Annotated in this window: 114 protein-coding genes (1 of these 114 running past the window's edge); 72 read left to right on the plus strand and 42 right to left on the minus strand. The window is 55.4% G+C overall.

What is annotated here, in order from left to right:
• Positions 1–179 precede the first annotated feature (179 nt).
• From WC598_RS08425 to WC598_RS08440, 4 genes are all read left to right on the plus strand, one after another.
• Positions 180–422 (plus strand): AbrB/MazE/SpoVT family DNA-binding domain-containing protein, encoded by a 243-nt coding sequence (locus tag WC598_RS08425; RefSeq protein WP_372961043.1) that lies wholly within the window; start codon positions 180–182, stop codon positions 420–422.
• Entirely contained in the window at positions 394–795 is a 402-nt protein-coding gene (locus WC598_RS08430) for a PIN domain-containing protein (RefSeq protein WP_372961044.1), read from the plus strand. The genes WC598_RS08425 and WC598_RS08430 overlap by 29 nt, the downstream gene beginning before the upstream one ends.
• Positions 796–1,628: 833 nt before the next feature.
• The gene (locus tag WC598_RS08435) at positions 1,629–1,823 is read left to right on the plus strand and encodes a hypothetical protein (RefSeq protein WP_372961045.1); all 195 of its coding nucleotides are present in this window, start codon (positions 1,629–1,631) and stop codon (positions 1,821–1,823) included.
• Positions 1,823–2,107 carry a hypothetical protein gene (locus WC598_RS08440; protein ID WP_372961046.1) on the plus strand — a complete coding sequence of 95 codons (285 nt, stop codon included), beginning with the start codon at positions 1,823–1,825 and terminating at the stop codon, positions 2,105–2,107. The genes WC598_RS08435 and WC598_RS08440 overlap by 1 nt, the downstream gene beginning before the upstream one ends.
• A 75-nt stretch (positions 2,108–2,182) precedes the next feature.
• Here the strand turns inward: WC598_RS08440 and WC598_RS08445 are convergent, their stop codons facing one another.
• The 4 genes from WC598_RS08445 to WC598_RS08460 form a co-directional block, all read right to left on the minus strand.
• Positions 2,183–2,395, minus strand: coding sequence for a hypothetical protein (locus WC598_RS08445; RefSeq protein WP_372961047.1), 213 nt, complete (start codon positions 2,393–2,395; stop codon positions 2,183–2,185).
• Positions 2,358–2,720 (minus strand): hypothetical protein, encoded by a 363-nt coding sequence (locus WC598_RS08450; RefSeq protein WP_372961048.1) that lies wholly within the window; start codon positions 2,718–2,720, stop codon positions 2,358–2,360. Before WC598_RS08450 ends, WC598_RS08445 begins: the two co-directional genes overlap by 38 nt.
• Positions 2,721–3,092: 372 nt before the next feature.
• A complete protein-coding gene (locus WC598_RS08455) occupies positions 3,093–3,716 on the minus strand; it encodes an RAD55 family ATPase (protein ID WP_372961049.1) in 624 nt (207 codons plus the stop codon).
• Positions 3,717–3,811: 95 nt separating this feature from the next.
• Positions 3,812–5,353 carry a class I adenylate-forming enzyme family protein gene (locus WC598_RS08460; protein ID WP_372961050.1) on the minus strand — a complete coding sequence of 514 codons (1,542 nt, stop codon included), beginning with the start codon at positions 5,351–5,353 and terminating at the stop codon, positions 3,812–3,814.
• Positions 5,354–5,512: 159 nt separating this feature from the next.
• Here WC598_RS08460 and WC598_RS08465 point away from each other — a divergent pair, with 159 nt between their 5' ends.
• Entirely contained in the window at positions 5,513–5,827 is a 315-nt protein-coding gene (locus tag WC598_RS08465) for a hypothetical protein (protein ID WP_372961051.1), read from the plus strand.
• 105 nt (positions 5,828–5,932) lie between these two features.
• Here WC598_RS08465 and WC598_RS08470 read toward each other — a convergent pair whose 3' ends face one another.
• A complete protein-coding gene (locus WC598_RS08470; RefSeq protein ID WP_372961052.1) occupies positions 5,933–6,511 on the minus strand; it encodes a cysteine hydrolase family protein in 579 nt (192 codons plus the stop codon).
• A gap of 67 nt (positions 6,512–6,578) precedes the next feature.
• On the opposite strand from WC598_RS08470, the gene WC598_RS08475 reads away from it, so the two are divergent.
• Together WC598_RS08475 and WC598_RS08480 are read left to right on the plus strand one after the other, a co-directional pair.
• Positions 6,579–7,385, plus strand: coding sequence for a sulfite exporter TauE/SafE family protein (locus WC598_RS08475; protein ID WP_372961053.1), 807 nt, complete (start codon positions 6,579–6,581; stop codon positions 7,383–7,385).
• A gap of 155 nt (positions 7,386–7,540) precedes the next feature.
• Positions 7,541–8,524, plus strand: coding sequence for a DsbA family protein (locus tag WC598_RS08480; RefSeq protein WP_372961054.1), 984 nt, complete (start codon positions 7,541–7,543; stop codon positions 8,522–8,524).
• Between the two features lie 587 nt (positions 8,525–9,111).
• Here the strand turns inward: WC598_RS08480 and WC598_RS08485 are convergent.
• Complete coding sequence (locus tag WC598_RS08485) at positions 9,112–12,000, minus strand: thaumatin family protein (protein ID WP_372961055.1); 2,889 nt, start codon at positions 11,998–12,000, stop codon at positions 9,112–9,114.
• A 909-nt stretch (positions 12,001–12,909) separates the two neighbouring features.
• Entirely contained in the window at positions 12,910–15,327 is a 2,418-nt protein-coding gene (locus WC598_RS08490; protein ID WP_372961160.1) for a CDC48 family AAA ATPase, read from the minus strand.
• 42 nt (positions 15,328–15,369) lie between these two features.
• On the opposite strand from WC598_RS08490, the gene larC reads away from it, so the two are divergent.
• From larC to WC598_RS08505, 3 genes are all read left to right on the plus strand, one after another.
• The gene (gene larC, locus WC598_RS08495) at positions 15,370–16,590 is read left to right on the plus strand and encodes a nickel pincer cofactor biosynthesis protein LarC (protein ID WP_372961056.1); all 1,221 of its coding nucleotides are present in this window, start codon (positions 15,370–15,372) and stop codon (positions 16,588–16,590) included.
• The gene (radB, locus tag WC598_RS08500; RefSeq protein ID WP_372961057.1) at positions 16,587–17,264 is read left to right on the plus strand and encodes a DNA repair and recombination protein RadB; all 678 of its coding nucleotides are present in this window, start codon (positions 16,587–16,589) and stop codon (positions 17,262–17,264) included. Before larC ends, radB begins: the two co-directional genes overlap by 4 nt.
• 76 nt (positions 17,265–17,340) lie before the next feature.
• Positions 17,341–19,569, plus strand: a complete 2,229-nt coding sequence (locus tag WC598_RS08505; RefSeq protein ID WP_372961058.1) for a PAS domain S-box protein — start codon at positions 17,341–17,343, stop codon at positions 19,567–19,569.
• A gap of 53 nt (positions 19,570–19,622) precedes the next feature.
• Here the strand turns inward: WC598_RS08505 and dapF are convergent, their stop codons facing one another.
• From dapF to WC598_RS08525, 4 genes are all read right to left on the minus strand, one after another.
• On the minus strand, positions 19,623–20,441 hold the full coding sequence (dapF, locus tag WC598_RS08510; RefSeq protein ID WP_372961059.1) for a diaminopimelate epimerase: 819 nt from the start codon (positions 20,439–20,441) through the stop codon (positions 19,623–19,625).
• Positions 20,442–20,596: 155 nt separating this feature from the next.
• Positions 20,597–21,949 (minus strand): diaminopimelate decarboxylase, encoded by a 1,353-nt coding sequence (lysA, locus tag WC598_RS08515; protein WP_372961060.1) that lies wholly within the window; start codon positions 21,947–21,949, stop codon positions 20,597–20,599.
• Positions 21,950–21,983: 34 nt separating this feature from the next.
• Positions 21,984–22,244, minus strand: a complete 261-nt coding sequence (locus tag WC598_RS08520; protein WP_372961061.1) for a hypothetical protein — start codon at positions 22,242–22,244, stop codon at positions 21,984–21,986.
• Between the two features lie 127 nt (positions 22,245–22,371).
• Positions 22,372–23,301 (minus strand): ribose 1,5-bisphosphate isomerase, encoded by a 930-nt coding sequence (locus WC598_RS08525; protein ID WP_372961062.1) that lies wholly within the window; start codon positions 23,299–23,301, stop codon positions 22,372–22,374.
• Positions 23,302–23,358: 57 nt separating this feature from the next.
• Between WC598_RS08525 and WC598_RS08530 the strand changes: the two genes are divergently transcribed.
• The 11 genes from WC598_RS08530 to WC598_RS08580 all read left to right on the plus strand — a co-directional run bounded on the left by WC598_RS08530 (position 23,359) and on the right by WC598_RS08580 (position 35,997).
• Complete coding sequence (locus WC598_RS08530; RefSeq protein ID WP_372961063.1) at positions 23,359–24,189, plus strand: HAD family hydrolase; 831 nt, start codon at positions 23,359–23,361, stop codon at positions 24,187–24,189.
• Positions 24,190–24,252: 63 nt separating this feature from the next.
• Complete coding sequence (gene atwA / locus WC598_RS08535; protein WP_372961064.1) at positions 24,253–25,869, plus strand: methyl coenzyme M reductase system, component A2; 1,617 nt, start codon at positions 24,253–24,255, stop codon at positions 25,867–25,869.
• A 7-nt stretch (positions 25,870–25,876) separates the two neighbouring features.
• Positions 25,877–27,406 carry a methanogenesis marker 3 protein gene (locus WC598_RS08540; protein ID WP_372961065.1) on the plus strand — a complete coding sequence of 510 codons (1,530 nt, stop codon included), beginning with the start codon at positions 25,877–25,879 and terminating at the stop codon, positions 27,404–27,406.
• Positions 27,403–27,861, plus strand: coding sequence for a methanogenesis marker 6 protein (locus WC598_RS08545; RefSeq protein WP_372961066.1), 459 nt, complete (start codon positions 27,403–27,405; stop codon positions 27,859–27,861). The genes WC598_RS08540 and WC598_RS08545 overlap by 4 nt, the downstream gene beginning before the upstream one ends.
• Before the next feature lies 1 nt (position 27,862).
• Positions 27,863–28,309: a methanogenesis marker 5 protein gene (locus WC598_RS08550; protein WP_372961067.1), complete on the plus strand. Its 447-nt coding sequence runs from the start codon at positions 27,863–27,865 to the stop codon at positions 28,307–28,309.
• Positions 28,306–29,544: a methanogenesis marker 15 protein gene (locus WC598_RS08555; RefSeq protein WP_372961068.1), complete on the plus strand. Its 1,239-nt coding sequence runs from the start codon at positions 28,306–28,308 to the stop codon at positions 29,542–29,544. Before WC598_RS08550 ends, WC598_RS08555 begins: the two co-directional genes overlap by 4 nt.
• The gene (locus WC598_RS08560) at positions 29,545–30,126 is read left to right on the plus strand and encodes a methanogenesis marker 17 protein (protein WP_372961069.1); all 582 of its coding nucleotides are present in this window, start codon (positions 29,545–29,547) and stop codon (positions 30,124–30,126) included. It begins immediately after the preceding gene.
• Entirely contained in the window at positions 30,123–31,061 is a 939-nt protein-coding gene (locus tag WC598_RS08565; protein WP_372961070.1) for a methanogenesis marker 7 protein, read from the plus strand. The genes WC598_RS08560 and WC598_RS08565 overlap by 4 nt, the downstream gene beginning before the upstream one ends.
• Entirely contained in the window at positions 31,058–31,603 is a 546-nt protein-coding gene (locus tag WC598_RS08570; RefSeq protein WP_372961071.1) for a carboxymuconolactone decarboxylase family protein, read from the plus strand. Before WC598_RS08565 ends, WC598_RS08570 begins: the two co-directional genes overlap by 4 nt.
• 1,114 nt (positions 31,604–32,717) lie before the next feature.
• Positions 32,718–34,538, plus strand: coding sequence for an asparagine synthase (glutamine-hydrolyzing) (gene asnB, locus WC598_RS08575; RefSeq protein WP_372961072.1), 1,821 nt, complete (start codon positions 32,718–32,720; stop codon positions 34,536–34,538).
• A 109-nt stretch (positions 34,539–34,647) separates the two neighbouring features.
• Positions 34,648–35,997 (plus strand): mannose-1-phosphate guanylyltransferase/mannose-6-phosphate isomerase, encoded by a 1,350-nt coding sequence (locus WC598_RS08580; RefSeq protein ID WP_372961073.1) that lies wholly within the window; start codon positions 34,648–34,650, stop codon positions 35,995–35,997.
• Between the two features lie 68 nt (positions 35,998–36,065).
• Here WC598_RS08580 and WC598_RS08585 read toward each other — a convergent pair whose 3' ends face one another.
• The 6 genes from WC598_RS08585 to WC598_RS08610 all read right to left on the minus strand — a co-directional run bounded on the left by WC598_RS08585 (position 36,066) and on the right by WC598_RS08610 (position 44,441).
• Positions 36,066–37,898 (minus strand): YgiQ family radical SAM protein, encoded by a 1,833-nt coding sequence (locus WC598_RS08585; RefSeq protein ID WP_372961074.1) that lies wholly within the window; start codon positions 37,896–37,898, stop codon positions 36,066–36,068.
• A 45-nt stretch (positions 37,899–37,943) separates the two neighbouring features.
• Positions 37,944–38,528, minus strand: coding sequence for a PPC domain-containing DNA-binding protein (locus WC598_RS08590; protein WP_372961075.1), 585 nt, complete (start codon positions 38,526–38,528; stop codon positions 37,944–37,946).
• Between the two features lie 81 nt (positions 38,529–38,609).
• Positions 38,610–40,433: a DUF2207 domain-containing protein gene (locus tag WC598_RS08595; protein WP_372961076.1), complete on the minus strand. Its 1,824-nt coding sequence runs from the start codon at positions 40,431–40,433 to the stop codon at positions 38,610–38,612.
• A 12-nt stretch (positions 40,434–40,445) separates the two neighbouring features.
• A complete protein-coding gene (locus WC598_RS08600) occupies positions 40,446–41,003 on the minus strand; it encodes a LemA family protein (protein WP_372961077.1) in 558 nt (185 codons plus the stop codon).
• A gap of 82 nt (positions 41,004–41,085) precedes the next feature.
• A complete protein-coding gene (locus WC598_RS08605; RefSeq protein ID WP_372961078.1) occupies positions 41,086–42,057 on the minus strand; it encodes an EF-Tu/IF-2/RF-3 family GTPase in 972 nt (323 codons plus the stop codon).
• An 80-nt stretch (positions 42,058–42,137) separates the two neighbouring features.
• Complete coding sequence (locus WC598_RS08610) at positions 42,138–44,441, minus strand: hypothetical protein (RefSeq protein ID WP_372961079.1); 2,304 nt, start codon at positions 44,439–44,441, stop codon at positions 42,138–42,140.
• A 147-nt stretch (positions 44,442–44,588) separates the two neighbouring features.
• On the opposite strand from WC598_RS08610, the gene WC598_RS08615 reads away from it, so the two are divergent.
• On the plus strand, positions 44,589–46,277 hold the full coding sequence (locus WC598_RS08615) for a flippase-like domain-containing protein (protein WP_372961080.1): 1,689 nt from the start codon (positions 44,589–44,591) through the stop codon (positions 46,275–46,277).
• Positions 46,278–46,288: 11 nt separating this feature from the next.
• Here WC598_RS08615 and WC598_RS08620 read toward each other — a convergent pair whose 3' ends face one another.
• From WC598_RS08620 to WC598_RS08630, 3 genes are all read right to left on the minus strand, one after another.
• The gene (locus tag WC598_RS08620) at positions 46,289–47,410 is read right to left on the minus strand and encodes a glycosyltransferase (RefSeq protein ID WP_372961081.1); all 1,122 of its coding nucleotides are present in this window, start codon (positions 47,408–47,410) and stop codon (positions 46,289–46,291) included.
• Positions 47,411–47,429: 19 nt separating this feature from the next.
• On the minus strand, positions 47,430–48,956 hold the full coding sequence (locus WC598_RS08625) for a glycosyltransferase family 39 protein (RefSeq protein WP_372961082.1): 1,527 nt from the start codon (positions 48,954–48,956) through the stop codon (positions 47,430–47,432).
• Positions 48,957–49,072: 116 nt separating this feature from the next.
• Positions 49,073–49,921, minus strand: a complete 849-nt coding sequence (locus WC598_RS08630; RefSeq protein WP_372961083.1) for a nucleoside 2-deoxyribosyltransferase — start codon at positions 49,919–49,921, stop codon at positions 49,073–49,075.
• 30 nt (positions 49,922–49,951) lie between these two features.
• Between WC598_RS08630 and WC598_RS08635 the strand changes: the two genes are divergently transcribed.
• The 7 genes from WC598_RS08635 (at position 49,952) to cgi121 (ending at position 56,896) form a co-directional block, all read left to right on the plus strand.
• Positions 49,952–50,443, plus strand: coding sequence for a DUF367 family protein (locus WC598_RS08635; protein WP_372961084.1), 492 nt, complete (start codon positions 49,952–49,954; stop codon positions 50,441–50,443).
• 154 nt (positions 50,444–50,597) lie between these two features.
• Complete coding sequence (locus WC598_RS08640) at positions 50,598–51,629, plus strand: type II glyceraldehyde-3-phosphate dehydrogenase (RefSeq protein ID WP_372961085.1); 1,032 nt, start codon at positions 50,598–50,600, stop codon at positions 51,627–51,629.
• Positions 51,630–51,654: 25 nt separating this feature from the next.
• Positions 51,655–52,596 (plus strand): tyrosine--tRNA ligase, encoded by a 942-nt coding sequence (locus WC598_RS08645; RefSeq protein ID WP_372961086.1) that lies wholly within the window; start codon positions 51,655–51,657, stop codon positions 52,594–52,596.
• Between the two features lie 102 nt (positions 52,597–52,698).
• The gene (locus WC598_RS08650) at positions 52,699–53,427 is read left to right on the plus strand and encodes a serine protein kinase RIO (protein ID WP_372961161.1); all 729 of its coding nucleotides are present in this window, start codon (positions 52,699–52,701) and stop codon (positions 53,425–53,427) included.
• 85 nt (positions 53,428–53,512) lie between these two features.
• The gene (locus WC598_RS08655) at positions 53,513–54,058 is read left to right on the plus strand and encodes a KH domain-containing protein (RefSeq protein WP_372961087.1); all 546 of its coding nucleotides are present in this window, start codon (positions 53,513–53,515) and stop codon (positions 54,056–54,058) included.
• A gap of 149 nt (positions 54,059–54,207) precedes the next feature.
• The gene (locus tag WC598_RS08660) at positions 54,208–56,367 is read left to right on the plus strand and encodes an ATP-dependent DNA helicase (RefSeq protein WP_372961088.1); all 2,160 of its coding nucleotides are present in this window, start codon (positions 54,208–54,210) and stop codon (positions 56,365–56,367) included.
• Between the two features lie 4 nt (positions 56,368–56,371).
• Entirely contained in the window at positions 56,372–56,896 is a 525-nt protein-coding gene (gene cgi121 / locus WC598_RS08665; RefSeq protein ID WP_372961089.1) for a KEOPS complex subunit Cgi121, read from the plus strand.
• Positions 56,897–57,013: 117 nt separating this feature from the next.
• On the opposite strand, the gene WC598_RS08670 is transcribed toward cgi121, so the two are convergent.
• Complete coding sequence (locus tag WC598_RS08670) at positions 57,014–57,502, minus strand: molybdenum cofactor biosynthesis protein B (RefSeq protein WP_372961090.1); 489 nt, start codon at positions 57,500–57,502, stop codon at positions 57,014–57,016.
• Between the two features lie 981 nt (positions 57,503–58,483).
• Between WC598_RS08670 and WC598_RS08675 the strand changes: the two genes are divergently transcribed.
• The 11 genes from WC598_RS08675 (at position 58,484) to WC598_RS08725 (ending at position 68,686) form a co-directional block, all read left to right on the plus strand.
• Complete coding sequence (locus WC598_RS08675) at positions 58,484–59,776, plus strand: ORC1-type DNA replication protein (RefSeq protein ID WP_372961091.1); 1,293 nt, start codon at positions 58,484–58,486, stop codon at positions 59,774–59,776.
• An 11-nt stretch (positions 59,777–59,787) separates the two neighbouring features.
• Positions 59,788–60,279, plus strand: coding sequence for an Lrp/AsnC family transcriptional regulator (locus WC598_RS08680; RefSeq protein ID WP_372961092.1), 492 nt, complete (start codon positions 59,788–59,790; stop codon positions 60,277–60,279).
• Between the two features lie 9 nt (positions 60,280–60,288).
• A complete protein-coding gene (locus WC598_RS08685) occupies positions 60,289–61,446 on the plus strand; it encodes an aminotransferase class I/II-fold pyridoxal phosphate-dependent enzyme (protein WP_372961093.1) in 1,158 nt (385 codons plus the stop codon).
• Positions 61,447–61,551: 105 nt separating this feature from the next.
• Entirely contained in the window at positions 61,552–62,565 is a 1,014-nt protein-coding gene (locus WC598_RS08690) for an adenylosuccinate synthetase (protein ID WP_372961094.1), read from the plus strand.
• Positions 62,562–62,741 carry a methytransferase partner Trm112 gene (locus WC598_RS08695; protein WP_372961095.1) on the plus strand — a complete coding sequence of 60 codons (180 nt, stop codon included), beginning with the start codon at positions 62,562–62,564 and terminating at the stop codon, positions 62,739–62,741. Before WC598_RS08690 ends, WC598_RS08695 begins: the two co-directional genes overlap by 4 nt.
• An 11-nt stretch (positions 62,742–62,752) precedes the next feature.
• Positions 62,753–63,325: a hypothetical protein gene (locus tag WC598_RS08700; protein WP_372961096.1), complete on the plus strand. Its 573-nt coding sequence runs from the start codon at positions 62,753–62,755 to the stop codon at positions 63,323–63,325.
• Entirely contained in the window at positions 63,307–64,248 is a 942-nt protein-coding gene (gene cbiB, locus WC598_RS08705) for an adenosylcobinamide-phosphate synthase CbiB (RefSeq protein ID WP_372961097.1), read from the plus strand. The genes WC598_RS08700 and cbiB overlap by 19 nt, the downstream gene beginning before the upstream one ends.
• Positions 64,245–65,141, plus strand: coding sequence for a pyridoxal 5'-phosphate synthase lyase subunit PdxS (gene pdxS / locus WC598_RS08710; protein ID WP_372961098.1), 897 nt, complete (start codon positions 64,245–64,247; stop codon positions 65,139–65,141). The genes cbiB and pdxS overlap by 4 nt, the downstream gene beginning before the upstream one ends.
• A complete protein-coding gene (pdxT, locus tag WC598_RS08715) occupies positions 65,131–65,724 on the plus strand; it encodes a pyridoxal 5'-phosphate synthase glutaminase subunit PdxT (RefSeq protein ID WP_372961099.1) in 594 nt (197 codons plus the stop codon). Before pdxS ends, pdxT begins: the two co-directional genes overlap by 11 nt.
• Before the next feature lie 263 nt (positions 65,725–65,987).
• On the plus strand, positions 65,988–68,195 hold the full coding sequence (locus tag WC598_RS08720) for an adenosylcobalamin-dependent ribonucleoside-diphosphate reductase (protein ID WP_372961100.1): 2,208 nt from the start codon (positions 65,988–65,990) through the stop codon (positions 68,193–68,195).
• Positions 68,196–68,314: 119 nt separating this feature from the next.
• Complete coding sequence (locus WC598_RS08725; RefSeq protein WP_372961101.1) at positions 68,315–68,686, plus strand: hypothetical protein; 372 nt, start codon at positions 68,315–68,317, stop codon at positions 68,684–68,686.
• Between the two features lie 76 nt (positions 68,687–68,762).
• On the opposite strand, the gene WC598_RS08730 is transcribed toward WC598_RS08725, so the two are convergent.
• The 4 genes from WC598_RS08730 to WC598_RS08745 are packed head-to-tail and all read right to left on the minus strand — an operon-like array spanning position 68,763 to position 71,070.
• Positions 68,763–69,347 carry a DUF1673 family protein gene (locus WC598_RS08730; protein WP_372961102.1) on the minus strand — a complete coding sequence of 195 codons (585 nt, stop codon included), beginning with the start codon at positions 69,345–69,347 and terminating at the stop codon, positions 68,763–68,765.
• Positions 69,347–69,667: a hypothetical protein gene (locus tag WC598_RS08735; RefSeq protein WP_372961103.1), complete on the minus strand. Its 321-nt coding sequence runs from the start codon at positions 69,665–69,667 to the stop codon at positions 69,347–69,349. The genes WC598_RS08730 and WC598_RS08735 overlap by 1 nt, the downstream gene beginning before the upstream one ends.
• On the minus strand, positions 69,664–70,110 hold the full coding sequence (locus WC598_RS08740) for a hypothetical protein (protein ID WP_372961104.1): 447 nt from the start codon (positions 70,108–70,110) through the stop codon (positions 69,664–69,666). Before WC598_RS08740 ends, WC598_RS08735 begins: the two co-directional genes overlap by 4 nt.
• Positions 70,111–70,164: 54 nt before the next feature.
• Positions 70,165–71,070 carry a nitroreductase family protein gene (locus WC598_RS08745; RefSeq protein WP_372961105.1) on the minus strand — a complete coding sequence of 302 codons (906 nt, stop codon included), beginning with the start codon at positions 71,068–71,070 and terminating at the stop codon, positions 70,165–70,167.
• Positions 71,071–71,147: 77 nt separating this feature from the next.
• Between WC598_RS08745 and WC598_RS08750 the strand changes: the two genes are divergently transcribed.
• The gene (locus WC598_RS08750; protein WP_372961106.1) at positions 71,148–71,567 is read left to right on the plus strand and encodes a winged helix-turn-helix transcriptional regulator; all 420 of its coding nucleotides are present in this window, start codon (positions 71,148–71,150) and stop codon (positions 71,565–71,567) included.
• A 132-nt stretch (positions 71,568–71,699) separates the two neighbouring features.
• Complete coding sequence (locus WC598_RS08755) at positions 71,700–71,954, plus strand: hypothetical protein (RefSeq protein ID WP_372961107.1); 255 nt, start codon at positions 71,700–71,702, stop codon at positions 71,952–71,954.
• Between the two features lie 172 nt (positions 71,955–72,126).
• Here WC598_RS08755 and WC598_RS08760 read toward each other — a convergent pair whose 3' ends face one another.
• Positions 72,127–73,494 (minus strand): serpin family protein, encoded by a 1,368-nt coding sequence (locus WC598_RS08760; RefSeq protein WP_372961108.1) that lies wholly within the window; start codon positions 73,492–73,494, stop codon positions 72,127–72,129.
• Positions 73,495–73,606: 112 nt separating this feature from the next.
• On the minus strand, positions 73,607–74,320 hold the full coding sequence (locus tag WC598_RS08765) for a DNA alkylation repair protein (RefSeq protein ID WP_372961109.1): 714 nt from the start codon (positions 74,318–74,320) through the stop codon (positions 73,607–73,609).
• A gap of 303 nt (positions 74,321–74,623) precedes the next feature.
• On the opposite strand from WC598_RS08765, the gene WC598_RS08770 reads away from it, so the two are divergent.
• Positions 74,624–75,502, plus strand: a complete 879-nt coding sequence (locus WC598_RS08770; RefSeq protein WP_372961110.1) for a hypothetical protein — start codon at positions 74,624–74,626, stop codon at positions 75,500–75,502.
• Between the two features lie 43 nt (positions 75,503–75,545).
• Here the strand turns inward: WC598_RS08770 and WC598_RS08775 are convergent, their stop codons facing one another.
• The gene (locus tag WC598_RS08775) at positions 75,546–76,376 is read right to left on the minus strand and encodes a pyrroline-5-carboxylate reductase family protein (RefSeq protein WP_372961111.1); all 831 of its coding nucleotides are present in this window, start codon (positions 76,374–76,376) and stop codon (positions 75,546–75,548) included.
• Between the two features lie 115 nt (positions 76,377–76,491).
• Here WC598_RS08775 and WC598_RS08780 point away from each other — a divergent pair, with 115 nt between their 5' ends.
• Positions 76,492–76,950: a CBS domain-containing protein gene (locus tag WC598_RS08780; RefSeq protein WP_372961112.1), complete on the plus strand. Its 459-nt coding sequence runs from the start codon at positions 76,492–76,494 to the stop codon at positions 76,948–76,950.
• Here the strand turns inward: WC598_RS08780 and WC598_RS08785 are convergent.
• Together WC598_RS08785 and WC598_RS08790 are read right to left on the minus strand one after the other, a co-directional pair.
• Positions 76,944–78,113, minus strand: coding sequence for a cation:proton antiporter (locus tag WC598_RS08785; RefSeq protein ID WP_372961113.1), 1,170 nt, complete (start codon positions 78,111–78,113; stop codon positions 76,944–76,946). The two genes, WC598_RS08780 and WC598_RS08785, sit on opposite strands and share 7 nt — an antisense overlap.
• Before the next feature lie 111 nt (positions 78,114–78,224).
• Positions 78,225–78,611 carry a winged helix-turn-helix transcriptional regulator gene (locus tag WC598_RS08790; RefSeq protein WP_372961114.1) on the minus strand — a complete coding sequence of 129 codons (387 nt, stop codon included), beginning with the start codon at positions 78,609–78,611 and terminating at the stop codon, positions 78,225–78,227.
• Positions 78,612–78,784: 173 nt separating this feature from the next.
• Between WC598_RS08790 and WC598_RS08795 the strand changes: the two genes are divergently transcribed.
• The 8 genes from WC598_RS08795 to WC598_RS08830 all read left to right on the plus strand — a co-directional run bounded on the left by WC598_RS08795 (position 78,785) and on the right by WC598_RS08830 (position 85,439).
• Positions 78,785–79,348, plus strand: a complete 564-nt coding sequence (locus tag WC598_RS08795; RefSeq protein ID WP_372961115.1) for a flavin reductase family protein — start codon at positions 78,785–78,787, stop codon at positions 79,346–79,348.
• A gap of 4 nt (positions 79,349–79,352) precedes the next feature.
• Positions 79,353–79,985 (plus strand): flavodoxin family protein, encoded by a 633-nt coding sequence (locus WC598_RS08800; protein ID WP_372961116.1) that lies wholly within the window; start codon positions 79,353–79,355, stop codon positions 79,983–79,985.
• A 3-nt stretch (positions 79,986–79,988) separates the two neighbouring features.
• Positions 79,989–80,807: a nitroreductase family protein gene (locus tag WC598_RS08805; RefSeq protein WP_372961117.1), complete on the plus strand. Its 819-nt coding sequence runs from the start codon at positions 79,989–79,991 to the stop codon at positions 80,805–80,807.
• Between the two features lie 7 nt (positions 80,808–80,814).
• Positions 80,815–81,828: an NADH:flavin oxidoreductase gene (locus WC598_RS08810; RefSeq protein WP_372961118.1), complete on the plus strand. Its 1,014-nt coding sequence runs from the start codon at positions 80,815–80,817 to the stop codon at positions 81,826–81,828.
• A 45-nt stretch (positions 81,829–81,873) separates the two neighbouring features.
• Entirely contained in the window at positions 81,874–82,656 is a 783-nt protein-coding gene (locus tag WC598_RS08815) for a carboxymuconolactone decarboxylase family protein (protein WP_372961119.1), read from the plus strand.
• Between the two features lie 16 nt (positions 82,657–82,672).
• Entirely contained in the window at positions 82,673–83,341 is a 669-nt protein-coding gene (locus tag WC598_RS08820) for a flavodoxin family protein (RefSeq protein ID WP_372961120.1), read from the plus strand.
• Positions 83,342–83,395: 54 nt separating this feature from the next.
• Positions 83,396–83,962, plus strand: a complete 567-nt coding sequence (locus WC598_RS08825) for a nitroreductase family protein (protein WP_372961121.1) — start codon at positions 83,396–83,398, stop codon at positions 83,960–83,962.
• Between the two features lie 280 nt (positions 83,963–84,242).
• Positions 84,243–85,439: a hypothetical protein gene (locus WC598_RS08830; RefSeq protein ID WP_372961122.1), complete on the plus strand. Its 1,197-nt coding sequence runs from the start codon at positions 84,243–84,245 to the stop codon at positions 85,437–85,439.
• Between the two features lie 61 nt (positions 85,440–85,500).
• Here WC598_RS08830 and WC598_RS08835 read toward each other — a convergent pair whose 3' ends face one another.
• Together WC598_RS08835 and WC598_RS08840 are read right to left on the minus strand one after the other, a co-directional pair.
• Positions 85,501–86,787: a hypothetical protein gene (locus WC598_RS08835; RefSeq protein WP_372961123.1), complete on the minus strand. Its 1,287-nt coding sequence runs from the start codon at positions 86,785–86,787 to the stop codon at positions 85,501–85,503.
• Positions 86,788–86,802: 15 nt separating this feature from the next.
• Complete coding sequence (locus WC598_RS08840) at positions 86,803–87,435, minus strand: hypothetical protein (protein ID WP_372961124.1); 633 nt, start codon at positions 87,433–87,435, stop codon at positions 86,803–86,805.
• A 252-nt stretch (positions 87,436–87,687) separates the two neighbouring features.
• Here WC598_RS08840 and WC598_RS08845 point away from each other — a divergent pair, with 252 nt between their 5' ends.
• Together WC598_RS08845 and WC598_RS08850 are read left to right on the plus strand one after the other, a co-directional pair.
• Entirely contained in the window at positions 87,688–88,542 is an 855-nt protein-coding gene (locus WC598_RS08845) for a winged helix-turn-helix transcriptional regulator (protein ID WP_372961125.1), read from the plus strand.
• Positions 88,543–88,577: 35 nt separating this feature from the next.
• On the plus strand, positions 88,578–88,859 hold the full coding sequence (locus tag WC598_RS08850) for a M3 family metallopeptidase (RefSeq protein WP_372961126.1): 282 nt from the start codon (positions 88,578–88,580) through the stop codon (positions 88,857–88,859).
• Positions 88,860–89,034: 175 nt separating this feature from the next.
• On the opposite strand, the gene WC598_RS08855 is transcribed toward WC598_RS08850, so the two are convergent.
• On the minus strand, positions 89,035–89,883 hold the full coding sequence (locus WC598_RS08855) for a hypothetical protein (RefSeq protein ID WP_372961127.1): 849 nt from the start codon (positions 89,881–89,883) through the stop codon (positions 89,035–89,037).
• Positions 89,884–90,023: 140 nt separating this feature from the next.
• Here WC598_RS08855 and WC598_RS08860 point away from each other — a divergent pair, with 140 nt between their 5' ends.
• The 4 genes from WC598_RS08860 to WC598_RS08875 all read left to right on the plus strand — a co-directional run bounded on the left by WC598_RS08860 (position 90,024) and on the right by WC598_RS08875 (position 93,242).
• The gene (locus WC598_RS08860; protein WP_372961128.1) at positions 90,024–91,616 is read left to right on the plus strand and encodes a PKD domain-containing protein; all 1,593 of its coding nucleotides are present in this window, start codon (positions 90,024–90,026) and stop codon (positions 91,614–91,616) included.
• Positions 91,617–91,696: 80 nt separating this feature from the next.
• Positions 91,697–91,951 carry a hypothetical protein gene (locus WC598_RS08865; protein WP_372961129.1) on the plus strand — a complete coding sequence of 85 codons (255 nt, stop codon included), beginning with the start codon at positions 91,697–91,699 and terminating at the stop codon, positions 91,949–91,951.
• Between the two features lie 159 nt (positions 91,952–92,110).
• On the plus strand, positions 92,111–92,545 hold the full coding sequence (locus WC598_RS08870) for a carboxymuconolactone decarboxylase family protein (protein ID WP_372961130.1): 435 nt from the start codon (positions 92,111–92,113) through the stop codon (positions 92,543–92,545).
• Between the two features lie 364 nt (positions 92,546–92,909).
• The gene (locus WC598_RS08875) at positions 92,910–93,242 is read left to right on the plus strand and encodes a DUF1622 domain-containing protein (protein ID WP_372961131.1); all 333 of its coding nucleotides are present in this window, start codon (positions 92,910–92,912) and stop codon (positions 93,240–93,242) included.
• Between the two features lie 29 nt (positions 93,243–93,271).
• Here the strand turns inward: WC598_RS08875 and WC598_RS08880 are convergent, their stop codons facing one another.
• Positions 93,272–93,775, minus strand: a complete 504-nt coding sequence (locus WC598_RS08880; protein WP_372961132.1) for a flavodoxin domain-containing protein — start codon at positions 93,773–93,775, stop codon at positions 93,272–93,274.
• A 33-nt stretch (positions 93,776–93,808) separates the two neighbouring features.
• On the minus strand, positions 93,809–94,303 hold the full coding sequence (locus WC598_RS08885; protein ID WP_372961133.1) for a hypothetical protein: 495 nt from the start codon (positions 94,301–94,303) through the stop codon (positions 93,809–93,811).
• Here WC598_RS08885 and WC598_RS08890 point away from each other — a divergent pair.
• Together WC598_RS08890 and WC598_RS08895 are read left to right on the plus strand one after the other, a co-directional pair.
• Positions 94,302–94,484 carry a YHS domain-containing protein gene (locus WC598_RS08890; protein ID WP_372961134.1) on the plus strand — a complete coding sequence of 61 codons (183 nt, stop codon included), beginning with the start codon at positions 94,302–94,304 and terminating at the stop codon, positions 94,482–94,484. The genes WC598_RS08885 and WC598_RS08890 overlap by 2 nt on opposite strands.
• 152 nt (positions 94,485–94,636) lie before the next feature.
• The gene (locus WC598_RS08895) at positions 94,637–95,437 is read left to right on the plus strand and encodes a hypothetical protein (RefSeq protein ID WP_372961135.1); all 801 of its coding nucleotides are present in this window, start codon (positions 94,637–94,639) and stop codon (positions 95,435–95,437) included.
• Between the two features lie 56 nt (positions 95,438–95,493).
• Here the strand turns inward: WC598_RS08895 and WC598_RS08900 are convergent, their stop codons facing one another.
• Together WC598_RS08900 and WC598_RS08905 are read right to left on the minus strand one after the other, a co-directional pair.
• The gene (locus WC598_RS08900; protein WP_372961136.1) at positions 95,494–96,306 is read right to left on the minus strand and encodes a hypothetical protein; all 813 of its coding nucleotides are present in this window, start codon (positions 96,304–96,306) and stop codon (positions 95,494–95,496) included.
• A gap of 184 nt (positions 96,307–96,490) precedes the next feature.
• The gene (locus WC598_RS08905) at positions 96,491–98,551 is read right to left on the minus strand and encodes a sodium-translocating pyrophosphatase (protein ID WP_372961137.1); all 2,061 of its coding nucleotides are present in this window, start codon (positions 98,549–98,551) and stop codon (positions 96,491–96,493) included.
• A gap of 468 nt (positions 98,552–99,019) precedes the next feature.
• Here WC598_RS08905 and WC598_RS08910 point away from each other — a divergent pair, with 468 nt between their 5' ends.
• The 7 genes from WC598_RS08910 (at position 99,020) to WC598_RS08940 (ending at position 104,762) form a co-directional block, all read left to right on the plus strand.
• On the plus strand, positions 99,020–100,939 hold the full coding sequence (locus WC598_RS08910) for an NADH-quinone oxidoreductase subunit L (RefSeq protein ID WP_372961138.1): 1,920 nt from the start codon (positions 99,020–99,022) through the stop codon (positions 100,937–100,939).
• Complete coding sequence (locus WC598_RS08915) at positions 100,936–101,799, plus strand: respiratory chain complex I subunit 1 family protein (RefSeq protein WP_372961139.1); 864 nt, start codon at positions 100,936–100,938, stop codon at positions 101,797–101,799. The genes WC598_RS08910 and WC598_RS08915 overlap by 4 nt, the downstream gene beginning before the upstream one ends.
• Positions 101,796–102,287, plus strand: coding sequence for an NADH-quinone oxidoreductase subunit B family protein (locus tag WC598_RS08920; protein WP_372961140.1), 492 nt, complete (start codon positions 101,796–101,798; stop codon positions 102,285–102,287). The genes WC598_RS08915 and WC598_RS08920 overlap by 4 nt, the downstream gene beginning before the upstream one ends.
• Complete coding sequence (locus tag WC598_RS08925) at positions 102,284–102,649, plus strand: NADH-quinone oxidoreductase subunit C (RefSeq protein WP_372961141.1); 366 nt, start codon at positions 102,284–102,286, stop codon at positions 102,647–102,649. The genes WC598_RS08920 and WC598_RS08925 overlap by 4 nt, the downstream gene beginning before the upstream one ends.
• The gene (locus WC598_RS08930; protein ID WP_372961142.1) at positions 102,646–103,725 is read left to right on the plus strand and encodes a nickel-dependent hydrogenase large subunit; all 1,080 of its coding nucleotides are present in this window, start codon (positions 102,646–102,648) and stop codon (positions 103,723–103,725) included. Before WC598_RS08925 ends, WC598_RS08930 begins: the two co-directional genes overlap by 4 nt.
• A 6-nt stretch (positions 103,726–103,731) precedes the next feature.
• Positions 103,732–104,145: a 4Fe-4S dicluster domain-containing protein gene (locus WC598_RS08935; RefSeq protein ID WP_372961143.1), complete on the plus strand. Its 414-nt coding sequence runs from the start codon at positions 103,732–103,734 to the stop codon at positions 104,143–104,145.
• Positions 104,146–104,513: 368 nt separating this feature from the next.
• The gene (locus tag WC598_RS08940; RefSeq protein WP_372961144.1) at positions 104,514–104,762 is read left to right on the plus strand and encodes a type II toxin-antitoxin system HicB family antitoxin; all 249 of its coding nucleotides are present in this window, start codon (positions 104,514–104,516) and stop codon (positions 104,760–104,762) included.
• A 139-nt stretch (positions 104,763–104,901) separates the two neighbouring features.
• On the opposite strand, the gene WC598_RS08945 is transcribed toward WC598_RS08940, so the two are convergent.
• Positions 104,902–106,752 (minus strand): ATP-binding protein, encoded by a 1,851-nt coding sequence (locus WC598_RS08945; protein ID WP_372961145.1) that lies wholly within the window; start codon positions 106,750–106,752, stop codon positions 104,902–104,904.
• A gap of 154 nt (positions 106,753–106,906) precedes the next feature.
• Positions 106,907–108,304, minus strand: a complete 1,398-nt coding sequence (locus tag WC598_RS08950; protein WP_372961146.1) for a DNA-directed DNA polymerase II small subunit — start codon at positions 108,302–108,304, stop codon at positions 106,907–106,909.
• A gap of 128 nt (positions 108,305–108,432) precedes the next feature.
• Between WC598_RS08950 and WC598_RS08955 the strand changes: the two genes are divergently transcribed.
• The 3 genes from WC598_RS08955 (at position 108,433) to cofH (WC598_RS08965) (ending at position 110,948) form a co-directional block, all read left to right on the plus strand.
• Entirely contained in the window at positions 108,433–109,053 is a 621-nt protein-coding gene (locus WC598_RS08955; RefSeq protein WP_372961147.1) for a LysE family transporter, read from the plus strand.
• Positions 109,054–109,139: 86 nt separating this feature from the next.
• Positions 109,140–109,847: a signal peptidase I gene (locus WC598_RS08960; protein ID WP_372961148.1), complete on the plus strand. Its 708-nt coding sequence runs from the start codon at positions 109,140–109,142 to the stop codon at positions 109,845–109,847.
• Positions 109,848–109,862: 15 nt separating this feature from the next.
• On the plus strand, positions 109,863–110,948 hold the full coding sequence (cofH, locus tag WC598_RS08965; RefSeq protein WP_372961149.1) for a 5-amino-6-(D-ribitylamino)uracil--L-tyrosine 4-hydroxyphenyl transferase CofH: 1,086 nt from the start codon (positions 109,863–109,865) through the stop codon (positions 110,946–110,948).
• 44 nt (positions 110,949–110,992) lie between these two features.
• Here the strand turns inward: cofH (WC598_RS08965) and WC598_RS08970 are convergent, their stop codons facing one another.
• Positions 110,993–111,295 (minus strand): YunC family protein, encoded by a 303-nt coding sequence (locus WC598_RS08970; RefSeq protein ID WP_372961150.1) that lies wholly within the window; start codon positions 111,293–111,295, stop codon positions 110,993–110,995.
• A gap of 101 nt (positions 111,296–111,396) precedes the next feature.
• Here WC598_RS08970 and cofH (WC598_RS08975) point away from each other — a divergent pair, with 101 nt between their 5' ends.
• A complete protein-coding gene (gene cofH / locus WC598_RS08975) occupies positions 111,397–112,488 on the plus strand; it encodes a 5-amino-6-(D-ribitylamino)uracil--L-tyrosine 4-hydroxyphenyl transferase CofH (protein ID WP_372961151.1) in 1,092 nt (363 codons plus the stop codon).
• 22 nt (positions 112,489–112,510) lie between these two features.
• Positions 112,511–112,969 (plus strand): pyridoxamine 5'-phosphate oxidase family protein, encoded by a 459-nt coding sequence (locus tag WC598_RS08980; protein WP_372961152.1) that lies wholly within the window; start codon positions 112,511–112,513, stop codon positions 112,967–112,969.
• Positions 112,970–112,973: 4 nt separating this feature from the next.
• Here the strand turns inward: WC598_RS08980 and WC598_RS08985 are convergent, their stop codons facing one another.
• Both WC598_RS08985 and WC598_RS08990 read right to left on the minus strand, forming a co-directional pair.
• Positions 112,974–113,528, minus strand: a complete 555-nt coding sequence (locus tag WC598_RS08985) for a flavodoxin family protein (protein WP_372961153.1) — start codon at positions 113,526–113,528, stop codon at positions 112,974–112,976.
• 17 nt (positions 113,529–113,545) lie between these two features.
• Positions 113,546–113,606 carry the final stretch of a DUF123 domain-containing protein gene (locus tag WC598_RS08990; RefSeq protein ID WP_372961154.1) on the minus strand. The gene runs 377 nt beyond the window's last position, so only the last 61 of its 438 coding nucleotides appear in the window; the start codon falls outside the window, past its right edge — the gene reads right to left on this strand; it ends in the stop codon at positions 113,546–113,548.

The following is a 113,606-nucleotide window of genomic DNA, read 5'->3' on the forward strand; positions in this document are numbered from 1 at the left end:
CTATCCGTGAATTCTCAAAGCAAACGGTTTATCGTGAATCTGGAGGACGAAACTCTGGACATCCTCAACATCATGGGTCCCGCTTTTAGAAATTATTATTTCGTTAGGGAGTCCTGCGAAATGTAGGTTACAAGTAAGCCAAAAACTATATTCTCTTACAAGATAACAGAAATCTTACAATGGAAATAGTAACCCTCTCCTCAAAAGGCCAGATTGTCATTCCTTCCAAATTTCGGAAAAAGTTTTCCTTAAAAGAAGGCGACTCACTGGTAATTATCGAAGAGAAAGGATCTATCCGGCTCCAGCCGCTGGTCAATCTTTCAGAACTCTGGGGCGCTGACCAGCTGAAGAACACCGGCTCAATGCTCAAAGAGATGCGAAAGGAGTGGGATAATGAGCTCGAAGGAAAAACTGCTCTTTGACACGCACGCGTTCCTTGCATTTTTCAATCGCGAGCAGGGATCCGAGATCATCAAGGGCCACATGGATGCAATCCAGAACGGGGACGCGGAAGGATTTGTCGCAACGATCACGCTTACAGAACTTGCGTATCTCTATACCAGAAAATCCGATGCAGCGTCTGCCAGGCTCCGGCTCATGCAGATCCGGCATTCAAAACTGAACATCATATCGCTCACCGCAGAAATTGCTATGGACGCCGGCCTGACGAAACGGCCGGGAATTTCTGTTGCTGATGCCATCATCGCGGCATCGGCCCGGGCTGTTCGTGCAGCGGTTGTCACAAACGATCCGCATTTTCTGGAACTGGATGTCCCGGTAATCAGGTACCCGTGATAGTTCTGAACGGATTCGACAAAGGCGAGAGAATACTACCATGGATTCATCATCGGGAACTGGTTAAGACCCGGGAACCGGAACAAACACCCGGCCTTATTTTTAAAAACCGGTTGTCAGTCCGGGTCGTTCAACCGCTGTAAAATGCCCGTCCCGTGTGATATGCGGTTCATCATGATGGGGTACCATCAAACCTGTTGACAGATCTGCTGACACGTACCCCGGATTCCAAAAACAGGGGTTCCTTTCGTTTTGCCCTACTCCAGCCTGATCGCAAGGGAGATCGGCCAGCCAATTGAGCCTAATTGCGCACATTTGGCTCTCCGACGTTAATTTTTCGAATCCGGGCACTTTTTGAGGAGATTAAAATGAATTTACATCCATTTTCTGCGAATTCCGCACATTTCCTGGCCCCGGATACAACACCCTCCCGGGAGGAAAGTTCAAAATGACCTCCGTTTGCCAAAAGGAGCCTGATTTTAAAAACGGGATCTGACCCTTCTGCGATACTTCCGGGAGTATCTCCCCACCGACGAAGGACCCCAAGGCAGGACTGCATCAGGAAGAGGGGGCAGCGGAGTTACCTGGTTCTTGGGGACGTTGACTAGGCGGTTGATCGGTGCGGCGAACCGGAGGAAGGAAAAGATCGGAATAGTCTTATCACCATTTTTTTTAGGAAGTCATACGAGATGTTTTCGATGAAATCGTTCTATTAAGATGATTCAGCGTTTTTCCGTATTTTGGTAAATATTGCATTTGGAGATGTAAATTTCATTAAGGAATTAAGGAATAATTGCAAATAAGTAAATCATTACAGCACCCACAGGATACTTATGACCGGTTCTGAATGCTCAACAAAAAGAATACCGGTTCGCCCCAGCACGTGGGAGGAACTTTACGAACTCCGAGAGCCGGGACAGACCTTTGATCAGGTCCTTTCAGATATGGTAGCCAGGGAAAAACGCCGCCGGTTATTTGAAGATGCTGATCGTAAAATGCGGGACGGCCACTTTGTGGAGCTTGAGTAGTGTCATTCATCACCAGGATTGAGGATGAACCCCTGGCATTTCTTGAGAGTCTTCCGGAAAAGACTCAGCACATCGTAAGAACTAAACTATCTCTCCTTAAAACGGACCCCTGGCCCGGGAAAGGTGGAGATAAAGAAAAATTTTCCTGCCGTGGCAAAAAACCCGTTTATCGTTTACATATCAGCCGCAGTTACACCGCCCTGTATCGTATTGAACATGATATCGTTTTTATTTTTTATCTCGATACTATCGAACGCGCTCATAAAAAGTACGGTCGATTGTAAATCAGATGGTTTCAATCGTTGTATCGTGAGGTGTAACTCAACTATGAGGAATTTTACGGATAGTCCGGTTTAATTTCAATCAACACACTCATGATCGATGTGATGGCGGTTGATCTTGTTGAGTCTTCCCGTAGTCCCAACAATCGTCATCTCCGGTTTAGCCGCAGGAAGCGCTTCGGTCCCGGCTGGCTTATCAACCGCAACCGCCCCGGCATTTCCAAAAAATTTCCGCGCCAGGTAAACCGGCCGGTCATGCTCCGGTTCCGAACGCCACCCCGTCCCTGTCAAGCTCGACAAGCCCGTCATCAGACACGCGGAAGAACCGCAGCGCGTACCGGGATGAGCAGAGCCAGAGCTCGCGGGTGATCCCCGGGCCCGAGGCCGTGAGCCGGATGTCCGCAAGCACCGCCCCGATCTCCCGTTCAAGTTCCTGTTCCGTATAACTGAGCCGGCGTACACATTTTATCCGGACCTGGACATTACAGATTTTTTGTAATATCGTAAAGCTGAACACCGCCCCCGGCTCGTACTGGTAGTGCTGGATCCTGCCCCGCTTCATGGCAATGGAATCGGCCACTTCCTGCGCCTTGACCGGCAGGCGTCCGCGGGTCATGCGGGCCTCACGGAAACACCGGGTCCATGAGACCAGCCGGCTGTTTGCCTCGTACTCGTAGAGGACACTGCCGGTTCGTGCCCGGCCGCTTCGTCATATCTATTCAGGGAAATGAATCGCACCAACACCCTCCTGCCACCCAGCCGGTACCGGGACATTCTTCATTAGCGCATCCAGAGAGTCCCGATCCGGTTAAAGTGAATACGCACTAAAATATTATTCTTAAATATATATGTATATTTTCTTTGATTGTTAAAAATCAAAGTGTCCGGAACCAGCTTGCAGAGAGTTCCAAAAAGCGTATTTCGCGTTGAGACCGTTCGGGAGATCGGGACAGCAGTTCCTTAATACCCGGCGGGAAAAAATAAAAAATTACACCACTCTCGACGTTGTCGAGGCTTCGATTCCCTTCTCGGTGATGATGAACGGCAGCAGCCGCTGGGGGGCAGCCGCAGCCCGGATCTTGTGGACCGCAAGGGTCCGCTCGATCTCGCTCTGGTGGATCTCGGTCTTGAACTCGATGACGATATCCGCAGCCCGCATGATCCGGGTCATCTCCATCGGCGTGTGGATGCCCGTGTAGACAACGAGCACCAGGTTTGCTCCGCGTTTTTTGATCTCCTCGCGGGCGAGCCGCAGGAATTTGAGGGCCCCGTCAATACCGTACTTGATGATGACAGTCGAGAGCGAGTCGACAACGATCCGGCTCCCGGCCATCTGGGTGAGGTACATCTCGGGATGCAGGTCGGTTGCATCGATCATCCCGACCTCCGGGTCGCCGTCGTTCATCAGGTACGTGCCTTCCTCTCCCCCCTCCGCTTTCCAGAACTGGTTTGCCGCAAGGTCAACTCCGGCAAGCGGCGTCCCGTAGATCATGATGACCGATCCTTCAGGAAAACCACCGTCAAGGAGCAGGTTGAGCCCCACGATGCCGGTGGTTCGTTTTTTGGTTCTCACGCCAACCGTGAGATCCTGGATACGGGTTCTTGTGTCCAAAGGGGATTGCTCCGGAGAGTAGTATTTATCAGGCTCTTAAAAAGGTTTGCGGGACCAGCAGGAATTTTGTCGCAGAATAATCAGCCGTTTCCGGATCAGGAGCATAAATCGCCGAATTTTTTCCGGAGATCGCGTCTTAAGAGTTTCCAGCCATGGACCCGGGGGAGCGAATCCGTGACAACCAACCGGCGCGGGATCTTGTAGCCGGCCAGGTGATCGCGGCAGTAGGTTTCCAGCTCGGTTTCCGAGAGCGAACAACCGGCCTTCAGGACGAGAGCTGCAACCGGGACCTCACCTTTGCGCTCATCGGGAATGCCAAAAACGGCAACATCCATTACGGCCGGGTGCTGGATGATCACATTCTCCACCTCGGTCGGGTAGATCTTCCAGCCCGACATGATGATCATGTCCTTCTTCCGGTCCGTGATGCAGAGGATCCCGTTGTTGTCCAGGTTCCCGATATCCCCGGTGAGGAACCAGCCGTCGTGCCGGAATACGTCGCGGGTTGCTTGAGGCAGGTTCCAGTACCCTTTTGCAACCGCAGGACCCCGGATCGCAATCTCACCGTTCTCACCCGGGGCAAGCTCTTTCTCCGGGTCAGCGGCATCCACGATCCGCAGCTCGGTGTACCCGACCGCAACCCCCACGCTCTGGTACTCCTTGGTCAGGTGCGGGTACTCGGGGAGGGTGGTTGTCCCGGATCCGATCACGATCGTTTCCGAGAGCCCGTACGAGTTTGCCACCGGGATATGGTAGCGCCGGTCAAACGCTTCCCAGACCGAGGGGAGGAGCTGGCCACCCCCGGAAATCATCACCCGCACATCTTTGAGCCGGTCTTCCGTCCCCGGGGGGGAGTGGACGAGCGAATAGATGACCGGCGGCATGCCGGCAAGGACCGAGACCCGGTGCTTCTCTGCAAGAGCAAGATACGAGTCGAGATCGAACCGCTCCATCATCACGTACGTGCCGCCGGCCCGGATCACCGAGAGCCCCCACGAGAGCCCGACATGGCCCATAGGGTAAATCCCGAGATAGACATCGACCGGGCGGAGCCGGAGGGCATCGCGTTCGGTGTCAAGGGCGGTCATCCAGTTGCCGTGAGTGTGCATTGCCCCCTTGGGCCTGCCCGTTGTTCCCGCGGTATACTGGATGTGACAGAGATCTTCTGTCGAACAGTTGACCGCCCGCATAGTTTGAGGTGCAGCCGGGAACGAGTCCCAGGCAGTAGATCTTCCTACGGAACCACCCGTGCAGATGACATGGGTGAGTATCGGGGCGCTCTTCCGGATTCCTTCAATGATGGCAACGCCATTTGTGTCCGTGATGACCGCTACTGCACCCGCATCGTTGAGGACGTGCAGCAGTTCCTCGCCGCGGTACACGATGTTGGTCGGGACCGCGACTGCGCCGATCCGCCAGATCGCAAAGTAACTGATCAGGTACTCCGGTGAACTGTCAAGGTAGATGCAGACCCGGTCGCCTTCTTTTACACCGAGGGCGAGAAGGCCAAGACCGATCCGGTTCATCTCATCGCGGAGTTTTTTGTAGCTGTACGTCTCGTTCCGGGAGGGGCAGACGAGCGCGGCTTTTGCTTCGGGAACACTTTTTGCATCAAGCAGGGTGGTGACGTTGGACATGCAGGCTCGCCGGTTTTTTATACAAATTTAAACGTTGATGTATATAGGTGTTCATTTTCCGGCCGGGAAAATGAGGTTTCCCGGCAGGTATCCGGATTTCCTGCACCACCCATGCCAAACTATTTGTGGTTCCTGCCCCGATTTATCAGTCTGAACGTTATGGAAGAAGAGAAGACGGAGCCACAAACCACCGGCAGCCAGCCCCGCCAGGGACAGAACCCCCAGGGACCGCGAAGAAACGACCGGCGGGACCGGGGCCGGCACCAGGGCGGCCAGCGATTCCATCCCCGCGGCGACCAGCCCCAGAGACCGGCGCAGGAAACACCGAAGGCTGTTCCGGAGAAGGAAGCCGACACTGACGATGAAGAGACCGAGCAGGACCGGTCGGCAGCATCCCAGCACCACCACCGGCGCGGCGGAAAGCCCCCCAAGAAGATCATCGAGGAATGGGCAAACGATCCGTACTGCGAGTAGAAGGAAAAATTTCCTGACAGAACCGGTATTTTAATTCCCACCGGATCCTTTTTTAGAAGAAAAAGAATTTTTGTCCGGATTCCCATCGGTGTGAGACCGTAATAATTACGCCCGCAGGGAATTGAGGAGATCGCTCACATCGGCGGCATATGCAATCTGCACCCCGATATTCTGCATGTCAAAGACATTGGCCCGGTGGATTTCATCGGAGGCTGCACCGGTGGCATCACTGACCAGCACAACCGGGTAATTGTACGCAATCCCGTCAAAGACCGTTGTCCGGATACAGTTCGGGGTCTGGATGCCGCAGACAACCAGGGTTGTAGCCCCGAGAGTTTTGAGCATCAGGTCGAGTTCCGTTCCGATAAATGCGCTCATCCGGGTCTTCTTCAGGACGTATTCGCCGGGGAGCGGCGCCAGTTCATCGATAACTGCGGCGCCAGCTGATCCATCCACCGCAAACGGCACCTGCTTAAAACGGTCCCGACGGATGATCTCCACGTCCGACCCGTCCTTCCGGTGCACCCGCACAACATGAAAGACCGGCAGCTCTCGTTTCCTGAACTCAGCCAGTACAGACTGGATTTTCGGTATTACCGCAGAAGCTCCGGCAACTCTCAGCGGCTTACCTTCGAGCACGAAATCGTTCTGCATATCAATGATGAGCAGTGCTGGTTGTCCCATGATGATTTCCCGTTAGAATATTATGCCCGGCATATAATAACTGTGCAGAAGTTTTTGGAGTCGCTTGATGGAATCTCTCATCCAGGTTGCCTGTCTTTTTTTGACGGGGATTGTGGCCGGTACTGTATCCGGCCTCTTTGGTGTCGGGGGCGGGGCCCTGATGACCCCTGTCCAGTACTGGTTATATACCGCAAGCGGGATGGACAGTACGCTTGCCACCCGTCTTGCGTTCGGCACATCACTCGCCGTTATCATCCCGACAATGATAAGCGGGGCTCTCGGGCATCACCGGCACGGGGCAGTGGACTGGAAAGCTGCCGTTCCGATGGGCTGTGCCGCCATCTTCGGCGGCATTGCCGGCGGGATGGCTGCTTCCCATATTCCGGGCAGTATCCTCCGGCTGTTTTTTGCCGTCTTCATTCTCATCATGGCGGTCCGGATGGTCTGGCATATCCGGGGATGCCCGGCCTGCGAGCCCCGGGGATCGGCAGTCCAGTATATTTTCATCGGTTTTTCCATTGGCATCTTATCGGGATTGACCGGGCTTGGCGGCGGGGCCCTGCTGGTACCAATCCTCGTTATCCTGCTGGGCTACCCGATCCACCGGGCGGTCGGGACATCGTCGGCCTGCCTCATCTTCTCTGCGGCAGGAGCCGTTATTGCGTATATCATCAATGGCATCGGGGTGGCAGGGTTACCACCGTACTCGGCAGGGTATGTGGATCTTCTCACGTTTGCAATCCTTGCAGTCACCACCATCCCGCTCGCCCGGCTGGGTGTACGGTTCGCTCACAGCTGTTCAGGCAGGAACCTGCAGGTGATCTTTGCCGGGCTGCTGGCACTCATTGGCGTCCTGATGCTTGCGAGCGGATAAAAAAAATCCCCGATACTACCTGCACGCCAGCCGGTCGTCAACAGAAAAAACGATTCAATCAGCCATCAGGTACCAGTACGAATGTTTGCCAAAAAACATAGTCTTAAAATTTCCCGGATTGAACATAAATTACGAGAGATATTCTGGTTGATTTCATGAATAACCCCTGGAAGATAATCGCGATAGTATTCATTCTCCTGTTTGCCGCAACTGCTGTGATCTGTATCAGCGGTGTATTTTTTTCCGACGCAGCCAGTTCATCACTCCTGAGCAGATCTGCACCAGATGCTTCAGGCAAAGCGGAAATTGCAACAAATTTTATTCAAACGAACCTTGTTGAATCCGGAACCTCGGTCAGGCTTATCAATGTTACCGAAGAAAGCGGGCTTTTTCGTCTTTCCCTTAATGTCAGATCTGCGGACAACCAGGAGCAGATCCTCTATGTGTTCATATCAAAAGACGGGAAATATCTCTTCCCCTCGACATTCATGCTCAATCAGTTCAATCCATCTGCACCAAGTACGACACCGGCCCCTGCAGCAGCATCTGCAAATGCCTGTAACGCTGTGACCAGGGCCGAATCCCCGTTCCTTGAAGCGTTTGTTGTCTCGTACTGCCCCTATGGACAGCAGATGCAGAAAGTTGTTGCAAACGTCGTCTCCAGCATTCCGACCATGAGTGCCCATATCAAGGTCCGATATCTCGGCGCAGTATCCAACGGCACGGTCCAGTCCATGCACGGGCCAACTGAGGCGGCAGAGAATCTGCGCCAGATCTGTATCCGGGAAGAGCAGCCCAACCGGTACTGGAACTACGTATCGTGCTTCCTCAACTCCACCTCTTCGGCGTCATGCCTGAACAGCACGGGTATCGATACCACAAAACTCTCGGCCTGCACGGCATCTCCGGACCGGGGGATTTCCTATGCGGCAAACGATTTCCGGCTTGCAAATTCATATGGCGCAACGGCATCGCCGACGCTGATCCTGAACGGCGCAACGGTGAGCGAGTTTAAATTCGGCGGCAGGAACCCTGAAGCGGTAAAGTCTATGATATGTTGCAGTTATACGAACCAACCGGAGGTCTGCAATACAACGCTTGCCTCCTCTTCGGCAGCTGCCACCGGGACATGCGGGTAAGTATTCAGATACCAGCCGGATCCTTTTTTAGGGTCTTCTGATTTTTCTGGTCCTGTTCCATTGGTATGGGATCGTTCACGTTCTCCTCTAAAAAAATGTATAATTTCTTGACAAAGTTGCAGAGCGAGAATTGATTAAAAAAAAAGATATCCCTATTCTGATTTTTATTCGTTTTGCTCATGGGAAAAGATGCACTGCAGGAAACTGACTGTCATTATGGAAAGCGGTCATGGCGATCCGGTCAATGCCATTGAGAGAAATCCATCAGAGAGGTATACACCGCCGGATAGTGAAAGGACAGATGTACCGGACGGGTGTGTGACGGGGATACCGGCATCCTGCTTGCTGTGCGTGTGGTCGCGGCCGGGAACAGATAAGCGAAATTTTTCTCAGGAGAGAACATCGAAGAACCCGGTGGGAAACGTAGTTTCGGTGCCTGCCAACGCCAGGCATCATAATATAATCCGGCCCTGAAACGTCTGACCCTATGATATCGTAAACCAAAAAAGAGTTTTTTAAGAACAGGATATTGTGATCCGTTTCACAACGATCCTGTCAGGGTGATTGTCTTTCTGCTTTTTTTATTATCAGTCATATTTCCTGAACAGCATCGGGTTCTGTCTCCGGATCCACCAGCGGTGTATCAGGATTGCTGCAACTGCAATGATTACAACAATCACCACTGCGATCCCGAGAAGACCTAGGGGGAATCCGGAGGTGGTTGCCGGGGCCGGGGTTACTGCAGGGGCGACAGTTGTCGCAGTCGCCATTGCAGAGGATACAAGTTTTGTGGTGGTGGCTGTAACCGATGATGATGTACCAGCACCCGTGGTGATCGCTGCAAGAGTTGTATTTGCTGTGGCACCGGGGGATGGTGTTGTGGCGGCGAGGGACTTCTGCTTGTCAGCAGTGACTGCGAAGTACGAGAATCCCGGTGTAGTTGAGGTGAACGTGTAGATACCATTGGAAACACTGACAAATGTTGTTGGCAGTGGCGACCACTGCTGGTCATGATATCTCATCAGGACAACATTTCCCGGTGCGAGGTTATTCGTTGTCAGCCAGACTCCATCAACCGTAAAGGTGATTATTCCCTGACTGATACTTCCCGAGGGGACACCTACCGGGGAGATCTCAAGGTATCCGGCAACCGGTTGACCGGTAATCTGGATGGCATTGCCAACGGTGACCGGCTGGGCGATTACCGCAAAGGACTCCGTGGGCGCTCCCGTAATAATCTGGACCTGGGATGCGGCTACCTCTTTGCTTAGCGTTGGTTGCTGGTTAAAGGTGAATGTCAGCGTCTGGCCGGCCCCGGCTGCCGGGGCTGTTGCAACGGTGTAACCTGAGGAGGATCCACCCTTGCCACCGGTATCACCGGAATCCGGTGCCGGGGTTGGTGGTGTTGTTGGAACCGGGCTTGTTATCGCAAATCCATTGGAGAGCGTGGCCTCCTGCTCATCGGGGTTGATTACATTGACGTTCCAGGACCCGGACGCCTGGTCTGCAAGGTTGAAATTACACGTAATATTGCTGGCGGAGACAACCGTAACGCCGGTTGCCGGGATACTACCATAGCCGGTCCGGGAGAGGCTGACCGTAGGGGTGCCATAAAACCCGGTACCGGCCAGGGTCGTGATACTGACGGACCCTGTGTTCATGCCGGAACTGGGCGTGATGCTTGTTACGGTCGGAGCCGGGGCTGAGGGGTTCGTTATCGTGAAACCCTTGGAGAGCGTGGCCTCCTGCCCGTCGGGGTTGATTACATTGACGTTCCAGGACCCGGGCAACTGGTTGACAAGATTGAAATTGCACGTAATCTTGTTCGCGGAGACAACCGTAACGCCGGTTGTCGGGATATCGCTATAGCCGGTCCGGGAAAGGCTGACGGTTGGAATACCATAAAACCCGGTGCCGGCAAGGTTCGTGATACTGACGGTGGTTGTGTTCTGGCCGGAACTGGGCGTGATGCCTGTTACGGTTGGAGCCGGGGCTGAGGGGTTCGTTATCACAAAGCCCTTGGAGAGCGTGGCCTGCTGTCCGTCCGGGTTCATGACGTTGACATTCCAGGACCCGATAACCTGGTCGGCAAGATTGAAATTGCATGTGATCTTGTTCGCGGAGACTACGGTTACGCCGGTTGCCGGGATATCGCTATAGCCGGTCCGGGAGAGGCTGACCGTAGGGGTGCCATAAAACCCGGTGCCGGCAAGGTTCGTGATACTGACGGTTCCTGTGTTCGCTCCGGAGCCTGGTGTGATGTTTACAACCGTTGGAGCCGGTGTTGATGCGTTTGTTATCGCAAATCCCCTGGAAAGCGATGCCTGCTGCCCATCCGGATTTATAACATTGACGTTCCATGCTCCGGCAATCTGGTTGGCAAGGTTGAGATTGCACGTGATCTTGTTCGCGGAGACTACGGTTACGCCGGTTGCCGGGATATTGCTATAACCGGTCCGGGAGAGGCTGACCGTAGGGGTGCCATAAAACCCGGTGCCGGCAAGGTTCGAGATGCTGACAGTTGTTGTGTTCTCACCGGAACCAGGCTTGATACTGGTAATAGTCGGAGCGGCTGTTCCGCCCTGACACGACATCGTGATTGTATAATTTGTCTCGGTTGCCGCATTTTGCCCGTTACATGTCATCAGGGCAGCGGTATCGTTGTACGTGTATGCATAGGCATTCGGGCATGTATCAAAGAAGAGGTTTGCAGAATCCGGCAATGCTCCCGGCAGATTGAACGGATATAAATTGGTGTTCTGTCCGGCACAGGTCTTGCAGGTTTTGCCTGGCGGGACATCAGCGCACGAAATAGCTGAATTATTCACATATCCTTCGGAAATAGGGCAGCTGTAACCATAAAAGATAGTCCAGTTTGCTGCATTTGGCCCGGTATGTGGATCTCCTGCCATGTAATGCGTGTTGTAGAAATAGTCGCCGGAGTCATAAATTCCGATGAAATTACTGACACTGGTATATTTCAGCATATTCCAGCTGGGGACCTTCGGGCTGGAAAAACTGGATAGATTGACTGCACATCCTCCGGAGGTACATTGGTTCCTCCCTATATATGTCGCATTATATTGAGTGGGGGTAAAAACCATGGCAACGTTAAACCCATTGACAAAACTTACATCGTAATTATCAACATCCACCCACGTATTACCAAAGTTCATCTCTGCCTTGGTAACGGGTGAGGCAGATCCAGCCCCGCCACACTGTAAGAGACCGCGGTTCAGCCCGTCAATACAGTTGCCGGTATCGCAGGATCCGATCCCGTTTGCATCGAATGTACAACCGGTTCGCGGGAAGAATCCTCCATTCCATCCGTCGGGGAAGTTGTACGTCTGACTTCCGGTGCTGGCATCAAGCTTGAATCCACCTCCGGCAATCATTGAACCGTTACATGCAATGCGGTGACGACCGGTGCTTGCATTATTGTATCCGGAAAGTGCATCGATCTCGGCCGGGGTCATGGTGGTATTTCCACAAATTAGTTCATAATTTCCCGCTTGTGGGCAATTATAGCTCAGGCCTGCTGATGGATTCACACCAGGACAGCATCCGCCAGGTAAACAGGATTCCCCGGTATTACAATATGGCATATCCGTGTTCGATCCCGGGCAACAGAGTGGTGTATTGTTTCCGGTTACTACAGAGGTATTGCAGATAATATTGTTACCATAGGAATCAGCCCCACAAACCTCACAACCACTGCAGGCGGCTCCATTATTATCACATGTTCCCTGGGGTCCGCCCTGGAGGTTCATCCAGACATCCTGATTGCAGGTATTTTGAAAGGTTATCTGATGGACTGCTGCTGCAGGTACTGCAAGAACTGCAACGGCCAAAAGGATCACCATCACCAGAAGAATATGTTTTGCTCTCATTTACAGAAACCACCAACGAAAGACGATACCCCGATTCCCCCTGTCACCACGATACCCCCTTTTACAGAGGAGTTCGATATATACAGGGAAGAAGGTTACGATATAAATCACCTGTACTAGTGATCTACTTGTATATTTTATTTGGGATTTTATTTCTCGTTTAGTGATGGTATACAGTTCCCCGGTAGCCGGAAGGCAGGGTGGAAATAATGCACATAATGAAGTTCCGGGAGATCGAAAAACATGTTTCATCAGACTGAAATTGACTGAAGTATCAGGGATGAAAAGGAACGGGCGTCTGTTCCCCATGCAGCTCACCGTATTATTATTTTAAGATCGATCAAGGGTACAATGCAGGAGATATGTTCGGGATTATCTCCTTTAAGAGAACAGGATTCTCTACCGCCGACCCGCTCCAGGTATGCGTTAGTTATCGTCCTGTGACGTTTACTAATCAGGCACCTGATTTTTTATGATTTATATAATAAAAAAGAGTTACTGGTATTCCATGGGCTGGACTTTCTTCGGCAGTCCGCCTTTGAAGAACTGCTGGATCTTGGTATAATAGTCCCGCAGGTTCTCGTTCATGGTAGGATGGACCTTCTTCTGCGCTTCGGCAAAATGCTGGCGGGTCACGACAGCCACGTTGTCCCTGAGGGCGAGCATGCCGGCTTCCCGGCAGAGGGATTCGAGATCCGAACCCACAAATCCTTCGGTCTCGGCGGCAAGGGCAGCTGCAAGACTGTCGCGTGCGGGATCGGAAAATACGAGATTCTTCTCAGCGAAGAACTCAACCAGCCGTTTCCGGCGCGAACCAACCGGCAGGCCGGTGCTCTCTTCAGAGGCCGGGGTGAGGAAGGGTTTGACCTCATCGGCAGTTATTGTCTTGTCCCGCCCGAGCTTCTCAACCAGTTCGGCAATGGCATCCTCGGAGTACCTCACCGTAAGCTGGACGATCTCCTCGAATGCGGATCCCTCGACCGGCATGAAGCGGGCGTGGATGCCGATGATCTTCCGGCGGTCTTCGAGTGTTGGTTCGCCGATGTAGACCAGCCGGTCGAAGCGGCCGGCTCTGAGGAGCGCCGGGTCCACGATGTCCGGGCGGTTCGTTGCGCCCATGACAACAACGTCCTTGAGCTCTTCGAGCCCGTCCATCTCGGTTAAGATCTGGTTGAGCACGTTGTCGCTCACGTGCGAGTCGCTGCTCGTCCCGCGGGCCGGGGCAAGGGCATCGATCTCGTCGAAGAAGATGATCGAGGGGGAGACCTGCCGGGCCTTCTTGAAGACCTCGCGAACTGCCCGCTCGCTCTCGCCAACCCACTTGGAGAGGAGCTGGGGGCCCCTCACCGGGATGAAGTTGGCCCCGCTCTCGCTTGCAACGGCCTTTGCTATGAGCGTCTTCCCCGTTCCGGGAGGCCCGTAAAGGAGGATTCCCCGCGGGGGTTCGATCCCGAGGTCCTCGAATCTCTGGCGGTCGGTCAGCGGGAGCTCAATGGCTTCGCGGACTTCGGTCTTGGCCGATTCAAGGCCGCCAACGTTCTGCCACTTCACATGCGAGACCTCGAGCATCACTTCCCGCATGGCGCTCGGGCCAACATCCCGCTGGGCGCTCCGGAAGTCGCTTGCGTACACCTTGAGGTTATCCAGCACGTCCGCCGGGATCTCTTCTGCATCGAGGTCCAGGTCGGGCAGGTACCGGCGCAGGGCCCTTATAGCCGCCTCGCGGGCAAGGGCTGCGAGATCAGCTCCTACAAACCCATGGGTCTGCTGGGAGAGCACGTCCAGGCTCACATCCTCGGAGAGCGGCATGCCCCGGGTGTGGATCTTCATGATCTCGATCCGGTCGGGTTCGCTCGGGACACCGATCTCGATCTCGCGGTCGAACCGGCCCGGCCTTCTGAGGGCGGCATCGATTGCATCGACCCGGTTGGTTGCACCGATGACAACAACCTGCCCGCGTTCCTCAAGGCCGTCCATCATGGTGAGGAGCTGGGCCACGACCCGGCGCTCAACCTCGCCGGTCACTTCCTCGCGCCGGGGGGCAATGGAGTCCAGTTCGTCGATGAAGATGATTGAGGGGGAGTTCTCACGGGCCTCCTCGAAGACTTCGCGGAGCCGCTGCTCGCTCTCGCCATAATATTTCGAGATTACCTCGGGACCGGCGATCGAGATGAAGTGCGCACCGCTCTCGCTCGCCACCGCTTTTGCAATGAGGGTCTTACCCGTTCCGGGCGGCCCGTACAGGAGGACACCCTTGGGTGGTTCGATCCCGAGTTTCTGGAAGAGCTCGGGATGCCGGAGCGGGAGCTCGATAGTCTCGCGGAGGCGCTGGAGCTCGTCCTTGAGCCCGCCGATATCTTCGTAGCTGAACCGCTTCACTCCCTCAAAACCTGCTGCAGGCTTGTCCGAGAACTCGATGGAGGTGTTCTTGGTGATGATGACCGCTTCTTCGGGTTCGACTTCCACGACTTTGAACCCGACAATCTGGGGCTGGATGAACGGGAGCCCGAGCATGATCGGGATGGTGTCGTTCTTTACCACCGGGAAATCAATGAGCCCGTTGACCACGTGCGGGTTGTTTGCTATCGGGATCTTCTTGGGAAGGTCCTCGGGGGGTGCAAGGACAACCCGCTTTGCCTCAACTTCTTCGGTGATCTTTGCAACTTTTACCGTATCCCCGATGCTGACGCCGGCGTTCTGCCGGGTGAAGTTGTCGATCCGGAGCTTGCGCTGGTTCCAGTCCTCGACAAGCGACCGCCAGACCTTTGCCACCGTCCTGCGTTTTCCTTCGATTACAACCAGATCGCCGGGCGAGATCTTCAGGAGCAGCATCGTCTCGGGATCCAGCCGGGCCTTTCCGCCACCCTGATCGCCGGGATATGCGGAATCCACCCTCAATTGCACTTCAGGCATTACCTTAAAGGTCATATACGCAGGGATTTATAAGTACTGTAAATGCGAGTCCTCATTCTTGATCCCTTCAGCGGTGCGGCGGGCGATATGATAACCGGGGCCTTACTTGACTGCGGGGCAGACCGGGAAACGGTTGTACGGGCAATGCGATCCGTTGTCACCGAACCGACCGTAACCCGCGTTACCCGGGCCGGGATCCGGGCGCTCAAAGTGGATACCCGGTCCACTCCGGTTCACCGCACCCTCGAAGATGTTGAGAAACGAATTGACGAGGCTGCCCCCGATGTGCCGGCCCCGGCGCTTGCCATGGCCCACCGGGTATTCCGGCGGATCAGTGTTGCGGAAGAAGAGGTTCACGGTCACCACGTCCACTTCCACGAGGTCGGGGCTGATGATGCGGTTGCCGATATCATCGGGGCCTGCACGGCACTCCATGCACTCGCGGTGGACGGGATACAGATCCTGCCGGTCACGCTCGGACACGGCACGGGAACCGGTTCGCACGGTACCTTCCCGATCCCGGCACCGGCAACCGCCGCCATCCTGAAACATTCAGGACTTGCCACGATATCGGGCATTCATACCGGGGAACTCTGCACGCCGACCGGGGCGGCACTCCTTGCAGAGTTTGCCACAAAAGCAGTGGTGGATCTGCCGGCCTACACCATCACTGCCACCGGCTACGGGGCAGGAACCCGCGATCCGAAACACACCCCGAATGTGCTCCGGGCAATGATCGTGGAAACAACCGGGGCCGTACCTGCCGGCGGGATGCCGGAGGATACCGTGGATATCCTTGAAACAAACGTGGATGATGTGAGCGGCGAAGTGATTGCCCACGCCATTGCAGCCTTTATGGATGGCGGCGCCCGCGATGCAAGCGCAACACCGATCATCATGAAGAAGGGACGCCCGGGATTCCTGATCCGGGTGATCAGCCTCCCGGCAACAAGCGCTGCCCTTGCGGAGCTGATGGCCCGCGAGCTCGGAACCCTCGGGATCCGCTGCATCCCGGCCGTCCACCGGTTCATTGCGGAGCGGACGATAGAAGAGATCGAGGTCGAGATTGTCGGGAAATGCAAAAAGATGCCGGTTAAATGCGGGTGGATGCACGGCTCGGTCTACATGCTCAAGGCAGAGTTCGGACCGGCCCGGGAATTCGCTGCCGAGATTGGTGTACCGGTCCGGGACGTGCTCCGGGCGGTTGAAACCGCCGGGTGGAAGTACATGACAGAGCAGAAGCAGGGGGCAGGAGCCCCATGAAGATCGATCGCCAGACAAGCGGCGACCCGGCGTTCGACACCCTCCTCGGTGGAGGGCTCGAAGCCCGGACCATTACCCAGCTCTACGGGGAGCCCGCGAGCGGCAAGAGCACCATCTGCCTTGTCGCTGCCATTGCAACCCTGCGGGCCGGCCACCCGGTCGTCTATATCGACACCGAGGGATTCTCCATTGAGCGGTTCCGCCAGATCGCCGGGGAGGACACGGAGAAGCTTGCCGATCGTCTCTTCCTCTTCGAACCCCTCGACTTCGAGCACCAGGCAATCGTTATTGCCGAAGCAGAGAAGGTGCTCAAAACCCAGAAGCCCCGGCTTCTCGTCATGGACTCGGCAACCGCCCTCTACCGCACGGATCTCGAAAAGGGGAGAGACGCACTCCAGTCCCTCACCAAGCAGATGATCCATCTTCTCGGCTATGCCAAGCGGTACGAGATCCCCGTCATCATCACCAACCAGGTGTACATGGACACGACCCGGAATACCTGGTACGGCCTCGGGGGATATGCCCTTGAACACATCTCGAAAGTGATTGTCCGGCTCGAAAAAGCCGAGAGCCCCGGCCTTCGCAGGGCCCGGCTCGTCAAGCACCGTTCCCGCCCGGAAGGTGCCATGATCGAGTACGAGATCATTGAAAGCGGCATCCGGTCCCGGACCTGACCGTGCAACAACTGACCCCGCACGGATACTTCATTGTACAGATTATAATACCAGTAAACTCAAAGAAAGGGGTATAATGGCGCTCTCCCGTGAGATCACCGCTCAGATCAAGGAGATGCTGGAGAAGAACCCGCAGGGGCTCAGCATCACGGATATCGTCAGGTTTACCAGGATCAACCGGAACACGGCCGGGCGGTACCTGGACAGCCTGCTGGTCTCGGGGCAGGTCGAGATGCGACCCTTTGGCATGGCAAAGATCTATACGCTTTCCGAGCGCCTGCCGCTCTCCTCGGTCCTCTCCATCTCTTCGGAATGCATCATGCAGCTGGACGGCAGCCTGCGGGTCATCTACATGAACACCGCATTCGAACAGCTGCTGGGCGTTGCGGGCAAAGATATCCTGGGAAGGAATATCGAGTATTCCGTTATTCCCCAGGTACTGGACACAGCCTTCCCGCGGGTTCTTTCCCGCTTACGGGAGGGGGTGTCCGGGGCAGGATACCGTGGGGAACTCGATATCCCGGCCCTTGGCCGGATCTTCCTCTGCCGGGTAGTTCCCATCGTCAACACCGAAGGCCAGAAAGGCGTTTCTGTCCTGCTGGAGGATATCACCAGCCGGAAAGAGGATGAAGAGAGGCTCCGCAGGAGCGAGAACCAGTACCGTATGCTCGCAGAGGCATCGCGCGACCTGATCTTTCTTATTGGCAGGAATGACCGCATTGAATACGTGAACAGTATTGCCGCAGCATTTGTTGCAAAACGGGCGGATGAACTTATCGGCAGACCCAGGGGCGAGCTTTTTCCCGAAGCGGTCACCCGGCGTCAGCAGGAGGCACTTGAGCGGGTCTTCAAAACGGGCATGATTCTTCGGAGTGAGGGGCCGCTTTTCCAGGACAACACACTCAGGTGGTTCGATCATTGTCTTGTTCCCCTGACGGATAAGGACGGGGTTGTCCACTCCGTACTTGGGATCTCCCGGGACATCACCGAAAGAAAAAAGGCCGAAGAGGAGATCTTCAGCTCGCGCCAGATGCTCCAGCTCGTGCTCGACACCGTGCCAGGGAGAGTTTTCTGGAAGGATAAAAACTCGGTGTTTCTCGGAGGTAACAAGTCCCTCGCCCTTGACGTTGGGTATAAGGATCCATCTGAGCTGATCGGAAAGACCGACTATGATAATGCTTCAGCATCAACAGCAGACCTGTACCGGGCGGATGACCGGGCTGTGATGGAAACAGGAATCCCCAAGCTCAATTTTGAAGAACCACAGATACGGCCCGACGGCAGCCAGGCATGGCTTCTCACCAGCAAAGTTCCCCTGCGCAACAAGGCCGGGGAAGTGATCGGTGTTCTTGGAATCTATGAGGATATCACGGAGAGGAAAAAGGCGGAGAGCGAACTTCTCGTGCGGGAACGGCAGTACCGCTTCATAGTCAACAACTCGCTCGATATCATCACCCGGCAGACACCCACCTGTATCTGCACGTACGTCTCGCCCTCGGTGACACCGATACTGGGGTATTCCGAAGAGGAATCGCTGGGCATGTCCCTCCTGGCACTCGTCCACCCGGAGGATATTTCGAGGGTCCAGGAAGAGCTTCATGCCATCATCAGCAGCAAAAACGACAATTTCACCGCAACATTCCGCTTCCGGCGCAAGGACGGGAGTTATCTCTGGTTTGAGTCAGTTATCAATGTAATCCGCGATAAGAAAAGCGGTCAGATACAGGAGTTCTTAAGCATATCCCGGGACATCACGGATCGCATACAATCGGAGGAGAATGCCCGTAAGCGGGACCGGGTCCTCCGGGCCCTCGGGGCAGCATCGGGATTCCTGCTCACGGGCAGGATCCGGGATCCCTTCCCCCGGGTGCTCTCAACCATGGGCGAGGCCATGGGCGCAGATGCTGCGTACATTTACCGGGACGTACGGGATCCGGTGAGCGGCACCCGCAGTGCGGAACAAAAATTCCGGTGGACAAAAGACCCGGCACGGGATCCTGGCGCTGACGTGGATTGCAGGATCGCCTTTCCCCCCCCATGGTCGGAGCGCCTTGCCTCCGGGACATGGATTGCGGGACCAAGGAGCAGATTCAATCCTCCCGAACAGGAGGTCATGAGGGAGATGGGGATTCAGTCCATCCTGATCGTGCCGATCCAGGTACATGGCGTGTACTGGGGTTTCATCGGGTGCAGCAACCTGCACGGGGAACATGACTGGGCGGATGCCGAGATCGAGATCCTCATGACGCTTGCAGCAACAATCGGTCTTGTTCTGGAGCGGAAGAGTCCGGATGCACTCCCGTGATCCCGGTGAAAGGGATCATATTTTCCGGCAAGGATCCGGAATAAAAAAAAGAATCAGACCGTGATGGTGCCGCTAAAGACGGTTGTTGCCGGGCCTTCCATCGTTGTGCTCCCGTTCATGCGGATCGTGAGCGGACCGCCCCGGGTCTCAACGTTGACAACCGGGCCCATCGTTCCCAGGGTATGGACGATCGTGGCGGACGCGGTTGCCCCGGTGCCACAGGAAAGTGTTTCTCCCTCAACCCCCCGCTGGAACGTGCGGATCCGGACACTGTCATCCCCGGTCTTTTCAACGAAGTTCACGTTGGTGCCCTTGGGAAAGCTTGCATGGTTGCGGATTTTCGGGGCAACCGCTTCGATATCAATCGCATCAACCGAATCCACGATAATAACTGCATGGGGGACGCCAATGTTGACCGCATAAACATCAAATTCCCCGATCCGTTCCTTATATTCCCCGGAACCGGTTGCCGGGATATCCTTTCTCTTGAAGAGAGGGGTGAGCATCGTGATCGTTGCAAGGAAATCCTCGTCCCGGTATCCCATGGAAACCTCCATCGCCCGGGCCGGGGTCTCGACCGTGCAGGTCTCTTTCACGTACCCTGCATCGAACGCATACTTTGAAAGGCAGCGGATCCCGTTGCCGCACATCTCCGCTTCGCTCTCGTCCGGCTGGAAAATACGCATCTTCAGGTTTCCCTTATCAGTTTTCGAGAGGAAAATGACCCCGTCGGCTCCGATGCCGAACCGCCGGTCGCAGTAGACAGCTGCGAACTGTCCTTTCAGATCCTCTGGGATGACAACATGTTCCCATTCATCGATAACGATGAAGTCATTACCATTCTCCTGCAGTTTGGTGAAATGAATTTCCATACAAAATTCCTGCCATGCCCTGTCGTTTCACAAGATCCCTGATGGCGCTCTGCTATTAAACAGTTGGGAGTTCTGCCATTCGATAAAGGCATCGGTTTTTTGAAAGCCTCAAATGTTTAAAAAAGGGATAATACAGGTTTAACCTGCGTTTGTCCTCATAGGTTCTTACTTTTAGCCTTGACAGCAGATGGTGCTTTCTTCCGTGCAAACCCGGAGAAATCCGATCCCTCGAAATCAAGGGTGGCAAAATAATCGTTGACTGTCTCTGCCCTCCTGATGAGTTTGAAGTTGCCACTTTCCTGCATCAGGAACTCGGCTGACCGGAGCTTGCCATTGTAGTTGAACCCCATCGCATGACCGTGCGCTCCCGTATCGTGGATGACCATGAGATCGCCCTGTTCGACTTTCGGGAGGGGACGCTGTATTGCGAACTTGTCATTGTTCTCGCATAAACTGCCAGTCACATCGTACACGTGATCCTGCGGATGGTTCTCCTTTCCCATCACCGTTATCTGGTGAATGGCTCCATAAAGGGCGGGGCGCATGAGGTTTGCCATGCACGCGTCCAGACCGACATATGCCCGGTGTTTCTGCGTAACGTGCCGTACGCGTGAGACAAGGTAGCCATAGGGTCCGGTTACGGCCCTGCCGCTTTCCATAACAATGCGTATCGGTGCAAGACCGTTTTTTACGATAATCTCCTTATAGACCTCGTGCACTTTGTGTGCATAATCCTCGACATTCACCTGGTGATCGGCCGGCGCATAAGGAATGCCGATGCCTCCCCCGAGATTGATGAACTCAAGCCGGATGCCGGTCTTCTCATGGATCTCGACAGCAAGGTTGAACAGCAGCCGGGCTGCATCGGCAAGGATATCCTCCCCGCGCTGGTTGGACACGATCATGGCATGCAGGCCGAAACGTTGTACACCCATCTGTTGTGCGATTTTGTACGCTTTGAGGATCTGATCGTGCGTAAGCCCGTATTTCGCTTCGCTCGGGTTCCCGATAATCGGGTTACCGTGACTGTATTCCTCCCCGGGGTTATAGCGGAAGCAGAGAAGATCGGGAATTCCTGCGGTCTTTTCCAGGAAGTCGATATGGGTGATGTCGTCGAGATTGATGATTGCACCCAGTTTCTTTGCCAGCACGAACTCTTCTTCCGGGGTATCGTTGGAGGTGAACATGATCTCATCCCCTTTTATCCCGACTGCATCGGCAAGCAGGAGCTCCGGAAGGGAGCTGCAGTCCGCTCCCATGCCCTCTTCCTTCAGGATACGGAGGATGTACGGGTTCGGGAGGGCCTTGACCGCGAAGTAGTTCTTGAACCCGCCCTCTTTTCCGTCAGGACCTGTTACCCATGAGAATGCCTTGTACAGCCGGCGTGATACTGAACGGATCGCTTCCTCGTCATAGATATGGAACGGTGTCGGGAACCTCGTTTCAAGCTCCTCGATCTGGTGCTTGGAAAAAGGAACGGTCTTTTTTATTGGCTTATCTCCCTGCATGTGTATAGGTGGTCTCTTCCGGAATTTATTTTTTTTAAGAGATATGGGAAAAACCGATATCGCAATACCCGCCTCTGGCCTCGTTGATTCCGTCGAGGGAAATTTTTTCGAGGATCATTTCCGGATCAGAGGACTGCGTTACAGCAACCGTATAGTATTCGCATTCGTGGGTTTTCTCATCGGGTCTCCTGAGTTTTACCGCCATTGCGAGAAGCGCTTTTTCTGCTTTTCTGAATTCTCTTGCATTTCGGGTGCAGGGTAATTTTTGCAATCTGCTGTGTATCGGAACTTTCATACATCGGACTCCCTGAATTCACGCAGGACGATGCGGTCGGTTCGTAAGTCTTCAATGCTGATGGCCATGATACATTATCGGCTACTTACTACCTTTCACCGGTAACTCCAACCAGGAACCCCCTGCATCAGTGGAATTCCGCAATATCCCAGCCCAGGTACTCCCGGATGATAACGTACGCCATCTGCGGGGGGATCGCACCCTGTTCGGTAATGATCAGATCGATAAATTCCGCAGGTGTCACATCGAATGCGGGATTGCGGACCCGTACATGAGGGAGGGTCTTTGCAATATCATCCGGCAGCACCTCGGACGATGGCCGTTCCTCAATCGTGATCAGATCGCCAATCACCGTCTTCGGGGCGAACTTGTACGTCTCGGCAGCAACGATCATGTTCACCCGCGCCTCCTTTGCCGTATGGGCCACCTGCGAGGTCCCGATCTTGTTCACGACAGCTCCGTTGACTGTGACCGCATCGGCCCCTACCACCACGAGGTCGATCTCGTTGATGAAGGACCGGACTGCTGAATCGACAATGAAGTTGGTTTTTATCCCGGCATCGTTCAGGGTCCGGATGGTGATGAGTCCCTGGTTCCTCGGGCGCACTTCGGTTGCAAAGACCTCGATCTCCTTACCGCTCCGGTGCGCCTCGATGATACAGCCGAGTGCCACCTCCGAGTTGCAGTGCGTGAGGATCTTGTCCCCGTTTCTGATATGCCGGGCCCCGAACTCTGCAATCTTCTCCACCGCATGCTGCGAGGACTGGATGAAGTGTTCGGCGCGCTGGACAACCCCGGTCCGGGCCTCGTCCACCGTCGTTGCCTTCCCGATCCCGTTCATGACCATGTGGACAGCATTCGGGAGCGAGACAGCGGTCGGCCGGGTGGCAACAAGGATTGCCGCAGCCCGCTCCATCTCCTGCTGGAATGCCGCAGTGTACGGGGGCTGTATGGAAAGGGCATGGTCCCGGAGGGCTTCGGCTGCCGCACGGGCAATCCTTCCCGCACCCCGGATCTCCATGCTCTTTATCTTGTCTGCAGTATCAGTTACGATCATCAGCTTCAATCATTGAATGATGAGCGGAATACATAGAGTTTCTTACCGGGTGATCCCATGTCCGTAGCCGTAGTATTCGACAGTGCCGGAACGCTCCTGAACACCTACCGGGTTGCAAAGGATATCTGCAACAAAAAACTTTTGCCGGGCGTTGAGACAACAACCTTAACTTTCAGCTCGCAGGACCGCGTCCTCATTGTCCTGCCCGTCCATTCCAAGGATCTCATGGCAACCTCGGGTGACCGCCTCCTCTCGGATTACCTCATAGAACACGACATCGGTTTTGGGGTCAGCTGCACCCGGAAGATCACGACTGCGGAAGATATCGGCGACGTGCTCTATGCCGACAGACGGGTTCGGGTTCAGGATCTCCAGGAGTGTATCCGGAACGTCTGGACGGTCTGCAAGGAGGAATCCGTGGTAACGCTCAATTCCGGGGCGATCATCAACATGGCGCAGAAGGGCATCGAGTTCACGATCACGGCCGGGGGATGGCCGTTCGATGGCGCCAAAGAGGCGATCACGGCCCTCCACCGGCTGGGGGTTCCGACATTCATCGCATCCGGGGACCGGGTTACCAAACTCGAGAAGATGGCAGACCATCTCGGGATCCCCCGCGACCGGGTCAATGGCGTGGCGACTCCAACCGTAAAAGCGCAGATCGTCACCGATCTCCGCGAGGAATACGACAGGGTCATCATGGTAGGGGACGGTATCAACGACCTCTGTGCCATGCGGAACGCCGATATCGCCATACTGACCGTCCAGCAGCCCGGTGATCGTCCCGATGAGCTCTACAAGGAAGCGGATTATGTTGTGGAAAATGTTGGCGAAGTCGTATCCATTGTTGAGGATCTGATCAGGTGCCAGCGGAATTTGCGATCGTGACGGGATCGGTGTAGCATATAAAAGGTAATATGCGACTTCTGTCACATTAGGTACAAGAGTACTATGAAGGCTCCATTGATCACGGTCGATAACCTCTGCATGGATTTTGATGGCGAGAGGGTACTCAAAAATATCTCTTTTGAGATTGCCGAAGGAGAGATCCTGGGGATTATTGGCAGGAGCGGCGCGGGAAAGACGGTCCTGATGCACCTGATCCGCGGGGTGGAACAGCCCCCGACAAGCGGCCGGGTCATCTACCACGTTGCGGCCTGTCCCAAGTGCGATTACATGGACGTTGCCAGTTCCGCGGGGAAGGTGTGCCCCCACTGCGGGGCTGCACTCGCTCCCCTTGATGTGGATCTCTGGAACGAGAAGAACGAGGCTCTCAAGAGGAACGTGATGCGGAGAACCGCCATCATGTTCCAGCGGACGTTTGCCCTGTATGGTGACGACCGCGTCATCGAGAATGTCCTGCATGCCCTCGACGATATCAATTACCCGCAGGAGAAGGCCATTAACCGGGCTGCCGATCTCATCGACCAGGTGCGGCTCTCGCACCGGATGATGCATATCGCCCGGGACCTCTCGGGAGGCGAGAAGCAGCGGGTGGTGCTCGCCCGCCAGCTCGCAAAGGAGCCTTTCATGCTGTTTGCCGATGAGCCAACCGGCACCCTCGATCCGGGGACGGCCAAAGTCGTCCACTCAATGCTCACGGAAGCAGCAAAGACCAACAATATGGGGATCGTTGTTACCTCCCACTTCTCCCAGGTCATAGAGGATGTGGCCCACCGGGCAATCCTGCTGGTCAACGGCAGTATTGAGAAGATAGGTACGCCCAAAGAGGTCATTGGCGAGTTCATGAAAGGATACTCGGATACCGAGGAGTTCGATGAGGCCGAGCTGGGCGAAAAGGTAGTCGTTGCCCGGGATCTTGTCAAACGCTATATCTCCGTGGACCGGGGTGTCGTGAAAGCAGTCAATGGCGTCTCGTTCGAGGTCTATACAAAGGAGATCTTCGGTATCATCGGCAAGAGCGGGGCGGGAAAGACCACGCTCTCGGGAATCCTTGCCGGCCTTGTCGAACCGACAAGCGGGGAGATCAATGTCAGGATCGGCGAAGAGTGGATCGATATGACGAAACCCGGTATCGATCAGCGGGGCCGGGCCACCGGCTACATCGGTCTCCTGCACCAGGAGTACGACCTCTTCCCCCACCGGACCGTGCTCGATAACCTGACCGATGCCATCGGTCTTGAGTTCCCGAAGGAGCTCGCCATACGAAAGGCTCTCATAACGCTCAGGATGGCCGGGTTCTCGGAAGAGAAGAGTAAGGAGATCCTGGACCGGATGCCGGCCCAGCTCTCGGAAGGGGAGCGGCACCGGGTAGCTCTTGCGCAGGTACTCATCCGCGAGCCGCGTATCGTGATCCTGGACGAGCCAACCGGCACGATGGACCCTATCACGAAGATCGATGTCAAGCACTCGATCATGCACTCCCGGGAAGAGATGGATGAGACCTTCATCGTGGTCTCCCACGACATGGAGTTCGTGCGGGATGTCTGCGACCGGCTTGCCCTGATGCGGGCGGGCAAGATCATCCAGATCGGCAAAACCGCCGAGGTTCTTGCCATCCTGACCGAGGAAGAGAGAAAAGTCATGAGCCAGCAGCCCCAGGCCTGAGGGTAAAATGGCTACGATCCACCTCGACGGAATGAGGATGGAAATCGGGGAGGGTGCAACCCTTGCGTCCCTCCTTCCGGGCCACCCGAAAGGATGCGCAATCGGGATAATCCGTCCTGCAACCCAGGAAAAGACTGCAACCGGCAGTCTCGCGATAAGCACCACGGCTGGCGAGGTGACCATCGAGATCGCCGGGATGGATGCGGATCTCATCCAGTCCAAAGAAACGATGGCAAACCTCGCACTTCACTGGGGCGACCGGTATGCTGCCGCATTCGGCCCGTTTCCTTCCGGGATCCACCCAATCAGAAAACCGCACCTGTACGAACGGGGCGATGTTATCCTTGGCTGCGGCGGGTACGAACCCTCGCGTTCCTACCTTATTTTCTCAAAAAGCCGGCACTCGGCTGACCATGGGGCTGACGAGAGCGGGGGTATCATCGGTAAGGTCGTAAGTGGCAGGGCGGTTCTCGACCGGTGGACAACCGGTGACCGGATCACGAAGATCGAACCGGTCATCAGCTGGGCGGACACCAGCCGCTCGTTCACCACCACCGACATGAACCTCGTTCCCGAGGACGGGACGCAGGTGGTGACCCGCGTGGAGATCATGGCACAGGGCTATTCGCCTGAACGTATCACTACGGAAGCGGCAGGCAGCGTTGAGCACATGCTCCTCGTACTCCAGCGCGGAAAGTTTGTAGCCGGCCGTGCAACAAGCACCCATATCATGGACCCGCACCTTGCCGGGGCCGAGGATGTGCCAAAAGAATTCCGCCGGCCCCGCAGGGAGGGGACAGTCACGGTCCGGATCACCGGGAAGTCCGCGGGCGGGATCTACATTTACCGGGCGGATGTCCCAAGCAGTCTTGTCCACAGCGTTACCGGACAGGTTGTCCATGGCATCGAGCTTGTCAAACTTGCAAAGGAGCACGATATCCTGTCCGTCCGGGTCCTCCCTGGACGCATCGACCTGCTCGGACTTCCGCTCGCAAAAGCGCAGGAGATCACCGCGGCCCGGGGCGTTGCCCTCAAAGCCGACAAGACCGAGGGTGACCGGATCGTGGTGTCCCAGGAGCCGGGGACCACGCTGGATGTCTTAAACGAGCGGCTCGTAACCGTAACAACCGCTCCTGCCGAAAAAGTGATCGATATCGAACTCGACGATGAGAACGCCCCGCTCAGCTGCGAGGTCTTCCGGCGGTTCACCGGGCTCAAGGAGCACGATGCCGGCATGATGCCGGTCTTCTTCAAGTTCGACGATGTGGTTCTCTTCAAACCGGCGATTGCACCGGGAACGAAGATCTCCCCGGAGAACCAGCCGGTGGAGGAGGTCCCGGCAGCAGCGCTTGCGATAACGAACGATTCCCGCAAGGGTGCAGGTCTCGTAGGGGTGCGCCTTGTGGCGAACCGGGAATTCGGCCCTACGTCCGAGCCCTTTGAGGGGACCAACATCATCGGGCGCGTCATAGATACCGAGAAACTCAAAAAAGTCAGGGAGCGGGAGACCGTGTATATCAGGGAGGTAAGGAAGTGACGGATTATACGCCAGCCCACGTGGGCACCGTTACGAAATACGTGGTAGTGGAATCGTTCGACATAACACCGGCAGACCTCGCTATCCGGGGATACGAGATCTCACAGGGGGCTATGATCAAGGAGACCTGTTTTGGCCTGGTTGTCAGCGGAAAGGAGGAGGACGTCGACCGCATCGTCCGCGGACTCCGGCTGATGGACCCGGACCACATCTTTGTCAAGGACCGGGGATTTCCTCCGGGCGATTCACGACGCTGCCGGGCAAACCTTGGCGGCGCACGGCCCGGGTACAATGGCCTGGAATTCGAGATGACCGTGATCCCGTTCGTTTCGCACGGGCTCGAAGAGCTCAAGAAACGCGATGCAGCAACCATTCCTCCCCCGGAAAACCCGCTCGAATATACGTCCCTCGATATAACCCGACTCAAGAACCTCATGGAAGCACAGGAGTCCTGAAATGGCAAAAGTATTCATCTATCCCGCAACGAGCCTGATCCTCTCCGACATGGTGGCGCGGTTCGGGCACAACCCGCTCTCATCCGCTACCGCGATCCGCGAACGTGTCCAGACCGCAGGACTCGAATCCCCGCCGCTCCAGATCACACCTGAAGAGCCCAAGAAAGGATTGAAGTGGGCGGCAGTCGAGGTTCCCGCCGGGGTCCGGGGGCGCATGTCCCTCTACGGGCCTATGATCGAGGCGTGCGAGGCGGCAATCATCATCAACGACGCCGATCTCGCGTTCGGGTGCATGGGATGCGCCCGGACAAACGAGCTCATCAAGTTCCTCGTCCACCAGAAGCCGATCCCGCGGCTCGAACTGAACTACCCGAAGAACGAGGAAGAAGGCGTGAAGTTCGTAGCAGCCATCAAGCGGTTCCTTGCTGAACTGGGAGGCGCGAAATGACCCAGCCGGTGCGGATTGCGCAGCTCTCCTGCGGGCCGGAGTATTCCGGTATCCAGCACGAGATCGATTCTGCTGCCCGGGAAGTCGGAGGAGAGATCTTCTTCCCGGATGTTGCCTTAAAAGATATCCGCCGGGATTTCGGGAAGTTCGGGCTGGATGTGAAGAGCCCGGACTTAAAGCTCGCGATTGCCCGGGCCATGGCACTCGTGGAAGGGCGGGTGGAGGCAGACGCAGTCTTCATAGCTACCTGTTTCCGGTGCGCCGAGGCGGCAATTGTCCGGAACGAACTCCGGCGATACATCAACGAGCATTCGCGCCTTCCCGTGGTCAGTTACTCGTTTACCGAGCGGACAACCGCAGGAACACTCCTCACGAGGATGGAGGCGCTCACAACCATTGCAAGGCGCCGGGCCCTGCTCGCCCGGGAGACCCAGAAGGGGCTCACCCTCGGTCTTGATTCGGGGTCTGCGACAACAAAAGCGGTTGTGATGCGGGACAACAAGATCATCGGCACGGGCTGGCAGCCCACAACCGAGGTCTTGAAAAGCGCCAACGAGGTTATCGCCCACGCCCTTGCCGAAGCCGGGGTCACCCGGGACGAGATTCAGGCTGTCGGGACAACCGGATACGGCCGGTTCCTCGTAGGAAAAGAGATCAACGCCGATCTCATCCAGGAAGAGCTCACCGTCAACTCGAAGGGAGCGGTCTACCTTGCCGGCCGGCAGCACGGGCCGGCAACGGTCATCGATATCGGGGGTATGGACAACAAGGCAATCTCTGTCATGGACGGGATCCCCGGGGTCTTCACCATGGGCGGCATCTGCGCAGGTGCCAGCGGCCGGTTCCTTGAGATGACGGCAAAACGGCTCGGCGTGGAGATCACGGAACTGGGCCCGCTCTCCATGAAGGGTTTTGGCGGGAAGGTGCCGATGAACAGTTACTGCATCGTCTTTGGCACGCAGAGCCTTGTCAATGCCCTTGCCGCCGGCAGCACCCGGGAGGATGTTGCTGCCGCAGCCTGTCACTCGGTAGCCGAACAGGTGTATGAACAGCAGCTGCAGGAAGTGGATATCAAGGAGCCGGTGATCATGGTAGGGGGAACATCGCTCATCGAGGGGCTCGTCCATGCCATGGGCGAACTCCTCCAGACCAAGGTAGTCGTACCGCCCTACTCTCAGTATATCGGCGCCGTGGGATCTGCACTCCTTGCATCGGGATTCATAAAGGACGATTAGATGTACGCCATCGAGTACTTTGAGGTGGAATGCCCCGAACTGCTGGGCGCCGAGTACTACAAGCAGATCACTAACGATGTCCTGCTCGATCATAATCTCCTCAGGGTCATCAGTAAGCTCCACATCTTTATCGACCCGAAAATCCCGGTCTTTATCGCGGTGGGCACCCTCAAGAGGATCACAACCATTGTCCGGGTCCGCGACCTCGCGAACGTGAACCCGCAGGAGGGCAAGATGACGCTCGTTGTCTCGGATGAGACCTACCTTGCCCCGATGCTGAAGATCTTCTGGGAGCGCTTTGGGAAGGAGAAAGTTGAGCAGCCGGACCGCTTCACGGTGATCCTCTACGATGTCCCCCTGAGTGCGCAGGAGATCGAGGAGATTGTGGTTGCCGACCCGAGTGAATCCCTCTTCAAGGATTTGATCTATGCCCTCCGCTGCATTGCACCGGAAGGGTTCCGGCTCAAGAGCGAGCGCTTTTCCACAGAGAAGTTCTCGTTCGTTGCAAGCGAGAACACCCTTGCCGAGGATATCAACGCCCTGGTCCGGGAGAAATTCGCGCTGATGGGGGAGACGCCATGACGCTGGTTCCGGTCACCTACAAGGGGGGTATCTACCAGCACGACGTGATCGTGGATTTGATCGAGGATCTCGGGGGCTACATTGTCCAGAAGCACATGATCGCCCAGGAAGTGGTGCTCCAGTGCTTTGTCCCAAAGGATGACATTGATCTGATCCGCGAGATCTCCCGGCCGCTCTTCGGGGAAGTGACCGATTCACCGCTTGTCGGGACGGAGATCGCAGTTGTCAGCATGAGCCTTGAGATCCACCACCTGCCCCACCCGTCCTGCGATATCGCCGAGTACGTACGGCGCCTCGGGGCAAAGAGCAACATGGTGAGCCTTGCCCGGGGCCCCGGGAAGCGGATCGCAGGCCTCAACGATGAGGAGCGTGACGTGATCAACGAGCACGACATCGCAGTCTATCTGCTCGGCAACTTCGAGACCTGCATCGAGTACAAGATGCCCACGCTCCGGCGGGGAATCGAGGTGCCGATCGTGCTCTGCGGGGGCCCGGACATCGAGGTCCTCAAGAAGATCATCGACCCGCCGGTGGACGGGTATGTGGGGAACGTTGGCCGGTTCATGCGAAGGACAAAGGAAGCCGACCAGCTCGACAAGCTCGACGAGGTTGTGGCCGAGATAACGAGGGTGCTTGAGAAGAAGCGCGACTCGATTGCAAAAGACCCGCTCTCGGTCTCCCCGGCCCGGCTCATGGGTTTGATCCGGGAGAAGGTTCCGGCGATCCTCGATGTGACATCCCCGACACCCCTGACCGTCCAGATGGCAGGCCTCAGGGTGAAACTGCCCTACGACACGTTTTCTGCGGAGCTGCGGAAGATTGAGATCGAGGATGGGATCCTGCTCGGCGATGTGGCCGAGATCCTGCCCTCGCGGATGCGGGACTACATCCTTGTGAAGGTTCTCCCGTTCTCTGAGACAAATACGGTGGTATGATGGCAAAGATTGTATCAGGAAAATCAACCCGGGATCAGTTCGAGGAGAAACTCGCACAGATCGTCAGGCAGGGCGCGGATGTCACAGCGGATGAATGGTTAAAAGCTATCGAGGTGGAATACGGGAAAGTGCCGCTCGTCTTCAAAAGGATGGGCGAGCGTCCCGAAGTGCTCATCTCCCATCTCCTCTACAAGGGAACGGTGGCCCAGACAAGCCCGCTCGACCCGAAGTACGTGGAACTGATCAGCATGGCCGTCGGGGCAGCTCTCAAATGCCCGCACTGCACCGGCTACCATATGCAGGCCGCGATGAGGATGGGGGCGACCCGCGAGGAAGTGCTTGAAGTGATCCTGCTCTCTGGGATGATCTCGAACTCGTCGGTCCTGGCAAATGCATACCGTATCATCGACGACAAGCTGGAGAAATGTATCCCGTGCGAACTCAAGGGTGTGGGAAAAGCGTCGGAGACTGCGATCAAGGGGAGGGGAACGACAGGGAAGAAAACGCCGGCCCGGAAGAGGGCAGTGGCTAAGGCAAAGTAGAGGGAGTATCCGCCTTTAAGAGACCGGGTTCCTGCACCATTCGTGCACAGATCCGGTGTACCCCTTTTTTTAAATCAAAACCTGGTTAACAATTTTCAGTCAAACCCTGATGAAAATTTTTCAGGCAGGGTTTGATTGATCCGGATCATTTTTTTACGCAGGGTCATGATCGCGATGATCTTTTTGAAATCAAAGCTTGACTGAAAAATAAAAAGCAAAGTCTGCCGGAAAAATTTCAGGCAGGGTGCGGTTGCAAAAAGTTAAACGGGTTTGTATAAATCCAAAAAGGCAGTTCACGACGAAGACATGATCATAATGCCCGGTTTTCAACCAAGGTTCGCTTGAAATTTTTGCATCAGGGTCTGCTCAGAATTTTTTAATCAAAGTGCGGTTGAAAAATAAAATTCAAAGTGCGATTGATCCGGATCATTTCTTTACGCAGGGTCATGATCGCGATGAACTTTTTGAAATCAAAGCTTGACTGAAAAATAAAAAGCAAAGCCTGCCGGAAAAATTTCAGGCAGGGTGCGGTTGCAAAAAGTTAAACGGGTTTGTATAAATCCAAATGATAGTTCACGACGGAGGCCCGATCGCAAAACCCGGTTTTCAACCAAGGTTCGCTTAAATTTTTTTCAGCAGGGTCTGCTCAAAATTTTTCAATCAAAGTGCGGTTGAAAAATAAAATTCAAAGTGCGATTGATCCGGATCATTTCTTTACGCAGGGTCATGATCGCGATGAACTTTTTGAAATCAAAGCTTGACTGAAAAATAAAAAGCAAAGCCTGCCGGAAAAATTTCAGGCAGGGTGCGGTTGCAAAAAGTTAAACGGGTTTGTATAAATCCAAATGATAGTTCACGACGGAGGCCCGATCGCAAAACCCGGTTTTCAACCAAGGTTCGCTTAAATTTTTTTCAGCAGGGTCTGCTCAAAATTTTTCAATCAAAGTGCGGTTGAAAAAATAAAATCAGGATGCGATTGATCCGTGAGCGGTTTTCAAACGCGATCGGGATCGCGATTGTTTTTCACTCAATGGGAACAGACTGCACCGGCACCGATCCTTGATCCCTCACCTCCTCACATCCTTTTAAACCACCGGTACCCACCTTTACCATAATGTGCGGTATTGCAGGCCAGTTCTGCCTGGACGGGAACGTGCCGGACGGGAGCCTCCTTGAAGAGATGTCCCGGCGCCTCACCCACCGGGGCCCGGACGGGGAGGGGACCCGCATTCTGGGCAGTGCCGGCCTTGTCCACCGCCGGCTTGCCATCATCGACCTGACCGACGAAGGTCTCCAGCCGATGACCAACGAGGACAAGACGCTCTGGCTGGTCTTCAACGGCGAGATCTACAACTTCATCGAGCTCCGCGAGGAACTGGTGCAGAAGGGGCACCGTTTCCACTCACAATCTGATACGGAAGTGATCCTGCACGCGTACGAGGAATGGGGAGAGGACTGCCTCTCCCGGTTCAACGGCATGTGGGCTTTTTCCCTCTACGATGAGAAGAACCGAACACTCTTCTGTGCCCGGGACCGGTTCGGGATCAAGCCGTTCTACTACACCCTGGCCGGCGGATCATTTCTCTTCGCCTCGGAGATCAAGGCGCTGCTCGCCCACAAAAAAGCCGGGACAGAACCGAACCTTCCAGTGCTCGGGACGTTCCTTGCCTGGGGGGTCCAGGACCACACCGAAGAGACGATGTTTGAGGGGATCTTCCAGCTTCCGCCCGCCCATGCAATGAAGATAACGGCCGCAGGGGCGGGGACACCGTTCCGTTACTGGGAGGTAAAGGTGAACGGGGAGATCCGGTCGGACGTGCCGGACGAACAGGTCGCATCCCGGCTCCATGTAATTCTTGAAGATGCCACCCGGATCCATCTCCGGAGCGATGTCCCGGTCGGGACCTGCCTCTCGGGGGGGATCGACTCCTCCACCCTCACGATCCTCATCAACCAGCTGATCCGGAACGAGGCTTCGGCAAGCGTCGGGACCCGGCAGAAGACCTTCTCCTCGGTCTTCTCCGACAAGCGGTTCGACGAGAGCCGGTATATCGATGAGATTGTCGCGGCAACCGGCGTTGACGCCCACAGCACCGTGCCATCCCCTGAGGAACTCTGGGACGACATAGACCGGCTCGTGTACGCACAGGACGAACCGTTCGGCTCGCTCTCCATCTACGCCCAGTACTGCGTGATGCGCCTGGCGCAGAAGAGCGTAAAAGTCGTCCTCGACGGGCAGGGTGCCGATGAGCTCCTCGGGGGATACCTCGGGTACCAGGGGAGTTACATACGGGGTCTCACCGGGTCATTGCACTGGTGGACCGCAATTCAGGAAGTGGCCGGCAGCCTCAGGCATCACGGCGGGTTCTTCCGCTCGGCCCTCGGGCAGCTCTTCGTCAGAAAGGGGCGCAGGAACCTGCTCGCGTGCCCCGCTCCGGCCGTAGACCGGTACGGGGGAGGCCTGCCGGCCGTACTGCAACGGGAACTTATCAGCACCAACCTTCCCGCACTCCTCCATTACGAGGACCGGAACTCCATGGCGTTTTCCATCGAGTCCCGCGTACCTTACCTCGACGTAAGGTTTGTGGAGTACGCAGCCTCGCTCCCCCAGAACCAGAAGATCCGCAAAGGGGTTACCAAGATCGCGCTCCGGAACGCCATCCGGGGCATTGTCCCGGAATCCATCCGGTGCCGGATGGACAAGATGGGGTTTGTTACCCCGGAAGAGGTCTGGATGCGGGAAGATCTCCGGCCATTTGTTCTTGCGGTCCTCTCATCGGACGAGTTTGCGGGGCGGAACCTGTGGAATGCCGGCGAAGTTATCAAAAATTACCTTGCTTTCCTCGACAAAAAGGCCGTGTATTCCCCTGAGATCTGGCGGATCGTCTGCACGGAACTCTGGCTGCGGAAGTTCTTTGACCAGCGGGACAAATGAACCGGATCTCCGGAACCTGCCTCACCAGTGGTTACTTAATTATCCTTTACAGATAATGTTCAGTAAAGACGTGAATGCAGGTTCGCTCAGGTGAACCTTTGGTGTTTTTATGAGATCGATAATTCTTGCCGGCGGCGTGGGAACCCGGCTCTGGCCGCTCTCCCGGGAATATTATCCCAAGCAGTTCATCCAGTTCGAAGGAAATTCCCTTTTCCAGAATACGTACGGGCGGGCGATCCGGCTCTCGGGTCCCGAAGAGATTTACGTGGTGACCAACGAGATCCACCAGTACCTTGTCCGCAACCAGATCGAGGAGCTCGGGTATGCTCTTCCGGAAAAGAACCTGCTTGTAGAGCCTGTCGGGAAAAATACCCTTCCCGCGATAGCCTGGGCAATGCAGCGCATCCGTACAAAAGACCCGGCTGCGACGGCAGTTGTCTTCCCAAGCGATCATGTCCTGGGGGATGCCGCCCTCGATCAGATCCGGCATGCAGAACCCCTTGCTGCCGACCACCTGGTCACGTTCGGTATCCGGCCCGCGTCACCCCACACAGGATACGGGTACATCAAACCCGGTAAACGATTGCAGGTCGGCAACCTTGTCCGGGAATTCAAAGAGAAGCCCGATGAAAAGACCGCAGAGGAATATGTCCGGAAAGGGTACCTCTGGAACAGCGGTATCTTCCTCTTGTCGGCCGGCTGTTTCTTTGAGGAACTGGAGCGATACCAGCCCGGGTTGTCTGCTGCGTTTGCTGATGATGCCGGCCCGGACTATGCCGGCCTTGCAGCCATCTCCATTGATTACGGTCTGCTCGAACATTCGAAACGGGTTGCAGTTGTTCCCCTGGATGCGGAATGGAGTGACCTGGGAACGTTCAAAGCCCTCTATGACATCGAGACGCACGATCCCGAAGGCAATGTCGGGGAGGCCGACTATCTCTTAGCGCAGAACAATTTTGTGCGGGCTCCTGGAAAGCATGTCGGGCTTATCGGTGTCAGCAACCTGGTGGTCGTGGATACCACGGACGCCCTCCTCATCTGCGACAACCGGCACACGGAGCAGGTCAAAGACCTGGTGAACCTGTATAACAGGAACGATGACCCGGTGACCCGGTTCCACCGGCAGGTCCACCGCCCGTGGGGTTCGTATACGGTACTTGAGGATACCCCGACCTATAAGATCAAGCGGGTTACCGTGAAACCGGGGGAGCGGCTTTCCCTGCAGCTCCATCACCACCGGAGCGAGCACTGGGTTGTTGTGCGGGGTACCGCAGAGGTCGAACTCAACGGGGAGACCCGCCTGCTCCGGAAAGGTGAGAGCACGTATGTGCACGCCGGGATGCAGCACCGGCTGAAGAATCCCGGTGTCATCCCCCTCGAAGTCATCGAGGTGCAGCTGGGCGAGTACCTGGAAGAGGACGACATTGTCCGGTTCGACGACCAGTACGGCCGGGCATGATCGTCGTGACCCCAAACTTCTGTTTTATCCGGGTTTAAGGCAGAGCCAGACCCCCCTGATTATCCCGGTTATTTTTTTGACCGGCTGAATTTTTTTGGGGGCGGGTTTTTGTTCCCGCCGGCAACCAGGCAACGGGCATCCTTTCCGATCAGGTCCTTTCTTCCGGCAAGGGTAAGCCCTTCAGCAACCAGCCAGCGGTTGGCCGGATCGCGGTAGTGCAGGAGGGCCCGCTGGATCTTCTTCTCGCTCTCTCTGGGCACATGGACCGGCTGCAGGGTAAACGGGTTGAGACCGGTATAATACATGCAGGTCGAGACGCTCATGGGTGTCGGGGTAAAATCCTGGACCTGTTCCGTATAGAGCTGGTTGTCCCGGATGTATTCTGCCAGGGTCACCATATCGGCAACAGTGCAGCCGGGATGCCCCGACATGAAATAGGGGAGCAGGTACTGTTTCTTTGGTTTATTCTGCTGGAGGGCGGAAAAACGCGTCCGGAACCGGTCGAAGATATCCCGGCCGGGCTTGTTCATGATCCGGGTAACCCCCGGGGCAACATGCTCGGGTGCCACCTTGAGGTGCCCGGAGATATGGTGCTCGCAGATAAGCGGCAGGTAATTGCTGTGATCGGCAAGCACCAGGTCATACCGGATACCCGATCCGATGAACACTTTTTTTACCCCCGGGATCCCCCGGACATTTGTCAGGAGCCGGCACTGGGGTTCGTGACTGGTATCGAGGGTCTTGCAGGCCGGGTTGCAGGTCTTGTCTTTGCAGGCACCCTGTTTCGCCCAGAGAGCACAGCGCAGGCCGTACATGTTCGCCGTCGGGCCACCCACATCCTGGACCGTGCCGCGGAATTCCGGCATGGTTGCCATCCGCGTAACCTCGCGGAGGATGGATCCTTCGCTCCTGCTCTGGATGATCCTGCCCTGGTGATGGGTGAGGGCACAGAACGAGCAGCTGCCAAAGCATCCCCGGTGGCTGGTGATCGAGAACTGGACCGGGGCAAGGGCAGGAACCGGCCGGGTATACGCGGGATGGGCGAGCCGGGCAAAGGGCAGCTCGTAGATCCTGTCCAGATCTTCCGTTGTGAGCGGCAGGGCCGGTGGGTTCTGGATCACGACCGTCTTGGGATGAGGCTGCGCCACAACCTTTCCCCGCAGGGGATCCTGTTCGGCATAGTGCAGGGCAAATGCCCGGGCATATGCCATCTTATCCCCTGAGACCTCGGAAAATCCCGGTAATGTTACAACACCCGTAGGCGGGGTACTTTTCCATTCCGCGATCTCCATCGTATACGCAGTTCCGTGGATATCCCGAAGGGACCGGATTGGTTCCCCTGCCGCAAGGCGGGCTGCGATCTCCCTCATCTGCCGCTCACCCATGCCAAAAACAAGGAGATCGGCAGGAGCATCCGCGAGAATCGACTGGCGTACCTTATCCTGCCAGTAATCGTAGTGGGCGAACCTGCGGAGGCTTGCCTCGATCCCGCCGATCACGACCGGGATACCGGGGAACAGCTCGTGAACCTTATTGGTATAGACGATCGTTGCCCGGTCGGGCCTTCCGGGAATGCCACCGGGGGAGTAAACATCCTCGCTGCGCCGCTTCAGGTTCGGGGTGTAATGGTTCACCATCGAGTCAACATTGCCGGCGGATATGCCAAAGAAGAGACGGGGGCAGCCAAGCGCAGTGAAGTCGCCGGGGTTTTTCCAGTCGGGCTGGGCGATAATACCAACGGCATACCCGGCATCCCAGAGCATCCGCCCGATGAGAGCAGTCCCAAAGGACGGGTGATCCACGTAGGCATCGCCGCTGACAAGGACGATATCGAACTGCCGTATCCCCAGCTTCTCTCCTTCCTGCAGGGACATCGGGAGGAAACGGGGCTGGGGAATCATAGGCTGGACGGGAATGAGAGAGGGATCATGGACCGGATGAAGAGATCATGAAGAGGGGCGCCTTGTAAGATCCCGGATGATATCCGCAAGGCCCCCGGGGAGCTCGCTTGCCTCTTCTTTCTTTTCGGGTTTCGGGGCAGGTCCTTTCGGTTCAGCGGGCTTTTCTCCCTCATTCCCCTTGCCGGATCCCCCTTTCCCGAGCGTGGGGAGATGGAGCTGGGTCTTCTGGTCGAATTCCCGCCGGGCCATGAGGCCGGTGAATTCAAACACTACCGCTTCGACAATGAGGTAGGTCACGGCCTCTTCCCGGAGACAGCCGGTAAGGGCGTGACCCGACCGGCCAACCGAGGCATGGTAGTGGATATGGGGGCCGCCTTCACCGGAAAAGATGGTGCCGACGCCGAAAACTTCCCAGCCTCCCTCGAACATGACAAAATGGGGAACCGGGGGGATGACCGGTTCCTCGGGGCCGGTCACCATCCTCCCGTTCATCAGCGCACCAAGGAAGATGATCGAGCCGGCATGGATGCCTTTATCCAGGACAAAGCGATGCAGGGACTCAAGCATGTCTTCCCCGTCATCGATCCTGACCATAAAGACCCTGCCGAGCTGCCCTTCCGTGTACTGCATAGCCTGATTCCTTTTCTGATATTCAATATGGTTTGTGGGGGTTTATATCTCCTGTGACGGTTTCAGGGGTGGGAGCGGGCCTTACCGCCCACCCGCTCCGCCTCCGCCAAAACCCCCGCCTCCGCCAAAGCCTCCCCCGCCAAAACCCCCGCCTCCGGCACCCCCGTGGCTTGGTGGCGTGAAATGCATGAGCGGGATAAAGGCGTAGTTCATTCCCATTGCTCCCACCGGGACACCGGTGTCAGCAACGCGGATATTGAGCGCTTTCATGGCCCGTTCCACCTTGTCGCCAACGCCCAGTGCAGTACCGTACACGAGCCATTCACCCCACATGGAGATGTCGGCGGGGCTGTACTTCTGGATCATGGCAAGATCCGAGAGGAAATGGGTAAACGAGTCCCATTCCAGTTTTTCCCGGTACCGGTCGTCTTTCCAGTGCCCGAAGAGGGTGGACGGGGCTGCAAAAGCAACGGCAGCCTGGAGTATGACAATGATCCAGAGAAGCACTGCCGGGAAAAGGATATACGAACACATGGAAGACGTGAGGGCAAGGATCAGGCTTATGGCAAACAGGACGATACCGGCAAGGAGAAGGGGCAGGAGGTGGTCCCTGCCGTCCACGGTATATTGGCCGGGCAGGACCGAGTCCAGCCGTCCGGTAACATCCGTAAGCATCTTCTGGTACCGCAGGGCTTTTTCTTCAGCAGCGGTATTTGTCCGGGCCTGTTGTGCAAGGGCTTCAACCGCGTCCGTATCAAGCACCCCGTTCTCGGCAAGATTGTTGATGAACGCGATCACCCGCTGTTCATACGGGTCAAGACCGGCAGTATTCAGGACACGGATCACGATGCCCTTTCCTTCCCCTTTTTCCGTGATGATGATATTCTTTTTCCGGTGGAGATCCAGGAGCGTTGCATAGTAGCCGTCTTCATCGAAATCCAGCGCATCTCCCTTGAAGAGCAGGTTCACCTGCCAAGGCTTGAGCGAGGGGTTGGGAATGGTGCTGAGATAGGCCGGAACGGTAAACTTCTTCTCCCTGCCGTACCGGTTGTAGATCAGGACGAGGAGGATCGGGACAAGGATGACGGAGATCTTCCCGAGAATATTCAGGATATACCCGGCATAATAGGGTAGGTTGTACCAGAAATTCGCCCAACCGGTCTTTCCCTGGAGGTCAGATACTTCGCTCCTGAACCCGGCCATCTGGCTGAAACCATCCGGCGTACTCAGGATCTCAACGGCCAGGATCTCATCGGCCGCAACGCTGCCCGTGATGACTGCCGAGTCCCCGGTCCTCTGGACACTCAGGGTCGGGGGATAGACAGAGACCTGATCGGTCTCTCTCACCGGGATGGTAACTCTGACATTGTGGTAGGGGATGTGAGTCTTTCCCGCAAACTTCAGGTTGAGATGTGAGGACGAGGCATCGTATTCTATCGGTGGGTGGACCACGTACTCGGAACTGACCGTGTATGTCCCCTGGGTGAAATAATCCGGGTTGAAAACCCCGGCCTCGTTGGTTTCAGCCAGCGAGCGGATAGTACTTTTTCGCGATGAATCGGATGAAGAGCCGAACAGGACAACCTGGCCATTCTCATCTTTGGCATACCCGGTTGCACCATCAGGGGGATTTACTGAGACGATGCGCATATAGGGGCGGGAGCTGGTATTCTGGACCAGCGGTACTTCCCATATCCGGTACAGCATCCGGTATTCGCCTGAAGCCCGTACATCGTACGTATACTGCTCGTTCAGGGTGCCATCTTCATGCAGTGTGGCAACGTAGGAGTCGACCACAAGGTTGCCCTCAAAGAGAGGGGGCATTACCGTAACAAGGGCAAGGCCCGCAATTCCCATGAGGAGGCAGACTGCCACGACCACGGCCAGTTGTTTTTCTTCGCCCACAGTAATTACCCGTTAGAACTCGATCTTCGGCGGAGACTTGATCGCCTCTTCGAACTGCAGGTACTCGAGCTTAAGAAGACCGATCATCTTCCCGATGAAATTGGAGGGGATCGTGTCCATCATCGTGTTGAACTCCTGCGAGATGTTGTTGTAGGTATAGCGCTGGCGGGCGATCTCGTCTTCGATGTTCTTGACCGAGTCCATGAGACTGTTCACGGTCGTGGAGGTCTTGAGGTCGGGATAATTCTCTGCAACCGCGAGGAGGCGGCCGAAGATGGAGCGGGACTCGGCTTCCACCTTGTTGAGGTCGCCGGGGCTGGCCGTGGCCACGCTGGCCCGCATGGCAGTGACTCTCTCAAGGGTCTCTTTCTCGAATTTCGCGTAGCTCTTGACTGCGCCAAGGAGCTGCTCGATCATGTCGAGCCGCTTTTTCATGGCAACGCGGATCTGGCCAAGAGTGGCTTCGGACGAGTTTTTCAGGCTGAAGAAGCGGTTGTAAATGGAAACCGCCCAGATGACAAGCCCGATTATGATAAGGACGACAACGCCCAGAATAATCCATTCGATCATGATTCTCAGTGTAGTGATGATCGTTTTTTCTAGATAAGATGATTGGGAGCAGGGAAAAATAGAACGAGAGTATTATAAAATTTTATTCGAGAGTCAGAGACCCGACAACCCGCAGTTTTCCGCCTTCTAGATAATGGAGCACTACCCGGGCGCCCGGGGGATAAACGAGCGCTTTCTCCATGGAGAGGGTGAGAGTCGGCATCCTCCAGTCACTTTCAGTTTCCACCTTCTCGACGCGGGTGGGGAGGAACTGCATCCAGTGGCCGGCGTAGATGACCATGCCCTCCTTGAGCGGGGCCGGCCAGTACTTGACGAGCTGGGCCCTGCCCGTGACCGTGGTGGCGTAGTGAACGGAGGGATCGCTGGTCAGGACAAAGCCGCGATCCAGATCTTCGGATTCAACATTCTTGAGGGCGAGGCCGACCCGGTCACCGGCAACGGCAGTGTCTGCATCGTCGTCATGCTTCTGGATAGAGCGGATCTGGACGCTCTTATCCGTAGGGAGGAGCTTCAAGGTATCGTGTTTCCTGATGCTTCCTTTGGCAACAGAGCCGAGGACAACAACGCCGACTCCTTTCACATTGAAGTGGGCATCCACCGGTACAACGCCTTTTCCCGTACTCTCGTGGGCTTTCTGGTGGGCAGTCTGTTTTACCGAGATCTCGAGCATCTTCTCCCGGAGACCAACCATATCCTCTTCGAGAACCTCATAGTGTTCGAGAACCGTGCCCTTGATCAGGGGGGCTATCTGGTCGGGGCTGATATAGTTCTTGAGGATAAGGTACCCGGAGGATTTACCGGCACTCTGGAGCATCAGGACGCACTCGCCAAAGGTTGCGTTGATCTCGTCTACAACGAGGATCGCCCGGTCCGACATGGAGACCGCGTAGAAGAGCGAGGATAATTTTTCCGGGTACCGCGTGGGTTCGATGAACGTAACCGTGGCATCACCCTTCTTGAGGTTGTAAAAAGTGATATCGCTTGCCGTCCCCTTCTTTCCCAGATCCTTTGCATAATCCGGAGGGGCGAGGATTGCGACCGTGAGGTTGGACATACAGGAACGTAGGTTGTCCAGAAATATGAGGGTTTATGCGAAACCACCCGGTTTCGGCATATCTGATGCAGGAAAATTAATTACCGCTTTTGTTTCCGCCGGTCTTTTATATCTTCAGGGAGCTCTTCCCGTGAGTTCTTTTCGAGATATTCTTCCACCGTTTTTCGTTTGAAGATCAAAATGACGATGAGGATAATCCCCACTGCAGTGATCAGAGCCCCCATTTTATAATCGGCAGGATCGAAAACAAACCTGACAACCCGGGTATCCTGGGAGATTCCCGCTCCAATGAAGTTGTTTACGGAAACCGCATCCGCACCATTGACTTTCCACCCGTTGTAGAAGGCTCCCTTGAGGATAACCACGTCGCCGCTCTTCAGTTGCCCCGACGCGATCACTTCATCCGGTGAAAATTTCTCGATCTTCAGGGGATACAACTGATCATCCCGTATGAAAAACGCATTGGGGAGGACATGCTCCGGCCGGTACACCGAGATATTCTGGACCTTGAAGCTGTACGCGGGGAGGTTCTGGTTTCCGTTATCGAGATACCGGGTGTCGATGATATAGTCCACGCTGTAATAGCTCACGTTCCCGATCATGTAGGTGAGCTGAGGGACGGTATTGAGGTAATATGCAGCATAGGCACTGACAGGGTGGATATTATTGACCACATCCCAGTAGGTGAAATCCATGTGCTGGATTGCCCATCCCGTTTCATATACCCATAACTGGGTGTTTGTATTGGGTAACCGGGTGATTTCCTGGATAATAGCCGGTGCAACGCTCTTGTCGAGCTCGGGCGAATAGACTTTGACATATCCGCAACCAACATTTCCCATAACCATCAGGAATAACCCTGCGATGAGGAGCCCGCAGAAAACCCGGGAGCTTTTCTGAACACCTTGTGCTTTCTGGATGAACAAAAACAAGCCGATAAACAACAGGCCGATGAAGAGCAGCCTGATGAGGACATCTGTCTCGACAAAGGAATACAATCTGAGAAGGACCGCCGCATTGATTAACAGGGCGATGAGGAAGAACAACTGTATTGTACGCTCCGATCCCTTTCCTAAGTACAACAGGGCGATAAAGGCAAGAACAAGGATTACCGAAATCGCGGTTTCAGCAGTAATCATCTCCTGGAACGGCAACTCCAGAATTTTGACAACGACAAGGAGGCCGAGGCCAAAAATTACCATCCTGCGCTGATCATGAGAGAGATCGAACGTCTCCCCTTTCTTGAGCTTATCAGATAGGAGGATTGTCCCGTACAGTGCCAGAAAGAGGATAATGGGTAAGAGCGCCCCGTAAATCCTCCCCGGGTTCCTGAAAGAACTGACAACCGGCAGGAAATGAATGAACGATACAAGGGTTTTCCCGCCGTCTGCCCAGATGACCGAGGCCAGGATGGCAAAGAACGAGGGGACCGTTATCTCCCGGCGTCCATAGAGAAGGGCAAACACTGCAAGGAGAAGGGGGATTATCCCGATCAGTATCCCGCTCTCATACTGGGCCCACAGGGTATCGATACCGGTTCCGAGAACAAACGAGGCAATGCCGTTTTCAAGCGATCCGCCACCGGCGAGCGGATCAATGACATCGTTCCGTATTATGGATCCTGATACATTGAGATCCGGAATGCTTTTTACCGATACCAGCAGCAGGAGGATTACCAGAGACAGGGCAAGGTAATACAGGACCTTCTTCGAGATTTTTTTATCCACTGCATAGTAGATAAAAAAGACGAGAATGATGAGAAATGCCAGGACAAAGTGATAGACGTTTCCGGTAAAGTAAACAAGGGCTGCCGTAACAGACAATCCAACACAGTTCAGAATACCGGGTTCATTAAAAAGTACTATCTTGAAGAAAAAGTAGTACAGAAGAGGGAGCCAGACAAGCCCAAACAGGAGCAGGTGATGTCCGGCATATATTCTGCCGAAAAGCATTCCGGAAAAAGTGAAAAACAAGGAAAAAACCAGAAGGGCATTCAAATTCTTTGTAAGCAGGCTTCCCAGTTTGAAAAAGGCAAAATACCCGATGATGAGATGGAACAGGATGAGGAAGTTGACTACTGAGAGATTCTGGAAAATGAGATAGAAAGGAAACGAGAGGATATAGTACTTGTCTCCACCAGGGTTCGCCGTGAGGGGGAGACCCCCGGACCAGAGGTTGGACCAGGTTAAGAAATAATTCTGATCAACTATCTGGTAATACATCGTATTTGCGAAGATATCGTGCCATTCGCCGATATATGTCTGGTTGAACGGGAGAAACGAATAATACAGGATTACAATCAAAAGAACGGGAAAGAGATAATAAACAAGATCCTGCGGGGAAAAATTCCGGAGTTTCTCTTTTAGCGGGGCGATGAAGCTCATCAGGTACTACTTGATGAGGCGAATTAAAAAAATATTTCTAAAACAAATCCCAAAAAGGATTCCGGTTCTATTCTGTTTTTTGTTGTTTTTTAAAGGCCAGAAAAACACATTTTTCCAATTGTTTATATCGATTTTAACCCAATATGAATGGAAGATCTCCGCTTACTGGCAGGTTTTATGGATTTCGATATCAAGAAAAATTCCTTCAGAATCATCCAGGTAGCCATTGCCATCATCATTATTCTTCTCCTGCTGGGATCCGTAGATTATATGCAGGCAAGCCAGATACTCCTGCATCTGGACTGGTTTTTTCTCCTCCTTGCGGGACTGTGTTATTTTCTTAATAACATCATTATGTCGGTACGACTCAAAAAGGTCCTCGGACACCTTGGAGACAAGATCCGGTTCCGGATCGCATTTTTGTCCCACATGTCCGGCATGCTCTTATCGGATTTCACACCGGGAAGAAGCGGGTATCTCTATGTCGCGTTTGCTTTGAACAAGAAAGGCATATCCCTTCCCAAGGGACTTGCGGCAATCGCAAGCACGTACATCTACGATCTTCTCTTCAAAATTTCCCTTGCTATCGTTGCCATTTACTACTTCTATGCCACAATTACCGGCCTGCCGGTCGGCTACATCCTTTACATGATCGTGATTCTCCTCTTCGTGATCATAGCGGGATATTTCTTCATCATGTATCCGGGACAGGTGCTGCAGACCTTCTGCCAGAAGAACACCTTCCTCAAACAGATCCTTGAACTGGGAGAACAAAGCCGCTCCATCCAGAAAATTTCTCCGTATATCATTTTTATCTCGTTCTTCGGTTGGATTCTCCGGGGGCTGGAGTGGTTCTTTGTAGCAATGGCAATCGGTGCTGTGACGATCAGCTTAATCGATGCACTGCTTTTAAACCCGCTTCTCACAATCCTCTCGCTCATCCCCATCACCCCGGCGGGCCTTGGTATCCAGGAGGCCGGGGTCGTTGGTCTCCTCACTCTGCTCGGCGTGAGTCTTGCCACAGCAACGGCATTCGCATTCCTGACAAGATTCCTCGAGATCGTAATCGACTTGATTGGCCTGAAGGGTTTCTTCTCTCTTGATACGAAAAGGGACAGCCTGCTCAGCCACTATAATGCTATCGACGGTGATATTGATGAGAGGGCCTACAATTCGGATCTCTGTTCCCAGCGGTACTTCCAGCGGCGGAGGACGGATACCATAAAACAGATGCTGGAGGCCAGGAACTGTGATGTCATTCTCGATATAGGATGCGGGAGCGGGGTCCAGATACGGGCGCTTGAGCTGGATTCTCCAAACCTTCTGATAGGCATGGATGTGAACAGGAGTGCCCTCCTTTACGCAAAAAGCAAAAATATCCCCCACAGCGAGTTCATTATTGCCGATGCAGAACAGTTGCCGTTTAAGAAAAACACGGTCAGCAAGATCATCTGCGCAGAGATCATTGAGCATCTGCATGAACCCCAAAAAATGATTGCTGAATCCCAGAGAGTGTTGAAAAACGATGGCATGATTGTTATTACAACGCCAAATGAACATTCCGTCTGGGGAGTTTACGAATTCTTCTGGGATACTTTTGGCAGGGGCAGAAATTATGGCGAGACGCACCTGAAATTTTTTTCCGTCCGGGATCTCGGCAATTACTTTTCAGCGTATGATACGAAGTCGCATACAACGCTCTTCTTCCTGTCACCGGTTCTGGCACTCCTCAACAGCAGGAAGATCCTGCAGTGGGGAATTGCACTGGACAAGAAAATCGAGCGGATTAACGGCGGGGTTATCATTGTTTTCTCTGCCAAGAAAAACAATGGCTGATTGACAACCCTTTATACTCGCCCAGTTTTCTTTTTAATCCAGGTAATATTCCGGTTAATGATAAAATTCCACAAAAAGGCAACCAGAATCCCAATCAGGTTTGAGATCAGGTAATAAACACCAAATACGCTGGTAAACAGGTATAAAAGCCCCAGGTTGATGACAACACCCCCGGCTGAAACCAGGTTGAAGGCCAAGAGCCGGTGCCACCGGCTCGACAATTTCTGCTTTTCCTGAGTGCGGAAGGTCCAGAGATCATTCCAGAGGAAGTTATTCAGGATCGAGATCTCAATTGCAATGAAACTGGCCACCAGGTAATAGAGCCCGACATACTCTTTGAGGTAATAGAGGAGGCCCATATTGACAACGATGCCCGTAAGTCCGACAAGCCCGAACTTGATGACCCGTTCCCATTCTTTCCACCCGGCGCTCCCGCGGTGCAGTACCGAGAACAGTGCAATGTCAACAACCTGACCGGCATATTCAGCAATGGTCCTGAACTTCAGCTTGCTCGATCCGATCTCCCGGTCAACAAATTCAAAGGGGATCTCTTTGTCGTTCTCCCAGGTACCTTTCCCGAGCACTTCGAGCAGAATCTTGTACCCCTTTGGTTTTAAAGGAGCCCCGGTGACAACCTCTTTCCTGACTGCGAAAAATCCGCTCACCGGATCGGAGATATCCGGGAAAAGGAGCCGGCCAAGGAAAGTGGCGCCTTTGGAGATCACCCTTCGCTTCAGGGGCCAGTCTTTGATCCCTCCCCCGTCCATGTACCTGCTGCCGATAACAACATCGTTTCCCGCACGGATCTCGTCGTACATCTTAGGAATGAGCGCCGGGGGGTGGGAAAAGTCTGCGTCAATAACCACAAAAATATCGGAGGATGCATGGGAAAACCCATCTGCTACTGACTGCGAGAGGCCGTGATCCGAGGTGCGGACAAGGATGTTCACATTCTCTTTTTCCGTATGCAGCTTCTGGACAATGGCAATAGTCCGATCCTTTGAATTATCATCAACAACCAGGATCTCCCCATTCAGATTGCTCTTTCTGAAGACCGCATCCACTTCCTCTATGATACGGGGAATATTTTCCTCCTCGTTGAAGGTGGGAATTATTACCGAGAGATCATACATGGTGGTTCAACCGATTAAACTATGCAGATGTAAAAATATAAATTCCCGTATATTGTGCGGGGGTTGTGGTGTGTTCCTTCAGCCACGCAAGGGCATCTCCGTCCGGGTTTGCCGAGCTGATATCCCCGGTGACAATGTAATAGATGGTATTGTTTGTTTTCCGCAGGTAACTTTCCTGAAGATCTTTTGCAGTATAAGCCCTGTATTCCTCAGTCTTATCCGTTGTATTGGAATAATAATAATCGAGCGGCTGGGAGACATACCCGGGAACAACCACTATAAAATCCCCGGGGTTCGTCACTTGCTGGAGTTTGTCGGAGAGACCTCTCCAGTCCCCCTTGCTGTATCCGGAATAATAATCCATGAGCATCGGTGCGTTCAAAACAACCAGAAATGCGATGAACCCATAGACAACACCGGGATGCTTTGCAAGGGTGTAGAGTAATTTATACGAGACAGCAATCCCGATAAAAAACACAATACTGAAAAAAATAAGGTACCGGGGTACCATCGGCATCTTGAAGGACAGGATGTAACTGATCGCAAACGTCAGGATGGTGAGGAGAACAAGGAAAAGACCCTTGTTTTTATCAAGAATGAAAGCCTGTACGATCCCGATGATGAACAGGAGCAGGAGCAGGTACATCGCAATATCAGAAAAACCGGCAATCTGCTGGAAGGTTTTCATTATCATGGTCAGTCCCTGGAGACCAAACGATGGAGCAGATGCAGTCCGGGAGCCGAAGAGCTGGATAGTTGCAACGATCAGCGGCAGGCATATGACGGCAAACACTGCCCAGCCGATGATCATAGGTACGAGGTTCCTGACATCCTTAGCGTATTTCAGGATCTGAACGGCAAGTGCGTACAGGATGAGTGCCCCGATGATAACCAGGGCATAGAAATGGGACCAGAAAGCCAGCGCGGCGAGAAGACCAAAGAGCACCCAGTTCCTGATCTCGTTGTTCTTCATGGCCCTGAAGTAGAAGATCATGGCAAAGGCAACGAAGAAGAGCATCATCGAGTAGGCCCTGGCCTCTTGGGAATAAAAGACCAGAAATGGGGAGAAGGCGAATGCGGCTGCGGCGATGATCCCGACATTCCGGTCCATGAATTCCTTTCCGGCGTAATATACGAGGGGGATGGTCAGGACCCCGAGGAGGGCGGGGACGAACCGGAGGACAAACTCGTTATTCCCGAACACGAGCATGAAATGCTCGATCCAGTAGAAGAGGGGGGGATTGAACTCCCCCCCGGTTGTCGCCTCCCAGATTTCGGGGATTGACATGATGGCGAAAGTATGGGTAGAGGCTTCATCGAGCCAGAGAGAGTTATAGCCCAGGTTGAAGAAACGGAGGAAAAGTCCGACAATCGTGAGGGAGAGAAGGAGCTGTATATACCGGCTTTTTGAGAGCACGTCGCGGATATTCTGTACATTGAGATCCCGGATCGTCATAATCGGCGATGCGTAACCCCCGTCAAGGTCGCATTCGCGATCCCCGCCGCTCTTTTTCCCCCTGCTCTGATCCTCACGTTTCTTCGCCATTTTTAACCATCTATTATTGCGTAAATATTCTGATATAGGTTCCTGTACACGTATTTAGCCCGGAATATCTCCTGAAAATGAAGAACCGCATCGCAAAAGTGGCGGGGCCGGGGCCATTATCGGGCGGGAAGCGGGGAATGGAGGGCTGCGAGAAGGGCTTTACGGCTGGTCACGACGGTTGATGAGATCTCAAGCATGAGATTGACGTGCTCGTGCTGCCCCGCCATCCGGAAATCGGTCCGAAGGGCGATGACCGGTTTTTTCAGACCGGCGGCATATCCCATCTCCCAGGCAGTGCCGGAATCCGCATCGGCCCCATCGATTACGGCAACCACCAGGTCCGCCCCTTCAAGGGCCTTTTTATTCCCGTAGAAGATCTGCTCCTGCACCGGTTTTCCTCTTGATTCCGAATCGTCCCCTGCCTCCTGCGGGAGGTGCACGGAAAACAGGTTCGTTTCCATGAGGCGGGCCAGAGCGGCATTGTAATCACGCTCCGCCTCAGAGAAGAGCGGCGCGGCCAGATACACCCGGTACCGGGCAAAGAGCGATACGTCCATCGCAGGAATGCCGGGGAACCGGGATAGGAAGACGCCGCGTCCCTCCCTCTTTGGGGGTTTTTCGTCCGTACTCCCATAATACGTGCTGGTGACCCCGCAGGTGGGAGAGGAGTTAACGCCGAGTATGCAGAGCGGGGGACCGCGTTCGTCAATGATCCTGAGGACATCCTGTTCAAGGGTGTCGATGAGGTCGGCAAACGCCGGGGTATTCAGGCGTTCAAGAAACGTGCCCGGCTTCCGCCTGAGTCCCAGGTACAGGGTCTCAGGACAGGGAAGCGGCACCATTTCGATCGAGAACTGCTTGCAGCGCTCGATCGATCGCCGGAAGAGTTCGATATCCGATGCCCGGGTGATTCCCTCGGCCCGGAGCCCGGGATTCAGTACGCAGGGACAGCAGAGCACGTACATTGATACTTTGTACGCACGCACTGATGATCAATGATACCCCTGTATGCTTTTCGGGACAACAGCTGCGATCCCCGGAAGTGCACGGTCAAGAAACTCGAAAAGGCCGGTCTCTTAAAAATTTTCAACAGGATCCCCCAGATCCCGAGAAACTCGCTTCTTCTCGATCCTACCGCAGAACAGGCATTGTCCCCTGCCGACCGGTTCGTCAAATCCATCACGGTCCTGGACTGCTCCTGGGTTGTGCTGGACACCGGTAAAGTCTCGTCGTGGAGGATCCGGAGGGCACTCCCGTTCCTTGTTGCTGCAAACCCGGTGAACTTCGGGAAACCCTGCACCCTTTCCTCAGTTGAGGCCCTTGCCGCAGCACTCTTCATCATGGGCGAGAAAGAGCAGGCAGCGTCCATCCTCTCGAAAGTGAACTGGGGGGTTCGGTTCCTGGAAGTGAACGAAGAGCCGCTCGATCTTTATTCAAAAGCGAAAGACAGCACAGAAGTTGTGGAAATCCAGGCAACGTATCTCTGAAAAATTACTATCCCCCTGTTCATTATCAGGACCGAAGAATACGGGCGGTTCAGATCGTCCCGTTCCCGAATTTTTTACATGCCGGTGCAGATCCCAAAAACCGAAGAACCGTGATTCCGCATAGTTTTTTGTGTATGGATGCGATGTTAAGAGTATGATTAAGGTTGCCATCAACGGGTATGGTACCATCGGCAAGCGGGTTGCCGATGCGGTTGCGGCCCAGAAGGACATGAAGGTGGTAGGCGTCTCGAAGACACGCCCGAACGCCGAGGCATTCGTGGCAAAACAGCGGGGATACCCGCTCTACATTGCCGATATCTCCAAGAAAGCGGCATTCGAGAAAGCCGGCCTGAACGTTGCAGGCAGTGTCGAGGACATGTGCAAGACCGCCGATATTATTGTGGACGCGACCCCCGGCGATGTCGGGGCCACCAACAAACCGCTCTATGAGAAGCTGGGTAAGAAGGCACTCTGGCAGGGAGGGGAAGAACACGAAGTTGCCGGGTTTTCCTTCAACTCCTCGTGCAACTACAAGGATGCGGTCGGCAGGCAGTTCGTGCGGGTTGTCTCCTGCAATACCACCGGTCTCTGCCGTATCATCCACGAGGTTGACAAGGCCTTCGGGGTTGCCCATGTGCACGCAATCATGGTCCGCCGGGGCTCAGACCCGGGCGAGATCAAGAAAGGACCCATCGACGCCATCGTTCTCGACCCGGTCAGCGTCCCGAGCCACCACGGCCCGGATGTCCTCTCCGTCCTGCCCCACATCTCGATCACCACAATGGCCATGATCGTTCCGACAACGATGATGCACATGCACGCCATCCGGATAACGACCAAAAAACCGGTCAGCAAGGAAAAAGTCATAGAGCTCATCAACAGTCACCCGCGCCTCGGACTCATCAAAAAATCGGCAGGTATCAGGAGCACCGCGGAGCTCAAGGAGTTCGCCATGGACCTCGGCCGCCAGCGGGCTGACCTGTATGAGAACTGCATCTTCGAGGACTCCATCTTTGCAGACAGGAACGAGCTCTGCTTCTTCCAGGCCATCCACCAGGAAGCCGATGTAGTTGTGGAGAATGTTGACGCGATCCGCGCGATGATGGGCACCGAGAAGGACGGGACAAAATCCATTGCCGCAACAAACGCTGCACTCGGATTTGTGACCATCCAGAATAACCATTAACACCCATCATAACCCATTTCTTTGAATGGACGCATACGAGCGCGTTACCCGGAATACGGTAGAAGTTGTCACGGATGATGACCTCCGGGCCCTCCTGGCCCGGCCCTCAAAGCGGGTGTATGCCGGTTATGAACCCAGCGGCGAGATCCATCTCGGCCACCTGGTCACAATCAACAAACTGGTGGATCTCCAGGCCGCAGGTTTTGAAGTCACCGTACTGCTTGCCGATCTCCACGCTTTCCTGAACCGCAAGGGGACCATGGAGAAGGTAAAGGAGCTGGCAGACTACAACAAGCGATGCTTCGAGGGACTGGGCTTGAAGAATGTCACCTATGTCCTTGGTTCCGATCTCCAGCTCAGCCCTGACTACCAGCTCCTCGTGCTCCAGCTCTCGCAGCAGATCACGTTAAACCGGGCCACCCGGAGCATGGATGAGGTGGGGCGGCAGATGGACCACCCCACCGTTTCCCAGATGATCTACCCGATCATGCAGATGGCGGATATCGCCCTCCTCAAGGCAGATGCAGCAGTCGGCGGCATCGACCAGCGCAAGATCCACATGCTTGCCCGGGAGCACCTCGTCAACTTCGGGTACCAGGCCCCGGTCTGTATCCACACCCCGATCCTGAACGGGCTTGACGGCAAGAAGATGTCCTCGTCGCAGGGGAATTATATCTCCGTTGCCGACAGCGAGGAGGAGATCCTAAAAAAGTGCCAGAAAGCCTTCTGCCCTCCTGAAATTCCGGAAAACCCGGTGCTCCAGATCTTACAGCACCATGTCTTCCCCCGGCTTCCTGAGATTACCATCAAACGCCCTGAAAAGTTTGGCGGGGACAGGACTTTTACCGGCTATGCGGACCTGGAATCTGCTTACGGAAAGGGCGAGATCCACCCACTCGACCTCAAGAAGGCCTGCGGACAGTCGCTTGTGGAGATCCTTGCCCCGGTAAGGGAATATATACAGTGAGCGTCATCATTACTGTTGGATGTGGGGTGGTCCTGCGTGAGCAAAGAGAGCGAGAGCGCAATCGATAAGCGGCTGGATCAGTTCGATCAGAAACTGGAGGAGATGGGCGTCCGCATCAAGGACGCCAACATGCTCAAGGTCCGCGAGGATGTTTTCGATGAGGTGACCCTCCTTGCACTCTACAAACTGGTCCATAAGAAATGGCTCTCGGCCATCGGGGGTTCGATCAGCACCGGCAAGGAGGCCAACGTCTTCTATGGCGAGCGGGATGAGGCGGGCATTGCCATCAAGATCTACCGGATCCGGACGGCAAACTTCACCACGATGAGTTCGTATATCACCGGTGACCGCAGATTTTCCCATGTAAAAAAAGCCAAAAAAGAGCTTATCTTTGCCTGGACCAAGAAGGAGTTCTCGAACCTTGTCCGGGCCAGGGATGCGGGTATTGCCGTACCCGAACCGCTGGTCTGGGACCGGAACATCTTGATCATGTCCTTTCTTGGAGAAGGGGAACGCGCGTACCCGCAGCTCCGTAACGTCGAGCTGGAGGAACCGGCAGAAACCTATTCGCAGATTGTGAGGAGTATTGATGTCCTCTACAACAAAGCCGAGCTCGTGCACGCTGACTTGAGCGAGTTCAATATATTGTACAGCGACAAACCATATCTCATTGACATGGGCCAGTCCGTGACCCGCGATCACCCCCGAGCCCTGCCGTTCCTGATGAGGGACATCAAAAACATCAACCGGTTCTTCAAAAGCCGGTGCGAAGTGCAGAAAGATACAGAAATTTTCCATGCTGTCACCGGACTGAACGTTGCCGAACCATGAGTCCGACAGGCCAGGCCGGATACATGCCGCAACGCGAGCTGATGGCCAACAGACAGATACAACCAATATTCGAGGTGAAAGAGAGATGATGCAGGAAGTAAAGATTGCCGGCAGCAGGATAGGAGTCCTGATAGGCAAGAGCGGCGCCACCAAAAAAGAGCTGGAGACAAAAACCCATACGACCATCACCATTGACAGCAAGGAGGGGATCGTCAAAGTCGAGGGAACAGAAGAGAATACCATCTCCCTTCTGAGAGCGGTTGAGATCATCAATGCCATCAACCGGGGCTTCTCACCGGAACGTGCCTTCGAGATGATCGAGGACGAGGATCTGCTCCTTGAAATCATCGATCTCGCCGGCATGGCAGACAGTCCTCGCCAGCTCGACCGCCTCCGCGGAAGGATCATAGGCAAGGACGGGCGTGCAAGGGAGCAGATCGAGGACATGACGGATGTGGAGATCTCTGTCTTTGGCAAGACCGTTGCCATTATCGGGTACCCGGAAGCACTCAAGACCGCCCGGGCTGCAGTCGATATGCTTATTGAAGGTGTACCCCACGAGAATGTCTTTGCATTCCTAGATAAGAAAAAGAAAGAGGCCAAGCAGGATATGATCAGTTATTATTACTGAGGCAAGCTGCTCAAATCCCTGCACCGGCATAAATATATTTTGCTCAATTTCCCGTGGAAAATATGTCGTTATATAGGATAGATTTCGCAAAACCAACCAATATCGTGCGGTTTTTCAGTGGAATCAAAGGGGTCTTTTGAAGGTGCGATATGGATACCTGCGAGATCCTCATCCCGGAATATCTCAAAGAGAAGTATATTTCAAGCGGTATATCAGAACTCTACCCTCCCCAGGCCGAGTGCATCCGCAGGGGAATGCTCGAGGGTAAAAACCTCCTTGTAGCAATCCCCACGGCAAGCGGCAAGACGCTGATCGCCGAGATGGCTATGCACGCCCACATCGCACGGAAGGGGAAATGCCTTTACATAGTTCCCCTCAAGGCGCTCGCGAGCGAGAAATTCGACGAATTTACCAACAAGGGTGTCCGGGTCGGCATCTCTACCGGGGACTTCGACCGCCGGGACGACCTGCTCGGGAAGAACGACATCATCGTTGCAACAAGCGAGAAGGTCGATTCCCTCCTGCGCAACAATACCCGGTGGATCCAGGAGATCACCCTTCTTGTGATTGACGAGGTCCATCTCGTCGATTCCGGGAACCGGGGTCCTACGGTTGAGATGGTCATCGCGAAGCTGCGTTACCGCAATCCCGGCATGCAGGTTATCGGGCTCTCGGCAACGATCGGCAACCCGAAAACGCTGGCCGGCTGGCTTGATGCGGAACTTGTCACCAGCACCTGGCGACCGGTTGATCTCCGGCAGGGTGTCTTCTGTAACGATAGGATCCATTTCCGGGAGGGGGACCGGCGCATCAAGGCGGTGTCGAAAAATTACGATGATATCAACCTCTGCCTTGACACCATTGCCGAAGGCGGCCAGTGCCTGGTCTTTGTCTCATCGCGCCGGAATGCCGAGGCTTTTGCTAAGCGGGCTGCAGGTGCCATAAAGAGCGAAGAGCCGGACCTTAAATCCTATGCCGAACGCATTGCGGGAGGGGCAGAGACCGAGATGGCCAAAACCCTTGCCCTCTGTGTCGGGCAGGGAGCCGCGTTCCACCATGCCGGGCTGAGCCGGGCCGAACGGACCGTTGTGGAGGAGGGGTTCCGGAAGGGCCACATCAAGTGCATCTCCTCGACCCCTACCCTCGCGGCCGGCCTCAACCTGCCGGCACGCCGGGTGATCATCCGCGACTACCTGCGGTTTTCTGCGGGAGAGGGAATGCAGCCGATCCCGGTGAGCGAGTACCACCAGATGGCGGGGAGGGCTGGCCGGCCGCGGCTCGATCCCTATGGCGAAGCGGTTCTCATTGCCAAGGATGAACAACAGGTCGGGGAGCTCTTCGAAAACTACATCGAAGCCCCTGCAGAAGAGGTCCATTCAAAGATTGCAGAACCCTCCGCACTTTATACGCATGTCCTCTCCATCATCGCCTCCGGGTTTGCCGCTACACGGGGCGAACTGACCTCATTCATGAACCGGAGCTTCTACGTCCATGAGCATAAGCAGGGGAGGCTGATGCAGCGGGCAGTTGATGCTGCCCTCAAATTCCTCATCGAAGCGGAGATGGTGCTGGAGATTGGCGAACATCTCGGATCAACGGAGTTCGGATCCCTGGTATCCCGGCTCTACATTGATCCAAGGAGTGCTGCGCTGATCATCCGCACACTTCGCGAACAGAAAGAGTACGCCGACCTCGGTCTTCTCCAGACCATCTGCAGTACGCCGGATATGCCCAAACTGTATGCCCGCAATGCCGACCAGCCGGCAATAGACCGCATGATCGAGGCTCACGATGGAGAACTCTGGTGCCCGTATCCTTCTGAGGAGGAGGAACTCGAAGGCTATTACCGGGCCCTCAAGACCGCGATGCTTCTCTCGGACTGGACCGATGAGCTCACGGATGCCAAGATCTGCGAGCGGTATTCGGTAGGACCCGGGGATATCTACGGCATGGTGGAGAGCGTGAACTGGCTGCTCCACGCCAGCGCCGAGCTCTCCCGGATGTTCATGCCCGCATTCCATCCTGAGATCCGGAATTTCGAGATCTGCATGAAGCATGGCATCCGGCGCGAGCTGCTCCCGCTCGTGAAACTGCGGGGGATAGGAAGAGTCCGTGCCCGCCGGCTCTTCAACCATTCCATCACGTCCCCCGAGGCCGTCCGGGAGGCCGGGATAGAGAGCGTTACAAAGATCCTCGGAAGGGGGATAGCAGAGCAGATCTTCTCCCAGCTAGAGAAAGGGAAGGGAACCGTGCCCCCTGCCAGTCAGGATAATATGGCCGGGCAGTCAACGTTCTCACAGTTCAGGTGAGGGTATGACTACAGCAAATGGAGATATACGGGCGGCAACCTGCGCCATCGCGGACCGGGCAGTTTTTCTTGAAGCGATCAGGGCAGTTGCAGAAGCGCATAACACCCATATCATCTGTTTTAATGCGGATATGCTCGTTGGCATAAAACATGTGATGGCAGCCCTCGATCATGCCATCCGGTCGTTCCGGGAAGGTAGAGCAATCTCCAATACCCTGGAGATGGAGGCACTCCTCTATGCTGCAGGATCCCGGCAGTGCAGCATAGGTGCATCGTTTGGCATTCATGAGGGGAATAACCGGCTCTGGGTCTGCTGTTGCCCGGGCCCCTGCGAAGAGGTCTTTACTGAACTCAGACCGGTCATGGAATTCGTATCCGGGGATTCCTGGAACTGGATCGATCCGGAACGACAGGCACGTCTCATGAAGCTCTTCGATATCTCCTCAAAAGAGCTCCTGACGCTGAAGGATGAGAGCCGGTTTATGGATCTCGTCCTCGAGCGGGTAGCCCTGCTGGATGTCATGCGATAACAGATATTCGCGGATCTTTTTTCATAAACGTACTCATCGCATCGTAATCCCGGGACTCCTCAAGAGATTACCCCGGAAAAGACAGGAGCAGAGTATTCCGGTACAGAAAAAAAGATCTTACCGGTTGGCATGACTGAGTATATGCGTTATCTCAGGCAGGATCAGTTCTGTTGTTGCCAGGGTGACCGCAGGAGTGGACCCGGGAATACAGAACACAGCCTTCCCGGAAATGATACCTGCAATAGCTCTCGATAACATGGATGAAGTCCCGATCTGATCAAGACTCTTCATCCGGAATAGCTCCCCAAAGCCGTCCATCTTCTTATCAAGAAGGGGGGAGACGGCTTCAATTGTGCAGTCATCAAATGTAAGACCGGTGCCGCCGTTGATGATAATACAGTTCGTTGTCTTGAGTGCTGCAAATAACGCATCCCGGATTGCATCAATACGGTCAGGAATAATAGCATAGTACCCGACGGGAATATCCTGCCCGGCAAGCAGTTTTTTTATGGTTGCCCCGCTGGTATCGGTGTCAGGTACCCGGCTGCTGGATACCGTTATGACCGCTGCTGATATCGGAAACGGCCGAACATGGTCCTTATTCATGATACCTGTATCTTACCGGTACAATGTAATGAGAATTTTGATGTGTGCGGAAATTTCAGACCCTTGCATTGTGTTTTGCTTACCAACCGGTAACAGCGCAGGTAAAAAAATCCTTCTCCTCGTGAGGAGGAACAACGAAACATATGGACAAAGGTGAATATATAATTCAGGCTGTCTGATCCATAGTACCCAATTCTGTTAGTGCACATTTCCAAGGCACTTTTTCATGGCAGACCCCGGTTAAAAAATTCCAATCGCGATCACGGGGTGTCAGTTAATGAGGTGATAATCGGATAATTATCCGACAATCGGCAAGTACATGCTACAAAAATTTTAATTCTCCGAGAAGACCCTCCAAAAAATGCAATCAAGGTGCGATTGAAAATTTATGAGCAGGGGGTGAAGGGGTGATTGAAAATTTTTTGCCGGAGATTGAATGAGATTTTTTTGGGTAAAAACGAATGGAAATTCTAAACCGGTAATATCTTCCAGTAGCCTTTAACCTGTCAGGACCACACCCCCTCATTTCCTTTGGAACTTTTTTCCTTGTTTTTGGGCTTTAACGAAAATTCTTTCGAGATTTTGAATTTAAATTTTAAATTACATTTTTAATCTTTAAAACATTTTATATACTATTAAATGTAAATAATTGAATGGCTCAGTTTTTTTTACTTTATTATATTTCAAAACAGTCAGTTTTGAAATTGTTCCACACGAAACAAAGGGGTCCCCCCCATGAATTGTCATAGAGAAAAACTTCAGTGGATAATTAACCCAAATACAAGAAATTGCGGATTATCCTTGGAAATCTGTGGATTTACCGGAAGAAATATTTGAACTGGTAAAAACCCGGATCAGTCATTATTTTACATTTAATTGAAAATTCAGGTGTTTTCCACTGGAAATAAAGGGGTATATAAACCGGGGAAACCGATCGTTTTTTTGCCTCATCCCGCTAATGCTCAGCTCCATAGTGTAACCATGCCTGAACCAGAAGACCCCTCCACCGGACTATTCAAAAAATATCTGAGTAATAACCGGATTTTTAAGGATCGCGAGGTGCTCCGGCACTCCTACCGTCCCCAGATTCTGCCCCACCGTAAACCGCAGATCGATGAGGTGGCCTCCATCCTGGCACCATCACTCCGGAATGAAACTCCCTCCAATATCCTGATTTACGGCAAGACCGGGACCGGTAAAACCGCCTGCGTCAGGTATGTCGGATCCGAACTCGAAAAGGCAAGCAGCAAGATGGGAACTCTCTGCCGGACGGTCCATCTCAACTGTGAAGTTATCGATACCCAGTACCGGGTGCTTGCACAGATCGCCAAGTGCCTTGATGTGGTTGATGAGATTGGAAGCGATAAGACCCGTACTCACATCCCGATGACCGGGTGGCCCACCGATCAGGTGTATGCCGAGCTGAAGAACCAGCTGGAGGCGGGAGGAGGGGTCCTTATCATTGTCCTCGATGAAATTGACAAGCTCGTCAAGAAAAGCGGGGATGACACGCTCTATAACCTAACCCGGATCAACTCCGACTTGAAGAATTCCAAAGTGAGTATTATCGGTATCTCCAATGACTTAAGCTTCAAGGACTTCCTTGACCCCAGGGTTCTCTCCTCCCTCTCTGAAGAAGAGATTGTCTTCCCGCCGTACAATGCGCCGCAGCTTGTCGATATCCTTGCCCAGCGTGCCGAAGGGGCATTCATGCCCAGTGCGGTTGCCGAAGGGGTTATCCCCCTCTGTTCGGCCCTTGCCGCCCAGGAGCACGGGGATGCAAGGCGTGCCCTTGATCTCTTCAGGATCTCCGGAGAACTTGCTGACCGCGACGAATCCACCCAGGTGACGGTGGAGCATGTCAAATCTGCCCAGGCCAAGATCGAGACCGACAGCATGATAGAGTGCATTGCCACACTTCCTACCCAGAGCAAACTGATCCTCTATTCCATGCTCATTCTCGAACAGCTGGGACAGAATATCTTTACGAGCGGGGAAGTCTCACGTATATATCAGGACATTGCCCCCACCATCGAGCTTGATGTGCTTACCCACCGGAGGATCACCGATCTCATCTCCGAGCTGAACATGCTCGGTGTGATCAACACCCGGGTGGTAAGCCGCGGGCGCTATGGCAGGACTAAAGAGATGTGGTTCGATTCCAACACAGCCAAGATCCGCGAAGTTGTACTCAAGGATCAAAGGCTCAACGGACTCAAGAATCTCGACGTGTCCCAGATGGAAGCAAAATGGTTGAAAACCTGGTTCAGGTAAGGTGAAAGAGAATGGATGAAAAAGATCTCGAACTCCTCCGTATTCTCGAGGAGAACAGCCGGCTCTCAGCAGAAGAAATTGCGACCATGACCAGCCTCGCGGCAGCCGAGGTTGAGGCACGGGTACATGCTCTGGAAGCTGCTCAGGTTATCATGCGGTATTCCACCGTGATTAACTGGGAGAAGGCTGGCAACGGCGAGGTCTCTGCCATCATCGAACTCAAGGTAAGCCCGGAGCGGGATTTCGGGTATGATCGCATTGCCGAGCGGCTCTCCCGCTTCCGGCAGGTCAGGACCCTGCGTCTGATGACCGGGACATATGACCTCCAGCTGATCGTGACCGGCAAGAACATGCAGGAAGTGTCACGGTTTGTTTCCGAGCACGTTGCTCCCATGGACCGCATCCGCGAGACGGCAACCCATATCGTCATGAAATCCTACAAGGAGAACGGCAACGCGCTCTTTGAACAACCGGAGACCGAACGTCTTCCCTATAGTTTCTGAGGCGGGAAGATGCGTGACTTTATCTCAGAGCGTGCCCGGGAGATCCCTCCGTCCGGTATAAGGAAGTTTTTCGATCTTGTCCTCACCATGGAGGATGTGGTCTCCCTTGGCGTCGGCGAGCCTGACTTCCGCACACCGTGGAACATCTGCGAATCGAGCATTTATTCCATAGAACAGGGAACCACGTCATATACCTCGAACAAGGGCCTCCAGTCCCTGCGCGATGCCCTCTCGCGCCACCTCGCCAAGTACTACCAGCTTCAGTACAGCGGGGATGACGAGATCATCATCACAACCGGGGTATCGGAAGGTCTCGATATTGCCATACGGGCGGTCACGGATCCGGGTGACGAGATTCTCATTGCCCAGCCAAGCTATGTCTCGTACGGCCCCTGCGTCACCCTTGCCGGGGGAAAAGCCGTACCTGTGCGGTGTACGGAAAAGGATCATTTCAAGCTGAATCCCGATCTGCTGGCAGAACAGATCACGAAGAAATCCAAGGCGCTGATCATCAATTTTCCGAACAATCCGACCGGTGGAGTCATGGACGAATGCGATCTCAAGGCGGTTGCTGATCTGGTAATCGATCATGACCTTCTCCTCATCAGCGATGAAGTGTATTCGGAACTGACGTACGATAAACGCCACTTCTCTGCGGCAGCTATCAGCGATCTCCACGATAGGACAATTACGCTCAACGGGTTTTCCAAGGCCTATGCTATGACCGGCTGGCGTATCGGGTATCTCTGCGCTCCCAAGAAGCTCTGTGACGCAGCGCTGAAGATCCACCAGTACGTGATGCTCTGCGCCCCGGTGATGGGGCAGGTCGGGGCTCTCGAAGCGTTGAGGTCTTCGGAAGATGAGAAGAACAGCATGGTCAACGAGTACCGTCTCCGGCGCAACATGTTCATTACCGGTCTCAACCGCATCGGCCTCTCCTGCCATGTCCCGGAGGGTGCGTTCTATGCCTTCCCCTCAGTGAAAGAGACCGGGCTTTCGGATGTGGAATTCGCCGAGCGCCTGTTAAAGGAACAGCGGGTGGCAGTTGTCCCGGGCAGCGTCTTTGGTGCCGGTGGGGAAGACCACATCCGGTGCGCGTATGCGGTTTCCCGGAAACAGCTCAGCGAAGCTCTCAGGAGAATGGAGCTGTTCATGCAGGAACTTTGACTCCCTGTCTGACCTGCCTTTCCGCATTTTTTTTCTTTTTTTTCATGATATCAGATCCTGAGGGATACTTTATTTTGGAACTTGACCAATACTACATGAAACACAATGAGTTGCTCAATCATCGTTGGTGGATTTTTTGGGGATGAGGGGAAGGGCAAGGTTGTTGCTCACATTGCCTACAAGGACAAACCCGTAATCATCTCCCGTGGCGGTGTAGGTCCGAATGCCGGACACACTGTTCAGGTTGGAACCAAGGAATATGGCGTCCGCATGGTTCCGTCAGGTTTCGTGTACAAGGAGGCCAAACTCTGTATCGGCAGTGGCGTGCTGGTCGACCCGAGAGTCCTCAAACACGAAGTTGAAATGCTGGATGTCAAGGGCCGCGTTTTTGTTGACAAGCGCTGCGGTATCATAACCGAGGATCATATCGCTCGGGACAAGGGAAGTGCCCACCTCTCAAAAAAGATCGGCAGCACCGGGTCCGGTTGCGGGCCGGCCAACTCTGACCGCGTTATGCGGGTCTCCCCGCAGGCCAAGGACGTTCCCGAGCTTGCCGAGTACCTGCTTGATGTCCCGAAGGCAATTGACGACGAGCTCAAGAAAGGCAGCACCATACTGCTCGAAGGCACGCAGGGTTTTGGGATCTCCCTCTATTACGGCACCTATCCCTTTGTGACCAGCAAGGACACATCCGCCTCGCAGATAGCAGCGGACAACGGTGTGGGTCCGACAAAAATCGATGACGTCATCGTCGTTTTCAAGGCTTACCCGACCCGTGTCGGGGAAGGCCCGTTTTCCACCGAAATGACATTCGAGAAATCCGATGCCATGGGTATTCAGGAGTTCGGGACCGTTACCCACCGGAAGCGCCGGATCGGTGGCTGGGATGGCAGCATGGCACGCTATTCAGCAATGATCAACGGGTGCACCCAGGCAGCCATCACCGGTATTGATCGCGTAGATGAGGCCTGTTTTGGCGTTACCGAATATTCCAAGCTCACGAAGAAAGCAAAAGATTTCCTCAAGCAGGCTGAAGACGACATTGGCAGCCCCATTACCCTGATATCCACCGGTCCCGAGATCACCCAGATCATTGATTTGCGGGAAGAGCTCGTATGAAGCATTCCCTTATGGATATCCTTTGTTGCCCGGTTTGCAAAGGGGATCTTACCCTCCGTGTCGACAAGGAGAATGAGAAAGAGATTCTCGAAGGCGGACTGCACTGCGCTGCCTGCAGCGTTGAGTATCCCATCCACGATGGGATTCCCAACCTCCTCCCCCAGACATCCAATTAAGAGGTACCGCCATGAGTCTCCCGCTCGCCCTGTCAGCATTGATCAGTCTGACTGTGCGGGGGGAAGACGGGCACGGTTATGAGATTAACCTCAACCGGAGTGGTATCAATTCGATCGATCTTCCGCGTGGCAGGATTTCGGCCGAGTGCGGCGACAAGCTCGTGCTGAAATTCATCAACCGGGGCGCCCCCATCCACATCACCGTCTCTTCATCCAATGCATCGATGTATACGGATTTTTTCCACGAGAACCTGTATGTCGTCGATGAATCCACCCTCACGATACCAATCCGGAAAGACGGTGAGGAAGGCTCTTTTGACCTGGAGATTATTGCTGGCTATGGCGTGGTCAAGACCATAACGCAGGTTCAGGTTGTTCACCCGTCCCACCTGAGACCCGTGGTGCAGGAAGAGATGCCCCTCCACCCGGTAGCGCACGGCCGCCCCCATCTCCTGATGATCCTGATGGGGATTTCCCTTATCCTCTATACATCATGGTTTTATACCGACATTGAGCTTCTCAATATCGCATCGTTTATTATCCTGATTGTAGGGGCACTCTACACATGGTACCGCCAGGATTAGTGCTCACCGCAGTCGTACTGTGTGCCGCACTGCTCGTGGACCGCCTTATCGGGGATCCCCACTCGCCCTGTCATCCCGTTGCCCTGCTCGGGCGGTTCATCGGGTGGTGGGGAAACCCCGCCTCCTATTCCCCCAGGTGGCAGCGGACTGTTGGGGTTCTCTTCTGGTTTCTGACAGCTGTCCTGTTTACTCTGCCGTTCTTCCTCTTCTCGGCTCTTGTGCCATGGTACGTGTACCTGATCCTCGCCCCTTTCCTGCTGAAGTGCTGTTTTGCCTGGAGGTCCCTTGAGGAGCACACACTTGCGGTTGTGGAAGCGGTAAAAGACGGGGTCGAGAACGGCCGGGAGAAAGTAAAATTCCTGGTCTCCCGCGATACGGCTTCCCTTGACCGGGAGCATATCCTTTCTGCGGGTTACGAATCCATGACAGAAAATTTAACGGACAGTATCATCTCCCCACTCTCGTTCTTTGTCGTCTTCGGCCTTCCCGGGGCAGCGGTTTACCGGGCTGCCAATACCATGGATGCGATGCTCGGGTACCGGGATGAACGCGTACGGATCGGCTGGTGCCCGGCGCGAATGGATGATGTCCTCAACTTTATCCCCGCCCGGATCACGGTCCTGCTCCTACTTATCTGGTTTGCCCTGAAAGGGAGGTCCGGCCCTGCATGGAGAACAATGCGGAGGGACGGGTACAAGCGCCCCGGCTTCAATGGTGGTATTGTCATGGCTGCCATGGCGGGCGGGATTGGAATCCGGTTCGAGAAGCCGGGTTTTTATACGATCGGGGATGGTGAACGGACCCTTGACGAGGGGGGCGCGGATATCCTCCGGGCTACCCGGGCGGTTACCCTGATGTTTGTCATCTTTGCCTGTTGCGCACTGTTTTTATTGGGATCCTTGATCAATAGTACATACATATGAAACTGGAAGAACTGAGATTTGGCACTGAGCTTCTCAAGCGCGGCTTTGCATCCATGCAGAAGGGGGGCGTCATCATGGATGTCGTGAATGCCGAGCAGGCAACAATTGCCGAAGAAGCTGGTGCCGTCGCAGTCATGTCACTTGAACGGGTTCCGTCAGATATCCGGAAGGCGGGCGGGGTTGCCCGCATGGCAGATCCCCAGAAGGTAACTGAGATTATCGGCGCGGTCTCGATCCCGGTCATGGGAAAGGTGCGGATCGGCCATTTCGTGGAAGCGCAGGTGCTCGAGGTCCTCGGCGTTGATATGATCGACGAGAGCGAAGTCCTGACACCCGCCGATGAACAATACCATATCGATAAGACACAGTTCAAGGTTCCCTTTGTCTGCGGCGCCCGCGATCTTGGCGAAGCCCTCCGCAGGATCAACGAGGGAGCAGCGATGATCCGGACCAAGGGAGAGGCAGGTACCGGCAATGTTGTTGAAGCGGTCCGGCACATGCGCACGATCATGGGTGAGATCCGGTTGCTCCGCGGCCTCGACAAGCAGGAGATGGTCGACTATGCCCGGGAGATCGAAGCCCCGGCAGAACTGGTCATCGAATGCGCCGAGCGCGGCCGGCTGCCGGTTGTGAATTTCTCAGCTGGCGGGATTGCCACACCTTCAGATGCAGCTCTCATGATGCAGCTGGGTGCCGATGGTGTCTTTGTGGGATCCGGTATCTTCAAATCTTCCGAACCCGAGCGGATGGCAAAAGCGATCGTCGAAGCGGTCAACCACTTCGATGACGCCACCGTGATCGCAAAGGTCAGCACGGGTCTTGGCGATGCGATGCCCGGCCTGGACATCCACACGCTCCGCGATGACGAGGTGCTCCAGACCCGTGGACGCTAGGATCGGGGTCCTTGCGCTGCAAGGGAATGTAAGCGAACATATCGACGCGTTCCTTCTGGCGCTCGAACGGATGGGGTACGGCCCCTCGTCCGAGGTCTTTGAGGTGAGGAGCCCTGCGGATCTTGAAGAATGCCATGCCCTTGCGATTCCCGGTGGGGAATCAACTACCATATCCCGGCTCATTGATAAGAACGGGCTTTTTGAACCGATACGGGAGTTCAAGGGTGGCATCTTTGCCACCTGCGCCGGGATGGTCCTGATGGCATCCGAAGTAGCTGACCCGCGGGTTCACCCGCTTTGCCTTATGGATATGACGGTTGACCGGAACGCGTTTGGCCGGCAGCGGGAATCCTTTGAAGCTGATCTTGCTATTGAGGGTCTTGACGGGCGTCCGTTCCACGCGATCTTCATCCGTGCCCCGGTAGTTACCCGGGCCGGCCCTGGTGTTACGGTTCTCTCATCGGTTGACCAGGGTATCGTTGCCGTAAAAAAAGGCCCGCACATGGCCTTCTCGTTTCATCCCGAGCTGGGAGAGGACACCCGGCTTCATGAGCAGTTTCTGAAAGGGATTGGAATTACCTGAAACACCCGATGATAATGGGTTTTTCGTGAGTTGATATCCCACTTCCAGCTGATCATTTTTCTTGCCGGTTTTTCCGGGAACCGGAACCTTGAAAAAGCCGAAATGCCTGATTGGAAACCGTTTTTAACTACGGGATACCACTCACAAGAGAAGATACAGAAACTGGCCCAACACCCATACGCATTTTCTCAGAGAAAAAGGGTGTTCCGGATCGCCATCTGCCCTCGGAAAAACATAGAAAAAGGATTGGATCTGATATACCCATGAGTGCACCATCCGTTGTTGACAGCATCCTCTCTGCCCGCTACCTCCGGAAGGGGGAACGTTCGTTTGAGGACATCTGCCGCCGCGTTGCATCGGCGCTTGCCGATGACAGGGAAGAAGAAGCCCGCTTTTTTGAGGCCATGCAGTCCCTGCGTTTTCTCCCCAACTCCCCGACCCTGATGAATGCCGGTACAGAGATCGGCCAGCTCTCCGCCTGCTTCACCCTGCCGGTCCCGGACTCGATTGACGGGATCTTCGATGCGATGAAGCAGGGGGCGATCATCCACAAGACCGGCGGCGGAACCGGGTATAATTTCTCGCGCCTGCGTCCTGAGGGATCGCCCGTCCAGTCAACGGATGGTGTTGCCTCGGGCCCTGTCTCGTTCATGCGGGTCTTCAATGCCGCAACCGAGGTCATCAAACAGGGAGGTCGCCGCCGGGGGGCGAACATGGGGATCCTCAATGTCTGGCATCCCGATATTCTGCCGTTCATCGCAGCCAAGACAAAGGAAGGCGAGTTTTCAAACTTCAACATCTCGATTCTGGTCAATGACAAGTTCATGGATCTTGTTTCCCGCAAGCAGTTTGAGACGGTCTGGATCACCCACCCGCACACGGGGGAGAATGTAACCGTCGGACAGATCTGGGATGGCATTGTTGACGGTATCTGGAAGAACGGGGAACCGGGGATCCTGTTTTACGATGAGATCAACCGGCACAACCCAACGCCGCAGCTCGGTGAGATCGATACCACGAATCCCTGTGGCGAACAGCCTCTCCTTCCCTATGAGAGCTGCGTGCTTGGCAGCATCAACCTCGCGGCCTGCATCCACAACGGGACCCTTGATGAGAATGAGCTGAAAGAGACGGCCCGCATGGCTACCCGGTTCCTCGACCTTGTCATCGAACGCAATGTCTTCCCAATCCCGCAGATACGGGAAGCCACCCTGAAGACCCGGAAGATCGGCCTTGGCCTCATGGGCGTGCATGATGCACTCCTTATGGCGGGCCTGGCCTATGATTCCGCTGAGGGAAGAGCCTGGTGCGAGCGCATCATGCTGCTCGTAACGGAGACTGCCGTGGAGGAGTCTCGCAGGCGGGGAGAAAAACTCGGGCCGTTTCCGGCCTGGCAGGGGAGTATCTGGACGAAACACCCGATGAGAAATGCGGCGATGACCACGATTGCCCCCACCGGGACTATCTCCCTCCTTGCCAATTGTTCGAGCGGGATTGAACCGATCTTCTCGTTTGCATACACGCGGAAAAATACGGTGGGCAAGACGTTTGTTATCGTGAACCCGGTCTTTTCCGGGAGACTGAAAGCAACTCTTGCCGGCAAGGGACTTTCCGGAGAAGTACTCCAGAAGAAGGTGGACGAGGTCATTTCCCATGTCCACGAGACCGGGACCGTGCGGGATCTCCACTGGCTCCCCCAGGAGTTCCGGGCGCTCTTCAAGACTGCGCTCGACATCAGCTGGAAAGACCATATCCTGATGCAGGCTGCATTCCAGAAACATGTCCATGCCTCCATCAGCAAGACGGTCAACATGCCCTCCTCCGCAACAAAGGAGGATTGTGCAGAAGCTCTCCTCATGGCTTGGTCCCTGAAACTCAAGGGGATCACCATCTACCGGACGGGCAGCAGGGAAGACGTGGTTCTCTCTCTCAAGGAATCCGCTCCTGTACCTGTACCGGGCGTTGCAGTTGCCGGCAGGAACGAACCGGAAAAGATCCCATCGTTCTCTACCGATCGCCCGCGGGAACTCTCCGGCAGGACCTATCTTTGCCAGTCCGGGTGTTGCCGCCTGTACGTGACCGTGAACCTCCTTGATGGAAAGCCCATGGAAGTATTCATCAGAACTGTCGGAAGCGGGGGCTGCGAAGCGAACAGCAGCGCACTTGGCCGTGCCATCAGCACGGGTCTCCAGAATGGGGTACCGTACACCAAGTTCGTCAAGCAGTTTGCAAAAGTCAACTGCATTGTCTCCATCAAGAACCCCTCCTCGGAAGGGCATTCCTGTGCCGATGTTGTGGGACGCTGTATCGAGCTCTCGGCAAAGAACCAGAGCATCACCACCCTGCAGAACTGGGATATAAGAAAGGTCGGGGAGAAACGGCTCTGCCCCGACTGCCACGAGCCGCTCGACTTCGGTGAGGGCTGCAACAAGGGAATCTGCAAGAACTGCGGCTGGACCGGGTGCAGCTGACGGTATTTTTTCAGACACAACCTTGGGATTTGTTTCGGAATGGTATGAATGACTTTTTCATTGATTGAACCCGGATCATCCTGCCAAAATATATGCCGGGAGAGAAAGAGTGACATTTCATGTCCCAGGAAGAGACTCTTCTGTTTGTCAGCAACAGTAACAGCGGGGTGCTGCCACAGATCAAAAATTATTCAGATCACTTATCGGCATCCCATAGTGAGGGCTGCCACCTGTCCGCTCTCACCTACAGCCCGGTGGGAATGAAGAAAGAATGGAAACGCTTTATCAGGGAACAAAAGATCCCTTCACGGGCTCTTGACCGGGAGGAGTTCCGCGCAGAGTTCGGGAGCATAGCGATGACGTTTCCCGTAGTACTGGTCAGGACCCGCAGGGGTCTTTCGGTGCTGATCAGCACCGATGAGCTGAACCGGTGCAGGTCACTTGAAGATCTTATGAATCTTCTCCAGCAGCGTCTTGCCCCTATACCGTAAGCAGGACCTGTCGGGAGGTAAAAAGAAGAAACCGGTATCAGACAGGATTTTCGGTAATTATTAAAATACGTTTTTCTTATTGGATAGCACGGGAGACCGCTCCTGCAAGTTGTTCCGGCTCGTCGGAACCTATCCGGATTTTTTTCCCGTCTGCAAGAACGAGCATGACGCCCCCCTCACCGGCGATATTGTAGAGGGGCCCGTCAGGTGTCCAGCGGATGCCCCAGCCGTAATACCAGGGATTTTTCACTGTGGTTACTGAAGTGACATAGCCAAGCGGGATGGTCTTCCTGACGATACCGAACAGGCCAAAGCGGATGTGGACATCATCTTTCCTGACCATCACGGTCAGTGAACCGAAGAGCACGAGCGCGATCAGGAGGAATGCTGCTACAACGTACGTTATCCATATCCCTCCGAGGAACAGGGTGGTAAGAAGGATGACCCCCACCGATGCCAGGCTTGCCCAGATCTGGATGGTGCCGATCTGGGTGTGCTGGTAGCGGGGAGAGCCGGGTGAGGATGGCGCTGTCCCGGGATCGGCCGGGACCACGGGCGAACCTGCCGGCAGAGTGGTGGGAGAGATACGCGGTCCCTTCAGTGCCTGCGTGTTCGGGCACCAGCCCAGGCGCCTCCGGACAATCTCTGCAATCTGCAGCATTATTCTGCCCTCCTGACAACTAGGAAATACCAATATGCAAGGCCGGCAATGAGAATTGCAAGTACCAGGAGTGGCCAGTAGATGCTCCCGCCAAAGAATAATGTACCGAAAAGTACGATGATGGATACGCTGACGAACCACCCGGGGACAGGGTACTTCTCCAGACTTCCGGTTTTCTCTGCCCGAGGGGAGTGGGGTTTTTGTTGGCCGGACAGGGTTTTCAGCTTATCCTGCAGAACCTGCGGGTGGCTCTGTGCAGCGCGGTTCGGACACCAGCCGGTCCATTCATGGAGTACCTCTGAAATGCGGGTCAGGGTCATGCGAGTGCCTTCACCTTTAAAAACAGCTCTTCTGCCATCTTTGTCGGATGATCCGTCTTTTTCAGCTTTATACCGAGTTCGTCGGCATAGTCCCAGAGCAGTTCAATGCATTCGGTGTATCGCTGGCAGGACCCGCAGTCTCCGTCGTGCTCGTACCAGACCTGGACACCGTGTTTTTTCGAGACAAAGATGACAGCCGCCGTCTGGAACGGCACCGATCTGCCAAGGAGAATTCCCCGCTCGGGGTTAACCCGCTCAATGGCAATCTGGTTTGCGTGGGCCATTTCCTTAAGGGTGGACTCAACCCTCTCATCCATGAGGAGAAGCGCCCGCGAGACGGCCTGCCGTGAGATCCCCAGCTGTGTTGCGATCGTGATATTGGGAATCCCGCTCCTCCTCATGGTCCAGAAGAGGAACTGCTTTTCATCCGTTGGCAGAAGCATGGGTCAACATATGCATATTGACTAAATAAATTTATGCGCAGGTCTGGGCAGTTCCTATCCCCATGTGATCTTTGCCATATCCCGGCGTGGAATCCGCAGGTACTGGTACCTGGGATACCCGATCATCATCGCGTACAGGGGATGATGATCTTCCGGTATGCCGAGCATCTCTGCGATGTCCGGTGATGCCTCGAACGCGATCTGCACCAGGCCGCCCCAGCAGGTACCCAGGTGAAACACCGGGGCAGCAAGGTCGAGGTGGGTGAGGGCAATTACCGCATCGGTAAATACTGCCGGATCATCCCGGTGACCGTGGGCAATGATGAGATGCGGGGCACCATGGCAGACGAGATCGATACCCTGGTCCCATGCCCCGGTGAGTACGGGGAAGAGGGGTGCCAGTGGATGTTCGGGAGAGGATCTCTGGATCTCCTTTGCCCATGCAATTACTGTACCTGCCAGCTCCCGGACGCGGGAAGGGTCGTGGATGACGAGCCAGTGGACAGTCTGGCGGTTCATGCCGGTCGGGGCATACCGTACCAGGGAAAAAACCTGTTCAAGTACGTCTTTTGGAACCGTATCCTGAGTGTAATGCCGAATGGAGCGGCGCCCGGCTATGTGCTGCATCAGCTGGCCCGCAGTGACGGGAGGTTCCCGGGAGTATTCCGGTAGCGGACCTGCACAGGGACAGGAAAGAGAGATGGCACCTGCCGGGCAGGCCGCCTCGCAATGGCCGCACTGGCAACAGGCAGCAACCCGTTCCCTGCTGACAGAAGGAACCAGCCCTTTCTCTCTCTTGCTCAAGATCGCGTACGGGCAGATGTTTGCGCAAATGCCACACCCGCTGCAAAGTTCTGCATCAATCGTGACCGGATCTCCGGCCTGGCAGGTCTTGTTCTCGTCAGAGTCTGAAAGGCATTCCTTTTCCGCTTCGTAAGCCATGAAGGCGGTTATCGTCATTTCAACTATACAATAAGAAGCAGATATACTAATAGCATCCAGATACACAGAGTATAGTGAGTAACTCAAGTGATATCATGAAACACACAGGAGATGAGTGCGAAGTGACTGTGGAGACGGCCCGGGGACCGGTGGATCCTGTTGAGACCGCCCTTACCGTTATCGGAGGAAAATGGAAGCCGCTCGTCATATGGTACCTCCAGGAGAGAACCCTCCGGTTCACGGAGCTGGCCGTTCACATCCCGAAGGTAACGCCGCGGATGCTCACCAAGCAGCTGCGGGAACTCGAAACGGCCGGCCTTATTACACGGATGGTCTTTGCCGAAGTTCCCCTGCGGGTGGAATACAGCCTGACTGCGCAGGGCAGAGCTGTCATTCCCGTGCTGGAAGCACTGTACGTATGGGGTACCGGGTACCTTGCCGGGCAGGAAAAAACCCTGCCTGCCGGGATAGAATCCACGGGGAAAAATGAGAAATTGCATAAGAAGAAGCACTGACTCGGTGTACATTAATTTTCAGGATCCGGGTAAAACCGGTCCTGGTTTTTCTGGAGACCGGTGGTTCCGGTTTGCTGAAAAACCCGGAACCGATCTGCATCTTTAATAATTCATACCGATACACGTACAAGTATGACTATCAGGAAGGGACGCCGGAAGAATAACGAGAAGCCGTTTCACGAAGCCGTGACGGACCTTCTGTTTTCCGCAATGGCCAACCATGAGGATTTCATCGTCACGTACGAACAGAATGCCGCAACCGGAAAAAAGGAGGTTCACGTGATGTCCGGGAAACTGATCACTCAGGACGCCCTTGCTTCCATGAAAGCTGAAGTGGCGTGCCAGCTTGAGGATGGGGGCAGGCACCATATCCGGGATATGGAATAACGAGTGCCGGTGATATCCGGTGTACCCGTGACTCTTTTATCAAGCTCTTTTCGAGACATACCAACGTTATAGGAACGAATGGTGTGAAATTCCGGAACCTTTCCCCCTCAAAACCCTGCCATTGTCAAAAGCCGGTTGTGTGAATATCGAGACAACCGCGAACCGGTAAAAATTATGAGGAGCCGGGATTGGTGATCCTGCCCATGAACAGGATGTTTCCGGTTTCTGTATCCTTGATCAGGAATACAAACGGGTGGTCGGCCTTAAAGACGGGCACCGGCTCCTCCTGGACCGCACCCTTTGCCCAGAAAACAACTGCCGTTGCTGCTGCTGCTTCCGTTCCCTCCTCATTGACATCCAGGTATGTTTTGTGAATCACATCGTGAATGTACAGATACTGCGTACCATCAATGCCAGAAAAATCGGCGGATGGGGAAAACGCTGTTGGCATTCCCATAGCCGTAAGCGTTTCAGGCAGATGGTATTCCGTTTCAAGGTTTACTTTCGGGAAGTAAACCATGACACGCCGGGACGCGGATTTCTGTTCCAGTGCGGACAACCGGCCTGCATCAAGGGACGCCTCAGCGGCAGTGAGGTTATTTCCTTTGGGAAGAAGGACGAGCATGGAGAGCTTCTTTCCACCTGCATCCTCGTACGGCATTGACAGCATCTGGAGCTCGCTGTTTTCTGCGTACAGATATACAGCGTCCTTATCCGTCCGCTGCATCATCGGTACCCGGACTCTTGTGCCGGAATCCATGGAGAAATCCGCATCCGCTGTCTTGTTCTTATCGAACTGTTTCACCCAGGTGCCTTTGAAATAAATGGCATTCGTTATAACGAGTCTCGTCAGCGGGGTGATTCCGCCTACCGGTATAAGATTCCTGATCTTGTTCTCAGTCTGGTTCTCCACCCACTGGTTGATGGTTATCCGGGATTCTTCCGGCTGGGTGTTAAAATCGAGATTCGTTGTATCGGCACTATAATACTGGTGTGCCATGCCGGTATATTCCGAAAGGAACGGATGGGTTTTTTCGGCCCACAGGGAGTTTGCCGTGTGCAGCGTGTATCCGGTACTTCTGCTGTTGAGCGCGTTATACATCCCGGCATATCCCAGACGTCGCACGGCGTCGTCTTTCGGGAAGTGGAATACGGTCTGGATCTCGTCAGCAGTTGTTCTTCTGGCCCCTTCATACGTTATGGCAAGGGCCGACGAGATGGAGAATGGTGAGAAGAAGATGTTGGAACCGGCGTATCTGGGATCCTGTGCAAGCCGGGAATACAGATCGAATGCAAACCGGTTGTTGGCATCAGTTACGATCTTTTCACTTCCGATGACCGGTGAAAACGTGCCTGCAAAGGTTATGGCTCCGGCCTCATCAACTACCCTGGTGCGATTATCGCTCACATCCACAGCCGGTGTTTTTTCCGCTGTGAGAGAAGCGGGCTGCATTGGAGCGGTCCCGGTGCATCCGGCAATAACGATGAAGAGCACTGCAAGTGCTGCAAAAACACACAGCGTATTTGGTTTTGACTCCATGACAAGCATTGCATGGCGGGAGAATTATATCTGGCGATAGATGCGAACAGTTCCGCAGCTATTGAATAAGAGAAGGAATATGGGGAAAAGCTCCAGGAAGGATGAACCGGTACTACCAGTCCTTTTTCATCGCTTCTGCCTTGAGATCCTTTGGCATCAGCTCAATTGCGTACCGCAGCGCAGTCCGGGGCATGACCTTTTTGTTCTTCATCACATAGGAGAAGATCTCGTCCGTGTGCTTCCGGCTTGCCTCTTTGAGCAGCCAGCCGTAGCCTTTCTGCACCAGGTCATCTGTATCGGTGAGGAGCAGGTTCGCGATCGCAATGGATTCGTCAAGAAATTTCCCGTGTTTTGCCGGAACAATGAGCGAAACTGCCGCCGCCCGCCGCATCCACCGGTTCTCTGACTGCGTCCAGCGTTTCAGTTCTTCGGTGCATTCCGGGTATTGTTCAATGAAATCCCCCATCGTGTGGTTGCAGAACCCGTCACAGGAAGCCCAGTTGGTGATGTAGGTATCTATCCAGCGCCGGAATACCGCGAGATCCTCCCTCTCGTACCGTTCCGAGAGTGCATGGGCCCATTCCGAGACAATAAATGATTCCTCCATGTGGCCGGACTGGTACAACTCCTCGCAGAGAGCGAATATCTCCTGCTTGTTACGGGTCTTTATCTCCCTCCAGTACTTTTTTGCAATTGCAATTACGGTCGCGGTCTTCATGCCATAACACATAATCTCTTCCTTGAAAAACCGCCGGGAAGCCTTCTGGATCTCCGGGTCTGCCTGACTCTGGAGTTCCTGACGGATATTTGCTATGACCGGATCCATAAAATGGGTGGGCTGGTATTCCTGATAAGGGAAACGGAAATTCGTTTTCCGGAGATATGCAAAATATCCTGAATCGTCCACTCATGACAGCGCGGTTCGTGAAGGTGTATCTGGTGGATTTTCTGAAACGTGTATCGGCCTTCCCGTCAACCGGAGAGGACACTATTAAATTCCAGCGTCTATACATGAAAGTACATCATGTCGCAATTATTGGATAAATTCCAAAAAAAAGTCAAATCCATAGTTTTTTTAAAAAAGATATATTTATATGTAAAACAAATCAATGGGTAAAGCAGAGAAGCCATGGCGGTCAATCAAAGTCACGTGGATGGGATCATCAGCTCTGCATCGGGAGATGATCCGGCCGTCAAGCTCGAGAACCTCGAACGAGAGGTCGACCTGATAAAAGCGTCCATCAAGCGCCTTCTCATGGATATGAGGGAGCGGATGAACGATCTGGGAAATCCGTTCACCCTTGTTTCTTCCGGTGATCAGGGAGAAATCGATCCGGCTGCCATGGACAACCGGGCAGCGCTGGAAGCCCGTGAAGCAGCGCTTGATGCACGCGAATCCACACTTGACGTACGGGAATTCCAGGAGAAAACAGAACCTCTCAAAAAAGCAGATCCCGCTATCATCGAACCTGTTTTCTCACCAAAAGTTGATACCCCTCACCCTCCTAAAAAAGAATTTTCCGAACCAGGGATCGGCTCATCTGCTCCCTGCCTCACTCCTCTCAAGAACTCCCCGGAAACTCTCCCGCTCCAGAAGGCCTACCATCTCTTCAGATGGATACAATTCGGGGTGAAAAAATTCGGACACGATCGTCTCGAACAATTAGTGGAATCCTATTGCGTCATGGGATATATCACCAAGACGACCGCCGAGGAGATCCAGCATATCTCCCGCCTCATGCCGGAAAATCTCGGCAACGTGAACGAGATCGGGCCTGACGAATTCGTGTATGAGTTGTATACCCTTAACCGGTTGCTCTCCCCCAACGATAACTCGCTCGATCGTGACATGATTGAAGTGCTCATGGAACAGCGCCGGGAGAAGTCCAGCCCTGCGATGGCATCTGAATACGGGGATGGCATGCCGGGAACTGCACCCGAGAGGGAAAAGGCAGGTTCGCCCGCTTTTGGAAAAAAAGACCTGGAATGGATGAACCTCCGGGCCTGACGTGAGTAATCGTTTTACCGGGATCTAAAACCGGATCTTCTTCTTATTTATGACGATCCTGGTCAGCTATCTGTTTCTTCAGCAGCGCATATTTTGCGAGAGTAACCTCCAGCAATTCATCGTATACTGCCGGGAGTCGGCCCTCGAGAACCTTTACTCCCTCTTCCGTGATTCCTCCTTTGGTTGCCACGCGCCCGATCAACTCGTCAAAACCCGTATCAGCCTCTTCGAGAAGCCTGGCGGTTCCGATCAACGTTTGCCGCACGAGGAACTCTGCAAGAGCCAAAGGAACCCCCTCCCGCCGGACCGCGGCCGATGCAAACTCCTGCATCATTGCCGCAAACAGGGCTGGCGCACAGCTGGTGAGGTCGGCGTACAGCTCAAAGTGCTGCTCCTGGATCTCGACTGGTGTCCCGATTGCTGAGAAGAGGGAAAAGACGAGTTCCCTGTCGGCAGGTGTGACGCCTCCGCCCCAGGCAACGAGCGAGATGCCGGCGTGTTCTTCAGCAGTCAGGCTCGGGATGACCTTGACACAGCGAACATCCGGTCCCGCCCAGGTCTTCAGGTTTTCGAGGGTTACGCAGCTCGCGATCGAGATGAGGAGTGTCCGCTCCGAGAGAAGATCCAAAATCCCGCTGAGCACGCTGTGGACGTCCAGTGGCCGGACACAGATGAAGAGAACGTCCGCATCCGATGCAACTTCCCGGGGGGAACTTTTGACGGTTATCCCCGTATCGGCCGCAACTGCCTGTGCGGATATTCCCTGCCTGCTGCACGCAGAGATCTCTTCCGGCCTGAGCGTTTTTGTCCTGGTAAACTGCCGGATCAGCATGCTGCCCATGGAACCGGTGCCGATGAACCCGTAGCGCGTCATGGTTACCGGATTGTGGTCTGTGCCGGGGAATAAAAGATATGGTGCCGGCTCTCTGGTATCAGCGATACTGTTATGCTCTTGTCATCCCAATAACGCGGTACGAGAGGTCGTGTCCATGGATGACGTGATACAAAGGGCCGCGCTGTATCCGGTTACCGATGTCATGACGAGCTGCCCGCTATCTGTCCATCCTGAGACGCCAGTTCCGGAAATTCTCGACCTTTTTTCGCGGCCGAATTTACACCAGGTTCTTGTTATCGGCGACGATGAAAAGGTCTATGGCGTTATTACGACCCGGGACATAATAGCGGCCGTAACACCCGGTGCGGGCTCCTTAAAAGGCCACCAGATCGCAGGTCTTGACCGGCTCCTGAAGAGCACGGCATCTGCGGCCCGGGATCTGGTCTCCGATGAGCCCCTCAGCATCTCAATGACGGCAACCCTCCTGGACGCGCTCAAAGCCATGGAACATTCCTTTTCTCCCTCCCTCATCGTTGTTGACAAGAATAACCGTGCGGTAGGTTGTGTTAACCTCGCCGGGATCCTCTCTTTCCTGACTCATCACGATCACTGACTGGGTGCGGCGTCAATCCCCAGGTGCCTGATACCGGTGTGAAGGAGGAACGGCGTGACGAGAACCGTTACGATCACGAGCAGGACGGTTGCCGTGTACAACTGCTGTGCGATCATGCCGGCGATGATGGCGGACTGGGCGAGCGCAAGCGTCAGATCCCCCCGGGGGATCATGCCGACCCCGACAAGGAGTGCCCGGCCGCGACTGTCAAGAAACGAGACCGAGCCAAGGAATCCCCCGACGATTTTTGCCAGTACGGCCACGATGATAATGACGAGAATTACCGGTGTGAGCAGATCTTTCAAGGGGAGGTACATCAGGAGGCCGACTGATGCAAAGAAGATGGTCGTGACAATGCCGAACGCCGTATTGTTGAGGGTCTCGTGGATATCGTGATCTTCGTGGATCCCGGTGCTCAGGGCGAGGCCGGCAAAGAAGGCCCCGACAACAAAGGTCAGCCCGAGCATCTGGGAGGCAAGAGCGGAACTGCAGGCAATCGAAAAAGCCGCTGCAAAGGAGAGGGCATGGTTTCCCAGGAGCTGGACCTTGGCAAAGATGAAACCAAAAACGGCTTTCCCGACAGTGGATATCACCAGGATGAAGAACGTGGCAATCAAAAGCGGGCGCAGGATCGTATAGTGGGTAAAGGAAGCGTCCGCTGTAAAGGCCGACAGGACACCGAACAGCACGATGCCGCCGATGGCGCTGACAATGGCTGCCCCGACAATGGTCATGCCGAAATCCGTGTTGAGCTGCCGCTCTTCGAGCAGGGTGCGGACGGATACTCCGATGGACGTGAGGGAGAAGATTATCGCAACAAAGAGGGCTTCTGTCTGGGTTAAGGAAAGGAGAATGGACAGACCATACCCTGCGACAAACGGTACCGCCGACGCCACGATCCCGGTGACAATCATCCGCTTTCGTGCAGAATGGAAGATCTTCTGGTTGATCTCGATACCGGTAATGAAGAGAAGGAGGATCACTCCCAGCGTGGCAAGAAACTGGATGACCGAAGACATCTCCACGAGGCCAAGAACGGATGGGCCAAGGAGGATCCCGGCAACGATCTCCCCTATCAGCGACGGGTACCCCAGGTACTCGACAACTTCGCCGAGTACCTTTGCCGAAACGAGGAGAATGATGATGCCCAGAAGTGCATCCATACCAGTATTCGGATCACACCCCATAAAAAAGGGCGCGTGTCTTTCAGCATACCGGCACCGTGTTTTCAGGCAGCGATCGAGAAAACCAAACGCCGAACTGCCCGTTTTTGCCTATTTCCGGTTCTGTTTTTTCGGGCAGCCGGCTGACGGGTCATTCTTTGTTGGGTTATCCCCGTCTTCGAGATACTTCGTACCCCATACACAGAGTTCCCGGAGTATCGGGATGAGCGTTCTGCCGAAATCCGTGATTGAATATTCCACCCGGGGCGGGACTTCCGGGTAGACCTTCCGGGTAATCACCCCGTCCTCCTCGAGTTCGCGGAGCTGTTTGGTGAGCATCTTGGCATTGACTCCCGGCAACCCCTTCTGCAGCTCACCGAAACGCAGGATATTGTCTCCCAGGGCCCAGAGGATGAGGGGTTTCCATTTGCCGCCGATCACGTCGAGTGCTGCCTCAACACCGCAGTGATAGGTCTTGCCGTTTTTCGTATACACCATAGTTACCTCAATGGAAGCTTGTTACCAATCTGACCGTATTGCCTATATATTCACTTGAGGCAGATTTTATCGCAATGATTCAGATTACCCTTACCGCAGAATAGTATGCATTCTGTCTGTTTATGGTTTTCTGTCAGGACACCCTGCCCGGTGCGGGGAGTGAGGAAAAAACTATGGAAAAGATACCGATTGGACTCAACTTCTTCATCCCAATGCCGGTCGTGCTGGTCGGGACACAGGTAGCAGGGAAAGCAAACTTCATGGCGGTGGGCTGGATTACCCGGGCAAATGGCAATCCCCCTATGATCGCCTGCGGGATCAGCAACAACCACTACACTGTTAAAGGAATCGGGGAGACGAAGACCTTCTCGGTGAACATTCCCTCCTCGGATCTGCTGGAAAAGACCGATTACTGCGGTATTGTATCGGGAGAAAAAACCGACAAATCGCAGGTTTTCGATCTGTTCTATGGTTCCCTGAAAACCGCACCCATGATCCGGGAATGCCCGGTAACGTTTGAATGCAGGCTCGTACAGAGCGTGCTGCTTCCGACCCATACGCTCTTCATCGGCGAGATTGCGGGGGTTTATGCGGACGGGGATGTGATCACGGATAAAAAGCCTGATTTCCCCGAAATTGATCCGCTCTTCCTGACCATGCCCGACAACCGCTACTGGACGCTCGGGAAGTATACCGGCGATGCCTGGAGTGCCGGGAAGAACCTGATACAGCGCTGATACCATGACAAAAATACTTGCAATCAACGGGAGTCCCCGGAAAGACGGGAACACGTCCATCCTGATCCGGCACATTCTCAAAGAATGTGAGAGCGAAGGGATTGAGACCGAGGTAATCCAGCTCGGCGGGAAAAAGATCCACGGCTGCACCTCCTGCATGAAGTGTTTCGAGAACCGGGACCGGCAATGCGTTATTGACGAAGACCTGGTGAACACCTGTATCCGGAAGATGATCGAGGCGGACGGGATTATTCTGGGTTCCCCCGTCTATTTCCTCGATTTGACCTCCGAGATGAAGGCGCTCATCGACCGGGCCGGTTTCGTCTCATACGCCAACGGGCATATCTTCTCGGGCAAGGTCGGGAACGCCGCGGTTGCCGTACGGCGGGCCGGTGCCAGCCGCACCTGCGACTCTCTGCTCCACTTCTTCCTTGCCAACGACATGATAGTGCCCGGTCTTCCCTGTATCGGGATTGGGCGGGATATCGGGGATGTTGAGCGGGACGGGGAGGGTATCGCCCATGCCAGGAAAGTCGGGCAGTCTATGGCCCGGCTCGTAACAATAATGAAGCAGCACCCCAAAGAGCCATTGATACACGCTGACGAACGAATACCCGGAACGAGAAAAGGAGACTAACTCATGATCACGATACTTGTTGACCAGGATCTCTGCACCCGGTGCGGGATCTGCTCGAATGTCTGTACAATGGGGCTCATTGACCCCGCTGATGAGAACACCCTGCCAAAAGTTCCGGAGACCAAAGCCGGCATGTGCATTTACTGCGGGCACTGCGAGGCGTTCTGCCCCTCGCAGGCGCTCCTTCTGAACGATCGCCCGGACGAGAAGGTATCTCTGCCGGCCGGTGCCGGCACCATTACGCCGGATGACATGGCATTCTGCTTAAAGAAACGCCGTTCTGTCCGGCGCTTCACAAAGGACCCGGTACCAAAGGAAAAGATTCTCGAAGTCCTCGATATCGCCCGGTACGCTGCATCGGGAGGCAACGGGCAGCCGGTGGAGTGGATCGTTGTCTACGACCCGGCAAAGGTGAAGAGGATCGCCGGCCTGACGGTCGAATGGATGAAGACACTCATCAACTCCACGCACCCGATGAGCGGTTACGTTCCGATGCTGATCAAGCCCTTTGAAGCCGGGTACGATGTTATCTGCCGCGGCGCCCCGCACCTGCTCTTTGCAACGATACCAGAAAACAACCCGGTTGCGCAGACCGATGCGATCATCGCCCTCACGCATTTCGATATCGCGGCTCCGGCGTATGGGATTGGCACCTGCTGGGCCGGGTTCGTTGCAATGGCGGCCACCTCGTACGAACCGCTCCAGGAGGAGCTCGGTATACCCAACGGGCGGAAGAGCGCCTATGCCCTGATGTTCGGCCACCCGCAGTACAAGGTGTACGGTCTTCCCCGCCGGAAGCCGCTGAACGTAACGTGGCAGTAGGGATTCCATGAAATCCCTCTTCGATGAGACCTGCATAGGGACGATCCATCTCAGGAACCGGCTTATCCGCTCAGCCACCTGGGAAGCCATGGCCGATGAGAGTGGCCGTCTGACCCCCAGGCTCATTGAAGTGTACCGGGAATTAGCTGATGGCGGGGTGGGTCTGATCATTACGAGCGCGACTACGATCACCAGCGATGCAACCCGCGTCCCCGGCATGCTCTCAATCCCCGATGATACTTTTGTTCCTGTGTATAACGAGCTTGTTCAGACCGTGCACGATGCCGGTGCCCCCATCGTTATGCAGCTCGTGTTTCCCGGCAGGAACGGGGCTTTCTGGACCCCGTCAGATCCCTCCCGGGAGGATATCCATTCCATTGTCAAGGGATTCGGGGAGGCAGCGGTACGGGCACAGCGGGCCGGTTTTGACGGCGTGGAGATCCACGCAGCTCACGGGTATTTTCTCAGCCAGTTCCTGAATGATAAGAGAAATACACGAACCGATGAGTATGGCGGGACGGTGGAGAACCGGGTACGCTTCCTCCTTGAGATTGCATGCGAGATCCGGGCGAGGACCGGTGCGAACTATCCCCTCCTTGTCAAGATCAACTGCTCGGATTTCGAAGAGGAGGATGGTGTCTGGGATGCCTGCCAGCTTGCCTGCCGGCAGCTGGCAGAAGACGGGATCAGTGCCATCGAGGTATCCGGCGGGATCAGCCAGATGCCGTTTCCTCCGCATGGCATGCCCTATGAGGAATCGGTCTTCCGCGATTATGCTGCGGAGATCTCGCGGATCACGGGTGTTCCGGCAATCCTGGTAGGTCTTAACCGGACGCCATCGGTGCTGACCGGGTTATTGAACACTGCGGGTATCGGGTATTTCTCTCTCTCCCGCCCGTTCCTGAGACAGCCGGACCTTGCCGGTTACTGGAGAAACAACCCGGACCGCCCGGCCGAATGCCTCTCCTGCGATGCCTGCAGGAAACAGCCGGATGGAAATGTCTGCCCGTTCAGGGAATAACCCCGGTATGGGACGAATTACAGACCCGGATTTTTTGGTGAATTCATGACAGACTACGCAACAATCGGAAGGAAAAAACTGCTTGAGATCGATGGAGAAGCCGGCGTTAAGGTGGAAGAGATCTTGAACGCCGTCTGCCCGGACCTTGCCCGGTACCTGATCGAATATTCGTTCGGGGAGATCTATGCCCGGGAAGTTCTCGATAACAGAACCAAAGAGCAGGCAGTTGTGGCTGCCCTGACCGCGATGGGCACGGCCGCCCCCCAGCTCAAAGTCCACATCCATGCTGCTCTCCATGTCGGCTGTACGCCCGAGGAGATCCGTGAAGTGATCATCCATATGTGCGGGTACGCGGGGTTCCCGGCAACCCTGAATGGCATGGGGACACTCCTGGAAGTTCTCAGGGAGACCGGGCGGACGCTCTCAACAGCCTCCGTCCATGCCGGCTCCGGGGGCAGGTACGAACGCGGGAAGAAACTGCTCTCGCAGATCGCGCCGGACCAGGAGCGGGTACTCAAAGAGACCTTCGACCCGGTAAACCCGGATATCACCCGGTACGTGATCGAGTTCGGCTACGGTGATATCTATGCCCGGGGCATCCTGCCGATCCGGAACCGGCAGGTGGCAACCATAGCTGCACTCGCTGCAAAAGGAACCGCTCCCTCGCAGCTCCGGTTCCATATCGGGGGCGGGCTCCGGGCTGGCCTCTCCGAGGAAGAGATCATCGAGATCATGCTGCTCATCTCCATCTATGCCGGGTTCCCGGCAGCACTCAACGGCATCCTTGCAACCCGCGAGGTTGCCAGCACCTTAAAGGAAGAGACGTGATCACAGGAGAAATACTATGGGAACAGTTATTGCCATCAACGGAAGTCCGCGAAAGAAATGGAATACCGCAACGCTGCTCGAACACGCCCTGAACGGGGCTGCCGGTAAGGGGGCAAAGACCGAACTGGTCCACCTCTACGATCTGGATTTCAAGGGCTGCACCAGCTGCTTTGCCTGTAAACTCAAAGGCGGGAAGAGTTACGGGAAGTGCGCCATGAAGGACGATCTCACTCCCGTGCTCGACAGGATCGCCCGGGCGGACGCGCTCATCCTCGGCTCGCCGTTCTATTTTGGCACGGTGACCGGGGAGATGCGCTCCTTCATGGAACGGCTGATGTTTCCGTACCTCATGTATACCTGGCCACCGGCATCGCTCTTTGCGCGGAAGATGTCCACGGCCTTCATCTACACGATGAACGTGTCCGAAGAACAGATGAAAGAGCACCAGTATCCTGTGCATATCGGCCTCAATGAAGGCGTCCTTGCCCGGACTTTCGGGCAGGCGGAATCGCTCTTCTCGTTCGAGACGCTCCAGTTCGAGGACTACGACAAGGTGGTCTTCAGTTACGCTGACCCGGAGGTGCGGCGGAAGCGGCACCGGGAGGTCTTCCCGCAGGACTGCAAACGGGCATATGAACTGGGTGCACGGCTGGTAAAAACCGGCGGACAACCGGCCGGATGTTAAGGTAAGAAACCATTACGTAACGTACAACCGATGATAAAAAAGGAGGAAAGAATCATGGAAACGATCGAAGCCATCATGACACGCCGCAGTGTCAGGAAATTTGAGAAACGCCAGATCCCCGATGCGGTTCTGGAAACGATCATCCGGGCGGGGACCTATGCCCCGTCCGCCCTCGCCCTCCAGCCGTGGGCGTTTGTCGTTGTGCAGGACCAGACGGTTCTGGACCGGGTATCGGACTACTGCAAACCCCTCATGGTCTCGCACATGAAGAATGCCCATGACGGGATGTCGGATGCGTTCCGGGCCCTGCTGGAGAGCCCGGGATACTCGATCTATTATCATGCCCCGACCGTCATCCTGGTCATCGGGAAGACCGGCAGCCGGTTCCGGGAGATCGACTGCTCGCTCTGCGCAGAGAATATGATGCTCGCCTCCCATGCGCTCGGCATCGGCAGCTGCTGGGTCGGGTCAACGGAAGTGGCGTATGACAACAGGGAGATCATGGCAGGGTTCCGGATCCCGGAGGGCTTCAGCCCGGTCGGCACGATCGTCTTCGGGTATCCCGAAGAGAGACCCGAAGCCCACGACAAAAACGCGCCGAAGGTGACATGGGTCCGGTAACGGAAAGAGACTGATCGTGAAGGATACCCGGAAAAGAGTACGGGCTCGTCAGAACTGCTCTGCCAGAATGGAATACCCGGCAGGGAGGATGAGATCTCAAACCTGTTGGTACCCCCCCTCTGCACGCGAATATCGTTAGCTTTCCTCACTTTTTTGCCAACCAGATCCCGCGATCGTTCGGATCCCGGCACAGAGATCGTTTATATGAGCCTGCCCTCCGTTTATCCGGGCTCACGCGCCTCGTGGAGGAGAGATCGCTACGAAAAAAACAGGAATTACCGTGAATTGGATCCTGGGTCTTGCATTTCTGGGAATGGCACTCATTGTCCTCATCGAAACGGGTGTTTTCATTGTGTACCCATCCTTAAGCCCGTACACGTCCACCCCGGTCAGCGGCAATCCTGCGGAAACCGGAACAACCATTCCGGTAATAACCGCATCGGATACCCGGCCCATGGTCTCATCCCTCCCGCCGGAAATATCTCAGGAGCAGGCAATTACTCTTGTACGGGAGGATTATTACCGACCGGCGTATTCTGTCGCCAGAATCGCCCTGACCGATCGTTATGCGAAAACCCCGCTCTATGAAATAGACCTGGCACCTGTTGAGGGATTGGTTGCTGAACAAAACGAAACAGTGTTCATCGATGCAACTACCGGGGATTATTACAGCCCGGCCCAGGAAAGCGCCAGGATCTCTGTTGAGCAGGCGAAGGAGTTTGCAAGGAATGCATTCCCGCACCTGTCCCCCGACAGGGTCAAGATCAGGTTTTCCGATGGATCACAATACGCCCTTGGCTGGGAATTTACCCTGATGCAGGGCGATGAAAAACTTGTCCAGGGCGGCCTTGCGGCAGACACGGGCGATCTGAAGTGGTACGCCTTTCCCGTCCTGCGAAAAGACCGTCCTGCAAACCCTTCAATCTCCCTTGATGCGGCAAAAATCATAGCCGAGCGGGAAATCCGAAACCGAAACGGTGTATTACCCGTTGCGCAGACCGATGCCAGGCTGGATCCGCTGGGTATGCCCGGTGAAAAAATTGCCGGGAAATACGTTGTTGTCTATACGAGGATCATCCGAAACGTGCCCTGTGACAGCGACAGCCTTGTCGTCACGGTTGATTCGGTAACCGGGAAGGTTACGAGATATTCGAAACAATGGATACTTCCTGAAAACGCGGTTGTTTCAATGTCCCCCCCTGCCATTTCCCGCGAGGCAGCGGCTGGTCTCGTGGAACGGGAAGCCCGGAAACGCTATCCCGCGTCTGCCGGCAGCCTTACCATCATCTCTGCGGATCTCCGGTGGATGGATTATCACAACCCGGATCAAATCATCCCGGCGCCCGGGGATATCCCTCTTGCCTGGAAGGTACAGTTCGACGATGCAGTTATCAGGTCACAACAGTGGCCGAACCCGGGAACCGGATGGGTGGATGCGCAGAACGGGACCCTCCTGGATTTGTATTACCGGCATTAGGGCAATTCATTTTACACGGGAGTGAAGGGATCCGGAAAAACAAGTGTATGCGGTTTCCCTTTCACCCGTTTTTCCGGACTCCATGCAGGATTGCACCTGCCGCAAGACCGATGATGAGAAGCACACCTGAAAAGCCGGGCAATGCCGACGGTGTTGTCCGGGGGGGGAGTGCTGTTTTCCGGTCTGGTGGGGAAGAGGAGGTTCTATTGCCGGCTCCGGTCCGGGTTGTATTTTCAGAGGGTACCGTGGGCGGGGCAAGGGAAACGAGCACGACCTCCCGGGGTTCCGCGAAGATATTTTCACCGGCACCCCGGGTATAGATGATACGATCACGGGAAATCACCGGGGAGGATAAGCCATACCTGAATGGCGTTATCCGGTTTTTTTCACCGGTGACCAGGTCCATTACGGTGATTGCCGATCTCTGTTCCCTGACATCCAGGGGATTCTCGGCTTGCAGCCAGGCAACCCGGTTGCCGGAGAGCTGGGGGGTATGCCCCTCATGCAGGGATCCCGACCCGGTAACGGTCCGGGTCCCGGTTGAGATCGTGTAATGAATGATGGTTACGATCCCGTCGATCTTCTCTGCCCATAGGACCTGGTCTTCCTGGAGATAAGGGGTCCCGAGGAGCATCCTTGGCCGGGTGAGGCGGGTTTCTGTCCCGGTGTTGAGATCGAAGAGATAGAGATCCGGATTATCTCTGCCCTCGTTGCGGCCGTCCACCCAGAGAACGAAATCCCCGGCTATCCGTGGAAGACTCTGGTTGCCCGGTGAACCGGCCGGCAGGTAATATCTCTTCCCTGTGGTCAGGTTGAGGAGGACGATCCGTCCCTTCGTACCGGGAGAATCCGGGTCGTGCTCGGTCCAGACCACCCGGTCCCGGTCGATCCAGGGGTTGTCATTATGCCTCAGTGCTGATACGGGAAGGGTGGAATCATCCTGGTTGGTGAGCTGGACGGTCAATCCGGTCGTGATATTCATCAGCATGATCCCGTATTCAGGATATACTACCCGGTCTCCGGAGATGGACTGCCCTTTGGGAATTTCCGTTATTGCTGGAACCGGGCCGGTAATATCCCGCCGGGGACCCGTCCGGTAAACCTGTTTTTTTGACCTGTCACTGATAGTGTATACGTAGCATCCCCGTTCAGGAGCATTCAGGTATTTATTATCCTGGATCCAGAAGAGCCGGTCCCCGTCAAAGGTCATGGAGTGCGGCTCTCCGGCAATAGTGAAGAGAACGGTTTCAGCTCCTCCGTCAGGGTTCTCTGCTGCAAATGCTGCCGGGATGAAAAAGAGGCCGATGAGAAGAATACCCTGCAGGATCGGGGAACTCCAGGACTTCATATCACGGAAAAAAAGTTAGGGGAATATGAACACCGGTGTAGTATCCTCATCCTCGGCATAGTTCGGGCTCGCTGTATATCCCCACGCATGAGTATAATACTGGCCGTTTGCGGGATATAGCTTATCTTGCTGGGCAGAGACCTGGCTGATTCCTGCACTGGAGCTCACTGAAGTGGATGCCTCTGTCTGTCCTGTCTGGGAATTGATCAGTGCGGCATCTACGTAGATATAGGAAGGATTGCTGATACTTGATCTACACGTTCCGGAATAGCGTATCGTCCGGTAGTCCACCTTATACCCTGAAGCCGTTACCATGACGGTTGCCCTCAGCGGACGTACTATCCGGTCAGCAGATACATCCGTCACGGACGGTTCCCTGCCCCACCACTTCATCGTCTGTGCGGCCATGTTCTCCTTTATGGAATCCTTGACCCCTGCCAGGTGTTCGGGATGCACTTTCTCCATGTAATCAAGGACCGTGATGTCCTTGCCGTAGAGTTCATTGATTGTTTTCAACTGCGCTTCACCGGCTACGGTTCTCACGACGTTCTTCTCTTCCGCTGCACTCACCGTAACAACCAGTGCGCATGCAAGGAGGAGCGCCACAAGAATTACCGCGCCCAATTTGGATTGTTTCATTGTTGTCATGTGTCATCTCCTTTCGGCCAACGACAGCATCCGCTCTTCATGTACGGATTGTGTAAGGCCAAAAGACCGGGCAGCTTCGCATATCACAGAGGTAAAACTGTACTATGCTGCCCACAATTCGGGGGCACATCTGCATGTCCCCGGATTCTTATACGAAATGGATCTATAAACGATCTCTGTGCCGGGATCCGAACGATCGCGGGAATAATGCCGCCGGAAAAATTTATAATAATCCCCGGATAGATTGTTATTATGAAAGAGCGGGATGTGGAAGGCGGGAAGGGTGCGGAAACCGGCACGTCCATCCCTGCGAACACCCGCCAGTACCTCACTCTTGCGGCCTGCGGCCTCTTCCTCGGGTTCTGTCTTCTCGAACTGGTTTATATCCCCCTCTTTGGTGTTGACGGGAGCGGGATACCGGTTCCCCGGTGGCAGATGCGGCCTGTCGATCTCTTCCTCCACCTGGTCCACTCTCTCTCACCTGTACTTGTCCGCCCGGCCGGACTTCTCCTGCTCTGGGGCTTCTGCCTTGGGTTCTACTTCAACTTCCGGCTCATCTCCGACAGGACCGTTCTCGGCTTCCCGAACCGGGAGAAAGTGTTCCGGGCCATCGTACAAGAACCCGGCAGTCATTTCAATGCTCTCCGCGACCAGACGGGAATCAACCGGGGGACACTCCGCTACCATCTCGCAACCCTCGTCCTCAACGGGAAGATCTCCTGCGTCCGCGATGGCGTCTACACGCGGTATGTGCCGGCCGGACTGTCCACCCGTGAGCGGGATAAACAGGTTGCCTGCCGTTACCGAGATGAAACGGACCGGGCGATCCTGTCCTACCTGCTTATCCACAGGATCTCCACCCAGCAGGAGATCGCAAGCGGGGTTGACCGCTCCCCCTCGGTAATCTCCTGGCGGATAAACCGGCTTCATTGCGAGGAGATAGTAACGATACAATCCTCCGGCAGGGCCAACCGGGTCAGCCTGACCCCCGAAGCCGGGAGATCGCTCCGGAAGATTGGCGAAACCCGTAACCCGGGAAATCGTTTAACGGATATCTGTCCGGAGATTTCTGGCATACAGGCAGAACCGGCCTGTACACATCCATAGTTTTTATCCCCCGATCCCCCGGTTTCTGCCGAGGGATGACCGCCGATGCGGCATCCGCGACATTCTTCACGTCTGCGTATTCCCGGTGCGACCTGTACGATGCGCTTAATATCGTTGACACATTCAAGCGCTACGGGATGACCAGCCAGGCCACCAGTCTGAAGTTCCGGCAGGAGATCCTCAGTCTGGGCAATATGAAGGATGGCACGGTGCTCCTCCATAATTTCCTCGGAAAGGAGCCCGGGGCGGATGCGCTGTACCGGCAGATCGGGATCAATATGTCGCGGGCTTCTGCTGTGACCTCGTACTCTTTCTGATACCCCTGAGGGGGGGTCCATGCCCCTCAACAAAAAAGTGACCTGCCCCCATCCGCTTTCCCTGAAGGTGGCTCCCCACCCCCCCGATGAATTTGTCCGGCGTGGGGACCGGGTTTTTTATCACATGTACATGTGATAAACGCATGTACATGCGATTATTGGATGTACATGTCACTCACGGTGTATGCGGTTTGAGCAGGGCAAGCTGCAAAGCCAGCTCCCCGCATGGGGTGATCCGGTAGAATTTCTCCTTCCGGCTGTTGCCCGGCCCTGTCATTTCCTCTATGAGATCCAGTGAGGTCATGGTCCTGAGGATATTCGAAAATGTTCCCTGGCTCAGCTCGTGCAGCACCGCCCTCTTCCCGGTAAACAGATCGGTCTTTCCCGCTCTGTTCGGTGCAACCTTCACCCCTTTCTTCCGCACCGGCACATAGAATCCCGAGAGCTGGAGGAAGAGATAGGACCGGGGTACTACCCGGGCAAAAGGCTCCCCCTCTTTTTGCGGGCGGTACAGGGTCTGGAGGATTTTGATGTAATTCGGGTTTGCCGCAACGCTCTCCACGGGAGCCTTTGGTACCGGAATTTTTGCCTGGACCGCCTCACCTCCCCGCCCGGCAAACGAGTAGCGGGCCTCCCCCTCAACCCAGAGCGCGAGAGTGAAGAGGGCAAGAGCCATATCCTTCGATCCCTCAGAGAGATCGAATGAGAACCATGCATGGGGATGGTCTTTTTTGATCTTCAGGATAGCATCGCGGGCCGAGTTGTCCGCCGGGGGAGTGACGTAGACGAGCGATGCGGGGACGTTGAGTGATGGAGCAAGAGCTTTGACTTTGTTCACCGCTTCCCGGGCAGCATCCTTCCCTGCCCGGACCGCCTCTTCGTCCCGGGCGTTGTTCGTGTAGAGTTCCACGTCGGCAAAGACGAACAGGTGCGTAATATCGGGATGGTTGCGGAGGGTTGCCGCATACGCCTCGTAGATCCCCTCTCCCGCACTGATGATATGGACATGCTCCCGCCCGGCCATGATCAGCGTCCGGATTGCAATTATAAATGTCTGCTGGATAAAAAATGGATTATACTCAGTGTGTTGTCCTGGCTTCTGCCTGACCTTATCCTCTTCAAAGTCAGGGTTTTATACCATCATAGGGATACTCTACACAACCCATGGATGATGATCGCGCACTCAACGAGATGGCTGCTGTCATCCTCATAATCTCTCTCGTGATTGTGATGGCTGCGCTGGTCTTTATCCTCTCATCCGGCATGCTGTCGAACCTCACCAAGCCGACATTGATCGCCCCGAAGATCAGCGCCCAGACCATCAGCGGGAAAGATGTGATCGATATCTCCAACCGGGGTGGCGACGTCATCTACCTCAACGTGCCCAAGCTGCACTATAACGAGATGGGCGTCTATATCGACACCCCGGAGGGAAGTTACCGGGCCCGGCCGCTCCCGGGGGTGGACCAGTTCAGCCCGGGAACCACCCTCTATCTCTTCAAAGGACCCGATGCGTACCGGATAACGGACAACCCGGTCGATCTCGCATCGGCGTCGGCAGGGTCCGTTCCTGCCGGGCAGGTGGCAGTCCGGCTCGTGGATGAAACCTCGCAGCTCCTCCTTGCAACGTGGGGGAATGCCGAAGGGTCATCCCCCGCCCCGGTACCAACCCCCACCCCCACCCTTCCCCCGTCTCCCGGGCCGGTGAAAGCCGCTTTTACCCGCGATCCTGCAGAAGGTATTGTTCCGTTTTCGGTCTGGTTCACCGACGCATCGACCGGCCCGGTCACCTCGTGGTACTGGACATTCGGTGATGGTTCTACAACGGACGAACAGAGCCCGTCCCACCTCTATTTGAAAACCGGAGAATATACTGTGAGCCTGAAGGTTACCAATGCAACCGGCGGTGCCGACACGTTCACGTATCCCGGGTGCGTCCGGGGAATTATCCGGGCGGATTTTGCTGCAACACCGGTCTCGGGTCCGGCCCCCCTTGCAGTGCAGTTCACCGATACATCCGGTCCGGATGCACAAACCCTTCTCTGGGATTTTGGTGACGGGGTTACTGCGAACTCTTCGCAGAGGAACCCGGTGCATATCTTCAGGAATAGCGGCACCTACACGGTAAAACTCACCGCGTCGGGTGCCGGGGGATCGGATACCGCGATAAAACCCGGCTACATTACCGTGCAGGACCTGCCCCTGCCGGTGGCCGGCTTCTCCGCGATTCCGGTTTCTGGAACCGCGCCGCTCACGGTTGCCTTTACGGATACTTCGACCAACAACCCGACAACGTGGTCGTGGGACTTTGGCGACGGGGATACAACCGGTACTACCCTGCAGAACCCGGTGCACACCTATACAAAACCCGGGAGTTACACCGTGACACTCCAGTCAGCAAATGCCGGTGGCAAAAGCGGGATCCTGACGCGGCAGGGGTATATCACGGTTTCCAGCTCCACCCTGCCCCCAACGATCTCGTGGGTATGGCCGGACAACCTCCGGCACGGGCAGTCCCACACGGATGTGGATCTGGAAGGAACCGGCTTTGTTGAGGCAGGGACAACCCGGGTCACCCTACGACACGCCGGTGAGAAGGATATCGAAGGCGAGTGGGTCAAGGTTCTCCGTCCCACGCACCTCATCTTCGACCTCCATGTTCCGGGAAGTGCCGATCCGGGAGACTGGGACGTGATCGTCACCAACCCCGATGGCAGGAGCTGCACGCTGAAGGGCGGATTTGAGGTCCGGAGCTGATTGATTATGGATCAGGGAAACGCGGATTTCTCTGTATTGTCTGCCGCCAGATTCATATTTCCTCCAATCTATCCTTTTGTATGACATATTCTGCGATCCTGACTCCTTTTGCAATAATCCTCGAACTGGTCGTTTTTATTCTGGGGGTCTATGCAGGATATTGCCGGAAAAAACCGTACGCCTATCTCTTTGCCGTCACGTTTTTGATCTTTGCGGCCTTTGACTATCTGGGCTCGATTGGTGTATCGACCGACATCATCGCAATACTGAATATCGTGGCGGTTCTTGCCGCCCTTGCCGGGATGTACCTGGTTGTCCGGGAAAAGAGCGCATAATATCCCGGCTTCCCGCATAACCAACAACCTGTATCCGGCTGGCCCGTGCGGCGGAGCGGTTATCCGCGGAGCTTTTTTTTGGTGATCATCCGGTTCCGGCTCCTTTATGCCGTTTTGCACCAACACGGAAGATATGGACCGATTGTACGGAGTGAGCGGATGAGACGCGAGAACCAGAAAGTACTGGATGACTTCCTTTCCCGTGCAGATGCCATCAGCGACGATATCCTTGCAGATACGCAAAAGATGCTTGGCTGCATGCCGTATATCCTGCCCGTTCTGCGGGAACGGCCGGAGTACTTTGCCCTCTCCTCGATTGCGGACGAGATGGTCTGCCGGCCGGCCCACCTGTCTTCGAAGACTGCCGAGCTCGTGGCCCTGGCAGCGGCGGCAAGTGCGGGTGCGGAATATTGTATGCAGGTCCACATCCGTGCAGCGGCAAAGGAAGGGGCCAGCCGGGACGAGATCTATGACACGATCCTGATAGCAGCGCTTGTCGGAAAGACCCGGGTGCTGGCACCCGCTCTCCGCGGGCTTTCGGATGCATTGCCCAAAGAGAACCGCCAGACGCGGGAAAACCAGCAAACCCCCTGATCTTCCTCCCGGCACGTTCCGGGAGGGCAGATTGTTGTATCCTTGATCCGGGCTGGTCACCCCGGGCCTGCCTTTACCTGGGGGAACGGTCGCGTTTCGCTGAAAAAAATTTCCGGATCTTCCCCCACCAGGAACGTTTTGGCCGCTTGCAGAACGGGAGCATACCTTTTGCCACCCGGGAAGCTTCGCAATCGTTGCACAGCGTGTGCCGTTTGCAGGTGCGATTCGGGCAGGGGCAGTCTGTTCGTATCATTACGGGGATCTCCAGCAAACACTGAATCCCCGGGCGGTATAATGTTTTCCCGGCCCGGGCCTTTGGGGCAGGTGACCCAAGGTTGATGTGGTTTGGGGATCCTGTCTCTTCATGGATATACCGGCAGTTTCCGTAATCATCACCCTGTGTGCGTACCTTCTCGGGATTGCCGGTGCCGCTCTTATCATCTTCGGGGGGTTCCGGGCGCTAATACGGGTGATCCTCCGCGGGATCTCCAGATCCGCCTGCACCTACAACCAGATCCGGCGGGACTTCACGGACAAGATCGTCTTCGGCCTTGAATTCCTGATCGCTGCCGACATCCTTGCAACGCTCCTCTCTCCTACCGAGCAGGATCTCATCAACCTGGCTGTTGTCGTGATCATCCGGACCGTTCTCGGCTATTTCCTTTCAAAAGAGGCTGCGGAGTTCAATCTCCAGTAACCCCTCAGGGCGTCTGGCCGGTCAGACCCTCAGATCTGCATCTTTTCCAAAAGCCCGTCTGCCCAGGCTGCAATCGCGTCCCAGTTGCGGAAATCCCCGGATGGGATCTTTGCCATCTCCATGAACCTGCGCATCAGGAAACTGACTTTTGCCGGGTCGAGTTTACCGGCGAACAATACGGAAGAGACCGGTGAGAGGGGGACGATTGCCTTCCTTAGGGCTTCCATGGCAGATCCGACTGCCTCAGGTTTGGGATCCTGCGGAGCGATTCCAACCGCAAACGCAGCAACGGGCATCTCGGTCAGCTGCGCGAGGAACTTTGCAACAAACAGCCTGACCGGCTTGTCCATGCTTCCCATGTAGAGCGGTCCCCCGATGACAACCGCGGAATATCCTTCCAGAGACCCGACGGTCTTCATGTCGGCAACCGTGACCTCCGCCCCGTTCTTTTCCAGCTCCCTGCCCACCGCCTGCGCGATCTCGGCAGTGGAGCCGTTCCGGGTTGCGTATGCGACAAGTACCCGTGCAGTCATGATCGTTTTCCCGTGAAGATAATGGGATGCCAGTCAGGATAAAACCCCGGGCCTCCCCCCGCTATTCCCTGTCAGCCGATGCCGGCGCAGTGTCCTGCTGTAGCCCCGGGAAAAAATCCTTCCGGATCTCGTTTCTGAGCAGGAAGACCGGGATGGCAAAGAGGGCAAGGGACCCGAGAAGAACCCAGAGCTCAAGGGCGATGATGAGGTGAACGCCAGGATGGTAAAGGAGACAACTGCTGTTACGAGAAGACCGGGGGTGATACCGGCCGCTGCAATGGTCCCGATTATGGGGATGAAGAAGTAGCCCAGGATCCAGTCCTGGACCCGGAGCATCCTGATGTAATGGAGTGCCTGCCCCATGAATGGCAGAACGACCAGCCTATATGAATACTCGGAATTCGTTTCCTGCCGTTCTGCTGCCCGGCCGTGTGGTCTCTCGGCAAATGCGATACGGATCCCGGCAGTAAATACCACTCCTTTATAGGCGATCCAGAAGAGATGTTGAGGAGAGGAGAATTTCCACATGGCAACCGATCCCGTATGTCTGATGATCGTTGATGAAGACGATGCGAAGTTCACGAGTGTCCACAAGGATCAGAAATACTATTTCTGCTGCAACTGGTGCAAGAAGCAGTTCGATGAGAACACGAGGCGCTATACCCGTATCTCCAACGACGTCTGCGTGAACCTCAAAGAAATCCAATAAAAAAATCCTGGCAGGGCAACCCTCGCTGATGCGGGATATGGTTACCTGATCCTGTTTGAAGTTTTTTTTGGGATCCGGTAGTGGATACTGTTTTAAATCTGCACGGGCAGATACAGATGCAATAATCCAGAGGCAAACAACGAGCGATTTTTATGAAACCTGAAGATGATCCCTGGCTCAAAAGCGCACACAACAACGCAGAGCTCCTGGACCTGGAGAACAAGAAACTCTGGTCGTTATCCTTACCGATTCGGAATAATCTGCCGGTCATTACCAAGTACCAGGATTTCTGGAACCAGGCCAAACACATTACTGCGCTCTTCAAGGAGCTCAAACCGCTTGCCCGGAATGACCGGGACCTGCTCTGGAAACGGTTCAATGCCCTCTGCGTTGAGGTCAAGGAGAAACAGAAAACCGAGTACGGTTCCCTGGAATCCCTGTCGCAGGGGCATTTTGATGCCATCATGAAGCTCGCAGAGGAGGCCCGGATCCCTCCCGGTGCTCCCGCATCGGGCATTCACGACCTGGTGGAACGCGGGCAGAAACTCAAAAATGCCAGCGACCTTCTGGGGAAATTCAAGCACGAGATGATTGCAAAGCACAAGAAAACCTGTTTTGACCGCATTCAGGAGATCCGGAAACTGCACGATGCGGCATGGGGGCAGCTCAGGGAGATAAAGCCCTGCCGGGAGTCGAAGGCCGAATCCCGTATCCGGAAGAATCTCGAAGGAAACTATGAGCTGCGCAAAAAAGCTGAGAATGCGCTGGAGAATTTCCAGATCGGGAGGGGTCATATCCTCACTTTTCTCTCAACGAGCGTGGATCCCGTAAAGACTGCCTCCGCGAAAGCCCGGCTTGAGGAGACAGAGATGCGGATCCGGGATATCGAGCAGGGCATCCGTCAGCTGGAGCAATGGATTGCAGAGGATGAGAAACGGCTGGGGCAGCAGTAACCGCCCGGTTTTTGTTGTTTACTCAGGTATCAGTGTTTTTTTTAATTGCCGGGGGATCACGAAAGACCGGGTGTTTCAGCGACCCCCCGTCTCTTCATACGGGCGGAATAGACAAATAAGGCCAGCTCGCCATCCGGCGTGATGCTGTACAGTCTTTTATGGGCATTCTCCGGATCTGTCTCCTCCCGGATAAGGTTCCACGCAACCAGTGCCGATACAAGGCGGGAGAAGGCGGGAGGGGTGAGCTCACGGCTGCCCGGTTCCTCCTCCCCATGACGGGCCGGGATGTGCCAGGCCTTCGCCTCATTGAAAAGGGTCTCCTTTGGCACAAGAGCAATCTCTCCCTTACCGCGTTCCTGGCTCCGGAAGAGTATGGTGAGGATCACGAGATACTGCGGGTTGGCCGGCAGGTTCTTTGAGGGAAGGGTCGGCACCGGCACTCTCCGGGCAGGGGAATTACCAAAGGCATAATAGGAGTCTCCTTCAACCCAGAGCGACATTGAGAAGAGCCCAAGCGAGAGGCGTTTTGACCCGGCGGAGATATCGAACGAATACCGGGCATCGGGATGCTCGCTGAAGATACCGAGCACCGGGTCCCGGATCGCATCGAAGGTTGCGGCATCAATGCAGACCAGGGCGCAGGCAATATGCCGGGAGCGTGAGAGAGCGTTCACTTCTTCGATTGCATTGCGGATTGCGCACTTCCACGTCCGTTTCTTCATATCATCGCGGGCCGAGTTGGTGTAGACCTCTTTTTCAGCAAAGATGAACGTGTGCGTCACGGTAGGGAGTTCCATGAGAACCGCGGGGTACGCTGTATGGATACGGTCGCCGGCGCTGATGATGTGGATGTGTTCCTGCCGGTCCATGAGTACTATCCGGCATTGGATCATAAATGATTGCGGCCCCGGCACATGGCTGTGAAGAGCGAAACCGGTGACCGGGTATGGATTTCAGCCCCTGTCACGACCGGGTAAGATCTTTTGATACGGATACCGTAACGGCAGAGAACTGTGGAACCGGGGATCTGCTAAGGAAAGAGAAAAAATGTATTTAGATAAAGATCGGCGCAAGCACGAGCGTCAGCGTAGCAAGGAGCTTGATGAGCACGTGGAGCGACGGGCCGGCAGTGTCCTTGAACGGGTCGCCGAGCGTGTCGCCGACAACGGCTGCCTTGTGGGCCTCGCTCCTCTTGCCGCCATGGGCACCGGTCTCGATGTATTTCTTGGCATTGTCCCATGCCCCGCCGCTGTTGTTGAGGATAAGGGCAAGGAGGATGCCGGTGATGGTTCCTACCATGAGGAAGCCGGCTAGGGCCTCGTACTTCATGGTGACACCGATGATGATCGGGAACCCGATCACGAGGATACCGGGGAGGACCATGCTCTTTAAGGCACCCTGGGTCGTGATGTCGATGACCGCTGCATAGTCAGGCTTCTTGGTTCCCGCCATGATTGCGGGGTCCTTGAACTGGATGCGGACGGCGCTGATCACGGACTGTGCGGTCTTGGAGACTGCACGGATGGCGAGGCTCGCAAAGAGGAAGACGAGCATGGCGCCGAGAAGTGCCCCGACAAAGACCGGGACGCTTGCCAGGTTGACGACCTCGAATGCCTTGCCGGTCAGCTTGGAAATGTCAGCCATGTACGCGTTGAAGAGCAGGAACACGGCAAGTGATGCACTGCCAATGGCGTATCCCTTGGTGAGTGCCTTCGTGGTGTTGCCGGCTGCATCGAGCTTGTCCATGCGGTTCCTGACTTCCTGGGGGGCCTGGCTCATCTCGACAATGCCACCTGCGTTGTCAGCAATGGGGCCGAAGGTGTCCATGGTGAGGACGTAAGCACAGACCATCAGCATACCGACGGTTGCAACTGCTGTCCCGTAGAGTCCGCCGTTCGGAACGCCGCTTAAGGTACCGAAGCCGTAGGAGATCAGGAGGGAGAGACCGATGAGGATGGCCGGAACTGCCGTGGTCTCAAGACCTACGGAGAACCCGGTGATGATGTTGGTTGCGGCTCCTGTCTCGGAGGCGTCAGCGATCTCCTGAACCGGGCGGTAGTGGTGGTCGGTGTAATACAGGGTGACCCTGAGGAAGAGCACGGAGAGCACAATTCCTACGAGACCGGCATAGAAGAAGTTGATCCACCCGGGAACGGTTCCAAGGAGCCACTGGACCCCGAAGAAGAGGAAGATCGCGGAGATGATTGCCGTGATGTAGAACCCGCGGTTCATGGCGTCCATCGGGTCGGCCCCGTCTTTGCCCTTGACAGAGAGGATACCGATCATGCTCGCAAGGAGACCGAGCGAACACATGACGATGGGGAAGAGGATACCGTTCACACCGAAGAAGGGGAAGAGCGCGACACCGAGGATCATTGCACCGATGTTCTCGGCTGCGGTGGACTCGAAGAGGTCGGCGCCACGGCCGGCACAGTCGCCAACGTTGTCGCCAACGAGGTCTGCAATGGTGGCCGGGTTCCGGACATCGTCTTCGGGAATACCTGCTTCCACCTTGCCGACAAGGTCTGCACCTACGTCAGCGGCCTTGGTGTAGATACCGCCACCGAGCTGGGCAAAGAGTGCCACGAACGAGGCACCGAAACCGAAGCCGATGATGACGAACGGGGTGGTCTGCGGGTTTGCCCCGAGAGCAATGTACGTCAGGGAGACACCCAGGAGCGACATCGAGGTGATGATCAGGCCCGAGATGGCCCCGCCGCGGAACGAGAAATCAAGTGCTTTCCCGTCACTGGTCTGGGCTGCTGCCGCCGTGCGGATGTTTGTCCTGACGGCAATCCACATGGCAACGACACCGGCAACTGCACTGCAGGCTGCACCAACCACAAAGGAAGCTGCCGTTGAGAGGGCAAGCGACTGCTGGTTGGTGAAATAATACACCCCGTAGAGCACAAAGGCAAACACGATGGCCAAAATGGCGATAGTCGAGTACTGGCGCTTGATGAATGCTTCCGCACCCACCCGGATCGCATCGGCAACCTCGCGCATCTTGGGCGTACCCTCATCCTGCGAGAGGAGATTACGCGTCAGGATTGCGGCAAGGGCCAGAGCGATGATACAGATCGCAATCACGATTAGTAATACGTTTTCGATCATTCCATGACCTCCCTGCTGTCCGGAAATCCCGGTGGTTGTACCCTGCACTGAAGCATGCAGCCGGTACATCCACGATGGTTTTTCCAGTACATCAGGTATGATAAGATTGGCATCGGCGGGTAACCTGCCCCGATGACTCCAGAGGATGTACAATGGTTCCGAAGTTCCCCCCGGAAAAATCCATATACCACCCTAAGAGATCAATAGTGCATTCTTGAAACATTAAACTTTTATCTTTCATTGCGCTCCCGAGGGTCTGGCCGACCCGGGCCGCATTCATCGCCTTCCTGTGTTTTTTCTGGTTTTCTGGCCTTTCACCCTCATTTCCTGGAGATTATCTGCAATTTTCTCTCACTTTTATCCGGTTTTTCACCGGATTTTACTGTTTTTCCGGAAAATGAAGAATCGTGCACAATTCAATATGATTAATAATGAAAAATTCGTATATTCAGAGAAGGAGGGTATCTGGTGCAATTCGTACAGCTTCTGTTATTTCTCATACTGTTTCCCCTGATCGCGGCAGTGTTCATGCTCTGTATACGAAAAGAGATTGAACGCATCCTGATCGTGAAACTGTCCGCACTGCTTATCGGTGTGGCGACCGTGTTTCTTCTCTTTCTCACGTTCGATAAAGGAGCCCAGCTGGTCTCTGCTATTCCTGCAGAACCGGTCGGGCTCGTCATGTTCGTGCTTGAGATCCTGATAGCCGTCTTTATCCTGTATCTCGGTCTCAAACACCGGAAATACGTTGTAGTGGGACTCATCGTTGTCCAGTCCGCGATGATGATCTACTTCGAGGTCGTGTATGCCCATTCGGCAGGCGCAACCTCCAACCTGTTCATCGATGAGCTCTCGAATATCCTGGCTCTCATCATCGGCATCATCGGCAGCCTCATCTGCGTGTACTCGCTTGGCTACATGAAGTTCTTCCACGAGAGCCACCCGGAGGTAAAAGACCGGCGCAACATGTTCTTCTGTATCCTGTTCGTCTTCCTGTCGGCGATGTTCGGGCTCGTCTTCTCCAACAATCTTCTCTGGGTCTATTTCTTCTGGGAAGTTACGACCCTCTGTTCGTTCCTCTTGATCGGGTACACGAAGACCGGGGAAGCAACCAATAACGCATTCAACGCCCTCTGGATGAACCTGCTTGGTGGTATTGCCTTTGCCGGAGCAATCCTGTACCTTGCAATGTCCGGCAGCAATATTATCGGCCTCGACCAGCTCCTTGCATCCGGTAAAGTGATAGCCCTCATCCCGGCAGCCCTTATCGGGTTTGCCGGGCTTACGAAGGCTGCCCAGCTCCCGTTCTCATCCTGGCTTGTCGGGGCAATGGTTGCACCGACCCCGGTCTCGGCCCTGCTCCACTCGAGCACCATGGTCAAAGCCGGTGTTTACATCATTGTCCGGCTCGCGCCGATCTTCCAGTCGACTTTCACCGGCTACATGCTGGCTCTCGTGGGTGGCCTGACGTTTTTGCTCGCGTCGGGAATTGCCGTCTCGCAGAGCAATGCGAAACGGGTGCTGGCCTACTCAACAATTGCAAACCTCGGCCTCATCGTGGCCTGTGCCGGCATCGGCACGTACGAGGCGATCTGGGCTGCGATCCTCTTGATTGTCTTCCACGCGATCTCCAAGTCGCTCCTCTTCCTCTCCGTGGGAACGGTCGAGCACCGGATCAAGAGCCGCGAGATCGATGATATGAACGGCCTCATCGTGCGCATGCCGAAGATAGCCTCGATGATGGTGATCGGTATTGCCGGCATGTTCCTCCTGCCGTTTGGGATGCTCATATCCAAGTGGGCGGCGATCCGGGCGTTCATCGACGCACCCTACGGGTTTTTGTTCGTCATCATCCTTGCATTCGGCAGTGCCCTCACCCTCTTCTTCTGGGCCAAGTGGATGGGCAAGATCATCGCCGTCACAAGCGACAGCAAGAACATCGAAGGGGAAGTTGACCGCAGCGAATGGGCGGCCCTCACCTCCCTTGCGGGGCTTTCGATTGTCACCACGCTCGTCTTCCCGCTCCTCTCGACAAAACTCCTTGAGCCCTACCTCCTGGCAAATTACGGCAAGGTGGCCCAGCTCTCGCAGGATAACATCATCATCATGATCCTGATGCTCTTCCTGCTCGTCTTAATGCCGCTGTCCATCCTGTTGCCTCACCACCGGAAACACCGGCATGTTGCCCCCTACATGGGTGGCAGGACAACAACGCACGACATGCGGTTCTCGGGCTCCCTTGGTATCCAGAAAAAGACCGTGCTCTCCAACTACTACCTCCAGGACTGGTTCGGTGAGACCAAGCTCAGGACAACCGGTATCTGGCTCTGCTCCCTGCTCATTGTGATCATGCTTGCAGCCGGTGCATTACCGGGGGTGTTCAAATGATCAATATCGTCTGGGCCATCATCTTTGTCCTCGTGGCGCCGATCGTTGGCGGTCTTATTGCCGGTATCGACCGGAAGATAACCGCCCACATGCAGGGCAGGGTCGGCCCGTCGATCCTCCAGCCGTTCTGGGATGTGGGCAAGCTCTTCGAGAAGGAGCACGCGGTCGTCAACGAGACACAGATCTTCTACGCGATCTGCTACGTCATCTTCATGGCTTTCACGGGAGCGCTCTTCTTTGCCGGCGGGGATCTCCTGCTCGTCATCTTTGCGCTCACGCTCGCCCAGGTATTCCTCGTGCTGGGTGCCTTTGCCGCGAACTCCCCCTACAGCTACGTGGGGGCAGAACGCGAGCTCCTCCAGATCATGGCCTACGAGCCGATGGTGATCCTGGCAGCGGTTGGCATGTTCGTTGCAACGAAGAGCTTCAACGTGTCAGATATCGCGGCCAGCACCACGCCGGTCGTACTCCTGATACCGGGCATCTTCCTCGGCTTTTTGTATGTCCTCACGATCAAGCTCCGCAAGTCCCCGTTCGACATCTCCACCTCGCACCATGCGCACCAGGAGATCGTCAAGGGTGTGACAACGGAGTTCTCGGGCCCGTCACTGGGCCTCATCGAGATCACCCACTGGTACGAGACGGTCCTGCTGCTCGGCTTTGTCTGGCTCTTCTTCGGGTTCAACCCGCTGATAGCAGTAATCGCCGTCATCGTTGTTTACCTGCTGGAGATTCTTATCGATAATACCAATGCCCGTGTCCGCTGGCAGATGGCTGTCAAGAGCTCGTGGCTGATAGCGCTTGTTGTCAGCATGATCAACCTGGCTGCCCTTTATTTCCTCAACGGAGGCGTATCATGACCTACCTGGCCAAATCCCCCTGGATCATCCACTATGATGCATCGAGCTGCAATGGCTGCGACATCGAGATCCTGGCCTGCCTGACACCCATGTACGATGTCGAGCGGTTCGGGATCATCAATACCGGCAACCCCAAGCACGCCGATATCTTTGTGGTCACCGGTTCCATCAACGAGGCGAACCGCGAGGTCATCCAGAACATCTACAACCAGATGCCGGACCCGAAAGTCGTAGTTGCCGTAGGCATCTGCGCCTGCTCGGGCGGGGTATTCCGGGAATGCTACAATGTTGCCGGCGGCATCGACAAGCTCATTCCGGTCGATGTGTACGTGCCCGGCTGCGCTGCCCGCCCGGAATCCATCATCGACGGGATAGTAACCGCTCTTGGGATCCTTGAAGAGAAACGGAGTAAGAATGTTCACTCCCCGGTTGTGACCGACCACGGTCATGCAGAACACCACAGGCACGCAGAAGGAGGTGCACAATGATGGAATTACAGACGATCACCCCGATCAGTGTCGGGGAGGTTGTGGCAAAAGCAGAGCAGGCAAAGAAAGATGGCAACCGCCTTGTCCAGATCGGGTGCACGAAGATCGAAGACGACTTCGAGATCATCTATGTTTACGACAAGGACTACAAGCTCACCAGTTACCGCATCACCGTAAAACAGGATGACGAGATCCCAAGCATCAGCGGGGCGTATTTCGGGGCCTTCGTGTACGAGAACGAGATCCACGACCTCTATGGCATCCATGTCAAGGGAATCAACATCGATTTCAAGGGCACGTTCTACAAGACGGCGATCAAACATCCGTTTTCGGTGACCATCACCAAGGAGGGCGACGCATGAGCAAGCAGATAACCATCCCGTTCGGCCCGCAGCACCCGGTGCTCCCCGAACCCCTCCACCTGGACCTCGTGCTTGAGGACGAAAAAGTCGTGGATGTCATCCCCACCATCGGGTACGTCCACCGGGGCCTTGAGAAGCTCGTGGAGAAGCGGGAATACACCGAGTACGTCTTTATTGCAGAGCGGATCTGCGGCATCTGCAGTTTCATTCACAGCCAGACGTACGTGCAGGGTATCGAGCAGATCATGGGCCTTGAAGTGCCCGAGCGGGCGCAGTACCTCCGGACGATCTGGGGGGAATACTCGCGTCTGCACTCCCATCTCCTCTGGCTCGGGCTTTTTGCCGACAGCATGGGCTTTGAGAGCGTCTTCATGAACGCCTGGCGCCTCCGGGAGCACATCCTCGATGACCTGGAAGCGACCACGGGCGGCCGGGTCATCCAGGGCGTCTGCAAGGTGGGGGGTGTCCGGAAGGATATCACCCCCGAGAAGCTCGACGAGATGCTCAAAGGGCTCAAGAGCATGGAGCACGAGCTTACCGATCTCAACAACGTCTTCCTGCATGACAGCTCGATGAAACACCGGCTGAAAGGGGTCGGTGTTCTCAGCAAGGAGGATGCGTACTACCTCGGTGCGGTTGGACCGACCGCCCGGGGCAGCAGTCTTGCCATCGATATCCGGGAGACCGGCTACGGGGCACTCGGGAAGATCAACTTCAAGCCGGTTGTAGAGCACGATGGCGACTGTTATGCCCGCTGTGCGATACGGGCAAAGGAGATGTTCACGTCCATCGATATCATCGAGCAGTGCATAAAGAAGATCCCCGACGGCCCGGTGGACATGAAGGTCACCGGCGCCCCCAACGGCGAGTACTTCTCGCGGACCGAGCAGCCACGGGGCGAGGTCATCCACTACATCAAGGGTAACGGCAAGAAGAACCTTGTCCGGCACCGGGTGCGGACTCCCACGTTCACGAACATCCCCCCGCTCGTAACCCTCCTCAAAGGCTGCGAGCTTGCGGATGTGCCGGTGATCGTCCTGAGTATTGATCCCTGTATCGGCTGTGCGGAGAGGTGAGCTGACATGACGCTGTTCCAGATGACAAAGACGGTGTTAAAAAGCCTCTTTACCCGCCCGGCAACCCTGATGTACCCGGCAAAGCCGGCCAAGAAGACGGCCAACACCCGGGGCCACGTGAAGATCAACCCCGACGGGTGCATAACCTGCCGGTCCTGCCAGCGCAAGTGCCCCTCGCAGGCGATATCTGTTGAGGTCAAGGAGAAGACCTGGCAGATCGACCAGATGCGCTGCGTTGTCTGTGCCGTCTGCGTGGATGTATGCCCCACGAAGTGTCTCACGATGGACAACCAGTACCGCCCGGCCATGACCGCCCGGGGCGGTGTTGAGACGTTTACCGTTGCAGGGCCAAAGAAGAAGGAGCCGGCAGCAGCACCGGCCGACGGTGGGGTAAAGCCCGCTGAAAAACCAAAGGAATAAATTTTTTAATCCAATCTTTCCGTTTTTGGGAGTTTTTCTTTTATTATTCAGAACCGGCATTACTTTCACGGTCCAGTGCCCTCGTTTTATATTGAGCAATCAATAATAAATTTCAACGATGAACAACCATGAATTGTACACCCATCTGAAAGAGCATCCCAAAAATATCCGTTTCGATCTTTTGTGTACTGCGGCAGAAAAATTCGGGTTCATCTGTCGCGGGGGAAGGGGAAGTCACAGGATTTTCGTTCGGAAAGGAATCCGTGAGATGCTGAACTTCCAGGATGTTGGTGGAAAGGCAAAACCTTATCAGGTGATACAGTTGTGTAAAATAATTGAGCATTATTCGCTGTTGGAGGAGTCCGACCATGCATAAATATGCCATAGAAATTTTCTTTAGCGAGGATGATGGCGGATATATTGCCGTAGTTCCGGAACTTGCCGGCTGTTCCGCATTTGGTGAAACGGAGGAGTCTGCGCTGCACGAGGTCAAGGTTGCGATGGACCTCTGGCTGGAAACGGCAAAAAAGGAGGGGCGCACAATACCAGAACCCCACAAAAAAGAGATTATCAAGAGAGCTCTTAAAAAGATGGACCGGAAAAAAGCGGTTACGTAACGCGTACCATCATTGGCTCTCACCCGCCCCCCTGAAATTTCATCGTAGCGTCACCCATAATTTTCGACGCGAAAAAGCCGGCAAAAGAATAATTCCGGTGGCTGCCCAAAAAGGCAGCCCCCCTTCTCTTCTCGTATTATCACGGCATTTTTATGGGGGCCGGGTCCCGCTTCATGGGCCGGACATTTGCCCCCTCCATCTCTCCCTGTGCCCAGGCAAACCGGTCCCGGATGGTTGGCGGGAGTTCCTTCTCGTCGATCGCAACGAACCCGTAGTTTCCATAGAACCCTGCAAGATCCCAGACAGAATGCATGTAGAGCGTATCCTGCCCGCACGCCTCGACAAGCCCCCAGACCACGGCATTTGCATACCCGTGGCCCCGCTGGCTTGTTGGGGTAAACACGCCATCCACCTCAAAACCATCCGTGTGGCGTTTGCACCGGGCAACCGATACGGCCTGGCCGTCAGAAAACGCAGCAAATATCCGGTCCGTCCTGATGTCACCCTTCGTGTTGTGGTAATCGGTCCAGAGTGCCTCTGCAACAGAAAACTCCGAGGATACAAGCTCCCTCACGGCTGCACCCGTGCGGTGTTTCACCACAAACCGTGCCGGTGACGGCATTACCGGTATTGACGGTGCATCCTCCCCGGTTCCCTCGATCCGGTAACTGCCGGGCGGGACATGGATCACAAACTGTGCCCCGGCGCCCGGGGTGCCGTTCTCCTGGATCGTCATACCGGTCACCTCAACGATCTGGCGGCAGATGAAGAGCCCGATCCCCGCGTGTCCCCCGGCATCATACTCGAATATCTGCTGTTTTTTCTCTGCAGGGATCCCGGCGCCATCATCCCTGATGCAGAGATCGAGCCCGTCGTGGGTCTCGTGATACGTGACAACAATGTTTTTGACCCTGCTCCCGCTGTGCCGCAGGGAGTTGTCCAGGAGATGGGTGAGGACATCAGAAAAGAGCGGATCGGCGTAGACTTCAAGACGTCCAGTCCAGCACCGGATCGGGACGGTTTTGTCATCCGACGGCAACCTGGCAGTTTCAACCGACCGCTGCACGCTTATCCAGGCCGGGGGGAGCGACCCGAGATCCTTGTAGGACTCGGTGAGGAAGAGCTGGCGGGCAGCATTCCATGCGAGTGTCCGGATCTTATCGAAATACAAGTGTATCTGGGTATCGGTGCTGCGGGCATCCGCCTCGTCAACAGTCTCGATGATCTCGTCAACCGACCGGTGGAGATGGTCTGACGAGAAGCGGGCGAGGAGGCTGAGCTTGTCGTTGGCTGTTTTTAAGGCATGCTCGGCATGGACCCGGCCCGTTATATCGAAGAAGGTGAGGATAGCCCGGTCGCCGGGAAGAGAGGCGGCAGAGACAAGGGTGATAAACGAACTCTCGTCAGGACGGCTGAACTCTGTCTCGGTGGCATAGACCGCCCCCTCGCGGGAGAGCCTGCCAAAAAATTCCTCTTCCTCCCCGCCTCTCCAGAAAGACGTGACGGGTGTGCCCTTCAGGTCAGCAGCTTTTTTATTGAGGAGATCGGCAGCCTTCCAGTTGATCTCCTCTATTGTCCGGCTGCTGCTGGCATCAGCAATGAGGATGCTGCCTCCTTCCGAATGGTCGAAGAGACCCTGGTAGAGATCCTCCTTTTCGCGGAGCCGGATGGTTAGGGCTGCAATCAGCCACCCGATAACGACAATAACAATCGCCCGGACCAGTGCCTCGGCAAGAACGGTGAACGAGGATCCGGCAAGGAGAAATACCTGGAGGAGGTAGACGGCCCCGATGCATCCTGCAATGACCGCCCCGCGTCGCGGGTACCGGTATGCGGCGAGCACCACCGGGATGTACAGGAGATGGGGGATGCCTGTCGTTATCCCGAAAAGAAGTCCTGTCAGGGTTGCAAGAAGTGCAACGGCAGCCGTGCCGATGATTCCCGCCTTCCAGACGAGATCGCTCCTCTCAAAGCCTGCGGGAGGTTTCATCGGCCCGCCTCACGATTACCGGTATCCGTTCTCATGCATGGATATGACGAACCAAGCTACATGAGGGTTGCGATTTTTAACGGGCTGGTTAAAATCTCCCGGAACAAAAGAGCCCGTCTCCCCTGTAAGCAAAAGCAACGGTTTCTCAACGGTTTCACGCGAAACTGAATGTTTCCGGTACCAGTGTCTGCAAATCAACGACAACCGCGAGCGCCGGGGTCGGGTTGACGTTCATCTGTTTCTGGAACTTGGTCTGCGACTGCCAGGTTCCCGCGTTGATGCCGAGCACCCCCCGGTAGGTGGTGATGCCCTTGATATGGACATGGCCGGTGTGCAGGATCTCCGGGAGCGGATCGATGATCAGCCGGTCGATCTTCCCGGCCGCAATCGGTGTCCGGCGGCCGTACGCGGGGGCGAGATGGCGGCGGATGAGCATCTCCTCCATCATCAGGCCGCTGTTCTCGTAGGAGGCGCCCGGGATGAGGCCGATCATGTCGTCGATGGATCTCCCGTGGTACATAAGCACCCGGACCCCCTGGAGGCGCACGAGTGCCGGGTTCTCGACGAGCACGCAGTTGTCCGGGAACTTTCTCGTGAACTGCTCCGGCAGCACCGGCTGGGGCTCGGCGCCCCGCACAACGTCGTGGTTGCCGGGCGAGATGATGATCTTCATCCGTGACGGGAGTTTCTGCATCATCTCCCCGAACGCATCGTACTGCTCGTAGATGTTCTTGATGGTCAGCTCCTGTTCCTGGCCCGGGTAAATGCCGATCCCGTCCACGAGGTCGCCTGCAATGAGCAGGTAGGAGAAGTCATTGTCCGCAAGCCAGTCGGCAAAGCGGTTCCAGCATTCCGGCAGGAACGTATCGCTCCCCACGTGGACATCCGAGATGAAGACCGCTTTTCCCGGCTGCTCGCTCTTATACGGCGCATTGTCGATGCGGATGTCCGGGCGGTAGAGGGTCTCGGCAAAGAAGAGTTTCCCGTCGCTGGAGAGCTTGCCCTTGACGCCTATCACCTCGTCCGGGATGAGCTTCTCGGCATCCTCGTGGATTGGCCGGTCCTTCCGGAAGAGGACGGCAACCGAGCCGGACGTGTCCTCGATCTCGGCGATGCGGTGACCGTTCGTGGTGGTCTTCACCTCGACAACCATCCCGATCACGGTACACTCCTCCTGCCGGTACCGGGAGTTCTTGGTGAGCCCCTCGATGGGCATCGACCCGGCCCGGCTCCGGATCATGCCGCCGAGCTTGCTGTACCGGTCCCGGAAATAGTGGAGATAGTCTGCCGACCCGGTGACTGCCCCGGAGGTTCCGGCAATGCCTGCAACCACCTCAACCTCCGGATCCACGAGAAACCGCGTCCCGTCGCGGGTGGGGTGAATCCCGGGGAGATGTTTTGCAGAAACAACGATGGTGTCCTTTGGGACATTTTCGATAATGCGCTCGATCAGCCCGAAATCGTCCTGCTCCTGGATATAGCGCACCACGTCGGGGTGCACCTGCAGCTTTGTATCAAGGAAGCGGAGCGTGATCTCCCGCATATCAAGCATGGTAGAATATCAGCTGCCGATAAAATATAGGCTGGTATTTTACCCATGGCCCGGTGAGGGATCCCCGTTGGGCGGGGTTGATATCCTTCCCGTACCCAGGTACTGGTACCCATTTCCGGGAGAAGGCAATGTCCGATATCGTTTCCATGCTGTTCCTGGGCTTCGTGATCGGCCTTACGGGTGCTCTTGCCCCCGGCCCGACTCTTGTGGCAACGATCAATGCCTCCCTCTCCGGGTCCTGGACTGCAGGCCTCAGGATCTCGCTTGGCCACATCATTGTCGAACTCGCAATTTTCATCCTCATAGTCTTTGGCCTTGCTGCCCTTGCCCAGCCCTATATGGCCGCAATTGCCCTTGTGGGCGGGACGGCGCTCATTCTCTTTGGGGTACTCACGATCCTCGGCAGCAGGACGGCCTCGCTAGACCCGAAGGGGACACTTCCTGCCGGCAACCCGGTTGTGGCGGGTGTCGTCTCCAGCGCCGCCAACCCCTACTTCTGGATCTGGTGGCTCTCGGTCGGGAGCGCGATGGTGATAGCCGGCCTCGAAGGCGGCCTTCTGCTTGCCGCTGTCTTCATGATCGGCCACTGGGCAGCGGATACCGGGTGGTTCACGCTCGTTGCCGCCGGGGTATCCAGGGGTGTCTCGATCCTGACAGACACGATGTACCACCGGATCATGGCAGCCTGCGGGTTGTTTCTCATCGCGTTCGGGATCTATTACATAATCCGTGTCGTGGTTCCCTCCTGACTGCACCAGAGCCATGGTGATTCCACAGGGTTAATGTATAACGGGTCAAACACTATACGAAAATCCAGTACAGGGCGCGATTGCACGTGGCAGAGAAAGAAACCAGACGGGATATACGATCACTTTTCACCCAATTCAAAACGAGCAACCACTGGGCGGTCTCGCTTGCCCGCGACCTCCTCTGGGTTGTCGTGGTGGTCGGGGCTATCGCCCTCGCCCTGTACCTCATCTGCGGTACCTGGCCGGCCGTTGTGACCATCGAGTCCAAGAGCATGGACCCGAACATGAAGGTCGGGGATCTCGTTGTCGTGGTCCAGAAGGACCGGTACGGGGAGTTCCAGACCTGGGTGGATGGCAAAGCGGCAAACAACTCCAGGTTCGGGAGTTACGGGGATGTCATCATCTACAAACCCAACGGCCTGACAACGGTCCACCCGATCATCCACCGGGCTGTTGCCTATGCCACCGACGAGCCCATGACCGAGATCCGGGGCAATACGCTCAAGACGAATTACACCGCACCCCATCCCGGTTACATAACCTGGGGGGATAACAACCCCTACCCGGACCAGTTCGTCTCCTTTACGGGAATCGGGAACCCGGAACCGGTCAGGGAGGAGTGGATTGTAGGAAAATCCCTCTTCACGGTTCCCCTGGTCGGGTACCTGCCCCTCCACATCGTGGAAGTGGTGATCGTTGTTATCGTCATCATGATACTGCACGAGATGTACGTGCGGTCACGGGAAGAGAAAGAGACAAAACCGGCAAAGAAGGCCGGCAAGAAGCAGCGGTAGGAGGGAAAAGCGCACATGACAAAAACCTCAACCCTCCTTGACGATGTTCTCGGGGGCCACCGTCTTACGGATAAGGAAGCCGCGGGACTGCTCAGCGCAAAGGACCGCACGATCCTGAAGATCCTTTCAGCAGCCGATGAACTGCGGGAACAGAAGACGGGCAGCGTTGTCACGTACGTGAAGAACCAGAACCTCCACGTCACCAACATCTGCAAGAACCTCTGCGGTTTCTGCGGTTTCGGCCGGAAGGCTACTGACGAGGGGGCGTACTGCAATGACAGGGAGGCGATCCAGGCCAAGGCCCGGCTTGCAAAGGAACGGGGCGTCACCGAGATCTGTTTCCTCTCGGGCGTTCACCCGGGGTTCACGCTCGACACCTACTGCGAACTGATGGACTGGGTGCATGAGGTTGACCCGAAGGTCCACATCCATGCCTTCAGCCCGGACGAGGTGGCGTTTGCAGCAAAGAAGCTGAAATGCCCGACAACCGAGGTGCTTGCCCGGCTCCAGAAGGAAGGCCTTGGCACGATCCAGGGTACAGCAGCTGAGATCCTCGTGGATTCCGTCAGGGAGGTCATCTGTCCAAGGAAAGTCCCCACTGCCGAGTGGATCCGGATCATCAGGGAAGCTCACACCATGGGCCTGCGATCCACGGCAACCATCATGTACGGCTCGTATGAGTCTTCGAAAGACCAGGCCGAACACCTCGGTCTCCTGAGGGCGATCCAGGACGAGACCCACGGGTTCACCGAGCTCGTGACCCTCCCCTTCGTCCACACCAACACCCCCCTCTTCCAGCAGGGCATTGCCCGGGCCGGGTCAACCGGTCGCGAGGATCTCCTGATGATCGCCGTTGCCCGCCTCTTCCTCGACAACTTCGACAACATCCAGGTGGCCTGGGGCAAAGTGGGGCTCAAGATGACCCAGCTCGCACTCCTGTCAGGGGCCAACGATCTTGCCGGCACCATGTTCACGGACGACGTGACCGGAAACGCCGGGGCATCCGGTTCGGACTATCTCGATCCAAAGGATATGGAGCGGATAGTTGCCGATCTCGGGCGGACGCTCCGGCAGCGCACAACGCTCTACGAGCTGGTGTAAACCGGATCCCCTGTTTTTTTTGATCAGGCCAACAAAAAAGAATATCAGAGCAGTTCCAGCGCTTCCCTGCCCGTCATGCCGGTCTTGATTCCGCGGCTGATGGCCGACCGGTTGGCTTCGCTGACAATCCCGCTCAGGAGGTCATCGGTATCCACAATCGACGGCCCGAGGGAGGGGCGTACCTTTGCGGCCGGGTAGCTGAACTTGTCCAGGGCCGCAACGTCAAAAGCCCCGCATCCGACAAGCCCCATGTCGGTTCTCACCGCAACGAGATTTGCCGGTCCAAGGGGGATGATGAACCCTTTTGCGGTTCTCCCGGCCAGTTTCACGTTCATCTGCTGCATCATTAAAAGATGGTTGTCGTGCCGGATTATAATTCTGCGGAATCCGGATGCGATACCTTTACTTTTCTCCGGGGGGTACACTGCGTACGAAACCCGGGGTGCGTATGGACAGGAATATCAGGACATTACTCAGCGATGTGAAAGCCGGCCACCGGCTGGATGAAGACGAAGCGGTCTTTCTCTTTAAGATCCGCGACCGGCAGGTCTGGGAGATTGCAGCAGCCGCAGACGAGGTGCGTGAAGAGCGGGCCGGAAATGCGGTCACGTATGTCCGCAACCAGAACATCAACGTGACCAACCTCTGCGTCAACTCCTGCGGCTTCTGCGGGTACTCGAAGAAGCCGGGGGATCCGGGGATCTATTTCCACGACAAAGCGGCAATCCAGAAAAAGGTGGCCCTTGCCCAGGAGCGCAAGGTCTCCGAGATCTGCAGCGTGAGCGGGCTGCATCCCGACTTTTCCGCACAGTCCTACACCGATGTCTACCGCTGGATCCGCGAGGCGGCGCCAAATGTCCACATTCATGCGGGAAACCCGATGGAAGTTGCCTATGCGGCAAAGAAAAGCCACCTCAGCACGGTCGAGGTACTGGACCGGATGAAGGAGGCAGGCCTCGGCTCAATGTGCGGGACGGCTGCCGAGATCCTCGTGGATTCCGTCCGTGACAAAATCTGCCACCAGAAGATCCCGACTACCGAGTGGGTCCGGATCATCACCGAGGCCCACGGCCTTGGAATCCGGACCACCGCAACGATCATGTACGGCCACTGCGAGACGGACCGGGACCGGGCACAACACCTCGGCATTCTCCGGGACATCCAGGACGAGACCGGGGGATTTACCGAGTTCGTCCCCCTCTCGTTCATCCACATGAACACCCCGATCTTCCGGCAGGGTAAGGCCCGGGCCGGGGCAACGGGCAGGGAAGACCTCCTGATGGTGGCGGTTGCCCGGCTCTTCCTTGACAATTTCCGGAACATCCAGGTCTCCTGGGTGAAAGAGGGCATCAAGATGGCCCAGCTCGGCCTCATTGCCGGGGGAAACGATCTCGGCGGGACCATGTTCGAGGAGAGCATCTCCAAGGGGGCGGGGGCAACCAATACGGACTACCTCGACCCGGCCGAGATGCAGCGCGTTGCCGAGGATCTCGGGCGGACGCTTGCGCGGAGAACAACCCTGTACGAACCGGTCCCGTAAGGGGATACCGGAGGGATGTGAAATGCGGCGGAAAGACCGGGAGATTACGGATTGTGAGGAGATGGCTGAGATCCTCAGATCAGCTCCCGTATGCCGGCTTGCCATGGCTGACGGGGACGAGCCCTACGTGGTTCCGCTCTGCTTCGGGATTGATGGCAGAACAATCTACCTCCACATGGCCCATGAAGGAAAAAAGACCGATATCCTGAAGAAAAACCCGCGCTGCTGTCTGGAAGTGGACAGCACCGAAGGCCCGCTCCCGGGCGACAACCCCTGTTCATGGGAGATGCAGTACCGGAGCGTGATCTGCACCGGGACTGCCCTGTTCGTGGAGGAACCCGGAGAGAAGCGCCATGCGCTCAACTGTATCCTTAAGCATTACGGGGGAGAGACGCACGACTTCCGGGAAAAAGACCTGGAACGGGTCTGCGTGATCCGGATCGATATCCGGGAGATGACTGCAAAAAAGCACGGGTACTGAGTGCTTACCCGTGCCGGGTCTTGACGAGCCGGATTATCTTATCCGCCGTCTTCTCGGCTTTCTGGACCGCTTCGGCATCGTTGAGCACGTCGCCCTCCTTAAATCCCGTCCCCTTCACGGACCCGAGCGACGAGAACTCGTGGGTTGAGAGGAACCCTTCGAGCGTCTGGATGGTCCGGGTCACTCCCTTGTTTGCGTGGACCCCCACCGCAACGCCTTTCCTGCCGGCCAGTTTGCGGTCATGGTAGAGAGAGTAGGTGCGATCGATGAAGTTCTTGGTGTGGCCGTTGACGTCAAAGTAATACGTGGGGGAGCCGATGACCAGGACATCGCAGTCAAGCACTTTTCTGATGATGTCATCCCAGTCATCGTTCTCGATGATGCACCACTTCTTCTCCCGGCACTTTTCGCAGCCCAGGCAGGGCTGGATCTTCTTTCCCGCAAGCGACACGAACTCCGTCCTGATACCGGCCTCGTTGCACCGGTTGAGGATGATCTTCACGAGACTCGCGGTATTGCCCTCCTTCCGCATGCTTCCCGAGATACCCAGAACCTTCATATGTTACCGTTACTGCGCTATGGGTTCTTGATGGTTGTGGTGACCGGTTCCAGGGCCAGTGACCGGAAGGCAGATCCG

It is taken from the genome of Methanoregula sp., from assembly GCF_041645475.1.
Classification (GTDB): domain Archaea; phylum Halobacteriota; class Methanomicrobia; order Methanomicrobiales; family Methanospirillaceae; genus Methanoregula.

Coding starts and splice junctions, on each gene's coding strand:
- WC598_RS08425 (WP_372961043.1), top strand. CDS start 180: ATGGAAATAGTAACCCTCTCCTCAAAAGGCCAGATTGTCATTCCTTCC.
- WC598_RS08430 (WP_372961044.1), top strand. CDS start 394: ATGAGCTCGAAGGAAAAACTGCTCTTTGACACGCACGCGTTCCTTGCA.
- WC598_RS08435 (WP_372961045.1), top strand. CDS start 1,629: ATGACCGGTTCTGAATGCTCAACAAAAAGAATACCGGTTCGCCCCAGC.
- WC598_RS08450 (WP_372961048.1), bottom strand. CDS start 2,720: ATGACCCGCGGACGCCTGCCGGTCAAGGCGCAGGAAGTGGCCGATTCC.
- WC598_RS08460 (WP_372961050.1), bottom strand. CDS start 5,353: ATGTCCAACGTCACCACCCTGCTTGATGCAAAAAGTGTTCCCGAAGCA.
- WC598_RS08465 (WP_372961051.1), top strand. CDS start 5,513: ATGGAAGAAGAGAAGACGGAGCCACAAACCACCGGCAGCCAGCCCCGC.
- WC598_RS08470 (WP_372961052.1), bottom strand. CDS start 6,511: ATGGGACAACCAGCACTGCTCATCATTGATATGCAGAACGATTTCGTG.
- WC598_RS08475 (WP_372961053.1), top strand. CDS start 6,579: ATGGAATCTCTCATCCAGGTTGCCTGTCTTTTTTTGACGGGGATTGTG.
- WC598_RS08480 (WP_372961054.1), top strand. CDS start 7,541: ATGAATAACCCCTGGAAGATAATCGCGATAGTATTCATTCTCCTGTTT.
- WC598_RS08485 (WP_372961055.1), bottom strand. CDS start 12,000: ATGACCCCGGCCGAGATCGATGCACTTTCCGGATACAATAATGCAAGC.
- WC598_RS08490 (WP_372961160.1), bottom strand. CDS start 15,327: ATGCCTGAAGTGCAATTGAGGGTGGATTCCGCATATCCCGGCGATCAG.
- larC (WP_372961056.1), top strand. CDS start 15,370: ATGCGAGTCCTCATTCTTGATCCCTTCAGCGGTGCGGCGGGCGATATG.
- radB (WP_372961057.1), top strand. CDS start 16,587: ATGAAGATCGATCGCCAGACAAGCGGCGACCCGGCGTTCGACACCCTC.
- WC598_RS08505 (WP_372961058.1), top strand. CDS start 17,341: ATGGCGCTCTCCCGTGAGATCACCGCTCAGATCAAGGAGATGCTGGAG.
- dapF (WP_372961059.1), bottom strand. CDS start 20,441: ATGGAAATTCATTTCACCAAACTGCAGGAGAATGGTAATGACTTCATC.
- lysA (WP_372961060.1), bottom strand. CDS start 21,949: ATGCAGGGAGATAAGCCAATAAAAAAGACCGTTCCTTTTTCCAAGCAC.
- WC598_RS08520 (WP_372961061.1), bottom strand. CDS start 22,244: ATGAAAGTTCCGATACACAGCAGATTGCAAAAATTACCCTGCACCCGA.
- WC598_RS08525 (WP_372961062.1), bottom strand. CDS start 23,301: ATGATCGTAACTGATACTGCAGACAAGATAAAGAGCATGGAGATCCGG.
- WC598_RS08530 (WP_372961063.1), top strand. CDS start 23,359: ATGTCCGTAGCCGTAGTATTCGACAGTGCCGGAACGCTCCTGAACACC.
- atwA (WP_372961064.1), top strand. CDS start 24,253: ATGAAGGCTCCATTGATCACGGTCGATAACCTCTGCATGGATTTTGAT.
- WC598_RS08540 (WP_372961065.1), top strand. CDS start 25,877: ATGGCTACGATCCACCTCGACGGAATGAGGATGGAAATCGGGGAGGGT.
- WC598_RS08550 (WP_372961067.1), top strand. CDS start 27,863: ATGGCAAAAGTATTCATCTATCCCGCAACGAGCCTGATCCTCTCCGAC.
- WC598_RS08555 (WP_372961068.1), top strand. CDS start 28,306: ATGACCCAGCCGGTGCGGATTGCGCAGCTCTCCTGCGGGCCGGAGTAT.
- WC598_RS08560 (WP_372961069.1), top strand. CDS start 29,545: ATGTACGCCATCGAGTACTTTGAGGTGGAATGCCCCGAACTGCTGGGC.
- WC598_RS08565 (WP_372961070.1), top strand. CDS start 30,123: ATGACGCTGGTTCCGGTCACCTACAAGGGGGGTATCTACCAGCACGAC.
- WC598_RS08570 (WP_372961071.1), top strand. CDS start 31,058: ATGATGGCAAAGATTGTATCAGGAAAATCAACCCGGGATCAGTTCGAG.
- asnB (WP_372961072.1), top strand. CDS start 32,718: ATGTGCGGTATTGCAGGCCAGTTCTGCCTGGACGGGAACGTGCCGGAC.
- WC598_RS08580 (WP_372961073.1), top strand. CDS start 34,648: ATGAGATCGATAATTCTTGCCGGCGGCGTGGGAACCCGGCTCTGGCCG.
- WC598_RS08585 (WP_372961074.1), bottom strand. CDS start 37,898: ATGATTCCCCAGCCCCGTTTCCTCCCGATGTCCCTGCAGGAAGGAGAG.
- WC598_RS08590 (WP_372961075.1), bottom strand. CDS start 38,528: ATGCAGTACACGGAAGGGCAGCTCGGCAGGGTCTTTATGGTCAGGATC.
- WC598_RS08600 (WP_372961077.1), bottom strand. CDS start 41,003: ATGATCGAATGGATTATTCTGGGCGTTGTCGTCCTTATCATAATCGGG.
- WC598_RS08605 (WP_372961078.1), bottom strand. CDS start 42,057: ATGTCCAACCTCACGGTCGCAATCCTCGCCCCTCCGGATTATGCAAAG.
- WC598_RS08610 (WP_372961079.1), bottom strand. CDS start 44,441: ATGAGCTTCATCGCCCCGCTAAAAGAGAAACTCCGGAATTTTTCCCCG.
- WC598_RS08615 (WP_372961080.1), top strand. CDS start 44,589: ATGGAAGATCTCCGCTTACTGGCAGGTTTTATGGATTTCGATATCAAG.
- WC598_RS08620 (WP_372961081.1), bottom strand. CDS start 47,410: ATGTATGATCTCTCGGTAATAATTCCCACCTTCAACGAGGAGGAAAAT.
- WC598_RS08625 (WP_372961082.1), bottom strand. CDS start 48,956: ATGGCGAAGAAACGTGAGGATCAGAGCAGGGGGAAAAAGAGCGGCGGG.
- WC598_RS08630 (WP_372961083.1), bottom strand. CDS start 49,921: ATGTACGTGCTCTGCTGTCCCTGCGTACTGAATCCCGGGCTCCGGGCC.
- WC598_RS08635 (WP_372961084.1), top strand. CDS start 49,952: ATGATACCCCTGTATGCTTTTCGGGACAACAGCTGCGATCCCCGGAAG.
- WC598_RS08640 (WP_372961085.1), top strand. CDS start 50,598: ATGATTAAGGTTGCCATCAACGGGTATGGTACCATCGGCAAGCGGGTT.
- WC598_RS08645 (WP_372961086.1), top strand. CDS start 51,655: ATGGACGCATACGAGCGCGTTACCCGGAATACGGTAGAAGTTGTCACG.
- WC598_RS08650 (WP_372961161.1), top strand. CDS start 52,699: ATGGGCGTCCGCATCAAGGACGCCAACATGCTCAAGGTCCGCGAGGAT.
- WC598_RS08655 (WP_372961087.1), top strand. CDS start 53,513: ATGATGCAGGAAGTAAAGATTGCCGGCAGCAGGATAGGAGTCCTGATA.
- WC598_RS08660 (WP_372961088.1), top strand. CDS start 54,208: ATGGATACCTGCGAGATCCTCATCCCGGAATATCTCAAAGAGAAGTAT.
- cgi121 (WP_372961089.1), top strand. CDS start 56,372: ATGACTACAGCAAATGGAGATATACGGGCGGCAACCTGCGCCATCGCG.
- WC598_RS08670 (WP_372961090.1), bottom strand. CDS start 57,502: ATGAATAAGGACCATGTTCGGCCGTTTCCGATATCAGCAGCGGTCATA.
- WC598_RS08675 (WP_372961091.1), top strand. CDS start 58,484: ATGCCTGAACCAGAAGACCCCTCCACCGGACTATTCAAAAAATATCTG.
- WC598_RS08680 (WP_372961092.1), top strand. CDS start 59,788: ATGGATGAAAAAGATCTCGAACTCCTCCGTATTCTCGAGGAGAACAGC.
- WC598_RS08685 (WP_372961093.1), top strand. CDS start 60,289: ATGCGTGACTTTATCTCAGAGCGTGCCCGGGAGATCCCTCCGTCCGGT.
- WC598_RS08690 (WP_372961094.1), top strand. CDS start 61,552: ATGAGTTGCTCAATCATCGTTGGTGGATTTTTTGGGGATGAGGGGAAG.
- WC598_RS08695 (WP_372961095.1), top strand. CDS start 62,562: ATGAAGCATTCCCTTATGGATATCCTTTGTTGCCCGGTTTGCAAAGGG.
- WC598_RS08700 (WP_372961096.1), top strand. CDS start 62,753: ATGAGTCTCCCGCTCGCCCTGTCAGCATTGATCAGTCTGACTGTGCGG.
- cbiB (WP_372961097.1), top strand. CDS start 63,307: ATGGTACCGCCAGGATTAGTGCTCACCGCAGTCGTACTGTGTGCCGCA.
- pdxS (WP_372961098.1), top strand. CDS start 64,245: ATGAAACTGGAAGAACTGAGATTTGGCACTGAGCTTCTCAAGCGCGGC.
- WC598_RS08720 (WP_372961100.1), top strand. CDS start 65,988: ATGAGTGCACCATCCGTTGTTGACAGCATCCTCTCTGCCCGCTACCTC.
- WC598_RS08725 (WP_372961101.1), top strand. CDS start 68,315: ATGTCCCAGGAAGAGACTCTTCTGTTTGTCAGCAACAGTAACAGCGGG.
- WC598_RS08730 (WP_372961102.1), bottom strand. CDS start 69,347: ATGCTGCAGATTGCAGAGATTGTCCGGAGGCGCCTGGGCTGGTGCCCG.
- WC598_RS08735 (WP_372961103.1), bottom strand. CDS start 69,667: ATGACCCTGACCCGCATTTCAGAGGTACTCCATGAATGGACCGGCTGG.
- WC598_RS08740 (WP_372961104.1), bottom strand. CDS start 70,110: ATGCTTCTGCCAACGGATGAAAAGCAGTTCCTCTTCTGGACCATGAGG.
- WC598_RS08745 (WP_372961105.1), bottom strand. CDS start 71,070: ATGACGATAACCGCCTTCATGGCTTACGAAGCGGAAAAGGAATGCCTT.
- WC598_RS08750 (WP_372961106.1), top strand. CDS start 71,148: ATGAAACACACAGGAGATGAGTGCGAAGTGACTGTGGAGACGGCCCGG.
- WC598_RS08755 (WP_372961107.1), top strand. CDS start 71,700: ATGACTATCAGGAAGGGACGCCGGAAGAATAACGAGAAGCCGTTTCAC.
- WC598_RS08760 (WP_372961108.1), bottom strand. CDS start 73,494: ATGGAGTCAAAACCAAATACGCTGTGTGTTTTTGCAGCACTTGCAGTG.
- WC598_RS08765 (WP_372961109.1), bottom strand. CDS start 74,320: ATGGATCCGGTCATAGCAAATATCCGTCAGGAACTCCAGAGTCAGGCA.
- WC598_RS08770 (WP_372961110.1), top strand. CDS start 74,624: ATGGCGGTCAATCAAAGTCACGTGGATGGGATCATCAGCTCTGCATCG.
- WC598_RS08775 (WP_372961111.1), bottom strand. CDS start 76,376: ATGACGCGCTACGGGTTCATCGGCACCGGTTCCATGGGCAGCATGCTG.
- WC598_RS08780 (WP_372961112.1), top strand. CDS start 76,492: ATGGATGACGTGATACAAAGGGCCGCGCTGTATCCGGTTACCGATGTC.
- WC598_RS08785 (WP_372961113.1), bottom strand. CDS start 78,113: ATGGATGCACTTCTGGGCATCATCATTCTCCTCGTTTCGGCAAAGGTA.
- WC598_RS08790 (WP_372961114.1), bottom strand. CDS start 78,611: ATGGTGTATACGAAAAACGGCAAGACCTATCACTGCGGTGTTGAGGCA.
- WC598_RS08795 (WP_372961115.1), top strand. CDS start 78,785: ATGGAAAAGATACCGATTGGACTCAACTTCTTCATCCCAATGCCGGTC.
- WC598_RS08800 (WP_372961116.1), top strand. CDS start 79,353: ATGACAAAAATACTTGCAATCAACGGGAGTCCCCGGAAAGACGGGAAC.
- WC598_RS08805 (WP_372961117.1), top strand. CDS start 79,989: ATGATCACGATACTTGTTGACCAGGATCTCTGCACCCGGTGCGGGATC.
- WC598_RS08810 (WP_372961118.1), top strand. CDS start 80,815: ATGAAATCCCTCTTCGATGAGACCTGCATAGGGACGATCCATCTCAGG.
- WC598_RS08815 (WP_372961119.1), top strand. CDS start 81,874: ATGACAGACTACGCAACAATCGGAAGGAAAAAACTGCTTGAGATCGAT.
- WC598_RS08820 (WP_372961120.1), top strand. CDS start 82,673: ATGGGAACAGTTATTGCCATCAACGGAAGTCCGCGAAAGAAATGGAAT.
- WC598_RS08825 (WP_372961121.1), top strand. CDS start 83,396: ATGGAAACGATCGAAGCCATCATGACACGCCGCAGTGTCAGGAAATTT.
- WC598_RS08835 (WP_372961123.1), bottom strand. CDS start 86,787: ATGAAGTCCTGGAGTTCCCCGATCCTGCAGGGTATTCTTCTCATCGGC.
- WC598_RS08840 (WP_372961124.1), bottom strand. CDS start 87,435: ATGACAACAATGAAACAATCCAAATTGGGCGCGGTAATTCTTGTGGCG.
- WC598_RS08845 (WP_372961125.1), top strand. CDS start 87,688: ATGAAAGAGCGGGATGTGGAAGGCGGGAAGGGTGCGGAAACCGGCACG.
- WC598_RS08850 (WP_372961126.1), top strand. CDS start 88,578: ATGACCGCCGATGCGGCATCCGCGACATTCTTCACGTCTGCGTATTCC.
- WC598_RS08855 (WP_372961127.1), bottom strand. CDS start 89,883: ATGGCCGGGCGGGAGCATGTCCATATCATCAGTGCGGGAGAGGGGATC.
- WC598_RS08860 (WP_372961128.1), top strand. CDS start 90,024: ATGGATGATGATCGCGCACTCAACGAGATGGCTGCTGTCATCCTCATA.
- WC598_RS08865 (WP_372961129.1), top strand. CDS start 91,697: ATGACATATTCTGCGATCCTGACTCCTTTTGCAATAATCCTCGAACTG.
- WC598_RS08870 (WP_372961130.1), top strand. CDS start 92,111: ATGAGACGCGAGAACCAGAAAGTACTGGATGACTTCCTTTCCCGTGCA.
- WC598_RS08875 (WP_372961131.1), top strand. CDS start 92,910: ATGGATATACCGGCAGTTTCCGTAATCATCACCCTGTGTGCGTACCTT.
- WC598_RS08880 (WP_372961132.1), bottom strand. CDS start 93,775: ATGACTGCACGGGTACTTGTCGCATACGCAACCCGGAACGGCTCCACT.
- WC598_RS08890 (WP_372961134.1), top strand. CDS start 94,302: ATGGCAACCGATCCCGTATGTCTGATGATCGTTGATGAAGACGATGCG.
- WC598_RS08885 (WP_372961133.1), bottom strand. CDS start 94,303: ATGTGGAAATTCTCCTCTCCTCAACATCTCTTCTGGATCGCCTATAAA.
- WC598_RS08895 (WP_372961135.1), top strand. CDS start 94,637: ATGAAACCTGAAGATGATCCCTGGCTCAAAAGCGCACACAACAACGCA.
- WC598_RS08900 (WP_372961136.1), bottom strand. CDS start 96,306: ATGGACCGGCAGGAACACATCCACATCATCAGCGCCGGCGACCGTATC.
- WC598_RS08905 (WP_372961137.1), bottom strand. CDS start 98,551: ATGATCGAAAACGTATTACTAATCGTGATTGCGATCTGTATCATCGCT.
- WC598_RS08915 (WP_372961139.1), top strand. CDS start 100,936: ATGATCAATATCGTCTGGGCCATCATCTTTGTCCTCGTGGCGCCGATC.
- WC598_RS08920 (WP_372961140.1), top strand. CDS start 101,796: ATGACCTACCTGGCCAAATCCCCCTGGATCATCCACTATGATGCATCG.
- WC598_RS08925 (WP_372961141.1), top strand. CDS start 102,284: ATGATGGAATTACAGACGATCACCCCGATCAGTGTCGGGGAGGTTGTG.
- WC598_RS08930 (WP_372961142.1), top strand. CDS start 102,646: ATGAGCAAGCAGATAACCATCCCGTTCGGCCCGCAGCACCCGGTGCTC.
- WC598_RS08935 (WP_372961143.1), top strand. CDS start 103,732: ATGACGCTGTTCCAGATGACAAAGACGGTGTTAAAAAGCCTCTTTACC.
- WC598_RS08940 (WP_372961144.1), top strand. CDS start 104,514: ATGCATAAATATGCCATAGAAATTTTCTTTAGCGAGGATGATGGCGGA.
- WC598_RS08945 (WP_372961145.1), bottom strand. CDS start 106,752: ATGAAACCTCCCGCAGGCTTTGAGAGGAGCGATCTCGTCTGGAAGGCG.
- WC598_RS08950 (WP_372961146.1), bottom strand. CDS start 108,304: ATGCTTGATATGCGGGAGATCACGCTCCGCTTCCTTGATACAAAGCTG.
- WC598_RS08955 (WP_372961147.1), top strand. CDS start 108,433: ATGTCCGATATCGTTTCCATGCTGTTCCTGGGCTTCGTGATCGGCCTT.
- cofH (WP_372961149.1), top strand. CDS start 109,863: ATGACAAAAACCTCAACCCTCCTTGACGATGTTCTCGGGGGCCACCGT.
- WC598_RS08970 (WP_372961150.1), bottom strand. CDS start 111,295: ATGATGCAGCAGATGAACGTGAAACTGGCCGGGAGAACCGCAAAAGGG.
- cofH (WP_372961151.1), top strand. CDS start 111,397: ATGGACAGGAATATCAGGACATTACTCAGCGATGTGAAAGCCGGCCAC.
- WC598_RS08980 (WP_372961152.1), top strand. CDS start 112,511: ATGCGGCGGAAAGACCGGGAGATTACGGATTGTGAGGAGATGGCTGAG.
- WC598_RS08985 (WP_372961153.1), bottom strand. CDS start 113,528: ATGAAGGTTCTGGGTATCTCGGGAAGCATGCGGAAGGAGGGCAATACC.